Source organism: Paenibacillus solisilvae (assembly GCF_042656405.1).
Lineage (GTDB): Bacteria > Bacillota > Bacilli > Paenibacillales > Paenibacillaceae > Paenibacillus_Z > Paenibacillus_Z solisilvae.
In genome coordinates this window covers 57,062-140,875 of sequence record NZ_JBHSOW010000040.1, presented here as the reverse complement: position 1 = coordinate 140,875, position 83,814 = coordinate 57,062, and the positions used below count along the sequence as shown (strand labels likewise).

Below are 83,814 nucleotides of genomic sequence, written 5' to 3'. Positions count from 1 at the left end.
TTAACGCGGTGTCGTATTAAATTATTTGAACATAAACAAGGCTGTCGAGACTTTCTCGACAGCCTGACGGGACCTTTTGGGGTCCCGTTTTCTTATAAAAGTCACGGAAAGGTTACATTTCTCAGAGAAGGCCATCAGATAGAACATCTCCTCGTCATCCGGCAGTCCATGTTTAAATGTTCCTCGATTTCATCCTGCGAGCCCCAAGTAAATAATTTTGAAGCGTCTTGTAATAATCTGTTGGCTATTTTGTCATCAGTTTATTTCTGGCTCTAAATCAAACCAATATCCTCTCTATGGCTAAATCAACAATTTATTATGAAATTTTTAAATTACCATCGTTCTGAATGACCGTATGAATTCTCAGGTCCAATTGCAAATTAGGAAAGTATTCGGATCTCCAATTCTGTAATTGTTTCCGAGGAATTTTATTTCTAAAAAACTGTCCTAATCCCAAAATGTCAGCTTCCCTTGTTTGGGTTTTAATAAACATTCGTTTGAACCTCTTTGCCAGAAGCTCATCCAATTCCTTTTTAATGATCTGGGTTGTTGGATTTCCCCTCGTCTCCACAATAGAAACTTTCATCGTAATTTTAGTTTTCAGGTATGGCTTATCATTGATAAACTTACTTTTGTGACTCATTGAATTGCTTAGGATCAGAACACTCGCGCTTTTCATAACTTCTATTTTTCCTTGAGTGCTTTGCCCGTTGAATGCATTAAACAAAAGAGTCTCTTCTGGGCTGATTTGATCGACCATCTTCCCGTTTTTAATAATCGCCGAACCAAGATAATTGACTGTTCCGCTTTTCCCGGACTTATAAATAGGTATGGCTACATCTCGGGTATAAGAATTAATGCTTCGGTATACCTCCCATATGCGCGTCAAGGCCATTTGAGGATTCCATCCCGCATTTTTTTCGAAAGAATCATAAAGGGTCGTTCCTTTTGGTGCCATCGTCCTTTTCACATTTGCAAAAAAAGGATCTAGATCTTCATCGCATATTGCGACTATTGCTTTTGGAGATATATCTCTAGCCCTCATAAAGCTAGCGATACTGTCTTTTAGCCCTTGCTTTGCATATTCTTTTTGAATCAAAATGGCTTTCAAATGAAGTAAGTCTACACTGCTCTCCATTTTTTCGCTTATTTTATCCACGGCTTGGTTTATCGTTTCTCCCGACTCCGACACTATTCTTAAATTTATTCCGTTTTGAAGAGGCTCAGGAATTTGCAAAACGACCTCATATAAGTCGTTATGCATGGAAATACCCATCACGACGGGTAAAGAGCGGTGATTGATATCCCTATTGTCCCAGCAACCGCTTAACGTTACCGCCATACAGACAACAATCAACAACTGGATCGAGTGTTTAATCGTCTGCTTCATAGATGACCTTCCTTTTTGCACGAGCCGCAAAGTAATAAGTTGATAGCGGAACCGCAATTAAAATGTAGAATCTTAAATACGTATTCCACCAAAAGAGTTTTTCGACGACTTCCCAGCTAGGAATCATTAAACAAACGATAAAAACGAATAATGAAATGGAGATCAGTAAATAGACGGGTTTAAAGGATGGCATGCATCGATTTACGATTCTCATCGTTTTCCACAAGATAGTCGAGAGAAAGAGCATCGTAAACGTAATAAGGCTCAGTAAGAAAAACATCGTAATCCTGTCAAACATTAGCCAAGTTATATTGATGGCATCTAAAGTCACGATGAAAGGGAAGTGAAACGTTGAAGCTGTAGCCTGACCAAAAGTAAGAACGGGAATGTATACAGAGAAGATAAAAAAAGGTAAAAGGACAAAAGCAGCAATCAGAATTTTACTTTGCTTATAGAAAAAATAAGGTTGAACAAAACCAAGGAACAGAAACCCTCCCCCGAACGCAAAAAAACTTTTTAGGTAGGAATGGTTTGTAATAAACGAAAAATCATCAACTAACGGGAAGACGTACCTCCAATCGACATTTTGAAAGGAAGCGGAAAAGATTAATAAAATAAGAGGAAGACATAAAAGTCCAATCAAGACGCCCGTACGAAAAATGGCTTCTACGCCTTTTGATGCGATATAGGTCGTGATAATCAAAAATAAAACCATTATAGCCCAGAGCGGCGTTCCCGTTAAAAAGATGATTGTCATGATCTCTGCGTATGAGCGTACCATTATGATGTAAATCATAAGAAAATATACAAACATCGGTAACAGAAATAATAAGGCTGCTCCTTTGCCTACTCCTAAGTAAAGACTGATGATATCTTTTTTTCCCAAAAAACCTAGACCTTTCATATAAATGGATATAGCAAGTATATGTACAATAAAGCCAAGTACGATTGGAATCCAGTGACTTTCTTCCGTGCTGGAGATAATGTCACCTGGGTACAAGAAAAAGATGAGTCCAAGATGGGTTATAACGTACATCAGAGTCACTTGCCAACTTTTATCCATTCTTAACTTCATCCTTTTCGGTATGGAAGTAGACATATGGAATTCCGAAAGTAGTCAAACTCGCTATATAGGCGCATACCAATACCAAACCCTCTAAGATTCCCAACACTCCGTATATGGAAGCCAGAATGACAATGACATATTTCGAAACACGAAGCGAAAGTGTTGTTTGAAGCCCTATAATGGTTGAATTCGCAATTGTAGTGGCTGCCAGAATGATAATAAGAAGATTGCTTACTAACTTTGCCTGCACAACCGCTTGTCCAAGAATAATTCCACCTACCATCGTAATGGTGGGGCCGATGTTTTTGGGTAACCTTATGCTGGCCTCAATAATTAACTCAAGAATAACGAGCATCAACAGGATTTCGACAATGGCTGGATAAGGTACTCCTTCACGAGATTGTGCGATGGATAAGGCGAGCTCAATACGAAGAACTTCAGGATTTACGGATACAAGGGCTACATAAAGTCCTGGCAGGGTTAAGGTTACTAATGCGCCCATGATACGTAAAGCACGCAAAAATAACATTAATGGAAGAGGCAAATTTCGATCGCTATCTAGAACAAAAACATCCCAAAACTGAGCGGGAAGCACTAACGCAACTGGTAATCTGTCTAAAAATAAAATAGCTCTTCCCTTCCTTAAAAAGTTCGCAGCTTCTTGGGGAAGCTCCGTTTGGTTAAATTTAGATATCGTCACCCAAGAGTTAAATCCCATTAATCTAGATAACTTTTGCAAGTTGTTTATTTCTTTACTTTTGTTTTTTTCAATTTGAGTAATTATTTTATGTATCAATTCCATATTTACATAACCCTCATAATAAAGAAGAGAGAGCTCCGTCGTTTCATCGCTTCCCAAAAAGTAAGAATTTACCCGAATTTTATCGGAGTTTAGTTGTTTTCTAAGGATCCCAATATTAGAGTGTATATCTTCAGTGAACGAGCTTATAGAACCTAGAATAACATTTTCGTTAATAGGCGGTTCAATAGCGCGATCTAGAAGCTTCATAATGGGTTCCGCAACTACATAGGTTGGGTCATTCTCGAAATAAATAATGAGTTTCCCTTGAGTAATTGCCCTTATGGCTTCATTGCCGTTAATTTCTTTATCCTTTACTTCTCCAATAATCAACTTTAGTTCATCCAATGTTTGTTTTGTTGCAATGGCGGTATCGATATATTTTTGTAAGGTTAGTTTCGTTTTCGTTAAATCAATCAAAGTCCTAAAACCTAATAAAACAACCGGAGCTTCGAAGAGATAATCACGTTGAGCAAAAAAATCATTATCATTCGAAAATTTGTCCTTTAGCTCCTGCAATATTGCTTCCATATGTCCGAATTCCCTTCTTAAGAGAAAAATAGCTACTTATATTGTCTCTTAAGTGGAGAATATTATACACAGTGATGAAACTGTAGAAAGTCAAAAACATTATATTGACGTATAGTTGTTAATCACGAAGACGTTCGAGCGATTTACGGATTTAGTGGAGCCGTTTAGTATCGATGAGTAGTTCTTGGACGTGACAGTTTCAGCGGCTCTTTTCGGATCGACTGACGAAATTGCTCACCAAATTCAAACGTTCATTCTGCTGCAAACTGGCGTCTATTTGTCCCAGTTGTTAACCGATCCACATTGAAAGGAGGACATCTACAGCTCAAGCTTCGCAATAGCTTTTTCAGCATTCGGTACGGCATTCTCTGCAAGTAGTGGGATATTCATGCCTTCAGCTCTTACGGTTTGAACATTTTCAATTCCGATAAATCGTAAAATTTGACGTAAATAGGGTTCCACAAAATCCCACGACTTCCACGAACCTTCAGTGAATACACCGCCCGAAGCCACGACTAAAATAGCCTTTTTATCTTTTGCCAGTCCCAGAACACCTGTTTCTGTATAGGTGAAAGTCTTGCCAGGTCGGACAACAAGATCAATCCAGGCTTTGAGCAACGACGGAATACCGAAGTTCCACATCGGAGTTGCAATGACCAAAAGATCAGATGCCAGAAGTTCCTCGGTCAATTGATCCGACAGGCGGGCAGACTCTTTGTTGGCCTGTACTTCCTCTGGTCTTTTTGATGAAATGGCTTTTAAGGTGTTGTCATCTAGATGAGGAATCCAACCTTTTGTGAGGTCACGGTATACGAACTTGGCTTCTGGAAATTCCCCCCTAAGCCGCGTCGAAAGTTTTTGAGTTACCGCGCGACTGGCTGATACAGGCCCTCTTGGGCTCACTTCAATGATAAGAATCTGTTTCATGTGACACATCCTTTTATTATTTATGACTGACGAATGAGATTATTTAGAGGGCGCCATTAGTGCGTTCCAGGCCGCTAAAGAGTCCATATAGTCTCTCCAGTGTACGATCTTTCTGTTTTCAATCGTGATGACGGAGAGAAGCCTGTTGTCGTAAGGTACGCCTGTCGCGAGAATCTTACCGTGTACTTCGCATTCGAGGATCACGACACGGCTATCTTGAGCATGGTGCATGACAAGTTTATCAGCCGAGTGAAGCCTGATATTGTCACCATACCCGGAGTATTGAGTCATCAAATTGGCGCGACCTCGAATCGTCTGAGGCCAACCGGGAAAGTTATAGAGGAACTCGAAAAATGCGTCATCTGCGATGGTGTCGAAATAATGTTCGCCATCTACGAGGCCGCTTAGTCCTTTTTGGACTATTTCAAAATAGGGCTTAAGAGCTTCAAAAGCTGCATATTTGTTTCTTGGCATTGTCAACACACTCCTTTGTTGTGATGCTTACTAATACATAATAAAATATAAATTGGATGCTTGTATAAAACAAGAAGGCACATTAAAATTTGTAACTAACATGGAGGGTAGTCATGAAGAATATTAATGAAAACAATCACTTTAATCCGGCATTCGTCTGCGGACATAAAGATCCTGCGGCTGTACGAGAGCTTCTGACGAAAATCGGCGATAGGTGGAGTATCTTTCTGATTCTTTCCCTTGCTAAATTGCACCGAAACCGTGCTCGATTTTCCGAGTTAGAGAAGTCAATTCCCGGCATTTCCCAAAGAATGCTTACGCTGACTTTGCGAAATTTGGAGCGTGATGGATTGATTACAAGAGAACTGTTTCCCGAAGTTCCACCTCGTGTGGAATATGAACTCACAAATCTCGGAATGAGTTTGCTCCGCCCAATGGAAGGGCTAATAGATTGGGTCGCGATTAATTGGGAAGAGGTAAATAAAGCGCAATCTCGGTTCGATTCGAGATAATTCACTGTGCAGCACAAGCGCCACACCACAGATTATGGAAGTAATTCCGATCTTCCATGGGAGCGTGCGTCATTACATAAAGAAAGAGCCTGCAGGTTTCAGTCCGAAGGCTCTTTCTTTATGATCAGTGCAACTACTGCCCACAAATTGGCAGCCTTAGATGAAAAGGGGAGATCATTAATTTTCTTCGGAATATCAGGTGTTGAAGACTCGTTAAGTTTTTCAAGTAACGGGGGAACGATTGAGCTCAATAACCACACGACAGGCTGGCGCAAATATGATTTTTTTGAGAGCAAATAGCAATAGCTGTACCCAAATACATACCATTTGAGCGGTCGTGAGCATGGCTATAAGGAGGTCTTATGATTGTTTCTATAGCTTTATATTTCGCAACAAACCGATGCTTGAGTATCCAATACACCACCAATAAATTTCGCAACTTGTAGGTGTAATGGATCGGCAAGATAAGTTTCCATATCCCTCATCGATGCAAATTTTGTGATCAGAATGAGATCGTAAGAGAAGATGCATCATGACGAATTCAAGATGGCCTTAGGGAAAGCGTCCCTAAGGCCAATGATGATGATTGCTTAGAAAATGGATAGACTCACAATTTTATCGTCTACTATACTGAAATGATAGTTCAACAATAACGGATCGGGTAAACCGGTTTTGTCGTAAGTTCCATCCAACTTGCATGTTACCACAATCTTATCGCCATTTTCTTTTGCTTCTTTTGGCTCCAACGTTACGTTTGCCCCGAAATGGTATTGTTCACTCCATTTTTTGATCACATGTTTACCAATCCGCTTTTTTCCTTCATCCAACACAACTGCATCTTCTGAAAAACAATCTACAAATGCTGCAGGATCGGGCTTATTGGATGCGGCAATGTAGTTGTGGATCACAGATGGGATTTGTTGTAAGTCCATGTTGTTCCCTCCCTTTTTCAATGGTTAAACTGTGGGAATGGTTCCGCCATCAATGACGTATTCACTTCCTGTAATGGATGCTGCGCGGTCGGAAACCAAAAATGCGACCAGTTCAGCCACTTCTTCTGGGAATCCTGGCCGACCGATTGGTATGCCTCCGAGCGAATCCATCAGTTGCTCGAGCGCGCTTTCTCTGCTTCCTGTCTCAGTTGCGATCCGATCAATCAATGCATCCGCTGCCTCTGTCTGAATAAAACCAGGAGACAATGTATTTATCCGAATTCCCTGAGGTGAAAATTCATTAGATAACCCCTTGCTGTAATTAGCGAGAGCGGCTTTTGCGGAAGCATAAGCTAGTGTCGTTTCATAAAGAGGCAACCGTCTTTGGATCGAGGTGAAATGAAGAATAACGCCTGATTTATTTTCCAACATGAGTGGAATTAAGCCACGATCAAGCCGAACAGCGGCGAGCAGATTCCAATTTAATGCCTGAAACCAATCTTCATCGCTCAATACAAGAGCGCCTCCTGGAGGTGTGGTTGATCCACCTACGCAATGGACAATAATATCGATACCGCCAAGTTGTTCTTTCACTGCTGTGATCACTTGCTCTACACCTTCAGGTGAAGCAATATCTGCTTGAACAAACTTGACCGAATTCGGCAAGTCGGCAGATAGGGAACGGGCAGTTGTCAGGACAGTAGCTCCACTGTTGGCAAGTCTTTTCACAACAGCTTGTCCCATTCCTTTTGTTCCTCCGGTTACAAGCACCTTCTTGCCTTCAAATTCTGATGCAGAGAACTCAAATACTTTACTCATATCTATTCCTCCTAGTGATGGACACGTTCAGATTCAATTTTTAATCTAAAAGCGCTCTGTCCCTTTAACCTTGATGTGTTGTTCGAGAGGGGCTAGATCTAATATTACACTTGCCACTTCTATAACGTCCAATTTATTATAATAATAAAAACGATGAATAATATTAATATAAAGAGGGGGATATTTTAATGGAGCTTACACAGTTAGAATACTTTATGACCGTTGCACGGCTTGAACATATGACCTTGGCCTCCAAAACACTCGGTATTACCCAGCCAGCGTTAAGTCATGCGATTGCCAAGCTTGAAAACGAAATCGGAGCTCCCTTATTTGAGCGAAATGGACGAAATGTAAAGCTGAACCGAAATGGCTCCATGTTCTCTAAATGGATTGGCAGAGCATTGCAAAACATTGAAAATGGCATAAAGGAAATTGAAGAGTGGTCTAACCCGGATACAGGGGTGATTACTTTATCTTATCTGAACATCCTTGGTGTTGACTTGATCCCCAGTTTAATCCGAAGTTATCAGTTGGACTATCCCAAAGTCCGTTTTGAATTGACACAGGGGAATCTATGGGATATTGATGAACATCTGGAACAAGGTTTTTCGGATGTTATGATTACATCGAGGGAATCCACTTTAGACAATCATCAATGGGTAATTATTCAAAAGGTCCCTTTATATATTGTTGTGTCCTCCCAGCATCATTATGCCGATTGTTCCGCTCTAAATTTGGCAGAGCTGTCGGGCGAGCCATTCATTGGTTTAAAAAACAACTGCGGATTAAAGGCTACGATTATGTCCCGGTTCCAACATACCGGGTTTGTTCTTGATTCGGCGTATGAAGCCGAGGACCTGATTACTGTGGCCGGTTTCGTGAAGTCAGGTCTCGGTGTATCTGTACTGCCTAAGACTCTGGGGTTGATGTTGAATGAACTTGTTTGGATTCCGATTATTGACGAAGGTTGGTATTGGGAAATAGGATTGAAGTGGAGAGAAGATCGTCATATTTCTCCAGCAGCCAAACGGTTTATTGCATACGTTGAAAATTCAAATCCGGGAGACTAGAGATTGAAGTACCGGGAATGGAGTGAAGGTCACATTAAAATCAATGGAGGCCATGAGGCCTACCAAACCGACCTAACGCTACGTGGAAGCCAAGGAGCTGCCACTCCCTACCAATGGACTATCATTCATTTTGAAAGTCGGTGAAACCCCGGTCCCCATGCCTGGCATAAATGGATGGTTTACCAAAGATGAAGTGTTTGCTACTGGATTACCCTATTACTTACCAGCATTGAAACAATGGAACGATGAGCCATAGGATTTTGCGATATTGCTTAGTGAGAAACGCTGTTTGATTTTTGGGGTGCCGAACCTCAAGATATTCCCTTGCCCACAGGATTTGGAGACGTATACAGCAACGGATGTCAAGTATATAATCAGCGTGCCGGAGGTCTTACGGGTACAGAGATGGCTGCACAGCTCATCGCACAGGCGAAACGTAGTGTGGGAGAACGAACTGCTGTAGAAGAAGCAAAGGCATATTTAAAACGGCTCATTGAAGAATTTGAACGCGTTACCACCATGCTTGAAGAGATGGAGAAGGACATCGAAGCTCTGCTATCTGAGATTCCAATGGCGGCACAACTGCGTTCCATAAAGGGTCTCGAAAAGATCTTCACAGCGGCCATACTGGCTGGCACAGGAGATTTAAGACAGTATGCGCATGGCCGTCAGGTACTACGAAAAGCTGGCCTAAATTTGGCCGAAAGTACGTCTGGAAAACGAAAAGGACGAGTTATTCTTTCGAAACGAGGCTAATAAATCAACACCAGGCAAATTCATACCATGCTTTCACGTTTTACCCGTTGGGATCGGTCTGGGAATACCCAAAATAATCCTCAGCGACAGAATTAATGCGGTTCGATGTGTACATGGACATATTTGATCTGGTGTTTGTTCAGCAGTTCATGTTCCACGTTTTCTGAAATGGCATGGCTCTCATATACGCTCATTTCATGATTCACCTCAATAACCAAATCCACAAAGATTTCATTTCCGTGGACACGGCCTTTTATGTCCTTTACCCACTCAATCCCATCCAGACCGATTACTGTGTCCTTGATAGTTTCAAGCTGCTTTACATCAAATCCGTCGGTTAGCATGTGCGTGGCTTCCCGAAATATATCCCAAGCCGTTTTGCAAATAATAACTCCAACAATGATAGCAGTAAGCGCATCAAGCCAGGGAAGGCCCCATATGGTCCCTAATATACCGACGACCGTACCCAAACTAACGAGGGCATCTGACCGATTGTCGACTGCTACGGCTTTTAAAGCGCGGCTGCCGGTCCGCTCGGCTAAGCGACTGTTGTAACGGAAGACAAGAAACATGATGCCAGCACAACCCAATGCGACCCAAGCAGCAATAATATTTGGCGTTGAAATGTCACCTTTTAAGAATCCGGTAACGGAATTGATCAATACTTCTATCCCGACTCCAATCATGATAAAAGAAGCGACCATGGATGCGATCGTTTCTGCTCTCGAATGACCATATTTGTGGTCGTCGTCAGCCGGTTTTTTCGAGATTCGGAGTCCGATCAGTACGGCAAGTGAGGCAATGATATCCGTTGTATTGTTGAGTCCATCTGCCAATAACGCTTCAGAATTGGAAAAGTAGCCGATGGCCAGCTTTACAGCGGATAAAGCGATGTAAACCCCTATACTAAGCCAGGCGCCAAATTCTGCATTGTTTTTTCCTTTTTTGACCTTCACGTCGGTAACTCCTATCCTTTATAAGATATCGTCACATTATACAAAATCAAAATCATGTGGGTCTAGAGAAACAGTTTTGCTCTTTCCAAGAAGTCTTAACTTCTCACAATAAAGTTTGGCCAGCCTAATTAAGTTGGTAAAGGACAACAATCAATAAAAAGAAAAAAAAACGAGCAAAGTGAACGGTATCCGTTCTCTCTGCTCGTTCATGAGATAATAATTGAATAACGCCTCATGCAGCCACTACTGCCTATGCGGTGTTTTGACCCGGTATATGGGCTTTGATTGTTTGTTTGGGTAATATACAAATTTCGCCTTAGATGGTGCGGTTAATATGCCCAGCGATTAGAAAGGGATTATCAGAGTTGGAGGGAATCATCAAAAATACTTAAATGGGTCATTTTTTTAACTAACGAAGATAATAGTTCAACTCCGGAGGGGGCGTCACGCGGCGGTCCCTCCGGCCCGCTAACGGGAGATTTGCGTGGTAAATCGCCGATATCTACCTAGATGATCAAACCTATATACCACTTTGAGCGTTAGCTATAGAGAAGGAGTAATAACCCAGTGAAAAGGATGTGGAGGAGAAGTGTTCAATAAAATTGTAAGAACTTGTTTAATCATTATTGCCTTGACCAGTGTATTAGCTGCTTGTTCCGGGAAATCGAGTAACACCGAATCAACTTCTACTGGTACGAATAGTCCGCAATCTATAAAAATCGATATGAACGAATTCAGCTTTTCGGTAAAGCAACTAACAGTTAATCATGGAGATACCGTGCATTTCATACTAACGAATTCAGGCAAGTTTCCGCATGATATAAACAGTGAAGAATTGAAGATGGACGAAGATGTTGATCCCGGAAAGACAGCAGAATTTGACTGGACTGCCCCTCAGAAGACGGGCACCTATAAAGTGATTTGCGATAAACCTGGTCATATGGATAAGGGTATGTTCTTAAGTTTAATTGTAAAATAATAATTTTAAATCATGCATCGCCTCTTAAACAAATACAAGTCACAGCTATTCTTGTTTAGAAATCACCCAAGGTTTACACAGCGTAACCTTCTTTGATGGGGTAGAAAATTCTTTATATTGGGGTATTACCAGCGAAACTGACACTGCCCGCAAAGTAGATGGATATATATGCTAATTAAACTCTCAGAGTCTCATATTGCGAAAATATACGCCAAGCCTATGATTATGTCTACCGGCTTGGCGTTCTCCTTTAAACAATACCTAAGTTTTAGTCTGATCATTGAAATAGAAAAAGCAGCAGCTAACGTGAAAATAAAGTTTTAGATTGCAGCTTCCTTCTTTAACTATTTCACACCCGTTTTTTATACACCCACATTGCAAAGAAATAGGCTGCGAACAAAATCCCTAAGCACCAAGCAAGAGCGACCCATATGTCATTGCCCACCGGCTGACCTGACAGCAGCGCACGGATGGCTTCCACGATCGAGGTTACCGGCTGGTTTTCGGCAAAGGCGCGAACGACCGACGGCATCGACTCGGTCGGCACAAACGCCGAGCTGATAAACGGGAGGAAGATAATCGGGTAGGAAAAGGCGCTTGCGCCATCCACCGTTTTTGCGGTCAGTCCGGCAATCGCCGCGACCCAGGTTAATGCCAGCGTAAACAGTGCGAGTATGCCGGCTACTGCAAGCCATGACAGTATCCCCGCCGGCGAACGAAAGCCCATAATCAATGCTACGAGAATGATGACGAGAACCGATATGGCGTTGGATACCAGCGAGGTCAGCACATGCCCCCACAGTAAGGTGGAACGTGAAATCGGCATGGTGTGGAACCGCTCGAATATGCCTCGCTGCTTATCCAAAAACAGGCGGTAAGCCGTATAGGATATACCGCTTGCAATCGCAATCAGCAGGATACCGGGCAGCAGGTAGTTCACATAGTTATCCGTACCGGTTTGGATGGCGCCGCCAAACACATAGACGAACAGCAGCATCATCGCAATCGGAGTGATGCAGACCGTGACGATGGTGTCCATACTGCGGGAAATATGGCGCATGGAACGTCCAAGCATAACGCTTAGATCACTGAAGAAGTGTTTCTTTGCCGCCTCCATTACTTCGCCTCCTTTTTGCCGACGATTGCGAGGAATATCTCTTCCAATGTCGGCTGTTTTTCAACATACTCCACCTTTGCGGATGGGAACAGCTTTTTTAGATCCGAGAGCGTGCCGCTGGCGATAATCCTGCCCTCGTGCAGAATGGCAATTCGGTCGGCAAGCTGCTCAGCCTCCTCCAAATACTGCGTGGTTAGGAGTACCGTCGTGCCGCTGCCTGCAAGCTCCTTGACAATCTTCCAAACCTCGATGCGCGCCTCGGGGTCAAGCCCAGTGGTCGGCTCGTCGAGGAAAATGATCTGCGGTTTTCCCACAAGGCTCAAGGCGATGTCGAGCCTGCGGCGCATACCACCCGAATAAGTAGACGCCCTGCGGTCGGCGGCGTCTGTCAAGCCGAAGCGTTTAAGCAAGTCGTCCGCAGCCTGACGCGGATTTTTGAGGTATCGCAGCTTGGCAATCATGATCAGATTTTCCCGTCCGGTCAACATTTCGTCCACGGCGGCAAACTGCCCGGTCAGACTGATCGCCTGCCGCACATTCTCTGGTTTTGACGCAACATCGAATCCGTTTACGGCGGCGGTTCCGCTGTCTTGTTTGAGCAGCGTGGTGAGGATTTTGACAACCGTTGTCTTGCCCGCCCCGTTGGAGCCGAGGAGAGCGAAAATACTGCCCTTTTCCACCTCGAAATCTACGCCCTTTAGGACTTGATGCTGCTTGTAGGACTTTTGCAGACCTTTTACTTGAATGGACTTGGTTTGCACGGGTTGCATTTGATGACCTCCCTTAAATGACTGTAACCTTGGACAAAGCGGCCCCCATGCCTTTAAGCGCAGCATAGGTCAGCTTATCCATCGTCGCGCCGTCAAAGCAGATGGTTTTGATACCACGGTAATACTTATTGGTCAAGGAAAAAAACGCCTGAAAAGACACATTCTTGAGTGTAGCGCCCCTAAACGAAACATCGTTCACTGCCGACTTGTCAAACTTGACGCCAATAAAGGTTTGCCCGTCAAGACGCAGACCGCTCAGGTCGGAATCTTTGAAGATCACGCCGTCAAAGATACAACCTTCAAAGATTGTTTTTCTAAGGTCGATCTTGGTTAGCGTGACGTCGGTCAGTTTTACGCCTGTGAATTTTGCTCCGTCCAGCCCCGATATGCTGAAGTTGGTGCGTACAAGGATCGATTTATTGAAGCTCGCATTGGAAAGGTCATTGGCGGATAGGCTGCAGTCGGTCAGATTCGAGCCGTCAAAATTGGCTTCACGTACGTCGCTGCTCTTAAATGAGCTTCCGGTCAAGTCTGCGCCCGCAAAGTCGGAACCGCGTAACGCGCTGGCATTAAATTGTCCCTTATGAGCAATAACGCCCGCAAAGTCGCTCTGCGTCAGGTTACTCGCGCCAAAGTTTGTCACCACCTGCCGCTCCAGCGAACGGGAGAGGTTGGCGACCTCCAGTACCGTTTGCTCAATGTCGCCGATGCTGTCGATGGTCATCTCAAAAGCGGCTTCATCATCCTTGCCTTCGGCTTTGAGTTCACGGAACCGCTCCTGCAAATCGGAGAGCAGATCAACCTTTAATTCGGTGACGCTTTTTACCCCATCGTACGGTGCGAAAACGCCGTTCAAATAGTTGGTCAATTTCTGATTCATAACATCCATCTCCTTATAATAAGTTTTCAAGCACGCGCTTTGAGTACTCCCAGTTGCTTTTGTTGCGGGCGTAAGCACCCTTGCCCTTCTCGGTTATCCTAAAATACTTGCGTCGTCCGCCCTGAGATTCATCGCCCCAATACCACTCAATATCGCCGTCTGTCTCAAGACGTCTGACGCTGGAGTACATCGTAGCTTCCTTTAATTCATATTCGCCGCCCGAGCGCTCGGCAATCAGCTTGACAATTTCGTATCCGTAGCGGTCAGCTTCGGACAAGAGCCGTAAAATCATGGTATCCGTATGTCCGCGAAGCAGGTCGGATGTGATTTTGTTCTCGCTCATATCATCACCTCCATATTCACATGATACGATATACTACTATGAGTGTCAAGGTAATATTTTAAGTTAAGTACCTTGTTTGAAAAGTAAGATATATCTTCATAACGGTATTAAACGGATTCATTCTTTTTTTCGTGCTTAATTACTTATGTAAACCGCAGCCTGTCAATAAAGCCGCGCGATTCTTATTGACAGGGAAAAAATGTAAGAGCATAATATGACTAACGAGTCATGTGACTCATCGGTCATATTTTTTGGTTCTTATTGTGTTCTGTTGATCATTGAAGGGGTGAAGGGATGCCGAAAGAAACCTTTATAAACTTGAGTCTAGAAAAACAAGAAAAAGTGATGAGAGCAGCCATTCACGAATTTTTAACCCATGGTTACGAGAGCGGGAATATTGGTGAAATCGCCAAAAATGCCGGCGTCGCTAAAGGAAGCATGTATCAATATTTTGAGAATAAAAAGGAACTTTTCTTGTATTCGGTACACTGGACAATGGAGCTATTCATGAAGATAGACAGCAACTCCATGCTGTTTCAAACAAAAGACATCAATTTTTTTGATGTCCTGAACATGACTTTGGACCAGGGATGGATTCAACTGAAAGAGGAGAAAGAAGCCGCTTTATTCATGCAAGAAGTGATGCTCGGTACATTCAATCCTGTTGCCGCAGAATCCAGGAAAGCGATGCTCAAGACTTCAGAAGATTTTCTTCTAAAGTTGATTAAAGACGGCCAGAAAAACGGTTATTTTCGAACGGACATCGATGACGAAATGCTTCTTATGTTTCTGTTAGGCGCATCGATGCGTTTTAAAGAAAAGTTCCTCAATCAGGCACGACTCAGTGAAACTGCGTTTTCGGACGAATATCTTGAGGTTTACAGAAAAAAGCTGAAATCGATTTTCGAATTGATATTGAACGGAATGGGAGTGAAGTGAAATGTTTGTGCATTTGGATAATGTAAAGAAGAGCTATGAAACCGGCGAAGTGAGCACGACCGTGTTAAAAGGGGTCGGAATGGAACTTGATAAGGGAGAGGTCGGGGTTATTCTCGGTCCGTCAGGGTCGGGCAAATCGACTTTGCTTAATATACTTGGAGGGATTGACCGCGCAAATTCCGGCAAAGTGACTGTAGGCGGGATCGATGTAACCGGACTCGATGATAATCAACTGGTGGAATATAGAAGAGAACATGTTGGCTTTATTTTTCAATTTTACAATCTGATCCCTAACTTAACGGTGGGGGAAAACGTGGAAATCGTTTCGAATATTAGCAAGTCGCCTTTAGAGATAGATAAAGTACTGAAGGCGGTAGGAATGCTGGATAAGAAATCCAGATTTCCAAGAGAATTGAGCGGCGGCGAACAGCAAAGGGTATCCATTGCAAGAGCGGTCGTCAAAAACCCGAACCTGCTTTTGTGCGATGAGCCTACGGGAGCGCTGGACTTCAATACGTCGAGGGATATTCTAAAGCTGCTGCAGCAAATCAATAAGGATTATGGCACGACGATTCTGATGATTACCCACAATACGGCGATTAGTGCGATGGCGAATCGGGTCTATAAAGTAAGAAGCGGGGAAGTTATTGAGAAAAACGTTAACGAGACCGTTGTTCCCGCGGAGAGGATTGAATGGTAATGGTCATTAACAAAAAGGTGAGAAGGACGATGCTGGAAAGCAAGGCCCAATATTTCGGTTCGTTGGTGCTCATTGCGATCAGCTGCATGCTGTACACATTGTTTAATCAGCTTGGCGCCATTACAAGCGACGGCGCTTCCGCTTTCGAGAAGGATTATGTACAGGAAGACGCAAGCTTTATAACCGACAAGAAGCTGAACAATATTCCGGAGCTCGAATCGCAGTTCGGCATGATCATTGAAGAGGGCGAATCATTTGACTACGCCGTTACCAAGGAAAAGACGCTGAGAGTATTCGCCGAAACGACCAAGGTCAACAAGTATGCGGTTATCAAAGGACGGACGTTATCTGGCAGCGATATGCTGCTCGACCCCGCTTACGCCAAGGCCAATGATATTAAGATCGGCGATACGGTTAGTGTTCGCGATCACCAATTTACCGTGTCAGGATTTATGTCGCTTCCGAACTATATTTATCCGTTGAAGAAAGAAACCGATGTACTGAACGCTCCCGGCAGCTTCGGGATTGCGGTAATCGGCAGAGACGATTATGCCAGCTTTAACACGGACAGCAGCTTTTACAGCGTGAAGGTTGCCGGCGACCGGAACAATGTGGACGGCAAGCTGGCTGAATTGAAGGATTCCTTGAAAAACGAAAATGTCGTCATTCTGAAATGGATCGGCATCGAAGAGAATCCGAGGGTTACCTTGGTCACCAGCAAGTTGGAAAACATGAAATCCGTTGGGGCCGCTATGCCGGTCGCGATCTGCTGCTTACATGCATTTTAGCGGCAGTAGTCATGCGCAGAATGCTCAAGAGGGAAGGCGTCATTATCGGGACCCTATATGCGCAAGGCTACAGAAAATCGGAAATCATGAAGCATTATCTCAGGTATCCGTTAATAATCGCAATCATAGGCGGTGTAGTCGGAACGGCGCTGGGGGCGGCTGCATTAAGTCCGATGCTTGATTTCATGATCGGCTATTTTAATATTCCGATCGACTCCGTAAGCTTCAACGCGACGCATATCGCGGTCAGTCTGTTATTGCCGATTGTTTTGCTGCTGGCAAGCGTTTATCTAGTTATTCGCAAGTCTTTGACCCATTCTCCGATCGAGCTCATGAGAGGGGGAGGGGAGAAGCGCAAGGTCGGCTTTGTGGAAAAAAGACTGAAGCTGAACAAATTTAAATTCGCTACGAAATTTAAACTCCGGGAGCAACTGAGAAGCATACCGAGAAGCATCTTTCTCCTGCTTGGGGTTATGCTTGCCACGATGCTTCTGCTTCTGGGATTCACCTTGAAGAGTTCTATGGATTTCTTGCTGAAGGACACTTATGAAGAGGCATTCAAATATCAGCATGAATATGTATTCAACTCGCTGCAGCAAGGAGATGCGATGGGCGGAGGAGAAGCGTTCTCGTTCGCGCCCTTTACGCAAAATGCGGTCGATAAGCAAAGCTTCTCGGTCTACGGAGTAAGTCCGGGTTCCCAATCGCTTTCGTTCAAAAACGCAGACGGCGACCCCTTGGCTTTCGACAAGGTCATCGTCACCAAACCGCTGGCGGACCGGCTGAACATTAAGCCTCATGAAACGATCGAGATGATGGGCAAGCTGGATTCAAGAACGTACACCGTTACGGTTGATGAGATAGCAGACAGTTATATCGGCGAATATGTATATATGCCTCTTGCTGCGTTTAATGAAATGGTCGGGTATCCGTCGGATAGCTACCTGGGAATATGGAGCAAGGATGCGCTGAATGTGCCTGAAGAAGCGCTGCTGAGCTCATCGACCGCCGATGAGCTTCAAGAGGCGTTCGCCTCTTTGACACAGCCGATGCAGGCGATGCTAGGTGCCATATCCTTAATGTCCTTCATCATCGGACTTATCGTGATCTACATCGTAACTTCCCTGATCATCGAAGAAAATAAGGAAAACATCTCTTTGATGAAGGTGTTGGGCTACAGGAAAAAAGAAGTATATTCCCTTATTTTGAACAGCTCCACTATTATCGTCGTGCTGGGCTTTATCCTTGGCGTGCCGCTGCTGCTATCCTCCTTGAAGGCGATGTATCGATCCATAGCTGAGACTACGAGCTTTATTATGCCGGTGAAGGTAAATTACGTATACGTGGCTGTAGGATTTGTGATTATTTACCTGATTTTCGAGTTGTCCAAAGCTTTGAGCAAAAAGAAAATCCTTCGGATTTCCATGGTCGAAGCCTTAAAATCGAGGGCGGAATAGCATGAGGAAAGGCACCGGTTATATACTGATGTCCTGATGAGGGCTTAAGCTAACTGGCATTATAACGTAATAAGGACTAGGCATGAGTTCATGATAATATGGAAGTATTGAATTTGATTGAAGCGGTGGTGGAAACAATCAGAACCCCTGAACTTTATGAATTAGAGTACCTTTTTGAGTGTGACGCAAAATTTGTTGATGAAGGAGTACCTTGGCAATATACGACTGTTTCCTTCCATATAACTCGAAATAATCTAAGGGTTGAATTTGATTTTGAGGAAGCAAGTCGATGCGGACAGATAAAATTGTACCTTGGGGAAGATGAAATAAGCAATTTCTTCTTGGAGAACATTCAAAACCTTTTTATTAAACAGTTAAAAGATTTCGAAAGCTTGATTTTAGTGTTTGACAATGAGAATTTTGTTGTTCCATTGGAATTACAAACCAAACCTGTAATCAAGATTACATGGGGTACATCATTGGAATTACACAGGTAATATTTAAGCTAACGGCACATGATAGTGGAATTGCGGCTACTCAACCAGCCGTTTTTACATTGCACCGCTCTTCGTTAGTTAACGGCGGTTCTGATTCATCCAATTGATCAATTGAGGAGGAATCTTATGTCTTGGCCACCGATAAGGGCGTTTTTGAATATGCCGAAGCACCTTACTGGAAAGGGCATTAACATTGCTGTAATAGATAGTCGTTTCCCACACCACCCGGATATTGTAACAAACGAACGTCGTAATACTTATACCGTAAACACTTCTGATTCAAATGCTGAACCCCAGATCATGAAACAAGACGAAGGACCTTGGAGCAAAGGCCTACACGGATTGTGGACTGCCGCAGCTGCCGCCGGTTCAGGTGAACTTTCTAGTGGCCATTATTGCGGATCGGCTCCAGAGGCGAATCTCTTCCTTCTTCAAACGGGTTCGTTTTATACAGCTGATGATATAGACACAAAAATTGGTAGAGCTCTAAGTTGGCTGAAACTTAACTGGGGTAAATATGAAATTCGTGGCGTTGTATTAACTGTGGTTTCAGCCCGTGATACTGGACTCCTACCTTGGCAAGCGGATCCGATTCGCGTGCTCTGTGAAGAATTAGCAGAGGATGGTCTTTTAATTGTTTCTTCCGTAGGTAACACGAAGGAGTTGACTTGCGATGGACCTGCTTCTTCTCCCTCAGTCCTTTCAGTCGGAGGTGTTATCGTTCCTGAGAATGGGGATATTCAAGACGCAAACCCATACCATTGCTGTAGCGGCATCACATTTGAGGGAAAATGGGTCCCGGAGATACTTGCTCCGGCTGAAAACATTGTATTACCAATGCCATTTGTGTCGGAAGCAGAACGTATGAATCATTTTACTGCACCATACGACGAACTCCCATATGGTTACGCCAGGACCGAAGGAACCTCTTTTTCAGGACCAATCATTTTAGGTGCTGCCGCTTGTATCTGGCAGGCTCATCCGGAATGGACTGCTTCCCAGGTGAGGGTGACAATGTTGGAAAGTTGCTATACCAACCCACTATGGGACTCGTTACATTCTGGATTAATCAACGTTGCTGCTGCTATGGATTTTGAATTTTCTCATCAAAAACAATCCAAACCCTTATCTACATTCGATCATTTTCAGATCTTGAAACAAAAAAAGGTGACCGAGCAACTTGCAGTACTTGGGGACGATAAGGAAGGCTTAGGATATGAAGCTGTGTTATCTTCAAATATCGAGGCGGATGCAGCAGAAATTGTTAACCAACTCCGTACGTTTACTTGGCACATTGCTTATCAAGTGCGTGCTGCTTCAATACTTCGTTTGTCAACAATCCCGGATATATCGTTAATCACCGAACTGCATTCCTTGCTGAAAGATGAGAGCAAATATGTTAGAATGGCAGCTCTTCATGTACTTAATAATTTGCCAAACAATTGGGAAGAGTTCACTGATGAACTAATCAGATTATTCACAGACGCGGATCCTAATATCAGGTACTGTACAATGAAACTGGCAACACAAAACAAAAACATCCGGTTTGTGAATCCATTGATATTAGGCTTAATGAATGATGCTTTAGATCAAAGTGTCTCGACATTTGGAGCGGCTTGCGAAGCACTGGAGGCAATCACGGGTCTAAGTTTCCCGCCAACCCCGGAATGGAAAGAAGGACAATGCTGGTACTCCGACCGAAGTACTGAAGCTAGACTTAGTATTGTGCATCAGTGGCTCAAATGGGAGGACAGAGATTTGGCGATCGTAAATTAACCCCTCACTGAACTGACGGGGAACGCTAGTGCAATACAATATGGAATTTGCTGATGTGTGCAGGGCTGCTGCCTATACTGGGATGACGCTGCCGATTATGAATTGGAGCTCCGGTACGATGATTGAGCTGGCATCAGTCGGACTAATGCTCGGTGCTTACAGACGTAAAGATATGCTCGGGTATAACAGATTATCCTTTACTGCTTATTAAAGTAACTAGGAACGATAGTACGAATGGCAGCGGCGAACCAGTCCTTTGGCTTTTCAGTACATAATGAATAGCAAATTATCCGAAGTCAACTACGCAAAAAAAGCTCTCCGAGATACGGGAGCTTGACTTTGGATAATTTTCTTGGACGAAAACGCGGTGGGTTAGCACTATGGGGAAATAAAGATTTTCATTCTGCTCTTGGAAACTAACTTATTCAAACCGAAGATGTTACAGCGTAAAAATAAGAGCTCATGTAAATCAAAAATGCTTGATTAGACACAGTTTCCCCCTCCCCAATAAAGAGGCATTTGAAAAACATTATGCAATTACCTGTTCTGGCGAAGCTCTACCGAGATGGCCAATACCGCAGCAAGGACAGATGGTGAAATCTTTACCCGTCAGCTTTTTTAAAAAATCAAGGGTGGTCAACTTTGGTTTTGGCGGATCATTCAATTTAGTATTCGTAAGCTTTTTACAAAGTTTGAGCTTCGTTGCTTTATTTCTGGGACTTAACAAACCATAATGTCGTATTCTCGTCAATCCAGTAGGCAGCACATGAATCAGAAAACGGCGAGTAAATTCATCTGCTGTTACGCTCATCTCTTTCTGTTTATTGCTATCCTTATAGTCACGCCACTTGAAGGTAACCAAACCATCTTCAAGCTTTACGATACGGTTATTCGAAATCGCAACACGATGCGTATACCTTCCGAGATATTCAACAACACAGCCAGCGTTTTTGAAGGGAGGCTTGCAGTAGACCACCCATTCTTTTTGATAAAGCAATGATAGGAGGTCATGAAACCTGCAGGGATTTTTCAAATCAGAAATGGTGCCATAAAACACAAGCTTGGCCTGTTTAAGGTAATATAAAAACTTACCCCTAAATTTTCTTGATAAAACCTTAACCGGTATGAAGAACTTTTTTCTTGCGCTCACCCACTTGCCGGAAGAATTAAGGCCTCCACCTGGCACAATACAATGAATATGAGGATGGTGCATCAGGTTTTGTCCCCAAGTATGGAGGATCGAGGTAAAACCAATTTGCGCTCCTAAATACTTAGTGTCAGCGGAAAGCTCAGATAAGGTTTCGGCAACGGCCTTAAATAAAATATTATAAACAATCCTTGGATTTTGATAAGCAATCGGATTTAACAGATCAGGAATGGTAAAAACAACATGAAAATAACCGACATTCAGTAAGTCGTCTTTCCTGGCTTCAATCCAGCGTTCCTTATTTAGCGTTTGGCATTTAGGACAATGGCGATTCCGACAGGAATTATAAGAAATGCGCGTAAAACTGCATTCGTCGCACTCATCCACATGTCCGCCTAAAGCAGAAGTTCTGCAGACTTGAACCGCTCGGATGACTTTCCGTTGATTGGGCAAAAGGCGATGGTTGAGTTGAAAAGCTGCCCCATGCTGAGCAAAAATATCTTGTAATTCAGCCATGTGAAGAAACCTCTGAACTACAGTACGCGGGTAAGTTGTCAAGAGGGCTTTTAAGGCCTGATGTGACATTAGCAAGGTGCAAATAGATTGTCGTGGACTGGATACTGGCATGTCCAAGCAATTTCTTAATCTGTAATAGCGTGGCACCATCTTCAATCAAATGTGTTGCAAAGGAGTGACGCAGCGTATGAATGGACACTTTTTTTGTAATATTGGTTCTTTTTACTGCTTCATTAAAAGCAGACATTATGCCTCTGGAGGTAATATGGGATGCGCTGTACGTTCCAAGAAAAAGCCAGCCTTCGGAATGATCCGGGCGATATGCCTTCTAATATTCACGTAAAACATAAAGGCAAGCTTCCGACAGCAGGGTATAGCGATCCTTGCCTCCTTTACCATACTCTATAAATATGCGCATCGTTTTCGAATCAATATGCTGGATTTTGAGTGTCGCGGCTTCACTTACACGTAGACCTGAGCTGTAGATAACCATCAGTATGGCCTTATGTTTGATATTTTCGCAACTCTCTATAATGGAGAACACTTCTTCTCTTGTTAACACTTCTGGAAGAGTCTTACGCTTTTTCTGACGTGGAATCTGAAGATAGTTCAACGTACGATTCAACGTTACGGCAAAGAGAAAACGAATGGCTGCACTGTACGAATTCACAGTTCCAGGCGAAGCTTTTTTCTCATTAATCAAATACCATAAGAAATTGCGTATATCGTCTGTATTTAACTGATTCACTGGGCGGTTGCTGTACTCAAGAAAAATTCGTGCATGTAGGGTATAGCTCTCCAGTGTATTTTGCGACAACCCTCGAAACTGAATGTCTTCCTTCATTCGTAGTAATACTTGTTCTTTGTTGTCCATTCTGATTTCTCCTTAAAATTTAATAGCAGCAGAAGAACTGCATAGTAAATGTTAGGGTACAAACAGATACACAGAAAGCAGTATTAATTACCATCAAAATGGAGGGTTTAGTGGTTTTACCACCGCGGTAGCGGTTTTGTCCAAGATAAGTTATGTACTGAAAAACCCCTGGAAATGATTGTTTTTCGATAACATAACTTTTTAATAGAGCGAATGAGTGAGTATATGTGAGATAAACACTTAAAACCGAGGGACGGGACACGAGTTCAATGAACGAAGGGCTACCGCATGGTGGCCCTTCGTTCATTTAAAGGGAGTATTCTTAAAAATCTTCGAAGCGGTATAGTCCATTTTTGGTATGAATCGATTGTGGCGAGATAAATGATCTTTCGCAAAGCATCGTCTGATGGATAAGCCATTTTTAGTTTTAGTTACTTTACGGAGCTGACGATTGCAGCGATGATTCTCTTTGATCTTTTTTTGGTGTAAATCTATTAGTTATGTATGGAATTAACCAACGATCCAATCCGATTTTTGCCGCATTAAAGCCAGCGACAAGAATGAGAACTTCAACCAAAACCATCTGTGGGTTCGTGCTGATAGATCCGGAGAACATGTAAGAGAAATTCATAACAGCCCCCATCAAAGCAGCAAGTGTAGTAAAAGTACCAAAAATAAGTCCCAACCCAACGAATAGTTCACCCCAAGGGATAAGAATATTGAATAAGTCATTATTAGGAATTGCGAAGCCTTTTAGAAAACCAGCCCACCAGGATTGAACAGCTGGATTTTCACCGGTTGCTTTACTAAGTGCCCCCTTTAGAAAACCCGTGGCATCAAAATTTCCTTGCGTGGTTTTCCCCCACCCGGCATCTAACCACTTCCAACCAACATATAACCGGAGAACGGTTAGAACATAGGAAGCATAGACATTTTCCTTCAAAAATTTCAAAAACATTCATTCACACCCTTTCGAGAATAATAATCATTTTCATTTGATATCATAATTAGTTCGGTTCATTCCATTATTTTTGGGGGGCTCTAAACTCTCCTATACTAGATAACGTTGCAAGAGCAAAATCGGTTTGATCTAAGAAGAAAAAGGGAGGAGATGTCATAGGAACGAAGTCGTGTGCCTTGCAGCTCAGCTGTAAAGTGACTTCTCCAATATTAAGATCACCTAGTTCACCGGCCAACATCCTTAGGCTCTCTTAGATTGTTCGATATGACGCACCTTTCTGTCACTTGTCGGCAGACAGCATGATATCCTCAAAAGAATTCCGATTTATAAAATTCTAGTGTGCGAAGTTTAATTAAACAAAACGCCAAAATAAACTTGACACCTAATGGAGGATAGAGGTATGATACAAAACATAATGATAACCAAGTAAACTTATTGGAATTTGAATTATCAATTGCATTAACGTCGCTTGTCGACCGGACCGCCGGAGACATGCCTAGGGACTTTCTTGTGTTCCCGTGGTATGTCTTTTTTTGCGTTACCGAACGAGCCCTCGCATGAAAGGAGTTTCGGAAATATGGTATTTGATCGCAAGCCATCCTGCTGCTGCACAGCACCAAGGAACGAAACGGCAGCTGCGGTAGAAGCAGACATCGATACGGCACGGGCCGCTTCGGCGTCAGATGCAATGCCGCTCGTCCGCGGGCTGCTTAGGAAAGACATGGTTTATTTGCCCGGCAGCGAATTTCTCATGGGTACGGATGACGAGGAAGGATTTCCGCAAGACGGTGAAGGCCCGATACGACCGGTTAAGTTATCCCCCTTCTATATAGATGCCTGCGCCGTCACAAATGCGGAATTCGCATCATTCGTGGAGGCGACGGGTTTCATCACGGAAGCGGAGCAGTTCGGCTGGTCGTTTGTCTTTCACCTGTTCGCAACGGAGGCTGCGAAAACGGCTGCAAGGCCGGCGCCGGGCGTTCCCTGGTGGTTGGCTGTTAGCGGCGCAAGCTGGCGCAAACCGGAAGGCGAGGACTCACGAATCGACGATCGTCTCAATCATCCCGTCGTCCACGTTTCGTGGAACGATGCCACAGCTTATGCGAAGTGGGCAGGGAAACGGTTACCGACGGAAGCGGAATGGGAATTCGCCACACGAGGCGGGCTCGCGCAGAAGAGGTATCCGTGGGGCGACCTGCTGAAGCCGAATGGAGAGCACCGATGCAACATTTGGCAGGGCAAGTTTCCGGACAAGAACCACGCTTCCGACGGCTATGCTGGTACCGCGCCGGTACGTTCTTTTCCTCCGAACGGCTACGGTTTGTACAACATGGTCGGAAACGTTTGGGAATGGTGCAGCGACTGGTTCACCGCACAGCCCGCGGAGGTGCCGGGTAGCCGCATGAATCCCCAAGGTCCTGCTTCGGGCGCAAACCGAGTCATGCGCGGAGGATCCTATCTCTGTCACAAATCATACTGCAACCGGTACCGGGTGGCCGCACGCAGCTCTAACACACCGGATAGCTCTACGGGCAATATGGGCTTTCGCTGTGCGGCGGATGCGTAGGGCGCGGATATCGAAGGAGGCTTGGAAATGGGAGCATTGATCTCCGCTCGCGATGAAACGGGTGCCGAAACGGAGCGATCCGGTCGGGTGCCGAAGATACATTACCGACTGCGCAAAGAGCTATGGTGCTTGGCTTTCATCGCACCCCAGCTGGCATTGTTTCTCTTGTTCACGGTTTATCCAATTGCAATGAGCTACGTATATGCCTTCTTTGATTGGAATGGCTACGGTCCGCTTAAGCAATTCGTCGGCTTCGATAATTTTGTGGAGACGCTGAAGGACCCGATCTTTTGGAACGCTTTTCGTAACAGTCTTCTGTTCATGATGTGGCTTGTACTCATCCAGGTGCCGCTCGCACTTCTAGCGGCGCTCCTCCTGAATGCCGAATGGCTAAAAGGGAAAATCATCTATCGTACCGTCATCTTCCTGCCGGTCGTGACGACGACGGCTGTCGTCGGCCTCGTCATGCGCTTCGTGTTCGGTGCATACAAGGGATTATTCAATAGAAGTGCTGCTGAAGGCCGGATTGATCTCGCAGTCCGTTGACTGGCTTGGTTCGGTGGACACGGCGTTCATCATCGTTGTGATCGTCGGTATCTGGAAGAGCTTTGGCATGAAAATGGTCTATTGGCTTGCGGGCATTCAATCGCTGCCGAAGGAGCTGTTCGAATCGGCGCGGATCGATGGAGCTACATCATTCCAGTTATTCCGTTACATTATGATTCCGCTCCTGCTGCCAGTCGGAAGTGTGATTGTCCTCATGTCTGCGGTCAATGCGCTGCACGTGTTCGATTTGGTTCAGACGATGACGGGTGGCGGACCGGCGTTCAAGACCGATATGGTTGACGTGTACATTTACCGGTACGCCTTCTCGGGAAGCGGGGAGGCAAGGGTCGGCTTCGCATCGGCTGCGGGTGTACTGTACGGTATCGTCATCATGGTCATTTCGATCGTGCTGGGGTTGTTCGTCCGCTTGGCGGGCGGACGCAAAAGTCAGAAGTCGTTTTGAAAGGAGATTGAACGTATGCAAAGAAAACGATGGCGCGGGCCGAGACTGCTGCTTCATCTCATCTTGATCGCAGCTGGCATCGTCTGGATTTATCCGTTTATTTGGATGCTGACGGCGTCGCTGAAAACGACGAACGAATATATATCGTCGGGTATAACGCTGCTGCCGAAAAAGCTTCAATTCGGCAACTACGAGCGGGCGTGGGAAACGGCACATTTCTCGGTTTATTTTTGGAACACCGTGATCGTGACGGTTTGTGTTGTAGTCCTCATATTGGCCGTGTGCGCCTTGACGGGCTATGCGGTAGGCAGGTTTCGGTTTCGCGGACGGATTGCGTTTATTTCCGCAGTGACTGCCACGATGTTCATGCCCAAAGGCTATACAATCATTCCGGTCTATTCGCTCGTGAATGCGCTCGGGCTGAACAATTCGCTTTGGGGTGTTATTCTGGCCGAGGCCGGTGGCGGGCATGTGTTATTTATTCTGCTCTTCGTCGCCTACTTCCGGGGACTTCCGAAGGAGCTCGAGGAGTCCGCGGAAATCGACGGCAGCGGATTCTTCCGGACGTTCGCGACGATCATGCTGCCGCTGGCGAAGCCGGTGATCGCCACGACAGCAATCATGCAATTCATGTGGACGTGGAACGCATTCCTAATGCCGCTCGTCTTCACGCTGAGCAAACCGGAGCTGAGGACACTCGGCGTCGGCATGTTCCAGTTCGCGGGCGAGAACACGATGGATTGGACAGGTTTCGCCGCGGCGGCGAGTATATCGCTGATTCCGATCTTGGCCGTTTATATGCTGCTGCAGAGGTATTTTATCGAAGGGGTCGCAGGGGCCGTAAAAGGCTAGAAGGCGGCTATTATTTCAGGAGGTTGGAGTCATGAGCAAAAGAGGATTTCAGTTGACGGGCGTAATCTTGTTGGGGGCATCGGTCGCGCTTGCCGGCTGCTCCGACAGCGGCAATAAGGCGGATGATACTGGTAACAAAGCGACTGGTACTACTAACGCAGGAACGAAGAATGCCGGCGCCGATGGCGGCGAAACGGTCGTGACGCTGTGGGGCGCCAGCGATTTCCTAAAAGGTGACGCGAGTCCCGGCCAGCAGATGGTTAAAGAATTCAACGAACAGAACAAAGGCCATATCCGCGTCGAAGCGCGATATATGCCTTGGTCGGAGTACAATACGGCCGTTCAGGCAGCGGCGACCTCCGGCGAGCTGCCGGATATTTTTCAGACGCCGCAGGATACGGATATCCGAACGATCGTGTCGAACGGCTGGGCGCTGCCTTACGACGGTCTCGTGTCAGAGGATTGGAAAAAGCAGTTTACCGCAGCTTCCTTCGCGGAGGGAGTCAACGTAATCGACGGCAAGACGTATTCGTGGCCGCTGACCGGCCCGCAGCTGGGATCCATCCTGTATTACAACAAAGGTGTGTTGAAAGCGGCGGGACTCGACCCTGAGAAGCCGCCGACGACATGGGATGAACTGCGCGCGGCGGCCAAAACCGTTACCGAAAAAGGGAAAGGCGATGTCTTCGGGCTCGTATTCGGCGGCGGTGAGAAGGGTGATTCCTCCGGCATCACAAAGTTCGTCGGATCGCTCGCCGGCGGAATCGACCCGCAGGCAGCAAGCGGCTTCGATTATAAGACGGGGCGTTATGAATACAGCTCAAGCGCGATCGTCGACTCGTTCAATTACTTGACGCAGCTCAAAGCGGACGGCAGCATTCTGCCTTCTTCCTACACGTTGAAGAGCACGGAAGCAAGCGCGCTGTTCGGCCAAGGCACGGCCGCCTTCCTGATCGACGGCCGTGCCCGGATGTGGATCGTCAAACGGGATTCGCCGGACATTCAGCTGGGCCTGGCCTCCGTTCCGACGAAGGACGGCAGCAAACCGACTTACTTCTATGTATCTTCCGATCCTAGCGGTTATCTGATTTCGTCAAGCTCGAAGCATGCCAAGGAAGCGGGGGAGTTCATCGAGAAAGGGTTAGCCTCCCCGTTGTTCTACGAGAAGTATTTGCACAGCGGCGTTGCCTTGACGCCGATTGCGACCATCAACGAGAACAAATCGCTCTATCCTTATCCGGAGTTCGATACGTTCCTGCAGCTGCATCAATCCGAGTTGAAGCTGCGGCCGGACAACGCCATTCGCAATCCGCAGACGGCAAAGGTGATCGTGGAAATGGGGAGTCTCACCCAGCCGAAAATCAAACCGGCCTACAGTGACATTCTTCAGTCAGTACTGATCGGCGCGCAAAGCGAGAAGGATATCGCGAAGCTGCTTCAAGCATACGACGAGAAGTTGAACAAAGGGCTTGACGACGCCATCGCAAAAGTGAGTGGCGCCGGCACGAATGTCAGCCGTGACGACTTTACGTTCCCGAACTGGGATGCCTCGAAAGATTATACGCAGGACGATTACAAGCAATTAAAACCATAATGCGGATGAGAGGTGGCGAAACGTGAGCCGCAAGCCGAATATTTTGCTCATTACAAGCGATCAGCAGCATTGGAACACGATCGGCGCCTTCAACCCGGAGATTTCCACGCCGAATCTTGACCGGCTCGTCCGCGAAGGCACTGCGTTCACCCGGGCGTATTGCCCTAACCCGACCTGCACGCCGACGCGAAGCTCCATTATTACGGGGCAGTATCCGAGTCAACACGGCGCCTGGACGCTCGGGACGAAGCTGTCCGAGGACGCACATACAGTGGGCGAGGATTTCCTGAGCGCCGGGTACGAGACGGTGCTCGTCGGAAAGGCGCATTTTCAGCCGCTCGCATCCACGGAAGAATTCCCTTCATTGGAAGCTTATCCGCTGCTGCAGGATTTGGCATTCTGGCGGACGTTCGATGAGCCCTTCTACGGCTTCCGGCATGTGGAGCTCGCCCGCAACCATACGAACGAAGCGCATGCGGGGCAGCATTACGCCTTATGGCTCGAGGAGAAGGGCTTCGCGAATTGGCGGGACTATTTCCGGCCGCCGACCGGCACGATGGATCCGAAGGCCCGGCATCATTGGCCGATCCCCGAAGCGTACCATTACGACGCTTGGATCGCGGAGCGAACGAATGAACGATTGAAGAAGTATGCCGAAGAGGAGAAACCCTTCTTCCTATGGGCCAGCTTCTTTGATCCCCATCCCCCGTATCTGGTGCCGGAGCCATGGGATACGATGTATGATCCGCTGCAGCTGACGCTTCCGTCTAAGCGTGATGGGGAACACGAGGCAAATCCGCCGCATTTCCGGCTGGCAAGAGAGGAGGCTCCGGATTTCTCCGCTTATGCGGAAACGAGGTTCGGGATGCACGGCTTCCGCTCCCATCGGCATGACGGCGAGAAGCTGCGAAAGGACATCGCCGTCTACTATGGGATGACGAGCCTGATGGATAAATATATCGGACAGATCTTAGACCGGCTCGATGAGCTCGGTCTGGCGGAAAACACCCTCGTTGTGTTCACGTCCGACCACGGGCATCTGTTCGGCCAGCACGGCCTCATTGCCAAAGGGCCGTTCCATTACGAGGGCCTGCTCCGCGTGCCGATGATCGTACGCTATCCGGGCCAGGTGCCAGCGGGCAGGAAATCCGCGTCGCTTCAGTCACTCGTGGATTTCGCACCGACGGTTCTCGGCTTCGCAGGCCTGCCAATTCCGAGGTCTATGACCGGAGTCGACCAAAGCGCGGTATGGAGCGGGGAACGAGAAGGCGCTAGGAATCATGTGCTTTGCGAGAACCACCACGAGCCGTCGACAATTCATTTGAAGACGTATGTAAATGAACGGTATAAGCTGACCGTCTATTATAACCGGACGTATGGGGAGCTCTTTGATTTGGCCGAAGATCCGCAGGAGGTGCGGAACCTTTGGGACGATCCGGCACATGCAGCGCTGAAGACGGATCTGCTGCTAAGATTCGCTTGGGCGGAGCTCGGCAAGGAACCGATGCCGATGCCGAGAATCGCGGGAGCGTGAATCCGGTCGTCCGTCCGGCAGAAAGGAGTGGTAGAGCATGGACGATAACGAAGCCGCCGGCATCGCGTATCCCGAAATGGCGCGACTGCGGCGCCTCTCTCCGCGGCCGCCGCTCGGCTGGAACAGCTTCGACTGCTATGGCTGCGCGGCTTCCGAGGATGCGCTGCTCCGCAACGCAGAGGTCATGGCGGAGCGGTTGAAACCGGCAGGCTATGAATATTTCGTCGTGGACAACGGCTGGTTCGCGGAGTATGCGATCGCTCCCGGCAGTCGGTACCCAATCGTTAGACATGCTGAGGATGTGAACCTGGATCGCTATGGGCGATATCAACCGTCGAGGTGTTATTTTCCGGTTGGGCTAGGGCGGTTAATCGATCGGGTCCACGGGCTGGGACTGAAATTCGGTCTGCATCTTATGCGCGGCATCCCGCGTAAGGCCGTTGCTCAGAATCTGCCGATTCTCGGCACATCTTACCGAGCGTCTGATATTGCCGATGTCGAAGATACTTGTACTTGGTGCCCCTACAACTACGGCGTTAATATGGACCATCCCGGCGCGCAGGCATATTACGACGGCCTGATCGCCATGCTGGCCGGCTGGGGCGTCGACTTCATCAAAGCCGACGACATTACGGGCTATCCCCGAGAAATCGAGGCGATCGCGAAGGCAATCGAAAAATCTGGCCGGCCGATGCTCCTTAGTTTATCGCCCGGCGGGCAGACTTCGCCGCAGTATATGACGTCCTATAAGAAGGCGAACATGCTGCGGACAACACGCGATATTTGGGACAACCGTGCCGATCTCGACAAGGCATTCGAAGCATGGAATGCCTTTGGCGCCTTCGGCGGGGACGGCTTCTGGACCGACTTGGATATGATTCCATTCGGCCATTTGCAGCTGTGGAAGCCCCGAAACGACGGAAAGTCGCTGGAAGATACGCCCGCCGAGGAGGAACTTAACGGCAAAGGTCATGAGCGGATGAGCGGACTGACCGGGACGCAAAAGCATACATTCATGACGATCCGGGCACTGGCGGCATCTCCCCTTTTCATGGGCGGCGATCTGCCGACGTCGGATGACTTGTCGTTCGCGCTTCTCACAAATCGGGATATGCTGGCCTGCAACCAGAACGGTATCGTCGGAACACGAGTGTACCAAAGAGAGGAGCTCGAGGCTTGGCGGACGCCGCATCGGTCGGTGGACGGAGAGGGCTGGATCGGCATTTTCAACCGGGGTGCGTCCGAGCGGCAGGTGAGACTGACGCTCGAAGAACTAGGGCTTCAATCTTCTCGACAGATGACCGGCTTCAAGTTTCGGTCTATCTGGCAAGATCCGCCAGATTATCAGGTCCGCGATAACGTTTTAACGGCCTCGATTGACGGAGACGGCGTACTGTTTATTCACTATTACAATAACGATAGGAGTTGATCGACATGGCTAATCAAAGCCGGCAGCCGAACGTGATCGTCTTTTTCACGGATCAGCAGCGCTGGGACACGACCGGCGCTCACGGCAATCCGCTTGGACTCACACCGAATTTTGATCGGATGGCGTCAAGAGGAACGCATTTGTATCATTCGTTTACATGCCAGCCGGTCTGCGGGCCGGCGCGGTCCGTGTTCCAAACCGGACTTTACCCTACGACGACGGGCTGCTTCCGCAATAAAATTCCGCTTCCGGAAGGCAGCCGCACGCTTGCCCATTATTTCAACGATGCGGGTTATCAAACCGGCTACATCGGAAAATGGCATCTCGCGGATGAAAATCCCGTGCCGGAAAGCGGACGCGGAGGCTACAAGTATTGGTTGGCGGCCAACGCGCTCGAAAGTACATCGGAATCTTATGATGCCGTAGTGTTCGACAACGATAACGAACGGGTCAAATTGCCGGGGTATCGCGTAGATGCGCTGACGGATGCTGCTATTCGTTTTATCGATAAGGAGCAGGACAATCCATTCTTCTTGTTTCTATCTTTCCTAGAGCCCCATCATCAGAATCATCGGGACGATTATCCGTCTCCGGACGTCTACACGGAAGCGTATACGGGAAGATGGACGCCGCCGGACTTGACGGCGCTTGGTGGGAACAGCGCTCAGAATCTCGGCGGCTATTACGGCATGGTCAAGCGGCTCGACGAGGCGTTAGGCCGTATCTTTGACGCTGTCAAGAGCCTGGACCTGGCGGAGGAAACAATCATTCTGTTCACCTCCGATCACGGCTGCCATTTCAAAACTCGCAACAGCGAATACAAACGGTCCTGTCACGAGAGTTCGATCCGCGTGCCGACCGCGGTCATCGGCCCGGGATTTGATAGCAGGGGGCAAATTAGGGAGCTGGTCAGCCTGATCGATATCGCGCCGACACTGCTGGATGCGGCCGGAATCGAGGTCCCGGCGCAGATGCAGGGACGATCGATTTTGCCGCTGCTGCGCCGAGAGACGGAAGGCTGGCGGGACGATGTGTATGTTCAGATCAGCGAGGACGGCATCGGCCGCGCCATTCGTACATCGCGTTGGAAGTATGCCGTGGCCTCTCTTGAAGGCGCGAAGGATGCGCCTTCTACGGACATTTACGAGGAGCGGTATTTATACGACTTGCAGGCAGACCCCTACGAGCTGACGAACTTGATCGGCTTCGAGTCCCATCGCGACGTGACGGCTGTATTGAAAGAACGGCTGCTTCGCCGCATGGTCGAAGCGGGCGAAGCGCCAGCGACGATCAATGCCGCGGAAAGCAAACAAAGTAGGCAGAGACGCGTGAGCGCGTCCGAAGTTCGAGCATAGCGAAAGGGGATTTTTCTTATGACCAATTCCATTGTACTTATATCTGACGAGCACAATCCATTCTACTCTTCCGTGTACGGACATCCGTTTATTCGGACGCCGAATATGGAGCGTCTCGCGCGCGCGGGCACCGTCTATGAAAACGCGTACTGCCCGTCGCCGCTGTGCAGTCCGAGCCGAAGCGCCTTCTTCTCCGGGAAAAGAGTGCATGAGCTCCAAAATTACAGCAACTGTAATCTTGCAATTCCCTCCGAGGCGCCGGCTTATGGCAGCGTGCTCCGGGAGCAGGGAGTCTATACGGCTTATTTTGGCAAAACGCATGTTTATGCGCCTGCCGACAAGCTTGGCTTCTCTGAAATACATGGCTGGAAAGAAATGAAGACACCGGGCGACGTCAATTTCGTTCGGCGCCCGTTGGCTATTCGAGAAGGAGCGGCTGATCGTGCGAACGGATTCGGTGTCAAGGAGGAGGCGTTCGACGGCGATTTGAAAGTCATGGACGCGGCGCTCCGCTGGTTACGTGAGACGGCGCCGACGCTGGATGCGCCTTGGAATTTGACAATTAACCTGCTGAACCCGCATTTTCCCCAATGGAACACGGAGGCCTACTGGAATCTGTATCCGGAAGCTGCGGATTTGCCACGGCTCGGCAGGAATGAGGCGAGCGCCAATCATCCCTACGCGCAGGATCTCCGTGACCATTTCGAAACGGATTTATTCACAGAGGCGCAAATCCGCGGTCTTCGGCGCGGGTATGCGGGCAATGTTGCCTTTGTCGACGACCAGCTCGGTCGTCTTCTGGATGCGGTAGACGACGGTGGCTTTCGCTCCACGACGCAGGTTGTCTATACGGCGGATCACGGCGACATGCTCGGCAAGTTCGGCATGTGGTGGAAATGCTCTCTTTATGAGGATTCCGTGCGGATTCCGTGCATCGCGGCCGGTCCAGGGTTCCCAGAAGGGGAGCGCGTCCGTACCCCGGTTGATCTTCACGACGTGCAGGCCTCGTTGTTTCAAGCTGCTGGAGTGAAACGTCCTGCAGACTGGGTCGGCAGCCCGCTGCAACTCATTCCGGCCGATGATGCCGAGCGGGTCATATTCTCCGAATATCACGGGCATGGAACGCGCTCCGGGGCCTTCATGATTCGCAAGGGCGACTGGAAGCTCATTTATTGCACGGAAGCGCCGCATCTCCTGTTCGACCTGGCGGATGATCCCGATGAGCGTTTCGATGTGCTCGCCGATCATCCGGTGAAAGCGTCGGAGCTGGAAAATGAACTGCGCCGCATCTGTTCGCCGGAAACGGAGGACGAACGCGCCCATGCGTTCCAAGCGCGACAGTCGGAGCTGTTGGCAACAGGAAAGCCATGAGCGGCTCCGGCACATACAGGGAAGAAGAGCTGCTCTCTGAGTATGGACATGAATTCGCAGAATACCTATATCACACGCCGTCCGAATTCGAACGGCAAGGCGGGCTTTGGGTCATCCGCTCCGGCCGCAATTTGGCGAAACCGAACTATGAGGTGGGTCCAAAGGTAATCGAGTGCTTTTCGGTTCACGCCGTCGTGAGCGGAAGCATCTTGTTTGATTATGGCGAGGGAACGGTGCACCTTAACCAAGGGGATTTGTTCTGCCTGTATCCGGGACTTCGATACAGCTATCGAATCACCGCTGGCGAGAAGCAACTGCGGTTGTATTGGCTTGCTTGCCAAGGCAGCCATGCTGAACCACTGTTCGCACGCATCGGGTTCAGCCGGGAGGAACCGTACGTTCGAGACCGCTGGCTGCCGAGTCACGAAAGTGAGATGGACCGCATTCATGAGCTGTTGCGGACAGAAGGAGGTAGTCGCTACGAGGTTCAATTGCTGTCCAGGATGTACCGAGTGTTTGATGCCTTAGGCGCTGCGCCCACCGAAGCGTCTTCATCTTCAACGATTGCAGATTGGCTTGCGCGGGCGATCTTGTACATGGACACCCACTATACGGAAGGAATCGACGTTGCGGATGCTGTCAAAGTCGCCGGTGTCCATCGCTCGCGCTTCTATCAAGCTTGCAGCCGTCAGCTTGGCATAAGCCCTATGCAATATCTGATCAAGCTTCGAATGGAGAAGAGCTGCGAGCTTCTGGTGGATGGTCAACTAAATATGCAGGCTGTTGCATTGTCCGTCGGATATCCCGACATCTACGCTTTTTCTCGTGCATTTAGCAAATACTACGGCATGGCACCAAGCCACTATCAAGCGGCATTCGGTGATTAATCTCCAGGAAGCCTGTCTCAACGTTCTCGTTGAGACTCGTGTCCGCTAACGTTGTGACCACTATTGATTCTAGCTGCAGATCGTTTACTAGGAAATATAGTAGATTGGTACTGTAATGACAAAATCCCCCTGAGCTCAAATGCCCAGGGGGATTTTGTCATTACAGTACAGAAGGAAGCAAGAAACCAGATGTCGGAGGATAAGAATATATAACCATAACGTGAAAATCCGGTAAAGCGGCTATCCTTCATTTTATTTTATTGGGTTGGTATATCTCCAGTTGATGTATCCTACTCGAATGGCAACTTTCGAAATTTGATGGTTGAAGGGAAAACGGCATCGTCCCGGGCATAAACCAGGATGATGCCGAATTGTTTGGTCTGTGAAAAACAGCGAATTGTCAGATCGGCAACTATACGGTTTCGAAAAACAGCGAATCGTCGACCTCGTCGAGTGAATATTTGCTCTTCGGACCCGGAGTTCGATTTATCCATTTCCCGTTTGTAAAATCAGGAAAAGCGACGGAACTGCCGCCCAAGGCGATCGATTGCTCCGAGAGAGCGGTAACGGCCATCCATGCTGCCGTATCGTAGACGTCGATCGGGGTAGATATTTTCATTTTTACGCTCTCGACAAAAGAACGAAGACAGAGATAATCCATGCCGCCGTGTCCCCCGCGGACTCCCAGACTTATATATTCCTTCCAGAGGGGATGCTCGTTCTCTTCTCTATATGGATCAAATGATTCCCAGGTATGTTCAGGACTTTTCCCCTGCAAATGAATGGAATTATTGTCTTCCATCCAGATGCCTTTGGTTCCTTGCACTCTTCCGGCTCTTGAATAAGGGCGCGGAAGGGTTGTGTCATGGGTAAGAAGTACGGTCTCGCCTTGCGCGCATTTGATCATGGTGGTAACGATGTCGCCCTGGGCAAATTCGGCTTTGGCCATCGGATGATCGGTTCCCCTATGATCCGCAATCCATTCATGGAGTCCCCTTGCTTTCGAAGCCATGGAGGTTAAGGACAAAAACCGGTTGCTCCGGTTGATTCCCAAAAATTTGGAGACGGGACCGATCCCATGGGTCGGGTAAATGTCCGCGTTCCTGTTCAGGTAATTGTGGATACGGTAATGCCGGTTTTCAATCCCCAATGCAACTTCATCCCGAAGATCATGCTCATAACCGCTTTGGCAATGAATCAGTTCACCGAACAAGCCCTTCTTGATCATGTTAATTAAAGCCATTTCATTCCGGCCGTAGCAAACATTCTCCAGCATCATGCAGGGCATCCCGGTCTCTTCGGACGTTCTGACCAGGTCCCAGCACTCTTCCAGAGAGGAAGCTCCTCCAGCCTCAGGTGCGGCATATTTTCCGGCCTTCATGGCGGCAATCGCAATTTCCACATGACTGGACCAGGAAGACGGGATGATCACTCCTTTAATATCGTCCCGGGCCAGCAGCTCCTTATAATCACTGTAGCTTCCGGGCTTCTGACGGCCTGAAGCCACAACCTGATCCACACCCATTCGCAGCCTGTCGTCGTACAGGTCGCAGACAGCCGCGATTTCAACATCTTTCATTTCCAGAAGTGCGCCCAACAGCCCTCTGCCCCTGCCGCCCAAACCGATAACGCCCAGTCTGACTTTCGTTTGATCATCTTTTACATTCATTTCATTACCATCCTCGCTATTGTAACTTCGCAGTGCCGAACTACTTGACTCAGAAATTCCCTACTTGTCCATTATAAATCACATGATATCAGGCGAAAATGACTGAATTTTTTGAAACTTAGTAACTTTCAATATAGTAGTTCGAAGTTTTGGGATTTGAGGGAACGGATTATCGACATTCTTTCGACATGACGGACTTTATTCGCTAGCTCTGAAATAATCGGCAACCTTTTTGATAGCCTTGTACATAAGATTGACGTCTTCCTTGGTATACTTGTCATTCCATACCCAGCGTACCGTTCTTGATATAAGTGTGGCCAAGGAACCTGTACACATGATGTTCCTGAAGACTTCGCACAGTTCAGGGAAAACAACGTCAACCCAGCGATTGATTTGGTTCTTCGCACTAACGAGTCTCGTTACGACAGAGTCGCGGTTGGAGAGAAAGACACGTAGTTCTTCAAAGGCTTCTGGCAAAACAAGGCCGCGACATCATGTCGCGGCCTTGTTTTGCCTAGGCACGGGATCGGCGTTGGCCGGCGAAGCCGTCCGGGCGGCGAATTTTCGCTTGCGGATTAGCAGGGAGATGATCAGCATGCTGGCGCCGTTAATGAGGAAGACGGCGTAAATGGAAATCAAATTGGCCAGGAAGCCGCCGACCACCGGGCCGAGCATCGTCCCCATCTGGGTGGACGCCTGATTGAGGCTGAAGGCGCGTCCGCGGAAGCCGGGGTCTGTCGCCCGGACGATCAGTGCGCTGAGCGCCGGATATACAGCGGCGAAGAAGAAGCCGTATATAAACCGCAGCACCCCGAAGCTGACCAGATCATGAAACGCGATCTGCAGCAAACTGCCGATGCCTCCGCCAACCAATCCGATGAACAGAACCTTCCCGTAGCCGATCCTCTCCCCGATCTTTCCCCAGATTGGAGCAGCGATTAATGTGGCGATCCCGACCGCCGAGAAAATAATGCCCGAGCTCAGCGTGGCCGTTTTCTGGTCGGCCCCCAGCTTCAGTACATAAGCCGTCAGCAGCGGCTCGATAATCATGACGGAGGCAGAGACAGCCAGCGTGATGCCGAGCAGAATCATCAGTCCGCGGTTCGAAGCGGCCTCTTTCAAGTCGCCGGCCACATTCCGCCTCACGGTGGAAGGGCTTATCTTCAGCTCATTGACCCAGATGATCGCAATGAAGAAGGCGATGAATACAAGCCCGGAGGAGACGAGAAAGGTTTCGCGATTGCCAAGCCACTGACTCACCACGCCGCCGACGAGCGGACCGATAATACTGCCCGCTGCGGTGGAGGTGGATAATATGCCAAGCGCGTAGCCGGCGTGGTTTTCCGGCGTGTTGGTTGCAACCAGAGCGACGGTGGCCGGTATATATCCCGCCAGCAGACCTTCCATGATGCGGACTCCGATCAGCTCGTAAGGATTTTGCACGAGAAAATAAAGCAGGTAGGTGATGGTCAGACAGATGCCCGCCCGGATCATCATCGGCTTCCGCCCGTAGCGGTCGGCCAGCGAGCCCCAGAACGGAGCGATTAAGGCGGAGGCGAGGAACGTCACAGCGAAGGTGACGCCTGTCCAGGTCTCGAGGTGGTCCTGCACGCCAAGCTGGTCGTGCAGAAAAATAGGGAGGAACGGGATGGAGACGCAGTAAGCGGAGCTGACAAAGAAAGAGCCGATCCATAAAACAAACAGATTGCGCTTCCAGGAGAAAGCCATGTTATAAACACTTCCGATCCGTAGCATTGCCCCCATCTTATCATGAAAACAAGCGGGACGAGTGATAAGTTTTTGTTTCCCGTGCGATCAAACTTTGTTATAGAAGGTAGTAAACAATAAGGATCTCGGCTGCAGACGGCTCAGAAATCATTAAGACGCCTCCCTTTTCCGTATTGTGGAAGAGGGAGGCGTCTTTCTACTTGTAGAACTTACTCTGGTTATTTACTTTGTTAGAATTGTTGCGCCTTGGCCATTTGTAGTTACGGTTAGATTTGGAAAATCGACAAGCGATTTCGCGGAAATGTAAACATGGCTGCTTGAGCTGACCCAAATTGCATCCTTCGATGTAACAGCTTTTCCATCTACTTTTACCTTATTGGACTGCAATTTAAGTTCTACTGAACGTTCGTTGTATTGAAGTGTTACCGTATGTGTTTTGCTATCATAAGTTACAGCAGCATTCAGATTACGCGCAAGATCCACGATTGGAATCATTGTGTTTCCATCTTTTACAAAGGCATTTTCTCCATTTAGCCCGTGAGCAAGAAGAGCATTGTTGAATTGAACCTTAGCAGGTGTTCCCCAAGGAGATACCGACGTGCTGTTGTCATCTTGATAAACATAAGGTGTGAAGCTTGGATGGTTAAAATCAAACATGTCCGTTAAATTGTTGGCAGCAGCGTCATGGCTGTTTAGAGCTGGCAAATTATAGTTTGTTTCAATGAACTTCAAAATGGACGTAGAATCGTATTGTATATGGCTGATATAATTTTGCTTTGCATAAGGTGAAATAACAAATGCCGGTATACGCGGACCATTTCCAACCAATCCGTCCGCCGTTGTAACAGCCGCCGGTGGAGCTACATGGTCGTAAAAACCGCCACTCTCGTCATAGGTGACAATAATAGCCGTGTCTTTCCAGTAAGGGCTATTCATGATCTGGTTAATGGCTTGGACGGTAAAATCCTCTGCGGATGGTGTACTTTGATTTCCGATGCCCGGATGCTCGTCGTCGCCATACCCAGCTTTTACAAAACTTACTTGCGGCAGAGTTCCATTTGCAACATCTTCAGTAAAATTATTATAGTCTTTTAAGTTTGTGTCATATTTTCCATCCTCATAGTTTTGAAAATATTGGAATGGATTGTGGTGCGGTGAATATTTCAGTGCCTCAGGTGAAACAGTTGACAGGCTATCTTTGTCCAGAGCAGGTTTGGTTGCATTTGTTGCTGCCTTAGCCGCATCCCAGCCTCCCGAATACCACGCCCAGGATTGTTTCGAGTCAGTCAACTCATCCCCAATGTTTTTGTAAGTCAGATTATATGTCAGTCCAGCTGAGTTATCTCCACCAAATGGACCGTTCTTAGGCGTTGGGTCACCGGTGATTTGTGAATTAGGATCCTGATTGTTTGCTGCGGCAGACCCATTGCCGGATTGTGCTGCTACAAGATAAAACGCACCTGGTGTAGATGGACCCGAAACAGGCTGGAAAAAATTATCGGCTAAGGCAAAGTGCTGAGCATACTGCCAATAAGCAGGGATTTCATTGTAGTCGAAGTAGGACATGGACAATTTTCCGCGTTCGGGGTTTAAAGTTGTCCCTTTGGAATTCATTGTATAAAACTTGTCCATTTTTCCGCCGTCTATCATCGTGATCATGTCTGCATAATTATGGTTGACGTCTACTTCTTGAACATCGGCTTTTCCTGCATCGTGCCAAGGGTAAACCGGATTGCCGTTATCATCCGGATTGTAGACATTGCCGTTCGCATCTCTTAATGTATTGCCGGCTACATATTTAAAGTTTCTTACATCTTGCGGCGTGTCGCTTAGCGGGTTAAAGCCCGGTGCGTAAGGGTACGTACCAAAGTAGTTGTCAAAAGATCGGTTCTCTTGGAAGATAACAACTGTATGTTTGATTGGTGAAGAAGCGGTGGGAGACGAATCTGCGGCCGCCGATGCAGCAAATGGTGTTGCTGCTAACAATAGAGCGCCTGTTGATGTAACTATACTTCGAAAACCTTTTTTCATTTTTTGTTTCCCTCCTGAGTTTTATGTTACCTGAGCTAGTATAATCTTAAATAATTTCAGTACGTTTTAGATAATAGCACAAAATAATAGCACAAAAATGAGAGGTCTGTTAAGAAAAACGCGACATTTGAACTATTTACACGATTTAAAGTGAGATTCGCATTACTTATGTCCATTATCTATAGCACCTAAAGCAAGGGATCACAATTCATTGAGAAATCGTTAGTAAAGATTTACGAAACAGGAGCTAATCGATCGGTTGATTCAGTGTGAAGAATATGTAGCTGAAACAAAACATCTTTGGCTCGTAGACCAATTTAGTTCTGACTTTTAGATAAAACATGAAGAAGACCGCCAAGGGGTGGTCTTCTTTGCTTTTTTAGTCCTTAGGATTTTGAAGGAATAGGTTCCATTTTGTTGACATTCAATATAAAACGTCGCACCGACGCAGCTGGTTCTTGTGTCGTCGATATGAAAATTGGGTATAAAACGATCAATGCCCGCGCAGAAGGGATTGAGAAGAAACCGGCTTTTCGACATTTGTTGAATCGAAATCGCTTGCTTTTCGTGAGCGATGGCTTTTATGAATGGCGAAAGGAAGAGGGCCGAAAGCAGCCGTTTCGGTTTCAGCTGAAGTCGGGCTGGCGGGGTGCGGATAATAGGATCATCCTAACTGTATACCTGTACATATGTATGGTATACAGAAAAAAGAATCCCTAGAGAGATCAACTAAAATGGGTACTTGGTCGTAAGTCCCCCTGTTTGTATAATGGAAAGCCTCTCAATTTATTTTTCACATTAATAAACGGGCAGCGTTACCGTCACTGTGGTCCCTTCGTCTACCTTGCTGGCAACAGCAATAGCGCCCTTGTAATTCTCCGCCAGCCGTTTGGCGATGGAGAGCCCTAACCCGGTTCCGCCTCGTTCCCGGGTTCTGGCCCTGTCGACGCGGTAGAAGCGGTTAAATAAATAAGGCAGGTGAGTTTCCGAAATTCCCATGCCTCTATCCCGAATCCGAAGAATGGCTTGCCCATCGTGGTAAAAACCCTGAAGACTAATACGCTTTCGGTTCAGCGAATAGTTGACGGCATTGTCAAGAAGAATAAGTAAGATTTGTTCCAAATGCTGTCGTTCGATACGAACAAATACGCCGTTCCAACCGGTAATATCCGTCTCGAACACGAAATCAGGGTGCAGAAAGGCGAAACTGTCGACCGTTTGCCGAATCACATTTTCAATGTCTATGGCTTCAACGATCGTATGAAGGACCCCGGCTTCCGCTCGGGTCAAGTCCAACAGCTCCTTCACGATGCCGTTCAATCGTTTCACTTGTTGAAGAGCGATATGCAATGACTCATCCAATACGAGCGGGTCTTTTTTTCCCCAGCGATCGAGCAGCGACAAGTGTCCCTCCATAATTGAAATCGGCGTCTTCAGTTCATGGGAGGCATCCTCCACGAATCGCTTTTGCTGCTGAAACGAGCCTTCCACCCGGTCCATGAGTCCGTTGAAAAGTCCGGCCATCTGGGAGAGCTCATCTCCATTGTCGGCCAATGCAACGCGCTCTTGCAGTCCGTTCTCATTGACTTTTCTCATCGCGTCGGAGAGTCTTTGAACAGGCCGCAACAGCTGCTTTGCAATGAGATCCATCCGCCCAAACCGCTGATCGCCACGGAGATCACACCTCCTGCGAGCATCACGATCAGCATCATATCGCTCAATCGGCCGAATGTATCTAGACTATCCACAATCTCGATCGTCCCTTTGAACTGGTCGGTGCTTAGCGGACTTCGTAATACAAGGAGACGGTCCCCGTTATACGTCGCATGTATCCATTGGGTCCGGGTGACCGTTTCGGGGGGAACCCATGTATATGGAAGCCTTTCGTTAACGGCCAGCAATAGGTTTCCATTCCCATCCAATACTCGGATCAGCTGGTTATTTTGATTGATGCTCTCGATAAATCTTTTGTGACGGTCGAGAAGCTCCGAGTCATCCGTCAGTAGACTATTGGAAAAATGGTCTTGAAGCTCCGTCATCATCTGGTGAATGGAAGTTTCCTCGCGATTCAGCATCCATTGCCGCAGGACGAGAAACTGGACGAAATTATAGACAATGAACAGTCCGAAGATTAGGACAGCGGCCGCGAGCACGAGCTTCACCTTTAAAGGGAGCCGGGTAGAGACTATCCAGATCCGCCCCTTCATTGTAGTATGTACCCCGCACTCCGTACCGTTTGAATATAGCCCTGCTCTCCGTAAGGACTCAGCTTTTTGCGGACGTAACCTATATAAACGTCCACGGTATTATTCTCCACCTTGGCCTCGGTTCCCCAAATTTCGTCCAGCAATTGATCCCGCGTCACCACTTGGCCCGGATTCAGGAGGAAAAGCCTAAGGATGTCGAACTCCTTCTTCGTCAAGTGGATCGCTTGTTCCGCCCGGAACACGGTCATCCTTTCGACGTCCATCGTGATATCCCTATAGGAGAGATTGGCATGTCCTGGTACAACCGTTTCCAGTCTGCGGAACACTGCCCTCATACGGGCGAGCATTTCTCCTATGGCAAAAGGCTTAGGGAGGTAATCGTCTGCACCGCTTTCCAGGCCTTTAATCCGATCCGTGACGGCATCGCGCGCAGTAATCATGATGATCGGCGTCTGGCTGCGCGTCCGGATCATTCTGCACAACTCGAAACCGTCGAATCCGGGGAGCATGACATCCAATAGGATTAGATCCCACACTTTGGCCAGCGCCATACGCAGTCCGGATTTCCCGTCATAAGCACAGGAAACGACAAAACCTTCGTATTTCAGCTCCAGTTCTATAAATCGGGCGAACGGCTTCTCATCCTCTACCAACAAGATTTCCTTCATGCTTTATTAGCCCCTAGTTAAAATTGGTTAATTGGTTGTACTATCATTATTTTGAAAGTCGATGAAAACCCTGTAAATAGTTCAAATGTCACGTTTTTCTTAACAGACCTCTCATTTTTGTACTATTATTTTGTGCTAGTATCTAAATCGTACTCTAGTACAGCCAGAATAAATTTATACAAGTTAAGTCCAATTATATCCGGAAAATGGGAGGAAAAACGTTGAAGAAAGCAAGAAAAAAAATCAGCAAAAAGAAACTAACGACCATGATTGCACTGGGAACCGTTCTTTTGAGCGCAGGAAGTGTGTATGCGGCTAATGTAAACAATCCTTTCGGGACCAGCCTTGTAGGACGCCAGACGGACGGTTCGGTATTAACGGATGTCAATCAGTTCGTGACACCGGCAGGACAGCAGCTTGAATTCGGAGGAAATCCGATTTCCATTCAAGTCCGTCCAGATGGAAAGACCGCCGCGGCTTTGATTGGCCGCAATAATTATGGCGGCAACGGTGTCAATATCGTTGACCTGAAGACAGGAACGCTGATCACTTCGAATTTTTCCTTAAAGCTCAGCAGCATGTGGGGACTCACTTATTCCCCGGATGGCAATTATCTATATGCAACAGGCTCGACTGGCGGTAAAGGGACAATCGTGGTCATGTCGATCGCTGCGGACGGGATTCCTACAATAGACCATACCATTACTCTTCCTGAAGCAGGTGTGGGCGGGAACATCAATCCTCAGGATATCGTGATGGGGCCGGACGGGAAAACCCTTCTTGTCGCACTCAACCGCGATAATAGCCTTGGTGTCGTGGATTTGCAGACGAATCAGCTCACCGCCCGGATTCCAGTCGGAAATTCTCCGACGAGCGTTATCGTAAAAGGCGGCAAGGCTTATGTGTCGAATGTCGGCGGTAAGACTGCCATGCCGGGAGACTTCACCGTCGATTCCTCCGGAACGCCAATAATAGCAACGCCGCAGGGAAGTTCTGCGACTGGTACGGTATCCGTAGTTGATCTTGCTGCAAAGACAGTCTCGAAAACCATTAAAGTCGGGCTTCAACCGTCACGGATGACGGTCTCCGATAACTACCTGTTCGTGGCGAACACAAACAGTGACACCGTATCGGTCGTTGATACCCAGACCAATGATGTTGTGCAAACCATCGATATCGAACCATACCCGGAAGCTCCGCTTGGGTCCTCGCCAAATGCGGTCAGAATGATCAATGATCATCAATTGGCGGTCAGTCTTGGCCGCAACAACGCGGTTGCCGTATATGATTGGAAGAAGCCTTCGTCTAAACCGCAGCTCATGGGACTTATGCCAACCGCCTGGTTCCCGGTCGATCTTGCAGTCGATCCCATGAATAATCGTCTGCTTGTCGCCAATGCTGACGGAGTCGGATCGCTCGGTGCCGAGCGTACGTCGACCATACAAGGCATTAAGGTGACGGGGCATTCCTCCTATGCACAGCAAGGCTCGTTATCGATGATTTCCTTCCCATCGAACAAGGACCTGGTTAAGGGAACGGATGAGGTATACGCCAACAACAATTGGTTCGACATTTCGGGCCGGAATGCAAAGCCGCGCAACAACAAGAAGCCGGTTGCGATACCTGAACGGATCGGAGAGCCTTCCACGATCAAGCATATTTTCTACATTATCAAAGAAAATCGTACGTACGACCAAGTATTCGGCGACATCGGAAAAGGCAACTCGGAGCCGGCGGTAACCCAGTTTGGCGAGAATGTCACTCCGAACCTGCATGCGCTGGCCAATACCTACCAATTGTTCGATAATTTCTACACCAGCGGCATTCAGTCCGCAAGCGGACATCAATGGGTCATGCAGGGAATAAATAACGATTATGAGGATAAAGAAACGGACACGGCCAATATACGGAGCTACCCGGGCGGCGCAGGCGATTCCCTGGCGTATGCATCGACCGGCCATCTTTGGGATAATGCGCTGAAGCACAATGTATCCGTCGTCAACTTCGGGGAAGATACGAATGCGTTCACCGGTTCAAAGCCATTCGGAACTTGGACGGATTGGTACAACGATTATTTGATCCTGTCCGGTCAGAAACAGGGCGATCTTCATGTGCCGATCGGCGACTATCAAGCGACAAGCGATATTCCGTCATTGAATCCGATCACCTACAAACCGTTTCCAACGTTTGACACCAACATTCCGGATCAATACCGGTATGAAATTTTCAAGCAACAGTTCGATGAGTATGTGAAAAACGATAATTTGCCTCAGCTGATGCCGATGTGGGTGATGGCTGACCACACCTCCGGCACAGCAACCGGCGCTCCGACGCCTCAGGCGGCCGTAGCCGACAATGACCTTGCCGTCGGCAAAATCGTGGATCTCATTTCTCACAGTCCTTACTGGAAAGACTCGCTCATTCTCGTTACCGAAGATGACTCGCAGAACGGATTGGATCATGTAGACGGTCATCGAGAACCTGCTCTTGCGATCAGTCCTTGGGTAAAGAAAGGCATCGTCGACAGCCATTATTGGACCGTTATCAATATGGTCAGAACGATCGAGCAAATTCTGGGTCTGCCGGCCATGAACCAGAACGATGCGGCAGCCCTGCCGCTTAGCGAGCTATTTACGGACAAGCCGGATTTCACGCCGTATAACGCCGTGCCAAACCGCATCGCGCTTGACACCTTGAACGGTCAGCCGGGCTCCAATCAGCCTGCGCCCGTCATTGCGCCTTCCGTGACGACAAGCACAGCGGATCAACAGCCGCAAGCCACGAAAGAGATTGAAAAACAATGGACGGTATGGTCCAACGAGAATCAAGTCTACTTTACCGGAAAGCATGCCGCTCCGGACAAAGTGAACGCGAACCTGCTGAACCATGTAACCTGGTACGCTACAAAAGGCTTTGATCAGCCTTACCCGGGAGACGATAAAGTGCTTACCCCGGCCGAGGTCGCTAAGCAACCGCAAAGCAGCGCGCCATCGCCTGCCATCAACCACTAAGTTCGAAAAAAAGACAATGCTGCCGGTCCATAAGCGGACCGGCAACTGCTTGTTCTGACCCCAAATACTATCACCTGTAAGCAGATGGAGTGTGTTAAGGATATGAGTAGCTTAATCGAAGGGATTATGAAGCGGACGGTGCTGCTGATTAGTACGCTCGTAATCATTCTGGCGTGGGGCGGAATATCCGCTTATCAAATGCAGAGGGAATATTTGCCTCCAATCAATAATCCTACCCTTATGGTCACGCTTCATGCGCCAGATGTATCGGCTGATACAATCAAAACAGTCGTTGTTGACCCTATTGAGCAGTCGTTGCGTAAAGTGAGCGGTCTCCAGACCCTGGAAACGAACAGCTTCGACGGGGGACTTCTGATGAGCCTCAATTTCCCTTTGCAATACAATATGGACCGTGCGGAGAACGATGTGATCCTGGCGCTCCATGAAGTTTCTTTGCCGGCAAGCTTTGACAAACCCGCTGTTACCCGGATAAGTACAAGTTCCTTTCCGATCATGAGACTTAGCTTGACGGGAAAGCCGGGAAGCGTTGATGAAGATACCCTGCGTACGGTGACTCAGGCCCAGGTTGCAGGTGAACTGCAAAAGCTGCCCGGAGTCAGTGAGGTTCGTGTGACAGGTTCGGGAAATAATGGATATCAACTGACCATGCGTACGGCAGACTTGCAAAAGGCCGGATTGACTGTCGCCGATGTGAAGAAATCGCTTGGTGAAACCGATATGCCGGACATACAGGGAAAAATATCAAACAGTGAGGTTTCTGTTCCTCTGCATGTAAGCAGCGGAAACCGGAATGAACAGGATTTGCTGCAGCTCCCGGTTCAAGGCAGGGACGGCAAGACAGTCCCGCTCTCTGCAGTCGCGGATGTGACGAAATCCATTGTAGACGTGCAAACGATATCGAGAACAGGCGGCATGACGAGTGTCGTCATTGATATTCTGAAGTCACCCTCTGCTAATATTACGGAAGTATCGGACAAGCTGCACGAACGCATTCGGGAGATTCCCGCCCTGCAGGGTGATAAGATCAGGCTGACCGTGCTTCTTGATCAAGGCGAACAGGTCAAATCCTCACTGCAAGGATTACTGAGAGAAGGCCTCCTCGGGTGTCTGATATCGATGATTTGCGTCTTTCTTTTCTTTCGCAACATCCGATCCACAGCACTCATCGCAATGTCATTACCTATCTGCTTCCTGGTAACGACAGGTTTGCTCAAAACCATGGGGATCAGCCTTAACATTCTCACTGTTTCCGGACTAATCGTGGCAATGGGAAGGGTCATTGACGATTCGATCGTCATTCTCGACAATATGTACCGCAGAACGAATGATGGCAAGGCAAAAGGGAATGCCGTTCTATTGGCAAACGCCGTAAAAGAAATGCTGCCGGCCATTATCGCTTCCACAGCGACTACGATTGCCGTGTATATTCCGATTTCTCTGGTTGGCGGCATGATCGGCTCCGCATTTTCAGGTTTCGCCTGGTCTGTTGTCATTGCACTTCTGACATCCTTGTTGGTTGCCATGTTTGTCGTACCGGCACTCTATCATCTGTGGCAAAACGGGCAAAAGACCTCTTCGGCAATTTCAGGAGAGAAGTTCTGGCAAAACGTCCTGCACTGGTCTCTCCCTAGAAAAGGCAGAATCCTCGCTTCATTTATTCTGCTTTTTCTGCTTGCGGGTGTTGGCGCTGCTTTCCTGCCGGTCAATTTTCTGCCAGCCGTGAAGACCGGGCAAATCAACGTTCAATTGGAGTTCCCCGAAGGCACTTCCTTGACGCAAGTCGATGCTACCGTTGCGCGGATGGAGCAAACCCTGAAGTCGAGCGCAAACGTCGCAGATTTTTCTTCTGTTCTCGGCTCCACCTTCACTCCGCAGTTCGATGATGTGTTCGACGCTGGCGGCGGTTGGATTCAAAGCGACAATATCGCGAACATCGCGGTTTCCGTGAATAAGAAAGCGGATATCGATGCAGTGACCGCTGAGCTGCAGCAGCGGCTTGGAGATTTGGCCGGGAGTGCAGTTTGCACAGTGACGAATCAGAACATTTCCGGCGATGATTCGCAGCTTAAGATTGACCTGACCGGCACCGATGCGGCGACCTTAGAGAATGCCGCGAAGCTAATCAGAAGTAAACTGCTGGCGGTTCATGGGCTCAGCGTTATGGGAGCGGCGGATGAGAATGAAGCAATCCCCAAGCATCAACTGACCATAAACAGGGATGCAGTCAAACAAGCGGGAATCGATCCCCAAGAGATTTATGACCACATTCAGCAGTATTTGGCAGAAGGGACCAAAGTCGATATCAAGGATGGAGAGAAAACGGTTGCGGTTGAGATTAAAACCGATATTGGAGAGAAAGCCGGACAATCGTCCTATATGACGGACCCTGCAACGGACCTGCTCACGCTGCTCGGCCAAGAGACATTCAAGGGAGCAAACAATCAAACTGTCCGCTTGGATCAGCTGGCTTCCCTTGCTCCAGTTAATGGACTAACCGTCATTCGGGAACGTGACGGGCGTCCTTTCTCTGTTGTAACTGCTAACATTACCTCCAGAGATGTAGGAGGGGTATCGGGTGAAGTGCGCAGGATTATCGATAATCTCACTTTACCTGCCGGTGTCCATTACACGTTGAACGGGATTTCAGCACAAGTCACTCAGATGATTGTTGAAATGGGAATTGCAATGTCCGTATCCTTGCTGCTTATTCTATTGATCCTGAGTGCTGCATTCCAAAGCTGGAGAGCGCCCTTTACTGTAATTATTTGTATCCCTTTGGCGTTTATCGGTTCCATCATCGGAATGCTGATATCCGGAGGAGAGTGGAACCTCGCCTCGCTCGTCGGATTATTGATGCTGTCGGGAATTGTCGTCACGAATGGGATTGTCCTTGTGGATAAAATTGAACGCAATCTGGCAGCCGGGATGAATCCGAAAGAAGCGGTCATAGAAGGTACGGTCACCAGGGTGCGGCCGGTATTGATGACAGCGATGACGACTGTACTCACGCTTTTGCCTTTATGCGTCTTCGGCAACGGAGATACAATCGTTTCGCAGTCGCTTGGCATTGTCGTCGTCTGCGGCATGATCAGTTCAACTCTGATTAGTTTGCTGATCATCCCCATTCTATATGACAGGATGCTTGTACGGCGAACAGTGAGGGAAGTCAAAACAAGGGAACATTTAGCTGCAAATAAGCGCGGTCTAAAAGACATACCATCATCATGACGATTTAAGAACGCAGGTATAGCCCTGGCCGGCTTTAGTTTAGAGCTGACCGGGGTTTTGCCGCGATACCCGCGGTATTGGAACATCCCAAACAGAAATTTTCTACTTATAAACTTAAATCTCAAGCTATACGTGCATTGGAGAGAGCATAACGGAATTTCCGCTCAAGTGGAGCAAATGATCTTTGGAATGGGCATTGCTAAAATCAGCAAGTACTGATGAAGTGTCTATGAGGTGGATTACGGAGAAGGGTTAGAAATTGCCGTTCACGAGTCGGGCTACATCTTAAAATGCTAAATTACACGAGAAGGAGGACATAACTTATCCCTCAGCCCGAGCGGATGCATCCTTACAATTGACCAGCGATGTAATCTGCTGTTCGTATTGATAGGGCTACTGTCGTTAAAGTCGGATTGGCTGCACCGAGAACTGGAATTACACTGTTATCGGCCACATATAGTCCGGATATCCCGTGAATTTGTCCGAATCGGTTCACAGCCGAAGTGGAAGGATCGTCACCCATGCGGCAGGTGCTTGAAGCGTGGTGACCTATATACGGAGCCTCATTACGATTGGTAGTGATCACTGGTAAATTGAACAAGGTCGTCAGTTCCTTTACTGTTTTTTCGGTTTCATCGAGATTGGCCCAGTCCCTTTCAGTGATACTATAATGAACCTTTACTTCAGGCAAGCCGAATGCGTCTATTTTCTGCGGGTCCAGTGTGATTCTGTTTTCAAACCGTGGCTGAACCATACTTACCCCGATAATCGTCAATTCAAACGGTGCTTTGATAAGGTTTTGGAGACTATGGAACGTTTCCATGAATGGATATTCAATCTGTACTTGATACGGCTTTCCGCTTACTTGAGGTATCAAAATACCTACGGCTCCCGAAATACCACGCTTGTATTGAGGCTCAAGCCTGGTACTGGCAAGAGCGGCTGTATGATCCGTCAAATAGTGACCAATCGCTCTTCCCGGAATCCCTGAATACAGTAATAGGCGCGGCGTTTCGAACGTGTTTGCCGAAAGGACGAGACATTTCGTTTTCAGATCGAAGGTTTGTTTATTTAAGGACATTACACGTACGCCGGTGACGCGAGTGTTATCGGTCAATACTTTTACGGCGCGTGTCTTGACACATAAATCGAAAGGCCTGTAATTCATCGCTTCTGCTAAAAATTCAATTGAACTGAAATACACATTGGAATGAATGATGGCGTCATGGCTCTTCCTAAGATCTACAGCCATTGGTGAGTTCATGGCATGGGGATAATGATTTCCCCACATCTGGTCCAGAAGCAGCTTGTTTAATGGAGAATCGTTGTAAAATTCAGAAGTCACGCGCATAGTCTGCTCCGCAATGTTGTAGTAACGCTCCATCTCCTGTTCCGGAATCGGCCAGCCATAGTCCGTATTCGTGTACATACGCGGCGCAAGTGCATTCCAGGTCAGCGTTCTCCCTCCAAGCGCGATAACTTCTCGAAAATCAGTGTCGGCAACGGGGAAAGAGTTGTCAATGTAATATTGCTGTAAACGTTTACCATCCAACGTAGCGATATTGTGCGTGTTTGTAGGAATAAGCAAATCACCGGCTTCAACGACACCAATCTTTTTTCCGTTGTTTGCCCATTGTTGGCATAACCTCCAAAGTGCTGCTCCTCCGCCTGCGCCAGTGCCTTAACGTCATACTCGAATTCGGACATGGCCTCAGGGGAAATGGTGGGAATCCAAGGAGCATTGGGGATCGGACTACGCCGATTGTGATTTTGGACAGTCAATGGGAGGTATATGGGAATGCCGGCTGCTTCCTGACTGGGATTAGGGACATGGGGATTTAATGACGTCAGTTCGAGCAAATCGATGCACATTTTCTCAGCAATTCGAATTAAGGTTTCCCCGCGATCTGCCACATAAATACGAATAGTTCTCACATCCTTAATTGTGCCATTTATCTTCAGCTTAGCTGAATCGATTGTTTTGAATATCATGGAATAAGCTTATTTTCAAGTCAGAACAATTATGTTAGGAAAGTTCTTTATGACTGGTTGACTTCTCCGAGGCAATTGCGGTTTTACAATTACGACAGGTTCCAGGCGAAACTAAATAACCTTATTCCGGTTACCGAACTAAGGTTGCTTAGCACCTTCAATTTTTATATTGTCTACTTGACGGGGGTAAGATCACAGTACCGGTGCCAGCTTGCAAGGTAGGGTTTTTCTTAATTGTCCGCTATTTGAGGTCTTGACCATCCGTTGGCGGGGATTTTTATTTATCAAAATGTGACGGAAATACCTTTGTCCATCATAAAATTTATATCTTCTTCTGGCGCTAATTTATCGGTAACGATATGATCAATTTCATCGATGCTGCAAACAAAATGAGTATTAATAACCCCAAACTTGCTGTGGTCCGTTACGAGAACCACTTTGTTTGAGTTTTCAATCATTTTCTCTTTAATTCTGGCTGAAGACAAATAGGGATCGGTTATTCCTTGGTTAATATTAATTCCTGATGTTCCAATAAAACATATATTTGCTCGAAAAGACGAAATCATATTTTCCGCCACTGGTCCGACGATACTCTCTGGATTCACCTCACCCAAGGTTCCACCGCATATGATAACCGATAAATCTTTACGGTTAATGAATTTGTTTGCGATCCGGATATTATTTGTAACAAGCGTAATGTTGGAAAAAGCAAATAGTTGATCTGCAAGATGAAGGTTCGTTGACCCCGAATCCAAAAAAATCGTATCCCCTTCCTTCACTAAAGAAACTGCGCTTGCCGCAATCCGCTTTTTTTCTTCGAAAAACCGATCCTCTGCCTCTTTTCGATCTCTGCGAAGAATGGCTCCCCCTCCATTGACACGCAATATTGAATCTGAATTTTCAAGTTCCGTCAAATCACGTCGAATGGTAGCTGGAGAAACATCCAACTCAGCGCTAAGTTCTTCAATCGTCATAAAAGGTTTAATTGTTAAAAGCCGAATAATCTCTGAAGGTCTGTTTCTCACCGTGAATTCTATGCCTCCATCATTTATTGTCAATTTTGATTTCTGTTCATAGTATAAAGAAATTTGCAACAAACAGTCAACCAATGAAACAAAATGATCAAAATTAATCGAAATTAGAAAAAATACATCCAAAATTAACCTCTTTTTGACGTGGTGATAACAATTGACAACTAGTATAAGTTTAGCAAAGAGCCCAGATTTCCGCAGGCAGCGTTGAGGTATTACTTGTGAATTAACTACTTACATAAGAGGTGGAAAAAGTGGTTGAGTTATTGTTTTTGGGAACTAGCGCCGGCATACCTACAGCAAAACGTCATTCCAGCGGAACGGCAATCAAGAAAGACGACAAGCTTTATTTAATCGATTGCGGTGGCCCGGTTTGCTCGCAGTTAAAGAAAATGAATGAAGATCCTAAAAATATTGAAGCCGTATTTATAACGCATTGGCATCCTGATCATGCCGGCGGCTTGCCGATATTGATACAGGACCTGCAACTGTCGGGCAGAACGAAGAGCCTCACAATCTATGGACCGAAGGGAACTGACCGGAAGGTCAAATTGTTGCAAAATATCTTCATCATTCCTCAAGAAATCTATAACTTCGAGTTGAAGACAAAAGAATACGATGAGAAAACCGTTTATAGCGACGAATCTATCGATTTCCGGTTTTTCAAAACGAGACATCTATCCGACGATTACTGGAAGCAGCTCGACGCAAAACATAACTTTGAAATCGATCCTGTCGCTTATGGATTTATGGTTCAGTTTGATGGTAAAAAAATCGTTTTTAGCGGCGACTTATTGAATTCCGATGATTTGATTCCGGTATTGCCGGGTGCGGAGCTGGTTATTCATGAATTTGGACATATAAATCCGAATCTGCTGAGAACTTTTACCAGAAAGCATGACATACCCAAGCTTATTATTAACCATATTCATCATGACTGGGATAGTCGCGATCAGGAGTTGAAAGAGGTGATATCGGCCGAATTCCAAGGGGAAGTTCACATCGCGCATGATTTGTGGAGAACGACGATTTAAAAAAGGAGGCGGTAAGATGAATCCAACAAAGATAATGTTCTTGGGAACATCGTCGGCTCTTCCGGATGCAGGGGGTGACACGGTCAGTTTTTTGATTAATGATCGCTACCTTGTGGACACGGGGTGGGCCGCTGTCGGCAACATGAGGAAGCTGGAGGTGGATCCTGCACAAATCGAGTATCTTCTGTTTACGCATTTGCATCATGATCATTATCTTTCCTTGCCGTCATTATTATTTTATTTCCTATCTGTTAGAAAACCGCTCAAGGATCTGAAAATTATCGGGCCGGCAGACGATGTGGAACGAGTCGTGAAATTGGCTATGAATTTCCTTCAAACAGACAATTTTTATCCTGATTGTTCTTTTCCAACAGTGATTCCCTTAACGCCGGGGGACTCCTATGAGGATGAAAATTTCAACGTGGCGACAAGCTCCACCAAGCATCCTGTTCAGGGTTTATGCTATCGATTTAAAGATAAACAAACTGGTAAATTTTTCTCATTTACCGGTGATACGGCGTACCATCCACCAATTATTGATCTGATTAAAGGCAGCCCGCTGCTGATCCATGAAGCCTCAATGGGACCTATTGCCGCAAACCCCTCGGATAACGCTTATTTGCATTCCGGAGCGATAGATGCGGCGGAAATCGCCAAGGCGGCCGATGTCGGCAAATTATTGCTCGTACATGGATCGAAGAGCATATCGGAAGCGTCTGTTGAAGCGGCGCGTAAGATCTTTTTAAAGCCAGTGGAGTGGCCAAAGGATGGACAAGCCTACATTCTTTAAGCCAGGCTTGCCATAGTCATTTTACTTCAGGAAGGGGCGAACCGGATCAGCTTTGGGTGCCTGATGAACGTCTCGTCAAGTGGTATTTAACGCATAAAACCATATAAAACTGAGAGGTGTATTGAATTGACTCGTAACAGGAAATTATCTGGCTTGATTGTCAGTATGGCTGTCTTCTTGCTATCCGCTTGTTCCAACCCGGCTTCTCCGTCCACTTCCGGAACGAATGATGGATCGGCGTCAACCCAAAATACACAACAGTCATCCGATTCCGCTGCCCAAGACACGAAACAGACGACGGATCCGGTGGCAGAGCAGGTTAAAGCGGGTAAATTCAGTCCCAGCATCGAATTGACGATCGGACGTTCGACACATACGGGGCTTACGTTCGATCAAGGCGAAAGCTATGACAAAAATTCCGTATATGACGCCTATGAGCAAAATCTTGGGATCACGCTCAAAAATATGTGGGTGGTCGATCCGGCGCAGTACGACCAAAAGGTTCAAACCAGTATCGCTTCGAACACACTACCAGATCTTATGGAAGTCAATGCGGTGCAGCTGCAGCAGATGGTCAATGCCGGAGAAGTCATGGATATGACCGATTTGATCAATAAGTACGGATCGCAAGAAACAAAAGACTTCTTCAACGGGAACATTTCGAAGAAACAAATGGGTACTGCCACCTTCGACGGAAAGATCATGGCGATCCCCTTCACGGACAGTCCCTACAACTTTTCCTGGTACTTTTATATTCGCAAAGATTGGCTGGACAAGCTGAATCTGCCAGAGCCGAAAACGATGCAAGACGTCGAGAATATCGCCAAAGCATTCGTGGAAAAGCAGCCCGGGGGTGCAGGTAAAACCTACGGAATTGCGTTGACCAAAGATTTGTACAGCGATGCCTACGGACTGATCCCCTTCTTCAACGGCTATCACGCTTATCCGGGGCAATGGATCAAGGACGCATCGGGCAAAATGGTTTACGGCAGTATTCAGCCCGAGATGAAAACAGCTCTTCAGCACCTTCAGGATATGTATAATTCCGGCTTGATCGATCCTGAATTCTCCATCAAAGATCCAGACAAAGAGAACGAATTGGTGGCTAACAATCAACTTGGCATCGCTTTCGGAAAGTTTTGGCTCACTTCTTGGCCACTAAAACAAGCAGTCATCAAGAACGGCAAGGCCGATCAAGTTTGGGGTACCTATCCTTTACTGTCAGCTGATGACAAGCCGGCTTTGGTGCAGATTCCACTCGGAATCAACGGATATTATGCCGTTTCCAAAAATGCTAAACATCCCGAGGCCGTCATTGCGCTTGTCAATAAGCGGGTAAACGATATGATTCAGCAAAGCAAAGGTGATGTTCCGGACTCTGAGAAGGCCTTTACGGAATCCGCCTCCGGCAATGGCATGTATTCCTTCTTGCAGCCTATCGTGTTCTACAATCCGGAAGATCGTCTTAATGACGGGAAGTTGATCCCGCAAGCGATCCTTCGATTCTTCCCAAGAATCAAGTGGCCGGTTACAACGATGTGCAGTCTTATCTGAAAGACGGCAAAACCGATTACTGGAACTCTTGGATGCAGGCTCAACCTGGCGGATCCCTTTCCATCATGTACCAATACAGTGTGGACAACCGTTACTTGTTTGACGAATTCAACGGTGCGCCAACTCCGACGATGGCACAGAAGCAAACCACTTTAGACGCCATGGAGCAGGAAACATTTACAAAAATCATTATGAATCAAGCTTCGATCGACGAGTTCGACAAATTCGTAACGAGCTGGAAAGCGCTCGGCGGCGATGCTATCACAAGCGAAGTGAACGGCGGCTAATAGTAAAAGCCATTTCCTTAAACAGAAATGGATGAAGCAGATGGGGGAAGACTTGGTTAACAGGTTTCCCCCTTTCTTATCCGTTTGAACAGCAGGGAGGTACAGATAAATGTTAGGAAAGAAAACAGAAAATGAACTGCTGCTGACTCGCCCGCTCTATCAAACGAAGCATTCTCGCATCCGGCTAAGATTCAGGAAGAAGCGGGTCCAAAATCTGGCGTTGGATCTTATGATTTTGCCCGGGCTTATCCTGGTATTGATTTATCACTATATCCCTATGGCGGGTGTACTCATCGCGTTTGAAAATTTCATTCCGACAAAGGGGATATTTGGCTCGCCTTTAGTTGGGCTGGATAACTTCAAGTATGTATTGGCAATGCCAAATATTTTCGAAATTTTATTTAATACGATTTATATTGCCGTTATGAAAATCATTGCAGGGTTTATTGTACCGATCGTTGTGGCCCTCTTGTTAAACGAAATCCGGAAAGAAGTATTTAAACGCAGCATTCAAACGCTAATTTATTTCCCTCACTTTTTATCCTGGGTCATTCTCGGGGGCGTTCTGATCGATATTTTGTCACCTACTAACGGCATGGTCAATCAATTTTTAGCCCTTTTTGGCATAAAGCCGATCTTTTTTCTTGCCAACAACCATTGGTTTCCGTTTATTCTGGTCATTTCTGAGATATGGAAGGAATTCGGTTTCGGAACCATCGTGTATTTGGCGGCTTTAACCAGCATCAATCCGAACCTTTATGAAGCGGCCGAAATGGATGGAGCCGGACGTTGGAAGCAGACCTGGCATATTACGCTGCCGGGATCCTCCCGATCGTCATCTTAATCGGCACGTTAAGTATAGGCAGTATATTGAACGCCGGGTTCGATCAAATATTTAACCTGTACAGTCCTGTCGTCTATCAAAGTGGAGATATTATCGATACCGTCGTATATCGGCTCGGTCTGCAACAATTTCAATATGGCGTCGCGACAGCGGTTGGACTTTTAAAATCCTTCGTGTCACTGCTGTTCATTTCCACGTCTTATATCCTTGCCGCTCGGTTTGCAAATTACAGGATATTTTAAGATTGGAGGGAGATTTCTGTGGTTTATAAAATGTCCTGGGGAAGAAGAGCTTTTGTTATCTTCAACTATTCGTTTCTGACCGTTCTCTCGCTTATTTGCGTGATCCCCTTGCTCCATACCGCCGCCATATCCCTGAGCTCCGCTTCCGCTGCGGCTTCAGGTGCCGTAAAAGTTTTGCCGATCGGATTTTCATGGAGCGCCTATCAATACGTTTTAAACAAAGTCGAGTTTCTAAGAGCATTCGGCGTTTCCGTTGAGCGTGTGTTTCTAGGGGTATTGATTAATACCATATTGACGGTTTTGCTCGCCTATCCCTTATCCAAGGAACAACAAAATTTTCGGCGCAGAACCTTTTATGTTTGGATTTTTGTCGTGACCATGCTGTTCAGCGGAGGACTGATCCCTACCTATGTGACTATTAAAACAACAGGAGTGATGGATTCCATCTGGGCATTGGTATTGCCCGGTGCGGTTCCGGTGTTCAATGTTGTGATGCTGCTTAATTTTTTCCGAGGGCTGCCCAAAGAATTGGAGGAATCGGCAAAAATCGATGGAGCGGGACATTGGGTCACGCTGCTGAAGATATATATGCCGCTCTCCATGCCTGCTTTGGCTACGATTACGTTGTTCGCAACGGTCGGCCATTGGAACAGTTGGTTTGATGGGATCATTTATATGAACCGCCCGGAGCATTATCCGCTTCAAAGCTTTCTGCAAACCGTCGTCATTCCGCAAGATTTCAGAAATCTGACGGCGGAACAAGTCAATGCGATTTCGCGCGTTTCGAACCGGACGGTCAATGCGGCTCAAATCATTATTTCCATGCTGCCGATCGTGCTGTTATACCCCTTTCTGCAAAAGTTTTTTATGAAAGGCATTACGTTAGGGAGTGTAAAAGAATAGCTTTTCTGGGGAGAAGGAGACGAGACTGCATGAAAATTTGTTTAAGTATGTGGAGTTTAAACAGGTACTGGAAAGAAACAAACTTCAGTACAACGGATTTTGTTGATTTTGCAGCAACTACCAAAGCCGAAGGCGTAGAACTGCTAGACCTATTCTGGCGGGATAAGGAGACAGAAACGTTACGGGTTCAAGAAGCGCTGAAAAACAACGGTTTGCAGATGGCTTGCTACAGCGCTACGAACAATTTTGCTAAGTTGAAGAGCAGCGACCGCTTGGCACAATTAAATGTACTTACAGAATCCGTTGACACGGCTGTTTTTTTCGAAGCGAAGGTCGTACGGGTATTCTCCGGCGACAGATGGGATCAAGAGGTTGAAACGGTTTCGGATGAACAAATTCATGCATGGATCATCGAAGGCTTGAAGGAAGCCGCTTTCTATGCCGAAAAACGCGGGATTATGCTTTGTTTGGAGAATCACGGGCGCTTTGCCGCATCAGCTGATCAAGTGCTTGGTATCATCCGGGACGTGAATTCACCTGCTTTGGGATCCGCTTTTGATACGGGTAACTTCTTGTCGGTTGATGACGATCCCGTGCAGGCTTGCGACAAACTGATCCGTTACATCCCTCATGTGCATTTTAAGGATCTGCTGTAAGTGAAAGAGGATTACAATGGCAGAAAGCATCGGTCGAAAGAAGGTCGCTATTATGCTCCCGTCATTGCCGGACAAGGGTGCATCGATTTGCGCCAAATCCTGACCAAGCTAAAGCAAGCAGACTATGACGAATGGGTTTCGGTTGAATTTGAAGGGGAAGAGGACGGAAAGATTGGATCGGTAGCATCGATCGATTACCTAAAAGAACTCATCCAAACATTTGATTAGGAGGTTTGTTATGGAGCCAATTCGGATTGGAATCATAGGAGTAGGTCAGATCGGGAAGTCGCACTTGAAACAATATGCCAGTCTTCCCGGTGCAAACGTTGTCGCCATAGCGGATGTGAATGAAAAAGAACTTCAGTTTGTTTCCGAATCGTATCAAGTCCCTCATAGTTATACCAATTTTCACGATTTGTTGAAGCGGGATGACATCGAGGCAGTGGATATTTGCCTGCATAATAACTTCCATGCTCCGGTCACGATTCGTGCATTAGAGGCAGGAAAGCATGTTTACTGCGAAAAACCGATAGCCGGTTCGTATGCCGATGGTTTGGCCATGATGAATGCGGCGAAGGTGTGCGATAAAAAACTGCATATCCAGTTGGCCACGCTTTATTCGAAAGAAACCAAAGCGGCCAAGCATCTGATCGACCAAGGTAAGCTCGGAAAGCTCTATCATGCCCGTTCCAACGGATTTCGCCGCCGTTCGCGTCCGTATGTCGACGGGTATGGATCCATGTCTTTTGTTCAAAAGGAAATATCCGCTGGCGGCGCGCTTAATGATATGGGCGTATATCATATCGCTCAAGTTCTTTACTTGCTCGGCCTGCCAGAAGTTGAGCGCATCAGCGGTAAGATCTATCAGGAAACCGAAATGAGTGAAGAACGGAAGCGCAAAAGCGGATATAACGTTGAGGAATTAGGCATGGGCTTCATTAAGCTGTCCGGGGGGATGACGCTTGACTTGATCGAAGCTTGGGCTGCGCATCTTAACGCTTTGGAAGGCAGCATGGTTATGGGATCCTCGGGAGGGCTAAAGTTAGCTCCGTTTAGTTATCACGCCAACTTATGCGATATCGAAATGAATGCGACTTTTGATTTGAACGCGATGGATTATCGCTGGCATCAATTGAGAGATGACGAAGATGCCTATGATTCTTCTCAAGCGCATTGGATTGCGGCTTTGCAGGGACGCGTGGATCTCTTGCCTTCTGCTCAGCTTGCCTTACAGGCGATGCTGATTTGTGAAGGTATTTACTTGTCGGATCGTACCGGTCATGAGGTCAGCATTGATGAGGTAGTCTATGCTTCACAATCTTCAGCCGTTGTTCTGTAGTAGAGAACAGGCGAGATAAGTTTTCATTTGGGAGGATGATCGAGTTGAGCGAATCCATGTCAACCATAGACAAGCAGTTGATCAGCAGGTATGAGCGGATAGGGGAGGAGGAGACGGCGGTTGCAGGACATGCGGAAATCACGGTCGATATTGTGGAAGAAACGGCAGATCGGCAGGGAAATATCCCGCTTGCGGCTCGCGTTATCGTAACGGCTAGCGACGGAAGTCACCCGGACGGCTCTACTCAGGGCGTATATTCCGATGGCCGGTTCTTTGCCGACGGTACGTTCTCTGTCACGGTGCCGCCCGGTAATACGGATGTGATCATTCGAAACGGTCCTAACTATGTCCCGCTTGTTTTTACTGTAAACGCCGTAATCGGGCAAAGGATCCATCTTCGCGCTATACTGAGTCGCTGGTTCTCGCCGGAGGAAAGAGGGTGGTATAGCGGTGACAACCACGTCCATTCGCAGCACGATCGAACGGCGAAGATGAAGACAGGCCTTTCCTATACCGCGCTTCAGGGAAGAGCCAACGGCCTCAGCTACATTACAGAGTCCGGCTCCCATGTCTCCTATGACAATATAGAACAATTAAGCACGGATGACTTTTTACTTACTTATGCCAGAGAATTAGGCGCCGGTTGTTATGTCGGTCATTTTATCACGCCCGGGATCAGTGCCCCTTTGTCCAATGAAGATTTGGACGTTGCCTCCAAGCATCCCTTTCCCGGACGGGCTATTACAGAACGGGTCCATCAGCTTGGAGGGGTCGTTACGTATACTCACCCTCTTACGCCGCCTCATCAGCTGCATTGGATGGGGGCGACAGAAGCCATTTCCCATGCCGTGCTCGGACAATGCGCGGATCTGTTCGATGTCGATTCGAAAGCGACCGAGCTTCTATGGTTTTCGTTCCTTAACCTGGGTAATAAGATTGCCTGCAGCAGCTACACGGACAGTACGCTTGAGCGAATAAACACCCTCACACCCGGCGATCGAAGAGTATATTGCCATTCGTCAGAGTTTAGTTACCCTGCCATCATAGAGGCCATGCGCCAAGGACGTACATTTGCGACAAATGGCGGACCGTTATATGCCTTCTTCACCATTAACGGCCTTCAGGTTGGCGAAACAATCGCATTGAATGAGAACGATTCCTATACAGCCCAAGCGGAAATCCGGAGCCTATACCCCGTCAAGAAGGTGGAGCTTTACCGAAAAGGTCTGGCGGTTGAACAATTCTATCCTGAGCCGACAAATGGCGTGCTCAATATTGCTCACGTTTTTCAAGAAACCGAAACGAGTTGGTACCTGCTTAGGGTGGAAGACGAAAGGGGGAATTGGTGTATAACTAGCCCGATCTATTTTGAGTCTTCCCAAGCATCCGCCCGCCCGTCTTCCGCTGCGCTGCTGTTCGAAATTAGCAACCACGGACGCTTTGTTTATTTACGCCGCGAATTTTTCGCCCATCTGATCATCACCGTTTCGCCGGATCAAGCGTTGTCGGAAGTGCAATTGCGTAAAGACGGTCAACTTTATAAGCGTTTTTTGCCTGAGATGGGCAGCGTATTCTCATCCGATAAAATGCCTGTAACCGAAATGGAGAAAGGGAGCGGGTATGGCCCCGGCTGGATCTGGTGCCCGGAATCCGAGGGGGAATTTCACTTTAAAGCCGATTACCCCGTGACAGAGAGCGGTTGGTACTCCGTACATGCCATAACGACAGAAGGGGCTTCACTCGATTCCGATGCACTATACTTCGACTGCAACAATCCCAATAGCCATGAATTAACTTTTGCCAAGCTTTGGAGTCAGGATACCCGGTTCGAGCTATGGGGCTACGGAGAGGAAATGCCGCTAAAGGACATTAAAGAGCCTTATGAGGATCGTTGGTGGTATCCGGACAATGCGTGTTGGCGGGTTAGGGCAACATTTGGAAATCACACCCATGAACTGCAAGGAGAGCATCCTTTTTCTGCAGCGGTTACGAGCTATGTTATTCCTCCCAAATTGCTTGAACTTTTTAAAATGAAGCCAGGGAACAAAATAGACGTTCTATAAAACCACCGTCACGATGATACGGAAGGAAGGCGACAATTTATATAATGCCATAATGATAAGCGCCGCAGTGTCAGGGCGTCCTTATCTCAAATTAGTGACAAAGCTTGTGGATTATTGCGATTTGTTGGCCTGTCGATGGCGAAAGCGAACATCTCTACAATGTTTTGGATACGACATTTTTCGAATCACGAGCTGTGTGTAGAAGGGAGCGTAAGTATGAAAAGGATAATGAAGTTATGGACTGTTATATGCTTAGCAGGTTTAATGCTTTTATTGGGAGGCAATTCGCTAATTGTTGCAGCCGATTCAGCGGACAGCGGCGAAGCACTGCTGAATACCGGATCTACAGTTGCTGTACTCAAGGCCAAACATCCGACCCGTACTGTCTATGCTTGGTTCCCGGCGAACTATAATGACTGGAATACCAGCGCGATTGATTGGAAAGCTATTACCCACCTCTCCTTCCGCTCGGTCACCATTCGCCCCGATGGATCCATCGATGAGGGGCGCACCCGTGACCAGGTTGCGGAGCTCGTTAAGATCGCCCATACGCACGGCGTCAAGGTCACCGTGCTGGTTTGGGGAGGCACTGCCGCTGAGAGCTCGGCTTACCTCGCTAATGCGCAAGATGCTGCAGTCACCACGCTGGTCGACTACGTGAAAGATACCGGCATCGACGGCATTAACTTTGACGATGAGAGTTGGACTGAGACGAATACTGTCACTGGGGGACCCAATCGTCAATTGGTCACTGAGTTCTTCACCCGCCTCCATACGGTGTTGAAAGCTGCAAACCCTGATTACCATTTATCATGGGCTTCTCCGCCAGTCATTTCGGCGACCGACCGTTACGGTGAGGCATGGCCCGACTATGCGGCCATTGCAGATCAGCTTGATGCATTCACCATCATGTCATACACCATGAATCCTCCCAGCATTGGGTGGACAACTGGAGGCCAACCAATTCGCGGCGGGGGTGAGGTAACCGGTCATGCCCGTGATTACCAAACGCTCATCGGCGACTACCTCGCCGCTACCGGTGGAAAGCGCGACAAGCTGCTGCTTGGTTTGTGGAACGACTACGGCGGCTACGAATGGGATGCGGTGACCGACCAACCACTTTCGCCGACCATCGGTAAAGCGCGCCGGCTTACTCCGGAGCAGGCACGTGCAAACGCAGAGATGTACAGCAAGATGATCGACCCATTGCAACAGGTGCCTTGGTACCGATACAAGAACGGTACGCAATGGGTGCAGGGCTGGTACGAAGATAGTGCCTCCTTTCGCGCCAAGCTCGATCTCGCGCTCGATCAACAACTCGGAGGAGTCTGTGTCTGGGTCATCGACGGCAGCAATGAACCACCCGAGACATTTGCAGCCCTAAAATACTTCCGGAATAAAAATAAAGATCATTTGAGATAGCGACTGAACCATAACCAACAAGCTTCTGAAGTAGGGTATGCTCAGGTCAAGGTCCAGAGGACCAAATCAAAAGCGATCCAGCCCTTTAAGAGGGCTGGTTTTTTGCTTAAGGGCTGAATAGGAGAATCCCAGTTCCTTCTTTTTTGCTGCGGTATTAGCACACTACCTACCGGATGGAGAGATTGCCTGAAAATTGTTCTGAGCGCAAGGAGTAAACATCGCATGGGGTGTGAGTTATTTGTTTAATTTTTTCATAATCTGACTATTTATAATCAATAAAAGATAAAAATGATCATATTAATAAATAATTTACTTCATTTTGATCCAGTTGGAACATTTTAATCGTATTGTAGAAATACGATATGGTTGCTTCTATAAATATCGGATGTAAAAGAACAAAATCGGGAGGGATTAAATTGAAAGCAAATTTTAAAATGGTGTTCTCAGTCTTTGCTATGACATCGGTCTTGTTAACGGCATGCAGCGGTAATCCCAGCGCTCCGAATACGGATTCGAGTACCAATTCCAGCAATAAGGCCCCGAACGCAAGTTCCAGTGCCGATACCGGTAAACAAGGACATACACCCGAGGAAGTAACGGGGCTCGTTAAGTATGATCCTCCGATTGAACTGTCTACTGTCCGGTCAACCGATGTCAATATCAAATACGCGCCAGGCGAATCGATGGATAAAAACGCCGTATATGACGCCTACGAAAAAGAATTGGGAATTAAGCTGAAAAACGATTGGGTCGTCAACAATGATCAGTACGATGCCAAGATCGACTTAAGCGTCGCATCGGGTGAAATTCCCGACTTCTTCAAAGTATCGCAGCTGCAGCTCAAGAAGCTGGTCGATGCCGATCTTGTTATGGATTTGACCGACCTGTTCAACAATGACTTATCGGACGATGCGAAAAAGTTTTTCACCGAAACGAAACAGGTTGATTCCGCCAAATTTGACGGCAAGCTGATGGCGATTCCGTTTACGGACAGCCCGACGAACTCTTCCACCTACATATGGCTACGGAAGGATTGGCTGGACAAGCTTAAGCTGCCTGAACCGAAAACGATGCAGGACGTGTTAAAGATCGCCGAAGCCTTCAGCAAGCAAAATCCGGGTGGAGCGGACAAAACTTATGGTCTCGCGGCACAAAAAACCCTGTATGCCGCCGATTTCGGACTAACCGGGTTTTTCAATGGTTACCACGCGTACCCGGGCACTTGGATCAAGGATCAATCCGGCAATCTGACCTACGGCAGCGTTCAACCGGAAATGAAAACAGCTTTAAAACAGCTGCAGGAAATGTATAAAGCTGGCCTAATCGATCCGGAGTTCGGCGTGAAGGATTCGGGTAAAGAAAATGAACTGGTTACCGCCAATAGTCTCGGCATGGCCTACGGCGCTTTCTGGCTGGGCTCCTTTCCCTTGAAGATGGCGGCAATCAAGGACAAAAAGACGGTTCAAGACTGGGCCGTATATCCGATTGCTTCTATTGACGACAAGCCTGCAATGACACAAGTTACTTTGGGCGTTAATGCTTATTATGTCATTTCAAAGAAGGCTAAAAATCCGGAAGCCATCTTCGAAATTCTGAATCACTACGCGCAGCCTAAAAGGGATCCTGTTTACGACAAAGGCGTTCCTAACAGCGATTATTACTGGAAGCTGAATCCGCTTATTTTGTACCGCCCCGATTTGAATGTAATATCAGGCTCTGTGCTGCCAGAAGCTTTGAAAACGAAAGATACTTCCAAGCTTACTACTCCGGATGCCCTTCAACTTTATGAAGACAGCATTAATTATCTTAAAGGCGATGGTGATAATTGGAACAATTGGATGAAGGCGAAAGATGGCGGTACGCTTGAAATCATGTACGACTATAGCCAGCAAAACCGCTATTTGCAGAATGAATTCTATACGGTGCCGACAGCTACGATGGCCACTAAACAATCGACTTTGGATGCGAAAGAGCTGGAAATCCTCACGAAGATTATTACGAATCAAGCTCCCATTGACGATTTCGATAAGTTCGTAACCGATTGGAACAACCTTGGCGGAGATTTGATTACGAAGGAAGTAAATGACTGGTATTCTTCCATTAAGAAGTAAGCAGAAAAGATATAAGGGGGAACTGGATGGGTTCCCCCTCTTATTTGCGCATGGCATTCTGAACTGGAGGTATTATCCTTGTTGGAGAAAAGATTGGGTAGCAAGTTGGAGGTCTCCCGCCTGTTTTCCAGGACGAAAGAGACTTCTGTCCAAATGAAGAGGAGCCGCGGACGGTTAAGCGAATGGCCCTTACATCTGATGTTACTGCCGGGATTAATGCTCATCATCGTCTTCCATTATATTCCAATGACGGGTATTGTCATCGCTTTTGAAAATTTTATTCCTACAAAGGGGATATTCGGCTCGCAATGGATCGGATTAGACAATTTTAAGTACGTCATGATGCTGCCGGATACGGGACAGATTCTTTTTAATACGGTCTATATTGCAATAATGAAAATCATTGCAGGATTTATTGCGCCTATTATCAGTGCTCTGCTTCTTAATGAAGTAAGAAATGCCGCATTTAAGCGAAGCGTTCAAACGCTTATTTATTTGCCGCACTTCCTCTCATGGGTTATTCTGGGCGGGATTCTCGTCGACATCCTTTCCCCGTCATCAGGGATCGTAAATCTCATGCTGAAGGCAGTGGGCATTGATCCGATCTTTTTTCTCGGGGACAACAAGTGGTTTAAGGCGGTACTCGTGACATCTGAAGTATGGAAAGAATTCGGTTTTAGTACCATCGTCTATTTGGCCGCGTTAACCGGCATTAATCCCGCTCTCTATGAAGCTTCGGAAATCGACGGAGCCGGCCGCTGGCAGCAAACGTGGCACATTACATTGCCTGGCATATTGCCGATCATCGTATTGCTTGGCACTTTGAGCTTAGGAAACGTATTAAACGCCGGCTTCGATCAAGTGTTCAATTTATACAACCCGCAGGTGTATCAAAGCGGGGATATTCTTGATACCTTCATTTATCGAATCGGCTTGCTGCAGTCTCAATACGGAGTGGCTACCGCTGTAGGATTGTTCAAATCCGTCGTTTCCTTCCTATTTATCTCGCTCTCTTACGTGTTGGCCTATCGATTTGCTAACTACAGAATATTTTAGGAGAGGGGTAAACCATTGTGACATACCGACTATCTTTGGGCAGAAAGTTGTTCCTGGCGTTTAACTATGCTTTTCTAGTCTTTATTTCGCTGCTTTGCGTCCTTCCGTTGATTCATATCCTTGCCATCTCGCTCAGCTCATCATCCGCATCCGCTGCCGGCGCCGTCAAATTATGGCCGGTTGAATTCTCAGCAGCGACCTATCAGCACGTCTTGAGCACTACACAATTTTTAAGGTCCTTTTGGATCTCTATCGAGAGGGTGCTGCTCGGTACTTCGATTAACACGATCTTAACGCTATTGATTGCGTATCCCTTGTACAAGGAGCAGAAGGATTTTCGCTGGAGAACCTTCTATGTATGGGTATTTGTGATCACGATGCTGTTTAGCGGCGGCCTCATTCCCTGGTACATTACAATAAAAACTGCAGGTCTGCTCGATACGATCGGGGCTTTGGTGCTGCCGGGGGCTGTACCCGTGTTTAACGTGATCTTGATGATTAATTTTTTCCGGGGCTTGCCGAAGGAGCTTGAAGAATCGGCCAGAATTGACGGCGCCGGTCACTTAACGACCCTTTTGAAAATATTTGTCCCGCTTTCATTGCCTTCTTTGGCAACCATCACGCTTTTCAGTATGGTAGGCCATTGGAACAGCTGGTTTGACGGGTTAATTCTCATGAATCGTCCGGAGCATTGGCCTCTACAAAGTTTTCTACAAACGATCGTCATTGCTGCCGACCCGCGTTTTATGACGGAAGACGATGCTCAAAAGCTGGCGCTTGTTTCCAATCGGACGATCCACTCCGCGGAGATCTTTGTCGCAGCCTTGCCGATTTTGCTGGTATATCCATTTTTACAGCGGTTTTTTATTAAAGGGATCACGTTAGGAAGCGTGAAGGGATAAAAATGACATCGGAGGTTCGTAACATGAGACAGGGACAGTTTAGGATGGAAAATTCGGTTCACGATCAAAGCTGGTACGAAGTTGTTCGGAATGAAATATCGACTACAGCGGAACTGGCAGAGGTCTCGGTGGAGATCTTGGATGGATCCGCGGAATTAGCGGCTCCTAAGACGTTAGCTGCCAGGGTAGTTGTTACTGCAGGTGACGGCAGTCACCTCGATGGCGCGGGGAATGGTACTTATGCGGATGGGCGGTTTTTTGCGGACGGAAATTTTTCTGTCACAGTACCCGAGGGAACCGTTGATATTCTAATCAAAAATGGCCCCGACTACATTCCGCTTCAATTCTCATTGGATATTACGAAAGGACAAACCCTGTTTCTCCGCGCCTATTTGGGCCGGTGGTTCTCGCCGGAAGCCAGGGGATGGTTTTGCGGCGACAATCATGTGCATTCCCAGCATGACCAAGTAGCCAGTATGAAGACTGGACTGGAGTATACGGCTTTGCAAGGCAGAGCGAGCGGATTGAATTTTATTACGGAAGCCGGCTCCCATGTTTCTTATGGAAATATCGATAAGCTAAGTACGGACACCTTTCTCCTCAAGTACGCCGAGGAGTTGAAGATGTTATGTTTCGCAGGGCATTTTAATACGCCTGGCATTTCGAATGCAATTGACGAAGACAGGATGGCCGTCATTCGCAAGACCCCGCTGGCGACTCAGACCATTATGGAGGCCGTACATGAGCTGGGGGGCTTGGTCGTCTACACGCATCCGCTCTCTCCGGCTCATCAACTGCACTGGATGGGGGCTGCGGCCGTATATTCGGACGCGGTATTGGGAAGGTGCGCGGATGCATTCGATATCGATTCCAAAGCGACTGAGCTTCTCTGGTTTACCGTCTTGAACTTGGGCAACAAGCTTGCTTGCAGCAGTTATACCGACAGTGCCCTCGAAAGAAAGCGCACGCTCACGCCGGGTGACAGAAGAGTTTACTGTCATGCCTCCGATTTTAGCTACTCGGCCATTATTGAGGCGATGAAGAACGGGCATACTTTCGCGACAAACGGAGGGCCGGTCTTTGCTTTCTTTACGATCGATGATAGAGAGCCCGGTGACACTATTCAACTGTTCGAGGGGGAATCCTTAACGGCTCGGATCGAAATTCAGAGCTTATTTCCGCTGAAAAAGGCTGAACTTTACAGCAGAGGGAACGTGGTGCAATCGTTTGATATTTCCGGACAAGTCGGGAAGATTGACCTTATCCATCCGTTCAAGGAAACCGGGGGAAATTGGTACGTGTTCAGAGCTGAAGATGAACAAGGGAACTGGTGTATTACCAGCCCTATCTATGTGGAATCAAAGCTCGATTCCATCCGTTCTTCTTCATCGTCCGTTTTGCTTGAAATCAGTAATCATACGCGGTTTATTTATCTTCGCCAAGAATTCTTCGCGCATATGTTGATTACGGTATCGCCGGATGATTCGATCACAGAGGTAGAATTGCTTAAGAATGAACTTACGGTCAAAAGCTTTAAGCCGGAAGCAGGCAACGAACTGGCGTCAGGCAAAATCCCCGTATCGGAGTTGGAACTGGGCCGTGAATATGAGCCTGGATGGATCTGGTGTCCGGAGGCTTCAAGCAAGGTTCATTTTCAAGCGGATTTCCCTGTGACAGAGAGCGGTTGGTACTCGGTACGAGTGACAACGGCAGGCGGACAGATCATCCAATCGGATGCCGTTTATTTCGACAGCGCAAATCCCCTCAGTCATGAATTGTCGGTTGGTCGTCTCGCCGGTAAAGATACAGAGTTCCGGATTTGGGGATACGGCGAGGAGATGCCGCTTGCGGAGATTAGGGCTCCTTACAAGGATCGTTGGTGGTATCCGAACAATGCTGCTTGGAGAATCGCGGCAACCTTCGGCGATCAAAACTATGAATTGCACGGGGGACAATATTTACCTGCTGAGACCACCGTACATGCCGATCCTAAACTCTTATCTCTATTTAAAAGGCTATGAGGAGCGTTTGGATTACTTTCCTAACAAAATGGTTGTCAAAAAAATGACCCTCCATTTAAATCAAATGGAATGACCCGCGGTTATCGGGGGAAAAAAGCGATTACCAGCAAACAGGTAAACGTTAAATCATCAAATTTTTTTATAAAACAGGAGGAATAAACAATGCTAGTCGATCTGCATATGCATTCCAATCATTCCCGCTGCGCTAATCAGGACAATACCGTACAATCTATGGTGCAAGCAGCGGTTTCCGCCGGTGTAGATGGAATTGGGATAACCGATCATCTTCACCCGCATATTGATCCTGCTATTTTTGCGGACAATCGCAATCAGTTGTCTAAGTTGACAGAAACGGATCTTAAAGTTTGGATAGGCGTTGAGTTGGATGTTACGACACTATCGGGAGAACTCACGGGCAATCCGGAAATCTATAAGACTCTGGATTACGTGATGGCCGGGGTTCATCATTACCATTTGGATTGGGTAGAAGGTCCGGATTTATCGAAATCGCCTACTGATATTTTGTATTTTGCCCAACAAAATTTGATCAACACGATACGTAATCCATATTTGAATGCGATTGGACACCCTTGGGTTGGTGTTTTCAAAGTGTTCAAATTTAGTTGTGATCTCTTGAGATCGGAGTGGATTGAGGAGGCAGGCGTTGAGGCCCGAATTCACCAAACGGCGTTGGAAATACCGGCATGGGCCATGTTTAAGGACGAAGCCGTCAACGAAGATTATTTACAGCATGTTGTTCGTCCCTTGATCAAGACAGGATGCCCGCTTATGACAGGGACGGACTCACACCACCTTGTGAACATCGGGAAACGGATTGATCGATTAACCGATCTTTTGCTGCAGGAGGGAGCAACAGAGGATCAGATCTGGTCACCGGCTAAGCTTGCAATCGGAAGTAACTAAGAAAAGCTCTTCTCATTAACGGAGGTCTTTTTATGGTCAAGTAAGACCCCAAATATCGGACAATTAAGAAAAACGCTACCTTGCTCTATCGATGGATGAAACGGAAGCTAAACAAGCGAAAACCCACCGCGTAAGGTTGGCTCCCTAACGTAAACGGCGGGTTTCGCTTAGATTCATTCAGTCATCCAGACTGCAAAATATTCGCGGATGTCGATGCTTGTGGGAATATCCGCGGTTATCTCAGTGAGAGCGTACTGCATGCGCCTTTCGAGCAAGCTGCAGGAAAACTTTCAATGTTTCCGTTTGAAATTGAAGGTATTTAAAGGAAAATATGATTTGAATTTAACATTTCTGGTTATGGATTCCGCTCAAGGCTGGATGGAACGATTACATCGCTTGCCGCAGGTGATCCCTTTTTTAAATAAGTTTCTTTTGTTTTTTTTGCGGTTGCTGCAAACTGAACAATAATCATCAGTAGGGTTATCACAATCATCCCAAAAAGGGCAGAAGCAAAGCTATTAGTAACATCATGAATCCAACCGAGAATGATTGGACCTAAAGCACCAATTACATAACCAGCTGATTGTGCCATGGCTGACCAGGAAGCAGCTTCTTGGGCATTATCTGTAGCATCAATTGGTAGAAGAAGGTTTAAGGAAAACAATCCTCCTGCGCCAATACCAATAAACGCAGCAGCTACCCAGGGTTCAACATTTAATACAAGTAAAATTAATCCAACAAGCACTAACAAGGATTCAACGATCAGCCACAAGCGGCGGGACGGAAAGTTTTTTAACAAGATTGGAAGCACTAGACTTACTGGTATTTGAACAGCTACAAATACGGTTAAAGAATTAGCTGCGTAAGCTTTAGTATAGCCCATTCCTTGGATAATTTGCGGTAACCATGCAAGAAACGAGTAAAATAGTATGCCCATCAAACCAAAGGACAAAGTTAGTATCCAGGCTTTACCGTTCCCCCATGGCAATTGGGCTTTCGTCCCTGCCGAAGCAGTGTGAACCGATTTATTGGCTTGTAGATTAACGAACAACCACCATATAATAGCGGCAACGAATGCTATAAATGCCCAAAATGCAAGGGAGCTCTGCCAGGAGTTGAAACTTTTCTGCAGCGGTACAGATAGCGCAGAACTGAAAGCAGCCCCCAAAGTAAGTGCAACCGTATATACTGCAATCATAGAAGGAACGTGCTTAGGAAAATGCTGTTTAATAAAACCGGACAACAGCGGACCTATTAATGCGATACCTATACCCGCAATCAAAGCTGTGATGAGCAGAAGGGCTGCGGAGTGAGTAAACAAACGAATAACGGTACCAACCCCGATAACCACCAGCGACAAACCTATTATCCGTTCAACTCCCCATTTACCGCTCGCTTTTACAGCGACTGGAGAAAAAAGTCCCATGCATAGCACCGGAATCGAAGTTAACAAACTAGCCACGGCTGCACTCATTTCAAGTTCTGTATTAATGTTTCCGAGCAACGGGGCGATCGAGCTGATCGCCGGACGTAAATTAAGAGAGGCAATAAATAATGCTATAATCATCAGTACGTTTTTTTTCATGTTGTTTTACTCCCCTTCAATCATAATGACGTTTCGCAAGCTGCGTACATCTTCTAATCCTTTACCAAAAAAATACGTTTTTCTTTACGATCACTCCTCGGCGAAATAAATTTTATCGATATAATGTCAACGCATCGAATCGTGATGTTTGTTTGCTCATCAACAAATCATACTTGGCGAATAATCAATTATCAATTATATTGAACTTATAATAATAATTTGTTTAACAAATGATATATAAACATTTTGCAAATTGCTCGTAATGGAAGTGGGACTAATGGAACTTAGGAAATTGGAATATTTTATTGCGGTATGCGAGGAGCTGCATTTTACGAAGGCAGCTGATAAAATTGGTATATCTCAGCCTAATTTGAGCCTGCAAATTAAAGCGCTGGAAGAAGAAATCGGAACGCCTTTATTCGACCGTATTGGAAAACGTATTGCACTGACTGAAGCAGGATCAATCCTCCTTAGGCACACTCGGAGCATGTTTCAAAATCTTCAAAACGCTTTCCAAGAGATGGATGAGCTCAACCATCAACGGGGTGGAAGCCTTAGCGTTGGGGCATTGCCGTCCGAACTTGATTTCCGTCTGACCCCGATGTTTATTAGTTTTTACAAGAGATATCCGAATGTAAGGCTGAAAATCATCTCGGAAGTCGATTTAACCCGACTGGTGCTGAACACTGATATTGATATCGGCATTTCATTGAAGCCTTTATTCGATCCCCGGTTAGTCATACGCCCGTTAACCCGAGAAGAATACGGTGTAGTTGTGTCAAAGGATCATGAGCTGTCCAGTAAAGATTCCATTTCCTTGACCGAGCTAAAAGAGCTGCCCATTGTTACGTATCCGAAAGGATTCTGGGGAAGGGATTTTTTGGAAAACTGTTGTCAGCAGCATGGATTCAATCTGAACGTGGTGGTAGAAACGACATCCTCCTCATCCCTCTTCTATTTCGTAAGAGAAAATATAGGGGTAGCCATCCAATCGTATTCACTGCTTGAATCCATCGATAATCTCAAACTGCGTTTTATCCCGATACACGATTATCCGCCTGTAAGGGAAATGAGCATCATTTATAGGTCGGATAAATATCTCAGCCGCGCAGGACAAACCTTTATTCATTTTGCAGAAGAACACTTGAAAGACCTTTGATGACCGGCGTTTTAAAACCTTACGTAAGACCTTATCGATTGGAAGGCCGTAAAGCCTTTTGTGGAAGGGAAGGATTATATTTTTTGAGATTCAGCAGGAAGGAAATCATTCGGACTGCACTTCTATGATCGAGAGTGCCTGTTTTTTCGGAGATTTAAAACTGGTGAATATACTGAACCGAAGCACAATACCCTGCCGGTTGGCGGGGTATTTTTTATGTTACCAGAATTGAACAGTTCAATTTGTTTTCTCTGTTCCATGAATCAAATCTACAATTTTCGCTTCCAGTTGATCCGGCGGCAGCACATGGATCGCTTCTTTCAGTAAGCCTTTTTTCTCTATCAAAAATGTAGTGGGAACCAATACGACCCGGTAAGCTACCGCAGCATCACTATTGGAATCAAGCAATATTGGATAATTCAAATCATAATGGTTTACGAATTTGCGAACTTCCGCGATGCTGTCCTTCATGGTTACGTTGACTGAATAGAGATCGAATTGCGAGTTATATTTATCATGTATCTGTTTTAATACTGAAGCTTCTTCTTGACACTCGACGCACCATGATGCCCAGAAGTTAACAACCAGCGGCTTTTCCCTGGGACCGCCTACTTGATATATCTCCCCATCGAATCCTTCCAACTTAAGCACCGGAACCATACCGTGAGGCGTTATTTTAGCAGTGGTTTGATTGATCATTTTATTGTGAGCTTCATAACCGGCGTATAAAACCAATATGAGAGCTGCAACCAAAACTGTGATTGTCTTGATCATATTTTAAAACTTCTCCTTAGTGTCCAATGGATTGAGGTGCCCGGTCTCTAATAAACTACCACAGCATTATAAAAAAATAAAACAGATTATTCTCAGGTACAAATGGATATGTGCAGATGCGCGAACTATAGATTATATCTATAGTTCGCGCATTATTTGTATGGATTTTATTAATAGTACCTAAATATTTCATTAATATTCGAAAAACAATTGATGTTTATAATGAAGTAATTCTGTGTTTATGCACATGTTTCAATAGAGAGGGGGGCTTTCGTGAATTCTTTTCGAAGAAGCTTGCAGCTTCTTACAGCTGTTTTTTTAATTGTCATCTTGTTCGGATGCGGGCCAAACAATAAGGAGGCGGAAGCTCAGGTTACTGGTGCCGTGAAGGAAGACATACCGGTTGTAGTGCAGGCGAAGAAGGAATACCAGAAGCTGACGTTTGACGAGCTGTATTCTGATGTAGAGACAAAAACTCTTTCACATAAAACACAGGAGCTGTCGGGGCAGCCGGTTTTAATTGAAGGTTATATGGCCCCACCGCTTACAGCGGAAATTGAGTTCTTCGTGCTTACCCGTTACATGATGGAGCAATGCCCGTTTTGCGCAGCACTTGCGACGTGGCCGGCAGATATTGTTGTCGTCTATTTGCCGGAGGGAGAGCCAATGGAAGTGACGGACCATCCGCTTATCGTCAAAGGAAGGCTGGAGATTGGAGAATATAAGGACGAGCTAACCGGTTTTGTCAGCCTCGTGAGATTATATGCAGAGAAAATAGAGGTGCTTGAATAGTGCTGCTGATAAACCGGCTTGTCAAAACATATCTTTCTGAAAATAAGCCCGTTACCGTTCTATCCCTTACGTCTCTTGAGGTCCACGCCCAGCAAAAAATTGCCCTTGTCGGTCCGAGCGGGTGCGGAAAAAGCACACTGCTTAATATCATTGCTGGTATTGTCCGCCCCTCTTCAGGGCAAATCCGGGTACTGGATACGGACATTTTGCAGCTAAATGAAACACGGATGGACGCTTTCATAGCTGTCGGGCTTTACCAGAATCGCTGTTACACCCTGTTCCTCCTCATGTTCCTCCTCCATGTTTTGAGCTGAAGATATGTGCCTGCCGCGCCGTTTCCGAGCCCAAAACCACCTCAAACGGCTGTTATCCTCCAGCCTCACCTCCTTCAATTGGGCTTCGCTAACGATTCCTTCGAAATCGAACCACTCCGCCAGCACCTTGCCGGGGAAAACCGCTTGCGCTTCTTTACCTTGATTGATTTCCTGGTACAATGAACACCGCTGCGGCATTGGCTCTATCCAGACTTGCTTGGTGATGAACACCATCTTTCTTTCGGATACCCCGCTGGGCAATTTGGATTACTCCTTTTTTGAATCGTTGCGTAAAGATCCGAGAGTAGTACAAGCTGTGCCTTTCGCCATGGGAGATAATTACAAGGAAAAGGCTGCAATGGCGCTGGCTGGCTACCCTGTTATTCGGACTTATTCATGGCTTCGGGTTTTCCTATATCCTGCAGGGGATGCTGATCCGACCAGCATACCGAAAGGTTCACTGGTACGCTTCATATGCTTATATCAGACGGTATGAAGGAGGGTACGGCGCGATTGCCGGCCACGGGGAAGAGGAGCAGCACGCGGGAATCAGGCTGCCGATCAAACCGATAAAACAGACACCGAGGACGACAGCGTAAAGCTTGAATTGGAATACCGGCACAATTCCGATGCCTTGAACATCGGATAAGAAGGAAGTAAACCCAGGATGTTAATACGGGTACAGAGTATCATTATGTGGAGAACAGCAAGGCAAAGGCAGTTATCGGTACCACTGTGGGAGCAAATAACCGGGTTGGAGCGCTCGTGAAAAATACACCGGTAGATTTCGTATTGAAGGACTCGTTTCATAGGGAAACGCTCGATTGGTCGGGATTCCTATTGTCCGATACGATGCACGCAAACTGGCAAACTTCGGCAACTACGCAAAATTCATTTAATTTGGATACCATAGAAGTTAAGGAAGGAGACAAGGTGGTGGCCACCGGCGTATCCCAGGCGAATCCGAATCTTGCCGCACAAATGACCTACACCTTGCTTCCGGAATCGCCGATCATGAAGATCACGATTCATCTGGAGAATAACGGAACCAACAACTATGAGGGATTTTTGAATTACCAGATAGACCCCGACGAAGGACAACAATTGGCCTATTCGCCAGGGATAGGGTGGAGTGAAGTTTCCGGCGGCGATCCGGCGAAGCTGTTCACCAACAAAGAATGGACGGGCAATTATCTCTATGACGGCGATAAGAAATCGGACAGCACGGTGCCGGCGCACGGAATCGCTTGGCACGAGACCGAGCCGACCGGTATTAACGCACAAGGCTATATCGCCGGGGTTTGGTTCGATGCCAGCGTCAATGCCGGGTCCAGCCGGGATATTGTCGTGTACCATATTACCGACTATACGCTAGGGGCGGAAGGCTATTCCGCGATTGAGGGATGGGCGAATGCCATTCCCGATATCCAGGATGGAACCCTTAATTTGGCTAAAATTAACGGAACTGTATATGACGAGAATGGAACCGTCGTTTCCGGCGTCAAGGTTATTGCAAGAAATATCGATGCACAAGCTGTGAATGTGGCCGTCACAGACAATCAAGGCAATTATTCCATGTTTCTTCCCGCCGGGACTTATACGTTGACCGGCAACCGAATGGCATACAGCGATTCCTCCAACTCTGTTGAGGTAGACAATATTCAAGAGGCCTACAACGTCAACCTGTATATGGAAGCCATTACGGTAGCGGCAGGCACCGGAAAAGTCATTCCTGGAGGCTTTGCGGAAGGTACAGCCAGCGATATCGTCATGGAAAACCAGAAGATGGCAATGACCATTTCCAAGACATTCAACGACGACCAATTGATAGACGCTACCGTCGGCAAGCCGATCGATTTGGCGGCGCAAGGGGCAAAAGACGGATTAGATTGGATCAACTTGCCATTCGTAAGCCGTACTCAACCCGCAGGAGCACAAGCGTGGAATATACTGACAGTCAAAAATCAAAATGTGGAGATCGTTGCAAATGACGGCTCTCAAGCTATTGTAAGAGCAACCGGCACTGTAGAGGATACGATTCCATTCAATGTCGTAACCACCTACACTATGAAACCTGACGAAAACTGGGTTTTTGCTACGAGTGCAATCACCAATCCTTCGGACCAGCCTCAGACCGTATGGGTTGGAGATGCGATGAACATTGACGACAGCGGAAGAGGCTACTATGTGCCCGGAACAGGCATTGTTACGGGTCTCGGCTATTTCGAACCAAGCATGCCTTGGGTAGCAGCGTATGGAAATGAATCTGAAGCGTATGGATTGATTTACGAAGGCGATTTTGAAGGATTTACGGCATACGGCAATTCGGCTTGGATCGGCAGCCAGAAGCAGGTGACCATTCCTGCAGGCGAAACCTATCAGTTGAAGCGTTATATCGCGTCGCCCAGCACGGAAGGTTATGAAAACAAATACGATGCCATCTCTGACGTTTACGAGGAAATTCTTCATCGTAAAACGGGTATCGCATCCAACTTTCAGTTATCTCCCGAAGGCATTGTCCAAGCAGGGGATCAAGTAAGCGCCCAAGTATCTGTAACGAACGGGTCTGAGCAGCCTATCGACGGAGTAACTGCTAACTTGAAGTTATCGGCGAATATGTCGACAGATCAGGATTTGAAACAATCGTTTGGAACAATTGCTCCGAACAGTACAGTAACAATCGAGTGGCCATTGGATACACTGGACGGAGGCAGGGGTACGGCTGTCGTGGACGTTACTTATCAAGACAGTGTGATCTCTACCCAAACCAAACGAATTTTCGTAGAAGGCGCAGGATGGTATACGGGGGATAATCATTCCCACAGCAAATGGAGCGATGGCAGCGGTACGATTAACGATAATTTCACATCGGCTCGCAATAAAGGCTTGGATTGGTTGACGGCAACGGATCACAACAATGTTGGTCAACAGGTCGATGTTGCATTAGAAAATCGCGATGATTTTGTGGCGCTGTGGGGCGAAGAAATTTCAACACCTGGAGGGCACTCGCTTGCTTACAATATCAGCGATCTGATTGATTGGAATCAACCGGCGCAGCAATATATCGATGATACGAGAGCGAGCAATAACAACCAGGGACTTCACTATATTGCCCATCCTTTTTATCCGGGACTGGAGTGGGATAATTGGGACGTTGAAAATATAACGGGTCTCGAAATATGGAATGGCTTTTATCCGCCTATGCATCCCGTTAATATGCAAGCTGAAGCAAAATGGGATGAGCTTAATAAGCAAGGAAAACATGTCTACGGCATATCGAATTCGGATGCTCATAATCCAGGAAAAGTCGGAGCCAATTTCATTAGAGGCTATATGCCGGAACTAAGTAAAGAAAACATCTTAAATGTGCTTAGCAACGGGAACTACTACGGAACCAACGGTCCGCATGTAACGTTTAACATCAACGGCAAGATGATGGGTGAAGATCTAGGTGTTTCTGAGATCGGTGAGAACGTAAACCTTAATTTCAGCGGTTATTCGGAGATGGGTGTGACAAAGGTCCGCTTGATTAAAAACGGCGATGTCCTCCAGGAATGGACACCAAACGAAAACGATATCGCTGAACAGTTAAGCGTCCAGGCTGTTCCAGGAGATTTCTTCCGTTTGGAGCTTGAAGGAAATAACGGCCAATATGCGTTTACGAATCCAATCTTCATCAAACAAATGGCAGCCGAAGATACAACATTGAAGCAGTTGACACTGAGTGATGGCGACTTGTCACCGTCTTTCGATCCAAGCGTGACGGATTATGCTGCCAATGAGCTAATACGGTTAACAGTATCTCAGTAACCGCAGCGGTTTATGATGCGAAGTCATCCCTTGTGGTCAGTGCCAACGGTGTACCGGTCAGCGTTAGCAACGATGTGTACGGTCCAATTGACCTGAATGTCGGCAGCAACACGATCTCCTTCGAAGTGAAGGACGAGAATCAGACCAAGACAACCTATCAGGTAGTAGTGAACCGGGCAGCTGCAGTATCCGATGATGCTTCACTAAAGCAGCTGCAAATCGATCATACATCTGTCAATATCTCGGCAGACCAGACAGAGTACGCTGTAGGTGTAGGTAACAGTGTGAGTAGTGTGACTGTTACGGCTGCAGCAAATGATGCCGATGCTGCTCTTGAAATGAATGATGAAGCAGAAAATACAAAACTGATTAATCTTTCTGAAGGATTAAATATCGTTACGGTTAAAGTGACAGCGCAGGATGGAGCAACCCAGAAAATCTATACGCTAAAAATTACCAGGGCGCTCTCTCAAACGGCAACCGATACACCGGTGCAAGTATCCACAGATCCTTTGAGCCTGATCGTACCAAGTGGGGTAACCAATGCGAGCATACAAACCTTACCTGATATAACAGGTGACACGAAGCAAGCTATCCTGCCATTAGTGGAAGTGAAGGCAAATACTTCTCTTGGCGACATTAGTTTAAATATCCCTTCCGGAACTACAATTTCAACATCATCGGCCTGGGATGGAAGGATTAAATTGCCAGAGCTTCTATCCAATGACAGCGTAGTTGTAATCAACGGAACTGTAAGCTCCGTCATCGAAGTCGGATCACCTGATGTATCGCTGACCTTCGATAAAGCGGTAAGGCTTCTTATCCCGAACCATGCGGGTAAATTGGCAGGATTTGTACGAGATGGTATGCTTGTACCGATTACAAAATCGATCAGCGCGGATACCCAGGAAGCGGCAAATCAAGAGATTCCGGAAGGCGGGGAAGCTGCGATTTCCATCGGCGGCGATTTGGTGATTTGGACCAAGCACTTCACTAAATTCGTCAGCTATTCTTCTGTTCCCGTGATAGGCCAACCTGGAAACGGTGGTCCGACGAACGCGGGAGTGGTCATAAATGCTGCAGAAGGTGGAACAGTTACACTGAATGGGGCTAAGATCGTTATCCCTGCAGGTGCAAGCGATTCTGACATCAGTATTACTGTAGATAAAGTAATAAATACTGACGGTCTCTTCACAGATGCTGCTCTCAAGCTCGTAAGCAACGTCTATGAAATCAGGAAAGACAAAGATGGCGAATTTACGGAGGATGTTTCCATTACACTTCCATTTAATGGAGCAGAAGTAGATGAGACAAAATCAACAGTATCCATTTATTGGTTTAATGAAACAGAGAAAAAGTGGATTCCATTAGGTAATCCTCAGATTGACACTGGACAAAGTGTTGTAACCGGAACGGTAAATCATTTCACCAAGTTTGCTGTCCTGACCACAGATAAGCTTGTGAAACTTTCCGATATTCAAGGACACTGGGCCGAAAATAGCATCCGTGAACTGGTTGGGGCAGGTGTAATCAATGGATACCCTGATGGAACCTTCGCTCCAGACAGAAGCGTTAGCCGTGCTGAATTTGCAGTTATGGTGGTAAAAGCGTTTGGACTTGAGGATACAAGCGGGGAGACCTTTGCAGATATCGCCGGCCATTGGGCAAGAACATCAATTGAAACAGCACTTGCCCATGAAATCATCACTGGCTATAACGTCAACACATTTGGACCCGACGATCTAATTAGCCGGGAGCAGATGGCTGCTATGATTGTTCGTGCGGCTAAATTACCTGAGGGAACGATGCCGATGATGTTTACGGATTCCTCCATGATTTCTGAATGGGCAAAATCAGCAGTGGCTGCCGCAGTGGAACATAGTCTGATTACTGGTTATAAGAATATTTTCAGACCAAAAGTAAGTGCAACACGTGCTGAAGCGGTCACAGTTATCTTGAAAGCAATAAAGGAATAAAAGGTTTTAGAACAAAAATGCTGTCCCAAAGCAGTGAAAAACTGCTTAAAGGGACAGCATTTTTTTAACATTGAAACAGTGTAGTAGCAAAGGCGGCATGATGAAAGAAAGACCCGCTACCCTTGATAGATAAGGGTTTCCAGTCCTTCTAGGTGCTGTTTGGTCACCATCTGGTCAAGCTCGTTCAAAATTAGAGGCAGCATAAGTTCCCCGGAACTTATGTGCTGCCTCTTTTTCCGTTATCTTCGTTCGGGTAATAAGAATTAATGTCCGGCTGATTTATTTCGATCCGGGGAAATAGGTCTTCAAATCATCCAGCGTAATGGTATGCGGATGGTTGTACGTATGGCGCAGCTGCTCGTGGCTGGTGATAGCAGGATCGGTACAGAAACCTCCCCACCATGGCATGAACCACAGCCAAGGCGCTTGAGTTGCGAACATGAGATCAGGGTCCGGAACAGGACCGTTCTCCGTTAGAGCAATCGCTCTTTTGCCTTCCGTAAGGCGATGCATATATTCGAAGCCGCAGGTCAATGGCCCATAGTTACCGCCCTGGACATACAGATCGGCACCGGCAAGATCGATAACATCCATACCCGGAATCCATTCCGGATGCGGAGCATTCCACAGCCAGATAAGATTGTTCAGCTCATATTTGTTGGTGTAGAGGTCGTACATCCAGCGGAACAGTTTAATGAAAGGCTCAGCGCCCTGCGCGCCCCACCAGAACCATTTGCCTTCTGCTTCGTGCAGCGGACGCCATAGAACAGGAATGTTATGATCGCGCAGACGAGTCAGCTCCAGTGCAATGGCATCCATATCCTTCAAGATGGCTTCATGCTCCGGAGTTCCGGGAATCAGCGCCTTATTAAGATCGAAGTCGGTATCCTTGGTGTAGAAGGATTTGTCCGTACCTGCAAGAGGAGAGAACCAGTGCCAGCATATCTCGACAAGACCGCCGCCCTGTGCCCATTTAATGATTTGCTCGATAGTGCCTCTGTTATCAGCCACCTCATCGATGGCGCTTTGACTCCTATTCTTCGTCGTCGTGGCGTGAGAATAGCTTAGTAAATCAAAGCCCCTCATCGCCGGATATTTGCCGGTAACCTCATGAATGTAATCAATCTCGGGTCCCGCTGCTGCGCTGGTATGCTGGCCGGTAATGATTTTGCTGCCGTAGATGTCAGAGAAGAACTTCATAAGCGCTGCGGCTTCAGCAGAAGCATTAGGATTAGTAAGCTCGAAGGATGGCTTCGGTCTTGGAACTGTTTCGACTGCGGTTAGAATGAAAGCATCTACCTCAACCAGGCCGTAGTAGTGTTCAAGCTTGATTGTATGAGTGCCTTCCTTTAAGAAAATCGTGCAGGCGGCCAGGTTCTCGAAAGCATCGCTGGCTGTAAAATGCAAATGCCCATAAGCATATCCATCCACGTAAAGATTATTCGGTTTCGTTCCTTTAAGCGCAGCATAGCGGATGCTTAGCTCATAATGACCATCTTGCGGAATGCAGGCATCAATCTCAATGGAGTCACCGTTCTTGCCAAAACCAGTGACGTAGCCGGTACCTGAATATCCGGAAAGCTCAGTGGATAGGAAAGCTCCGTCTAAACGACCTTCTTCAGCTCCGATATGGAGTTTGGTATGGATGGGTTGGCTCACTATTCTTCCTCCTGAGTTGTGTAGGATTATACACGTGTTAATTTATTCATTTTATTATAATAAAACGTATTTATCAATTAAAATTAACTACCTTATTACTAACAATAGACTAACAAAATGTAATGAAAAAAGGCCGAAACGCCTTAAATCAAGACAGTCCGGCCATATGGCTGGTGTGAATTGGGGATGCAGCGGAGCGAAAAGCTAGTTATCCCGGGTCTCCTGCTGCTCCTTGGGTAAGTGCTGCTTAAGCGCCGCTTTCTTCGCCGTTAATTGTTTGGAGAGGTCAGCTTGCATTCGAGTAATGGCTTTTATCTCTTCGCTTAGTTTATTTATCCGCGTCATTTTACTGCTCAAATCGCTGTGCGATTGGCTTAATTTCATATCTCGTTCCAATTGCTTTATTTTGGAGCTGGTTTTTTCCTTCTTGTTCTTGG

General features: G+C 47.1%; 74 protein-coding genes and 4 pseudogenes (1 of these 78 running past the window's edge). 48 read left to right on the top strand and 30 right to left on the bottom strand.

Annotation, left to right across the window (positions count from 1 at the left end; all coding sequences use genetic code 11):
- Nucleotides 1–316: 316 nt before the first annotated feature.
- From ACFPYJ_RS11550 to ACFPYJ_RS11540, 3 genes are read right to left on the bottom strand one after another with little or no spacing between them, the layout of a single operon-like run.
- Nucleotides 317–1,390, bottom strand: a complete 1,074-nt coding sequence (locus ACFPYJ_RS11550; RefSeq protein ID WP_379188280.1) for a Ger(x)C family spore germination protein — start codon at nucleotides 1,388–1,390, stop codon at nucleotides 317–319.
- Complete coding sequence (locus tag ACFPYJ_RS11545) at nucleotides 1,374–2,453, bottom strand: GerAB/ArcD/ProY family transporter (RefSeq protein WP_379188279.1); 1,080 nt, start codon at nucleotides 2,451–2,453, stop codon at nucleotides 1,374–1,376. Before ACFPYJ_RS11545 ends, ACFPYJ_RS11550 begins: the two co-directional genes overlap by 17 nt.
- Nucleotides 2,446–3,786, bottom strand: a complete 1,341-nt coding sequence (locus ACFPYJ_RS11540; protein ID WP_379188278.1) for a spore germination protein — start codon at nucleotides 3,784–3,786, stop codon at nucleotides 2,446–2,448. Before ACFPYJ_RS11540 ends, ACFPYJ_RS11545 begins: the two co-directional genes overlap by 8 nt.
- A gap of 136 nt (nucleotides 3,787–3,922) precedes the next feature.
- Between ACFPYJ_RS11540 and ACFPYJ_RS11535 the strand changes: the two are divergent.
- Nucleotides 3,923–4,063, top strand: a pseudogene (locus tag ACFPYJ_RS11535) (Y-family DNA polymerase); the annotation flags it as partial.
- Between the two features lie 41 nt (nucleotides 4,064–4,104).
- On the opposite strand, the gene ACFPYJ_RS11530 reads toward ACFPYJ_RS11535, so the two are convergent.
- A complete protein-coding gene (locus ACFPYJ_RS11530) occupies nucleotides 4,105–4,713 on the bottom strand; it encodes an FMN-dependent NADH-azoreductase (protein WP_379188276.1) in 609 nt (202 codons plus the stop codon).
- A 39-nt stretch (nucleotides 4,714–4,752) separates the two neighbouring features.
- Nucleotides 4,753–5,187 (bottom strand): nuclear transport factor 2 family protein, encoded by a 435-nt coding sequence (locus tag ACFPYJ_RS11525; protein ID WP_379188274.1) that lies wholly within the window; start codon nucleotides 5,185–5,187, stop codon nucleotides 4,753–4,755.
- A 113-nt stretch (nucleotides 5,188–5,300) separates the two neighbouring features.
- Between ACFPYJ_RS11525 and ACFPYJ_RS11520 the strand changes: the two genes are divergently transcribed.
- Complete coding sequence (locus ACFPYJ_RS11520) at nucleotides 5,301–5,699, top strand: winged helix-turn-helix transcriptional regulator (protein WP_379188273.1); 399 nt, start codon at nucleotides 5,301–5,303, stop codon at nucleotides 5,697–5,699.
- 6 nt (nucleotides 5,700–5,705) lie between these two features.
- Nucleotides 5,706–5,999, top strand: a complete 294-nt coding sequence (locus tag ACFPYJ_RS11515; protein ID WP_379188272.1) for a hypothetical protein — start codon at nucleotides 5,706–5,708, stop codon at nucleotides 5,997–5,999.
- An 80-nt stretch (nucleotides 6,000–6,079) separates the two neighbouring features.
- Here the strand turns inward: ACFPYJ_RS11515 and ACFPYJ_RS11510 are convergent, their stop codons facing one another.
- The 3 genes from ACFPYJ_RS11510 to ACFPYJ_RS11500 all read right to left on the bottom strand — a co-directional run bounded on the left by ACFPYJ_RS11510 (nucleotide 6,080) and on the right by ACFPYJ_RS11500 (nucleotide 7,450).
- Nucleotides 6,080–6,208, bottom strand: coding sequence for an antibiotic biosynthesis monooxygenase family protein (locus ACFPYJ_RS11510; RefSeq protein ID WP_379188285.1), 129 nt, complete (start codon nucleotides 6,206–6,208; stop codon nucleotides 6,080–6,082).
- An 81-nt stretch (nucleotides 6,209–6,289) separates the two neighbouring features.
- Nucleotides 6,290–6,631, bottom strand: a complete 342-nt coding sequence (locus tag ACFPYJ_RS11505; RefSeq protein ID WP_379188270.1) for a nuclear transport factor 2 family protein — start codon at nucleotides 6,629–6,631, stop codon at nucleotides 6,290–6,292.
- 24 nt (nucleotides 6,632–6,655) lie between these two features.
- Nucleotides 6,656–7,450 carry an SDR family oxidoreductase gene (locus ACFPYJ_RS11500; RefSeq protein ID WP_379188269.1) on the bottom strand — a complete coding sequence of 265 codons (795 nt, stop codon included), beginning with the start codon at nucleotides 7,448–7,450 and terminating at the stop codon, nucleotides 6,656–6,658.
- A gap of 188 nt (nucleotides 7,451–7,638) precedes the next feature.
- On the opposite strand from ACFPYJ_RS11500, the gene ACFPYJ_RS11495 reads away from it, so the two are divergent.
- Together ACFPYJ_RS11495 and ACFPYJ_RS11490 are read left to right on the top strand one after the other, a co-directional pair.
- Nucleotides 7,639–8,520: a LysR family transcriptional regulator gene (locus tag ACFPYJ_RS11495; RefSeq protein WP_379188267.1), complete on the top strand. Its 882-nt coding sequence runs from the start codon at nucleotides 7,639–7,641 to the stop codon at nucleotides 8,518–8,520.
- Nucleotides 8,521–8,925: 405 nt separating this feature from the next.
- Nucleotides 8,926–9,276, top strand: coding sequence for a transposase (locus ACFPYJ_RS11490; protein ID WP_379188266.1), 351 nt, complete (start codon nucleotides 8,926–8,928; stop codon nucleotides 9,274–9,276).
- Nucleotides 9,277–9,368: 92 nt separating this feature from the next.
- On the opposite strand, the gene ACFPYJ_RS11485 is transcribed toward ACFPYJ_RS11490, so the two are convergent.
- Nucleotides 9,369–10,232 carry a cation diffusion facilitator family transporter gene (locus ACFPYJ_RS11485; protein ID WP_379188264.1) on the bottom strand — a complete coding sequence of 288 codons (864 nt, stop codon included), beginning with the start codon at nucleotides 10,230–10,232 and terminating at the stop codon, nucleotides 9,369–9,371.
- A gap of 589 nt (nucleotides 10,233–10,821) precedes the next feature.
- Here ACFPYJ_RS11485 and ACFPYJ_RS11480 point away from each other — a divergent pair.
- Complete coding sequence (locus tag ACFPYJ_RS11480; RefSeq protein WP_379188262.1) at nucleotides 10,822–11,211, top strand: cupredoxin domain-containing protein; 390 nt, start codon at nucleotides 10,822–10,824, stop codon at nucleotides 11,209–11,211.
- Nucleotides 11,212–11,560: 349 nt separating this feature from the next.
- Here the strand turns inward: ACFPYJ_RS11480 and ACFPYJ_RS11475 are convergent, their stop codons facing one another.
- The 4 genes from ACFPYJ_RS11475 to ACFPYJ_RS11460 are packed head-to-tail and all read right to left on the bottom strand — an operon-like array spanning nucleotide 11,561 to nucleotide 14,321.
- Complete coding sequence (locus ACFPYJ_RS11475; protein ID WP_379188261.1) at nucleotides 11,561–12,328, bottom strand: ABC transporter permease; 768 nt, start codon at nucleotides 12,326–12,328, stop codon at nucleotides 11,561–11,563.
- Nucleotides 12,328–13,098, bottom strand: coding sequence for an ABC transporter ATP-binding protein (locus tag ACFPYJ_RS11470; protein WP_379188260.1), 771 nt, complete (start codon nucleotides 13,096–13,098; stop codon nucleotides 12,328–12,330). Before ACFPYJ_RS11470 ends, ACFPYJ_RS11475 begins: the two co-directional genes overlap by 1 nt.
- A gap of 13 nt (nucleotides 13,099–13,111) precedes the next feature.
- Complete coding sequence (locus ACFPYJ_RS11465) at nucleotides 13,112–13,978, bottom strand: pentapeptide repeat-containing protein (protein WP_379188259.1); 867 nt, start codon at nucleotides 13,976–13,978, stop codon at nucleotides 13,112–13,114.
- Between the two features lie 13 nt (nucleotides 13,979–13,991).
- Nucleotides 13,992–14,321 carry a PadR family transcriptional regulator gene (locus tag ACFPYJ_RS11460; protein ID WP_057307752.1) on the bottom strand — a complete coding sequence of 110 codons (330 nt, stop codon included), beginning with the start codon at nucleotides 14,319–14,321 and terminating at the stop codon, nucleotides 13,992–13,994.
- A 294-nt stretch (nucleotides 14,322–14,615) separates the two neighbouring features.
- On the opposite strand from ACFPYJ_RS11460, the gene ACFPYJ_RS11455 reads away from it, so the two are divergent.
- From ACFPYJ_RS11455 to ACFPYJ_RS11425, 7 genes are all read left to right on the top strand, one after another.
- Entirely contained in the window at nucleotides 14,616–15,260 is a 645-nt protein-coding gene (locus tag ACFPYJ_RS11455) for a TetR/AcrR family transcriptional regulator (protein ID WP_379188258.1), read from the top strand.
- A gap of 1 nt (nucleotide 15,261) precedes the next feature.
- Complete coding sequence (locus ACFPYJ_RS11450; protein WP_379188257.1) at nucleotides 15,262–15,960, top strand: ABC transporter ATP-binding protein; 699 nt, start codon at nucleotides 15,262–15,264, stop codon at nucleotides 15,958–15,960.
- A complete protein-coding gene (locus ACFPYJ_RS11445; RefSeq protein ID WP_379188256.1) occupies nucleotides 15,954–16,748 on the top strand; it encodes a hypothetical protein in 795 nt (264 codons plus the stop codon). The genes ACFPYJ_RS11450 and ACFPYJ_RS11445 overlap by 7 nt, the downstream gene beginning before the upstream one ends.
- Before the next feature lie 11 nt (nucleotides 16,749–16,759).
- Complete coding sequence (locus tag ACFPYJ_RS11440) at nucleotides 16,760–18,205, top strand: ABC transporter permease (RefSeq protein WP_379188255.1); 1,446 nt, start codon at nucleotides 16,760–16,762, stop codon at nucleotides 18,203–18,205.
- A gap of 98 nt (nucleotides 18,206–18,303) precedes the next feature.
- Nucleotides 18,304–18,702: a hypothetical protein gene (locus ACFPYJ_RS11435; RefSeq protein ID WP_379188254.1), complete on the top strand. Its 399-nt coding sequence runs from the start codon at nucleotides 18,304–18,306 to the stop codon at nucleotides 18,700–18,702.
- 126 nt (nucleotides 18,703–18,828) lie between these two features.
- Complete coding sequence (locus ACFPYJ_RS11430; RefSeq protein ID WP_379188253.1) at nucleotides 18,829–20,478, top strand: S8 family serine peptidase; 1,650 nt, start codon at nucleotides 18,829–18,831, stop codon at nucleotides 20,476–20,478.
- A gap of 28 nt (nucleotides 20,479–20,506) precedes the next feature.
- On the top strand, nucleotides 20,507–20,689 hold the full coding sequence (locus tag ACFPYJ_RS11425; protein WP_379188252.1) for a hypothetical protein: 183 nt from the start codon (nucleotides 20,507–20,509) through the stop codon (nucleotides 20,687–20,689).
- A gap of 318 nt (nucleotides 20,690–21,007) precedes the next feature.
- Here the strand turns inward: ACFPYJ_RS11425 and ACFPYJ_RS11420 are convergent, their stop codons facing one another.
- From ACFPYJ_RS11420 to ACFPYJ_RS11410, 3 genes and pseudogenes are all read right to left on the bottom strand, one after another.
- A complete protein-coding gene (locus ACFPYJ_RS11420) occupies nucleotides 21,008–22,141 on the bottom strand; it encodes an IS91 family transposase (RefSeq protein ID WP_379188251.1) in 1,134 nt (377 codons plus the stop codon).
- Nucleotides 22,134–22,985, bottom strand: a pseudogene (locus tag ACFPYJ_RS11415) (tyrosine-type recombinase/integrase). The gene ACFPYJ_RS11420 and the pseudogene ACFPYJ_RS11415 overlap by 8 nt, the downstream one beginning before the upstream one ends.
- A gap of 466 nt (nucleotides 22,986–23,451) precedes the next feature.
- Nucleotides 23,452–23,973 carry a DoxX family protein gene (locus ACFPYJ_RS11410; RefSeq protein WP_379188250.1) on the bottom strand — a complete coding sequence of 174 codons (522 nt, stop codon included), beginning with the start codon at nucleotides 23,971–23,973 and terminating at the stop codon, nucleotides 23,452–23,454.
- Nucleotides 23,974–24,553: 580 nt separating this feature from the next.
- Here ACFPYJ_RS11410 and ACFPYJ_RS11405 point away from each other — a divergent pair.
- From ACFPYJ_RS11405 to ACFPYJ_RS11360, 10 genes are all read left to right on the top strand, one after another.
- Nucleotides 24,554–25,543: a formylglycine-generating enzyme family protein gene (locus ACFPYJ_RS11405; protein ID WP_379188249.1), complete on the top strand. Its 990-nt coding sequence runs from the start codon at nucleotides 24,554–24,556 to the stop codon at nucleotides 25,541–25,543.
- Between the two features lie 27 nt (nucleotides 25,544–25,570).
- Nucleotides 25,571–26,089: a carbohydrate ABC transporter permease gene (locus tag ACFPYJ_RS11400; protein WP_379188248.1), complete on the top strand. Its 519-nt coding sequence runs from the start codon at nucleotides 25,571–25,573 to the stop codon at nucleotides 26,087–26,089.
- The gene (locus tag ACFPYJ_RS11395) at nucleotides 26,052–26,552 is read left to right on the top strand and encodes a carbohydrate ABC transporter permease (RefSeq protein WP_379188247.1); all 501 of its coding nucleotides are present in this window, start codon (nucleotides 26,052–26,054) and stop codon (nucleotides 26,550–26,552) included. The genes ACFPYJ_RS11400 and ACFPYJ_RS11395 overlap by 38 nt, the downstream gene beginning before the upstream one ends.
- A 15-nt stretch (nucleotides 26,553–26,567) precedes the next feature.
- Entirely contained in the window at nucleotides 26,568–27,404 is an 837-nt protein-coding gene (locus ACFPYJ_RS11390) for a carbohydrate ABC transporter permease (RefSeq protein WP_379188246.1), read from the top strand.
- Between the two features lie 31 nt (nucleotides 27,405–27,435).
- Nucleotides 27,436–28,998, top strand: a complete 1,563-nt coding sequence (locus tag ACFPYJ_RS11385; protein WP_379188245.1) for an ABC transporter substrate-binding protein — start codon at nucleotides 27,436–27,438, stop codon at nucleotides 28,996–28,998.
- 22 nt (nucleotides 28,999–29,020) lie between these two features.
- Entirely contained in the window at nucleotides 29,021–30,532 is a 1,512-nt protein-coding gene (locus ACFPYJ_RS11380) for a sulfatase family protein (protein ID WP_379188244.1), read from the top strand.
- Nucleotides 30,533–30,608: 76 nt separating this feature from the next.
- Nucleotides 30,609–31,961, top strand: coding sequence for a glycoside hydrolase family 27 protein (locus ACFPYJ_RS11375; RefSeq protein ID WP_379188243.1), 1,353 nt, complete (start codon nucleotides 30,609–30,611; stop codon nucleotides 31,959–31,961).
- A gap of 5 nt (nucleotides 31,962–31,966) precedes the next feature.
- On the top strand, nucleotides 31,967–33,316 hold the full coding sequence (locus ACFPYJ_RS11370; protein WP_379188242.1) for a sulfatase-like hydrolase/transferase: 1,350 nt from the start codon (nucleotides 31,967–31,969) through the stop codon (nucleotides 33,314–33,316).
- A gap of 18 nt (nucleotides 33,317–33,334) precedes the next feature.
- Entirely contained in the window at nucleotides 33,335–34,687 is a 1,353-nt protein-coding gene (locus tag ACFPYJ_RS11365) for a sulfatase-like hydrolase/transferase (protein ID WP_379188241.1), read from the top strand.
- Complete coding sequence (locus ACFPYJ_RS11360) at nucleotides 34,684–35,574, top strand: helix-turn-helix transcriptional regulator (protein ID WP_379188240.1); 891 nt, start codon at nucleotides 34,684–34,686, stop codon at nucleotides 35,572–35,574. Before ACFPYJ_RS11365 ends, ACFPYJ_RS11360 begins: the two co-directional genes overlap by 4 nt.
- Before the next feature lie 412 nt (nucleotides 35,575–35,986).
- On the opposite strand, the gene ACFPYJ_RS11355 is transcribed toward ACFPYJ_RS11360, so the two are convergent.
- The 4 genes and pseudogenes from ACFPYJ_RS11355 to ACFPYJ_RS11340 form a co-directional block, all read right to left on the bottom strand.
- Nucleotides 35,987–37,243, bottom strand: a complete 1,257-nt coding sequence (locus ACFPYJ_RS11355; protein WP_379188239.1) for a Gfo/Idh/MocA family protein — start codon at nucleotides 37,241–37,243, stop codon at nucleotides 35,987–35,989.
- Nucleotides 37,244–37,552: 309 nt separating this feature from the next.
- A pseudogene (locus ACFPYJ_RS11350) lies at nucleotides 37,553–37,714 on the bottom strand (IS110 family RNA-guided transposase); the annotation flags it as partial.
- A 21-nt stretch (nucleotides 37,715–37,735) separates the two neighbouring features.
- Complete coding sequence (locus ACFPYJ_RS11345) at nucleotides 37,736–38,971, bottom strand: MFS transporter (protein ID WP_379188238.1); 1,236 nt, start codon at nucleotides 38,969–38,971, stop codon at nucleotides 37,736–37,738.
- Nucleotides 38,972–39,193: 222 nt separating this feature from the next.
- Nucleotides 39,194–41,002 (bottom strand): alkaline phosphatase family protein, encoded by a 1,809-nt coding sequence (locus ACFPYJ_RS11340; protein WP_379188237.1) that lies wholly within the window; start codon nucleotides 41,000–41,002, stop codon nucleotides 39,194–39,196.
- Between the two features lie 471 nt (nucleotides 41,003–41,473).
- Between ACFPYJ_RS11340 and ACFPYJ_RS11335 the strand changes: the two genes are divergently transcribed.
- Complete coding sequence (locus tag ACFPYJ_RS11335) at nucleotides 41,474–41,722, top strand: SOS response-associated peptidase family protein (protein ID WP_379188284.1); 249 nt, start codon at nucleotides 41,474–41,476, stop codon at nucleotides 41,720–41,722.
- 78 nt (nucleotides 41,723–41,800) lie between these two features.
- Here ACFPYJ_RS11335 and ACFPYJ_RS11330 read toward each other — a convergent pair whose 3' ends face one another.
- Genes ACFPYJ_RS11330 through ACFPYJ_RS11320 form a run of 3 tightly spaced genes read right to left on the bottom strand, consistent with a single transcriptional unit; the run spans nucleotide 41,801 to nucleotide 43,877 of the window.
- Nucleotides 41,801–42,598 carry a sensor histidine kinase gene (locus ACFPYJ_RS11330; protein WP_379188236.1) on the bottom strand — a complete coding sequence of 266 codons (798 nt, stop codon included), beginning with the start codon at nucleotides 42,596–42,598 and terminating at the stop codon, nucleotides 41,801–41,803.
- The gene (locus ACFPYJ_RS11325) at nucleotides 42,595–43,209 is read right to left on the bottom strand and encodes a hypothetical protein (RefSeq protein WP_379188234.1); all 615 of its coding nucleotides are present in this window, start codon (nucleotides 43,207–43,209) and stop codon (nucleotides 42,595–42,597) included. Before ACFPYJ_RS11325 ends, ACFPYJ_RS11330 begins: the two co-directional genes overlap by 4 nt.
- Complete coding sequence (locus ACFPYJ_RS11320) at nucleotides 43,206–43,877, bottom strand: response regulator transcription factor (RefSeq protein WP_379188233.1); 672 nt, start codon at nucleotides 43,875–43,877, stop codon at nucleotides 43,206–43,208. Before ACFPYJ_RS11320 ends, ACFPYJ_RS11325 begins: the two co-directional genes overlap by 4 nt.
- A 221-nt stretch (nucleotides 43,878–44,098) precedes the next feature.
- Here ACFPYJ_RS11320 and ACFPYJ_RS11315 point away from each other — a divergent pair, with 221 nt between their 5' ends.
- On the top strand, nucleotides 44,099–46,888 hold the full coding sequence (locus tag ACFPYJ_RS11315) for an alkaline phosphatase family protein (protein WP_379188232.1): 2,790 nt from the start codon (nucleotides 44,099–44,101) through the stop codon (nucleotides 46,886–46,888).
- A gap of 102 nt (nucleotides 46,889–46,990) precedes the next feature.
- On the top strand, nucleotides 46,991–50,137 hold the full coding sequence (locus tag ACFPYJ_RS11310) for an efflux RND transporter permease subunit (protein ID WP_379188231.1): 3,147 nt from the start codon (nucleotides 46,991–46,993) through the stop codon (nucleotides 50,135–50,137).
- A gap of 349 nt (nucleotides 50,138–50,486) precedes the next feature.
- On the opposite strand, the gene ACFPYJ_RS11305 is transcribed toward ACFPYJ_RS11310, so the two are convergent.
- Together ACFPYJ_RS11305 and ACFPYJ_RS11300 are read right to left on the bottom strand one after the other, a co-directional pair.
- Entirely contained in the window at nucleotides 50,487–51,725 is a 1,239-nt protein-coding gene (locus tag ACFPYJ_RS11305) for a GMC oxidoreductase (RefSeq protein ID WP_379188230.1), read from the bottom strand.
- A gap of 688 nt (nucleotides 51,726–52,413) precedes the next feature.
- Nucleotides 52,414–53,286: a DeoR/GlpR family DNA-binding transcription regulator gene (locus ACFPYJ_RS11300; RefSeq protein ID WP_379188229.1), complete on the bottom strand. Its 873-nt coding sequence runs from the start codon at nucleotides 53,284–53,286 to the stop codon at nucleotides 52,414–52,416.
- A 128-nt stretch (nucleotides 53,287–53,414) separates the two neighbouring features.
- Here ACFPYJ_RS11300 and ACFPYJ_RS11295 point away from each other — a divergent pair, with 128 nt between their 5' ends.
- The 16 genes and pseudogenes from ACFPYJ_RS11295 to ACFPYJ_RS11220 all read left to right on the top strand — a co-directional run bounded on the left by ACFPYJ_RS11295 (nucleotide 53,415) and on the right by ACFPYJ_RS11220 (nucleotide 71,308).
- Nucleotides 53,415–54,194 (top strand): MBL fold metallo-hydrolase, encoded by a 780-nt coding sequence (locus ACFPYJ_RS11295; protein ID WP_379188228.1) that lies wholly within the window; start codon nucleotides 53,415–53,417, stop codon nucleotides 54,192–54,194.
- A gap of 16 nt (nucleotides 54,195–54,210) precedes the next feature.
- Nucleotides 54,211–54,984, top strand: coding sequence for an MBL fold metallo-hydrolase (locus ACFPYJ_RS11290; RefSeq protein ID WP_379188227.1), 774 nt, complete (start codon nucleotides 54,211–54,213; stop codon nucleotides 54,982–54,984).
- 126 nt (nucleotides 54,985–55,110) lie between these two features.
- Complete coding sequence (locus ACFPYJ_RS11285; protein ID WP_379188226.1) at nucleotides 55,111–56,538, top strand: extracellular solute-binding protein; 1,428 nt, start codon at nucleotides 55,111–55,113, stop codon at nucleotides 56,536–56,538.
- Nucleotides 56,523–56,825, top strand: coding sequence for a hypothetical protein (locus ACFPYJ_RS11280; protein WP_379188225.1), 303 nt, complete (start codon nucleotides 56,523–56,525; stop codon nucleotides 56,823–56,825). The genes ACFPYJ_RS11285 and ACFPYJ_RS11280 overlap by 16 nt, the downstream gene beginning before the upstream one ends.
- A gap of 229 nt (nucleotides 56,826–57,054) precedes the next feature.
- Nucleotides 57,055–57,911 (top strand): annotated as a pseudogene (locus ACFPYJ_RS11275) (ABC transporter permease).
- Between the two features lie 18 nt (nucleotides 57,912–57,929).
- Nucleotides 57,930–58,814: a carbohydrate ABC transporter permease gene (locus tag ACFPYJ_RS11270; RefSeq protein ID WP_379188224.1), complete on the top strand. Its 885-nt coding sequence runs from the start codon at nucleotides 57,930–57,932 to the stop codon at nucleotides 58,812–58,814.
- A 29-nt stretch (nucleotides 58,815–58,843) separates the two neighbouring features.
- Nucleotides 58,844–59,470: a sugar phosphate isomerase/epimerase family protein gene (locus ACFPYJ_RS11265; RefSeq protein WP_379188222.1), complete on the top strand. Its 627-nt coding sequence runs from the start codon at nucleotides 58,844–58,846 to the stop codon at nucleotides 59,468–59,470.
- Nucleotides 59,471–59,698 (top strand): hypothetical protein, encoded by a 228-nt coding sequence (locus ACFPYJ_RS11260; protein ID WP_379188221.1) that lies wholly within the window; start codon nucleotides 59,471–59,473, stop codon nucleotides 59,696–59,698.
- A gap of 10 nt (nucleotides 59,699–59,708) precedes the next feature.
- Entirely contained in the window at nucleotides 59,709–60,809 is a 1,101-nt protein-coding gene (locus ACFPYJ_RS11255) for a Gfo/Idh/MocA family protein (protein ID WP_379188220.1), read from the top strand.
- A gap of 44 nt (nucleotides 60,810–60,853) precedes the next feature.
- Nucleotides 60,854–62,872, top strand: coding sequence for a CehA/McbA family metallohydrolase (locus ACFPYJ_RS11250; RefSeq protein ID WP_379188219.1), 2,019 nt, complete (start codon nucleotides 60,854–60,856; stop codon nucleotides 62,870–62,872).
- Nucleotides 62,873–63,088: 216 nt separating this feature from the next.
- Nucleotides 63,089–64,294, top strand: coding sequence for a glycosyl hydrolase family 18 protein (locus ACFPYJ_RS11245; RefSeq protein ID WP_379188218.1), 1,206 nt, complete (start codon nucleotides 63,089–63,091; stop codon nucleotides 64,292–64,294).
- A gap of 416 nt (nucleotides 64,295–64,710) precedes the next feature.
- The gene (locus ACFPYJ_RS11240) at nucleotides 64,711–66,405 is read left to right on the top strand and encodes an extracellular solute-binding protein (RefSeq protein ID WP_379188217.1); all 1,695 of its coding nucleotides are present in this window, start codon (nucleotides 64,711–64,713) and stop codon (nucleotides 66,403–66,405) included.
- 153 nt (nucleotides 66,406–66,558) lie between these two features.
- The gene (locus ACFPYJ_RS11235; RefSeq protein WP_379188216.1) at nucleotides 66,559–67,461 is read left to right on the top strand and encodes an ABC transporter permease; all 903 of its coding nucleotides are present in this window, start codon (nucleotides 66,559–66,561) and stop codon (nucleotides 67,459–67,461) included.
- Nucleotides 67,462–67,478: 17 nt separating this feature from the next.
- Nucleotides 67,479–68,363, top strand: coding sequence for a carbohydrate ABC transporter permease (locus ACFPYJ_RS11230; protein ID WP_379188215.1), 885 nt, complete (start codon nucleotides 67,479–67,481; stop codon nucleotides 68,361–68,363).
- A gap of 23 nt (nucleotides 68,364–68,386) precedes the next feature.
- Nucleotides 68,387–70,384 carry a CehA/McbA family metallohydrolase gene (locus tag ACFPYJ_RS11225; RefSeq protein WP_379188214.1) on the top strand — a complete coding sequence of 666 codons (1,998 nt, stop codon included), beginning with the start codon at nucleotides 68,387–68,389 and terminating at the stop codon, nucleotides 70,382–70,384.
- Nucleotides 70,385–70,546: 162 nt separating this feature from the next.
- On the top strand, nucleotides 70,547–71,308 hold the full coding sequence (locus ACFPYJ_RS11220) for a PHP domain-containing protein (protein WP_379188213.1): 762 nt from the start codon (nucleotides 70,547–70,549) through the stop codon (nucleotides 71,306–71,308).
- A 355-nt stretch (nucleotides 71,309–71,663) separates the two neighbouring features.
- Here ACFPYJ_RS11220 and ACFPYJ_RS11215 read toward each other — a convergent pair whose 3' ends face one another.
- Nucleotides 71,664–72,893 (bottom strand): MFS transporter, encoded by a 1,230-nt coding sequence (locus ACFPYJ_RS11215; RefSeq protein ID WP_379188212.1) that lies wholly within the window; start codon nucleotides 72,891–72,893, stop codon nucleotides 71,664–71,666.
- A gap of 277 nt (nucleotides 72,894–73,170) precedes the next feature.
- Here ACFPYJ_RS11215 and ACFPYJ_RS11210 point away from each other — a divergent pair, with 277 nt between their 5' ends.
- On the top strand, nucleotides 73,171–74,052 hold the full coding sequence (locus ACFPYJ_RS11210; RefSeq protein WP_379188211.1) for a LysR family transcriptional regulator: 882 nt from the start codon (nucleotides 73,171–73,173) through the stop codon (nucleotides 74,050–74,052).
- 237 nt (nucleotides 74,053–74,289) lie between these two features.
- Here ACFPYJ_RS11210 and ACFPYJ_RS11205 read toward each other — a convergent pair whose 3' ends face one another.
- Nucleotides 74,290–74,826 (bottom strand): TlpA family protein disulfide reductase, encoded by a 537-nt coding sequence (locus ACFPYJ_RS11205; protein WP_379188210.1) that lies wholly within the window; start codon nucleotides 74,824–74,826, stop codon nucleotides 74,290–74,292.
- Between the two features lie 273 nt (nucleotides 74,827–75,099).
- Here ACFPYJ_RS11205 and ACFPYJ_RS11200 point away from each other — a divergent pair, with 273 nt between their 5' ends.
- Both ACFPYJ_RS11200 and ACFPYJ_RS11195 read left to right on the top strand, forming a co-directional pair.
- On the top strand, nucleotides 75,100–75,618 hold the full coding sequence (locus ACFPYJ_RS11200; RefSeq protein ID WP_379188209.1) for a hypothetical protein: 519 nt from the start codon (nucleotides 75,100–75,102) through the stop codon (nucleotides 75,616–75,618).
- Complete coding sequence (locus ACFPYJ_RS11195) at nucleotides 75,618–75,932, top strand: ATP-binding cassette domain-containing protein (protein ID WP_379188208.1); 315 nt, start codon at nucleotides 75,618–75,620, stop codon at nucleotides 75,930–75,932. The genes ACFPYJ_RS11200 and ACFPYJ_RS11195 overlap by 1 nt, the downstream gene beginning before the upstream one ends.
- On the opposite strand, the gene ACFPYJ_RS11190 is transcribed toward ACFPYJ_RS11195, so the two are convergent.
- Nucleotides 75,831–76,193: a hypothetical protein gene (locus ACFPYJ_RS11190; RefSeq protein WP_379188286.1), complete on the bottom strand. Its 363-nt coding sequence runs from the start codon at nucleotides 76,191–76,193 to the stop codon at nucleotides 75,831–75,833. The genes ACFPYJ_RS11195 and ACFPYJ_RS11190 overlap by 102 nt on opposite strands.
- Nucleotides 76,194–76,246: 53 nt before the next feature.
- On the opposite strand from ACFPYJ_RS11190, the gene ACFPYJ_RS11185 reads away from it, so the two are divergent.
- The 3 genes from ACFPYJ_RS11185 (at nucleotide 76,247) to ACFPYJ_RS11175 (ending at nucleotide 81,718) form a co-directional block, all read left to right on the top strand.
- On the top strand, nucleotides 76,247–76,531 hold the full coding sequence (locus ACFPYJ_RS11185; protein ID WP_379188283.1) for a HupE/UreJ family protein: 285 nt from the start codon (nucleotides 76,247–76,249) through the stop codon (nucleotides 76,529–76,531).
- A gap of 97 nt (nucleotides 76,532–76,628) precedes the next feature.
- Nucleotides 76,629–79,742 (top strand): CehA/McbA family metallohydrolase, encoded by a 3,114-nt coding sequence (locus ACFPYJ_RS11180; RefSeq protein ID WP_379188207.1) that lies wholly within the window; start codon nucleotides 76,629–76,631, stop codon nucleotides 79,740–79,742.
- Nucleotides 79,743–79,774: 32 nt separating this feature from the next.
- The gene (locus ACFPYJ_RS11175) at nucleotides 79,775–81,718 is read left to right on the top strand and encodes an S-layer homology domain-containing protein (RefSeq protein WP_379188206.1); all 1,944 of its coding nucleotides are present in this window, start codon (nucleotides 79,775–79,777) and stop codon (nucleotides 81,716–81,718) included.
- 279 nt (nucleotides 81,719–81,997) lie between these two features.
- Here ACFPYJ_RS11175 and ACFPYJ_RS11170 read toward each other — a convergent pair whose 3' ends face one another.
- Nucleotides 81,998–83,377: a glycosyl hydrolase gene (locus tag ACFPYJ_RS11170; RefSeq protein WP_379188205.1), complete on the bottom strand. Its 1,380-nt coding sequence runs from the start codon at nucleotides 83,375–83,377 to the stop codon at nucleotides 81,998–82,000.
- A 204-nt stretch (nucleotides 83,378–83,581) separates the two neighbouring features.
- Nucleotides 83,582–83,814 carry the 3' portion of a hypothetical protein gene (locus ACFPYJ_RS11165; RefSeq protein WP_379188204.1) on the bottom strand. It continues 79 nt past the right edge of the window, so only the last 233 of its 312 coding nucleotides appear in the window; its start codon lies beyond the right edge, outside the window; it ends in the stop codon at nucleotides 83,582–83,584.

Bases quoted from the DNA above. Each gene is read 5' to 3' on its own strand.
- ACFPYJ_RS11550 (WP_379188280.1), bottom strand. From the start codon at position 1,390: ATGAAGCAGACGATTAAACACTCGATCCAGTTGTTGATTGTTGTCTGT.
- ACFPYJ_RS11545 (WP_379188279.1), bottom strand. From the start codon at position 2,453: ATGGATAAAAGTTGGCAAGTGACTCTGATGTACGTTATAACCCATCTT.
- ACFPYJ_RS11540 (WP_379188278.1), bottom strand. From the start codon at position 3,786: ATGGAAGCAATATTGCAGGAGCTAAAGGACAAATTTTCGAATGATAAT.
- ACFPYJ_RS11530 (WP_379188276.1), bottom strand. From the start codon at position 4,713: ATGAAACAGATTCTTATCATTGAAGTGAGCCCAAGAGGGCCTGTATCA.
- ACFPYJ_RS11525 (WP_379188274.1), bottom strand. From the start codon at position 5,187: ATGCCAAGAAACAAATATGCAGCTTTTGAAGCTCTTAAGCCCTATTTT.
- ACFPYJ_RS11520 (WP_379188273.1), top strand. From the start codon at position 5,301: ATGAAGAATATTAATGAAAACAATCACTTTAATCCGGCATTCGTCTGC.
- ACFPYJ_RS11505 (WP_379188270.1), bottom strand. From the start codon at position 6,631: ATGGACTTACAACAAATCCCATCTGTGATCCACAACTACATTGCCGCA.
- ACFPYJ_RS11500 (WP_379188269.1), bottom strand. From the start codon at position 7,450: ATGAGTAAAGTATTTGAGTTCTCTGCATCAGAATTTGAAGGCAAGAAG.
- ACFPYJ_RS11495 (WP_379188267.1), top strand. From the start codon at position 7,639: ATGGAGCTTACACAGTTAGAATACTTTATGACCGTTGCACGGCTTGAA.
- ACFPYJ_RS11490 (WP_379188266.1), top strand. From the start codon at position 8,926: ATGGCTGCACAGCTCATCGCACAGGCGAAACGTAGTGTGGGAGAACGA.
- ACFPYJ_RS11475 (WP_379188261.1), bottom strand. From the start codon at position 12,328: ATGGAGGCGGCAAAGAAACACTTCTTCAGTGATCTAAGCGTTATGCTT.
- ACFPYJ_RS11470 (WP_379188260.1), bottom strand. From the start codon at position 13,098: ATGCAACCCGTGCAAACCAAGTCCATTCAAGTAAAAGGTCTGCAAAAG.
- ACFPYJ_RS11465 (WP_379188259.1), bottom strand. From the start codon at position 13,978: ATGAATCAGAAATTGACCAACTATTTGAACGGCGTTTTCGCACCGTAC.
- ACFPYJ_RS11460 (WP_057307752.1), bottom strand. From the start codon at position 14,321: ATGAGCGAGAACAAAATCACATCCGACCTGCTTCGCGGACATACGGAT.
- ACFPYJ_RS11455 (WP_379188258.1), top strand. From the start codon at position 14,616: ATGCCGAAAGAAACCTTTATAAACTTGAGTCTAGAAAAACAAGAAAAA.
- ACFPYJ_RS11450 (WP_379188257.1), top strand. From the start codon at position 15,262: ATGTTTGTGCATTTGGATAATGTAAAGAAGAGCTATGAAACCGGCGAA.
- ACFPYJ_RS11445 (WP_379188256.1), top strand. From the start codon at position 15,954: ATGGTAATGGTCATTAACAAAAAGGTGAGAAGGACGATGCTGGAAAGC.
- ACFPYJ_RS11440 (WP_379188255.1), top strand. From the start codon at position 16,760: ATGCGCAGAATGCTCAAGAGGGAAGGCGTCATTATCGGGACCCTATAT.
- ACFPYJ_RS11435 (WP_379188254.1), top strand. From the start codon at position 18,304: ATGGAAGTATTGAATTTGATTGAAGCGGTGGTGGAAACAATCAGAACC.
- ACFPYJ_RS11430 (WP_379188253.1), top strand. From the start codon at position 18,829: ATGTCTTGGCCACCGATAAGGGCGTTTTTGAATATGCCGAAGCACCTT.
- ACFPYJ_RS11420 (WP_379188251.1), bottom strand. From the start codon at position 22,141: ATGGCTGAATTACAAGATATTTTTGCTCAGCATGGGGCAGCTTTTCAA.
- ACFPYJ_RS11410 (WP_379188250.1), bottom strand. From the start codon at position 23,973: ATGTTTTTGAAATTTTTGAAGGAAAATGTCTATGCTTCCTATGTTCTA.
- ACFPYJ_RS11405 (WP_379188249.1), top strand. From the start codon at position 24,554: ATGGTATTTGATCGCAAGCCATCCTGCTGCTGCACAGCACCAAGGAAC.
- ACFPYJ_RS11400 (WP_379188248.1), top strand. From the start codon at position 25,571: ATGGGAGCATTGATCTCCGCTCGCGATGAAACGGGTGCCGAAACGGAG.
- ACFPYJ_RS11390 (WP_379188246.1), top strand. From the start codon at position 26,568: ATGCAAAGAAAACGATGGCGCGGGCCGAGACTGCTGCTTCATCTCATC.
- ACFPYJ_RS11385 (WP_379188245.1), top strand. From the start codon at position 27,436: ATGAGCAAAAGAGGATTTCAGTTGACGGGCGTAATCTTGTTGGGGGCA.
- ACFPYJ_RS11375 (WP_379188243.1), top strand. From the start codon at position 30,609: ATGGCGCGACTGCGGCGCCTCTCTCCGCGGCCGCCGCTCGGCTGGAAC.
- ACFPYJ_RS11370 (WP_379188242.1), top strand. From the start codon at position 31,967: ATGGCTAATCAAAGCCGGCAGCCGAACGTGATCGTCTTTTTCACGGAT.
- ACFPYJ_RS11365 (WP_379188241.1), top strand. From the start codon at position 33,335: ATGACCAATTCCATTGTACTTATATCTGACGAGCACAATCCATTCTAC.
- ACFPYJ_RS11360 (WP_379188240.1), top strand. From the start codon at position 34,684: ATGAGCGGCTCCGGCACATACAGGGAAGAAGAGCTGCTCTCTGAGTAT.
- ACFPYJ_RS11355 (WP_379188239.1), bottom strand. From the start codon at position 37,243: ATGAATGTAAAAGATGATCAAACGAAAGTCAGACTGGGCGTTATCGGT.
- ACFPYJ_RS11345 (WP_379188238.1), bottom strand. From the start codon at position 38,971: ATGGCTTTCTCCTGGAAGCGCAATCTGTTTGTTTTATGGATCGGCTCT.
- ACFPYJ_RS11340 (WP_379188237.1), bottom strand. From the start codon at position 41,002: ATGAAAAAAGGTTTTCGAAGTATAGTTACATCAACAGGCGCTCTATTG.
- ACFPYJ_RS11335 (WP_379188284.1), top strand. From the start codon at position 41,474: ATGAAAATTGGGTATAAAACGATCAATGCCCGCGCAGAAGGGATTGAG.
- ACFPYJ_RS11330 (WP_379188236.1), bottom strand. From the start codon at position 42,598: ATGAGAAAAGTCAATGAGAACGGACTGCAAGAGCGCGTTGCATTGGCC.
- ACFPYJ_RS11325 (WP_379188234.1), bottom strand. From the start codon at position 43,209: ATGAAGGGGCGGATCTGGATAGTCTCTACCCGGCTCCCTTTAAAGGTG.
- ACFPYJ_RS11320 (WP_379188233.1), bottom strand. From the start codon at position 43,877: ATGAAGGAAATCTTGTTGGTAGAGGATGAGAAGCCGTTCGCCCGATTT.
- ACFPYJ_RS11310 (WP_379188231.1), top strand. From the start codon at position 46,991: ATGAGTAGCTTAATCGAAGGGATTATGAAGCGGACGGTGCTGCTGATT.
- ACFPYJ_RS11290 (WP_379188227.1), top strand. From the start codon at position 54,211: ATGAATCCAACAAAGATAATGTTCTTGGGAACATCGTCGGCTCTTCCG.
- ACFPYJ_RS11265 (WP_379188222.1), top strand. From the start codon at position 58,844: ATGAAAATTTGTTTAAGTATGTGGAGTTTAAACAGGTACTGGAAAGAA.
- ACFPYJ_RS11255 (WP_379188220.1), top strand. From the start codon at position 59,709: ATGGAGCCAATTCGGATTGGAATCATAGGAGTAGGTCAGATCGGGAAG.
- ACFPYJ_RS11245 (WP_379188218.1), top strand. From the start codon at position 63,089: ATGAAAAGGATAATGAAGTTATGGACTGTTATATGCTTAGCAGGTTTA.
- ACFPYJ_RS11235 (WP_379188216.1), top strand. From the start codon at position 66,559: ATGAAGAGGAGCCGCGGACGGTTAAGCGAATGGCCCTTACATCTGATG.
- ACFPYJ_RS11225 (WP_379188214.1), top strand. From the start codon at position 68,387: ATGAGACAGGGACAGTTTAGGATGGAAAATTCGGTTCACGATCAAAGC.
- ACFPYJ_RS11220 (WP_379188213.1), top strand. From the start codon at position 70,547: ATGCTAGTCGATCTGCATATGCATTCCAATCATTCCCGCTGCGCTAAT.
- ACFPYJ_RS11215 (WP_379188212.1), bottom strand. From the start codon at position 72,893: ATGAAAAAAAACGTACTGATGATTATAGCATTATTTATTGCCTCTCTT.
- ACFPYJ_RS11210 (WP_379188211.1), top strand. From the start codon at position 73,171: ATGGAACTTAGGAAATTGGAATATTTTATTGCGGTATGCGAGGAGCTG.
- ACFPYJ_RS11205 (WP_379188210.1), bottom strand. From the start codon at position 74,826: ATGATCAAGACAATCACAGTTTTGGTTGCAGCTCTCATATTGGTTTTA.